Origin of the sequence: Brucella pseudintermedia (assembly GCF_008932435.1) — a bacterium.
GTDB lineage: Bacteria > Pseudomonadota > Alphaproteobacteria > Rhizobiales > Rhizobiaceae > Brucella > Brucella pseudintermedia.
Map to the genome: position 1 here is coordinate 1 of NZ_WBWE01000007.1, position 112486 is coordinate 112486.

Here is a 112486-nt window from a genome sequence, read left to right on the forward strand (position 1 = left end):
GATCGAGCGCCGGGCGGCCGTTGTCGGCGCAGTAAAGTCCGGCAACGCGGTCGTGGATGAAGGAGAAGTCGATCACAGCATCGATCTTGCGAAGCAGGTGATCCTTCGGAACCAGACTGTCGAGCGTTACCATCTCGAGAGCTGTCTGCGACGGAGCGGGTTTCTTCAGCATGACCCAATGAATCACAAACCCCTGAACAAGGCCAGGGGTTTGTCAGCAGTCTGAGGCCGGTTGAACCGGCCTTTTGTTCGAATGATCCTGTTTCTCAGCCGCCGGCTTTGGAAACCATGAGCGGAATGGTCCGCTCGGAACGGGCTGGTTGCTGCGAAACAGTGGGTTTGGCGTAAGGGATGCCGAGGGCGTTCCACACTTCCAGCAAGGCATCCTTGAGCCCGTCAATCAAGGCATCGTCATGCAGAGGCGACGGCGTGATGCGCAGCCTTTCGGTGCCCCGCGGGACGGTCGGATAGTTGATCGGCTGGATATAGATGCCGTGCACTTCAAGCAGACGGTCGCTCGCCTTTTTGCAAAGCTCGGGATCGCCGACCAGAATGGGCACGATATGGGTTTCCGATGGCATGACGGGCAGCCCGGCTGCGGAAAGCACATCCTTGGCGCGCTGGGCCTGACGCTGCTGACCGTCACGCTCCGCCTGCGAAGTTTTCAGATGCTGGATCGCAGCCGTTGCAGCAGCAGCGACTGCCGGAGGCAGAGAGGTGGTGAAGATGAAACCCGGTGCATAGGAACGCACCGCATCGACTATTGCACGCGAGCCGGTAATATAACCGCCGAGAGCGCCAAAGGCCTTTGCAAGCGTGCCTTCGATAATATCGATCCGATGTGCAAGACCGTCACGCTCGGTAATGCCTCCGCCGCGCGCGCCATACATGCCGACCGCATGAACTTCATCGATATAGGTCATGGCATTATATTTATCGGCCAGATCGGCAATCTTCTCTATCGGCGCGATATCGCCGTCCATCGAATAGACGGATTCGAACACGATCAGCTTCGCGCGTGCAGGATCGGCAGCCTTCAAAAGCTGTTCCAGATGCTCGACGTCGTTGTGACGGAAAATCTTCTTTTCCGCTCCCGAACGACGCACGCCTTCGATCATCGAAGCATGGTTCAACTCGTCGGAAAGAAGAAGACAGTTCGGCAGCAGTCGGGCAATCGTCGAAATCGAAGCTTCATTGGAAACAAAGCCCGATGTGAAGACGAGACCAGCTTCCTTGCCGTGCAAATCGGCCAGTTCGTTTTCAAGCTCCACCAGCGGATGGTTGTTGCCGGAAATATTGCGCGTACCGCCGGAACCCGAGCCCGCATTGCCGGCTGTGTCGCACATAGCCTTGATGACATCGGCATGGTGTCCCATGCCAAGATAGTCATTGGAACACCACACGGTGATCTCACGGGCAGTGCCATTGTTGCGCCAGATAGCTCGGGGGAAACGTCCGACAATACGTTCAAGATCTGCAAAAACGCGGTAACGCTTCTCGGCGTGCAACTGGTCGATCGCTTCTTCGAAAAAACGGCGATAGTCCATAATGCGCTCCTTAGTCTGTGCCCTAACTAGCGCTTTTGGCACTTGCAGTCCATGGCGCATCGGAGGGCAATTTGCCACGTTTTCGTGAAGCAGCATTGATTAAAATCAAGAAAATAGGCTCGCTACTGGCAATAACGACAACCAATTTTCATCACGGATCATATCGGGATATCGCGTAGAGTGATCGGCTTCGACATAGAGTTGCCTGAATAAGCGGCCAAAGATCGCCCGCTGTTTCCGGCATTCAACACAAACGCGGCATCTGCATGAATTCAATGCGCTCGACGATGAACTATCCAGCCTTAAGTACCGGCGATTGGAACTCGTATTGGGGCGCTTCACCAATGCGACATTTGCGATTGCGATGGCGTCATGTGCAGCTTTCGGTTCCAAATCGAAAAAACAGGGCAAATCTGATCGCCACAGCTGGAAGCTTTCAGGCTTTGCAAGCCGATGATCTTCCGCTCGTGTGCGTGGTGCGTAATGCAGTACCCTTCATCAAATCCTTTTTGCGTTATTATCGCGAGATTGGCGTCACGCGGTTCATTGTCGTGGACGACCGGTCAGACGATGGTACGACCGAAATATTGTCCGGCGCGCCCGATGTGGATTTGTTTACGTCCAATGTACGCTATGCACAAGCCGACCGCGGACGTGCCTGGCGGGATGCCCTGTTTAACCTTTATGGGCGCGGCCGTTGGTACCTGTCTGTCGATGCGGACGAGTTCTTGGTCTTTCCGAGAATGGAGCAGCGGAATATCCGCTCGTTTATCGAGGAACTGGAGCAGAATGGAATTCGCCGATGTCTGGCGCCGATGATTGATATGTATCCCGGCGGTTTGCTGCGGGACGGGGTGTTTGTCGATGACGGAACCAAATATCCGTTCGAGGTGTCATCCTATTTCGATGGTGACGGCTATACGGCGACACCGGAAAAATTCGGGGTAGCTGTGCGCGGCGGACCGCGCTTGCGCCTGTTCGGGCGCAGCATGCGGCTTTCAAAGTTCCCGCTGATTTGGGTCGACAAGAAGACAGATTATCGCCGAGGCAGCATTCATGGACCGGGACCGTGTTTCCGGAATTTTCTTCCGGCGACCGGCGCTCTTCTCCATTATCGCTTTTCGTCGCTTTCAGTTGGCGAGTTCAAGCGAATTGCATCGGAAAAGAGCCATGCGGGCGGGGCAGAACATTACAGAGCGATTGTTGAAAACGAGCGTTTTTCGGATGACCTGTCACTGGTTTATGAAGGCTCGTTGCAATATACAGGCCCAGCCAGTCTCGTCGAACGCGGCTTCATGGCCGATTTGCGAGACATAAGGCCAGGGGCGGGGCCGAAATGCCAAGTTAGCGCGTAAAGGTCTTCCGCAGGAACTGCAGCAATATATCGTTGCGCCGGATCGTAAGGCGCGGAATGCCAAACGGATCGTCCGTTGGTCTCGCGCGACGTTTTTCGGTGGTCGTTGCGTTTTTATAGCCTGCCGCTTCGACGATCTTGCGTATTGCTGCGTTTTCTCCACCGTAGGGATAGGCGAAAGATGTGACTTCGCTGCCGAGCAGGTCTTCGATCTTTGTTCGCGATTGCTGAATCTGCGCAATGGCATCCTTTTCGCTCGCATCTGGCAGGAAGATATGATCGAGCGTATGCGAGCCAACTTCATGCCCAAGCTGTGCCCATTCGCGCATTTCGGCGACGCTCATGCAGTTGGCGGGCTTAACACCAATTTTCTGGTCCCAGAGATTGAAGCCGCCGATCTGATTGGCGACGAAATAGTTCGTTGCCGTAAAGCCAAAATCCTGCAGAACAGGCAGAGCATTGCGAAAAACATTCTCGAAACCATCGTCAAAAGTGATGACGGCGACTTTCCCCTGTTTTCCGCCGTAGAGGTAAGGGATTGCATCACGTACTGACAGGCCACGATAGCCCAGTCTTTTCAGCCAGGCCATTTGCTGGCGAAAACGATCTGGATGAACGGTCATGCTGCGATAGGGCGCGCGATGTTTCGGCGGGACGTCAATCTGATGATAAAGAAGGATCGGAACAGGCACGGAATCCTCAAACAGCTGCACGCGAGCGCGATTTTATCTTCCAGCGATAAAGCGGACGCAAGATTTCACGCTTCAGCTTATCTGGCAGGGAACGCGATTTCTGGATCGTGCTGCCACCCAGACGCACCGAAATTTCTTTTACGCCCCCCGGGAGGACAGACAGCGGTTTCAGCCCGGTGATCCAGTTCATTTGCGCAGTGGTGTCGACGGGGCGGTCGAAAATTTCGGTTGCTGACAGCAATCGTTGCGCGGCTTCTCGCCCGACAAGCTGGGCCACCATGCCAAGGCCGACCGGCACGGGCTCAATCACACGAACGCCCTCTGTGGTTAACACCACCCGACCGCTTTCTCGCTCGCGAAAGGGAAAACGGATAAAACTGTCAGCTTTTAGAATCTGGCAGGCAGCGGAATAGGCTGCGGCAAAATCCGGCGTCAGTTCCACATCATCTTCCAGCACCAGGCCTGCGTCCAACCGCTGATCGATGATTTCCTGCCAGGCTTTCCGGTGCGAAAGAAAGCAGGCAATCTCGTTGGTAGAAAGTTGAAATGGATAGCGCGGTCTATGCACCGATCTTCGATAAACGCGGCTGATTGTTTGGTTGTCGAGCGTGCGCCCATCGACGGCGTTTACCACTTCCGTCTCGACAGGCAGCTTTCGCACCAGCTCTTCGACTTGCGGCTGCCGGTCGGTGGCTCGCTCCAGATGGATGATGAAAGCTTTGACGGCCCTTTGTGGGCCGTCACTCGCGGTAATGTCAGGACGCGTTTCGGTCATGGTCCCTATCTACCTTGGAACGCATGGAAAAGCTCCAGATATTTTGCCGATCAGACAGGCTTCCAGCCCGGCTGGACGCGATCGGCTTCCGCCCGCCACAAATCGGCGTAGTCGACATTCTGCCAGTCCTTGAACCACGGCCCGCCGCGCGTGTAATGCACGACTTTCGGCAGTCCGGTTTCCGGCTTCTCGTTCCAGCCTTCAAGCCAGTTATAATCCGTCGGCAACGCACCGATTTCGTCATCGGCAGCCCACTGCATACGATGCAGATACGCCCCGCTTTCGCGATTGACCAATTCGGGCGTCAGCTTGCGCGTCGAAGGGTGCTCGCAGTTGAACAGCATGCAGGAAGACCAGTTCTTGCGCGGATAGCTGGTCTGCACCTTGCCGTCCATCTTCACACTGTCTTTGGGCTGATAATCGTGCTGAACGCAATAAACGGCCTTTGAGGGATCGTTATAAGATTGAAGGCCAGCAATATCACCCAGAAAAAGGAAGTCGCAATCGCAGAAAAGTGCCCAGCCCTTGTAGCCCGCAAGCCATGGCGTAAAAAACCGCGAATAGGTAAACTCCGTCGACGCCAGCGGGTCGACTTCTCGCGTATAGGCTCCTTGTTCCACAAGATCCTGCAGCTTGATCGGCACGATTTCCAACGGAATAGAAGAATGTTTCAACGCCGATGCTCTGGCGACGTCGTAGGCGATGGGCTCGCGAGAATCCCACCCGATGAAAATGCGTAACGGTTCACTCATTCACATGCTCCTTTAAGCGATTGCCTTGTGATCGTTCCCACGCCTTCTGCCGAAAATTATAGAATGTGCAGGGTCACTGAATAAGGCTGATACGCCCGGACTTGACCTTCTGTTCAACCCAACTGCGCTCATCTCCCCAGGCGTGGCGTTTCCATCCTTCCCAGGTGAAGCCGCAGATTTTCACGTCCCAGCTTTCCTGTGGACACTTTTCGAGCATGTACCAGATGCCAAAAAAACCAGTACTTGGAAAGACTTTGCGTATGTTCTCTTCGGTTACACCCAGCTCTTTGCAACCGGCCAGATAGAATTGGGGCGGCATGATCCGGATTTCCTTGCCGGCTGAACCGACAACCTCGATGGTTTGCAGGGTCCAGTCGCCGCGCCGTCCCTTGAGGCGGGAAAGGAAATTCGGTCGAGGGTGATATTTGCGGATGATGCTTGGATGATATGCGAGCATCACTTCCTTGGCCGCCTTGAAAGTCGGTGTCTGTACGAACCCCGGATCGCGCAGTCGCCGCTGCATGGGCTTGCTTGAGGTTGCCAGCATCAGAAGATCGGTCCGGGTACCACTCATGCCGATGGATTGTTTGGGTTCATTGAAACGGACGACAAAATCCGCTGAATCCACTTCCGCAGAAAGATCGCGCGGCAAAGGCGCGTTGCCGACGATGATCAAGGTCTTTTTCATGCACTCCAACTTGAACTAGAATGAACCGCTGCCTTTTGTGAAATAGCGGGCATATGTAAACCAGAATTGCATAATGAATACGATATTTGGAGCCGATTTAAGAGGGAAATTGAAATCCGGTAAAAATGCTCGAATTTCGCTGCGATCACGGCAGCCATGCAGGAAATGCACTTCTCAAACGGCACGGGAAGGCGGAAGCTCACAAACGGGAGGAAGATAACAAAAAGGGGATACCTCAATGAATCTTCGTACCCACCTCCATCGCTGGATGCAATATCGCGAAAATGTCCGGGAACTTAGCGGCTGCACCGATCGCGAGCTTTCCGACCTGGGTCTTTCCCGCGCGGATATTCATCGCGTCGCTCGCGAAGCCGCTTTTGCGTGAATCCTGTCAGGGCCGTTGTCCCATCGGAACGCGGCCCTGAGCGATCCGCAGAAAATTCCCAAAACCTACACGTCGCCGGGCTTCTTGAAACGGATGTGAATGTTGTCGCTCGCGAGATCGAAACCTGCGTAGTTGCGCTGGAAAGCGATGAGCGCGTCGTTGACGCCTTTTGAATAATCATCTTCCTGCACGTCGATATGGTGCCGGTAGAGAATCCTGTCGTCCTTGTAGAATATAACCTGTCCTTCCATCATAGCCTCCTTGTGATGAAGCGCAGAGCAGAAATCCGTCAGCGGTTTCAATGTTCTCAATATGGGCCTGTGGCTGAAGCAGCGCCAAAAGACGCTTATCAGTCGGGTTATCTGCTTGAAATAGGCGATGGGGCGCGGGTTTCAAGACGATGCGGTGCTGGTTCCGGCCTTGCTCAGCTCAAGCCATGCGCGCGCGGCGTGAGACAGGAATGCGCCTTTCCGCCAGATCAGTGCCAGATGCCAGCTCACATCGGCCCCCTTGATCTTGTGAATGCGTACGCCGGGATGTTGACGCTGCTCGGCGATCATTTTTGGCAAAAAGCCGATGCCCATGCCTGCCGCAACAAGCTCCACGATGAAATCAATCTGACTGGAGCGGACCGCCACGTTGGGAGAGAACCCATGGGAACGACAAGCATCGAGGATGATATGGTTGAGGGCAAAACCGCTTTCAAAAAGAATGAACGGCAAGCCGGCAATATCTTGCAGGGAAACACCATCGCCCTGCGCCACCGCGTGGCTGGCCGGGAGCAGCGCAACAACCGGTTCGCATCGCACATCCTGCCATTCGAAACTGTCTGCGACCGGCAGCAGCGAAGCTGCCAGTTCCACATCGCCCGCAAGCAGCAATTCCTCCAGCCTCTTGCTGCCGTGCTCGACCAGCTGAATGTCGATCTGCGGATAAAGCTTGGTATAGGCTGCAAAAACGGGGGCGAAAAGCACGCTGGACCCGATTGGCGGCAGACCGAGTTTCAGGAGGCCGCGCTTGAAGCCGCGCAGCTCATCCAGCTCGGCCAACATGTCGTCCTTTTCCGCCAGCATGGCAAGTGCGCGACGGAAGACGATCTCGCCCGCCGCGGTAAGCCGGGAAGGCGAAATTTCACGATCCAGCAGGGTCAGGCCCAATTCATCTTCAAGCTGCCTGACCGCCTTGCTGACTGTCGATTGAGTCGCGTTGATGGTTTTGGCAGCGGCGGAAAAGCCGCCTTGCCGCACCACTTCGACAAAAGCCTGAAAGCTGCGCAAATTCATGAGCCATTCCATTAAGGAATAGCTGCAATGAAATCAATTCATTTCTAGAATATCGGCAGAGCGCCTATATTCATTGACGAAAATGCCTCGGTTCCTATTGGAAAGCACATGAAAGCCCACAGCCTCCTGATCCGGTTTCGTTACGCACTGCATCACAGCCGTATGATGCAAATTGCGACGCTGGTTGGTTTCTGGCTGGCAGGCGAGTTCTTCGTTCGTATAATCGGCCTGCCGCTTCCGGGCGGCATTGTGGGTATGGCGCTGGTGTTGGCGCTGCTTTTGAGCGGACGCGTCAGCCTGTTCAGCATGAAGCGCGGAGCAGAATGGTTTCTGGCGGAAATGCTGCTCTTCTTTGTTCCCGCAGTGCTCGCAGTTCTTGAGCATCAGGAGTTGCTCGGTCTGCTCGGTCTCAAGATCATGGCCGTAATATTGCTAGGCACGTTGACAGTCATGAGTGTCACCGCATTGACGGTCGATCTCTGCTACCGCTGGAGCCTGCGTTATGTCGCTAAGTAACCCGCTTGTCGCGACACTTTTCTGGTCTGCCGCAACGATCCTGCTTTATCTTGCCGCCAAGCGTGTCTATCGCCGCTTTCCCCTGTGGTGGTTGACGCCGCTCGCTGTCACGCCCCTGTTGCTGATGGCGCTTGTCATCGGTCTTAATCAAAATTACCGCGGCTATTTCAGCGCGACCCATTGGCTGGTCGCGCTTCTTGGGCCTGCTACCGTTGCCTTTGCAATCCCGATCTATCAACAGCGTGCCACGATCCGCCGCTATTGGCCGGTTCTTCTGGCAGGCGTGGTCGTCGGAAGTTCCTCTGCCATGGCATCGGCCTGGGGGCTGGCGCATCTGCTGGGACTTAATGAGGCAATCAGCCTGAGCCTTATGCCTCGCTCGATGAGCACGCCCTTTGCGATGACTGTCTCCGGCGACATTGGCGGCACACCGGACCTGACAGCAATCTTCGTAGTGCTGACTGGCGTATTCGGTGCAGCCCTTGGCGAAGTCATGCTCAACTGGCTGCCGATCCGCTCCGCGCTGGCTCGCGGCGCTCTCTTCGGCATGGGCGCCCATGGTGCTGGAGTCGCCAAGGCTCACCAGATCGGCAGGGAGGAGGGGTCGATTGCCGGGCTGGTCATGGTGCTCGTTGGATTGGTGAATGTGCTGGCCGCTCCTCTGATTGCTCACCTTCTGTAAGAACCTGATCCCGCAGAAAAATTCCTAAACGCCCGGAAACCGGGCTTTTTTGTTGGCGCTGAATCTGCCTTTTTCTTGAGCGCCCGCGTCTTTGCATAACTGATATGCATTAATGGTCGTTGCCGCGGGGAGAGGGGCCGGGTAAATATCTCTTCATCGAGTTCACTCCTCCTCCCAGAACTCGATAAGGAATACGGCACTCCTCCTCCCAAGCCGTATTCAAGATCAGGCCGCGCATCCTCCTCCCGCGCGGCCTTTTTCTTTTTAATCTCCACATTTGTTTGATTTGCGTCCGATGCGTTGACACTGCGTAGCCGCGCAAGCCCATAGGCAAGTCTCCGCATCTACTCTATTTCTGGCTTGAATTCTGAAATCGGGGAGAAGCGCCCATGACAAGCGGCATCCACCACGTCACCCTCATCACCAGAAAAGTGCAGGCGAATGTCGATTTCTACGTTGGCTTTCTGGGCCTGCGCATCGTCAAGCGGACCGGTGGATTCGAGGATGCCGAGCAACTCCACCTGTTCTACGGAGATCGCACTGGCACACCCGGATCGCTTCTCACTTTTCTGGTGTGGGAGGACGGCTCCAAGGGGCGCGTCGGCCATGGGCAGGTCAGCGAAATCGCGCTGGCCATCGATCGTGCCGCTATTGGTTTCTGGCTCGAGCGTGCCTTGCGCTATCATGTGCCGTCCGAAGGGCCGGTGCAGGAATTCGGTGAACCTGTCCTGCGCCTGCGCGACCCCGACGGCGTAATCGTCAAGCTGGTCGGCTGCGATCTCGCCGCCAACGATGCGTGGGAAAGCGAAGGCATTCCAGCAGCTTTCGCGGTCAGGCGTCTGCGTGCTGCGACTGTTCTGTCCGAAACACCGGAACAGACCGTGGGCTTTATCGAACGCTATTTCGGTTTCAGATCTTCGGCGAAAGAAGGCACGATAGAGCGTCTTCTCTCCGGTTCCGGCGATGCCATCGACGTGCGCGATGCAGGCGGCTTCTGGCCGGGCATTCCGGGTACCGGCATTGCCGACCATGTTGCGTTCCGGGCGGCTGATACGGGTGACGTGGAACGGGCGGAGAAAGAGCTTTCAAAGCTCAACTCCAGCGCCGTCAATGTGCACGACCGCAAATATTTCACATCGCTCTATGTACGTGAGCCGGCCGGAACATTGTTTGAGTTCGCAACCGATGCGCCGGGCTTCACAATAGATGAGCCGATTGAAAAGCTGGGCCAGTTGCTGTTCGTGCCGCCGGGCAATGAGGAAAAGGCTGATGCTGTCCGGGCGCGAATGCCGCAATTCGCTCTGCCGGGCGAAGAGCGCGTCATCTATCGCGACCTGCCTTTCATTCACCGGATCCACCAGCCCGAAAATCCAGACGGCAGTACGCTGGTGCTGCTGCACGGCACTGGCGGAAACGAGAACGACCTGATGCCTTTTGCCCGCAAGGCCGCGCCGAGAGCGACCCTTCTGGGCGTGCGTGGACGCAGCACGGAAGAGGGTATCCAGCGCTGGTTCCGCCGCTTCGACCTGAAACGGTTCGATCAGGCCGATATCCGGTTCGAAGCCGAGGCATTCAAGGCTTTCGTGGAAGGTGCCGTAGCTGCCTATGGCATCGACCTGAACCGGACGGCCTTCATCGGGAATTCCAATGGCGCCAATCTGCTGGCGGCCTTCATGCGCCTCCACCCGCATGTGGTTCGCACGGCCATCCTTCTGCGCGGGCAGGAGGTTCTCGAAGAGCAGCCCGAAGGAGCGGATTTGTCGGACGCTTCGGTGCTTCTGATGAATGGCGCTTCCGATCCCTTTGGGGATGGGAGCGGAACGCTGGAAAAAGTTCTGCGAGACGACGGAGCGGCGCTCACGGTAAGCACGGTTGAAGCCGGCCATGCTCTCGTAGATGACGACATTCGCATCGCAGGCGACTGGCTTCGGGACAGGATATAAACAACAAGGGCTGCGGAAAAATCCGCAGCCCTTTTACTCCATCAATCAAGCGGTTTCAGATTTCGCTCGATGGCTTCGCGTTTTCCTTCAAGGAAAGGCGGAAGCGACAGGCTTTCGCCGAGACTTTCGAGCGGTTCGTCAACCGCGAAGCCGGGACCGTCGGTCGCGATCTCGAACAGGATGCCATTCGGCTCACGGAAATAGAGCGAGCGGAAATAGTAGCGTTCGACTTCGCCGCTTGATGGCATGCGCACGGACCGCAGACGATCCACCCATTCCTGCATGCTTTCCTGATCGGGTGTGCGGAATGCGACGTGGTGAACCGCACCTGCACCCTGCCATGCGGTTGGCAGGTTCGGCTGCACCGCGACATGCAGTTCGGCTGCGGCACCGCCCGGACCCATGGAGAAGACATGGACATGTCCTTCACCATCGGGTGAAACATAGTCGCTGGTCTGGCGCATGTTCATGACCTTTTCCAGAACAATCTTGGTCGGGGCCAGTTCGGGGACGCTGAGCGTGATCGGTCCGAGCCCGCGGATCTGTCGTTCTGCGGGAACAGGGCTCCTGTCCCAGCTATGTGCTTCGCCTGCGCCGCCATCATCGGTCAGACGCAGGCGCTGGCCTTCCGGGTCCTCGAAGTCTAAAACGGCCCGTCCCGCAACTTCGAAAATATCGCCTGCCTGGATTCCTTTATCGTTCAGGTGCTTGCTCCACCATTCCAGACTCTCGACGCCGTTGACGCGCAGGCCCGTCCGGGCGACGCTGTTCGTGCCACGCTGTTCACGCTGCACCGGCCAGTCGAAAAACGTTATGTCGGTGCCGGGCGAGGCCAGCCCATCCGCATAAAAGAGGTGATACGCGCTCGTATCGTCCTGATTGACGGTCTTTTTGACCAGCCTCAGCCCAAGCGTGTCGGTATAGAAGCGCCGGTTGCCGGGCGCGTCGGCGGTAATGGCTGTCAGATGGTGCAGCCCTGTCAGTTCCAATGCCATAATGTGCCTCCTTTGGAAGCGGAGTTGCTGTTGGCGGATATATCGGACTGTGCTGACCAAGAGGAAAGTATCACGTGTTGAACAGTGTGTAACCCATAAGCCGCAATCGCCCCGCGTTCCGACAATGGTGGATAATTGGGGGCTTGGCAGAAAGTTTCACGTAAAGAATATATTAACCTTCAAGATTCCGGTGTAAGAGGCCTGCTGGCGTAGCGTTGAGGGAGTTTGGTTTTGCGGCGCATTGTTTCTCGGACTGCCCCTGCGTTGCTTGTTCTGATATCTCTGCTCGCCGGTTGTGCCAGTCGGCCTGAAGGTGTGCTGGTCCCTATTGGCGATGTCGCTTCTCCCGGTACAACCAAGGTCAACCTTGTCGTTGCCACCACACGTCGCCCGTCCGATAATCCGGGCATACTTTTCTCCGGCGAGCGCGACAAGCTTGTGTCGCTGAACGAGATCGTCGTGTCGATTCCGCCGGAAAAGAACCGCAAGGCGGGTGAAGTGCAGTGGCCGAAAAAGCTGCCGCCCAATCCGCAGACAGATTTCACCACCGTCAGCGTGACACCGCTCAAGACCGATGTGGAAATGGCGGGCTGGGTTCGTCCTCATCTGACCAAGAGCCGCCGCGTGATGGTTTTCGTGCACGGCTTCAACAATACGTTTGAGGATTCCGTCTATCGCTTTGCCCAGATCGTGCATGATTCCGGTGCCGATGTCGCACCGGTGATCTTCACCTGGCCGTCGCGCGCCAGCGTGTTCGACTATAATTACGACAAGGAAAGCACAAATTATTCCCGCGATGCGCTGGAGCAGATTCTGCGCGCCATTGCGCGTGAGCCCGAGGTCAAGGATATCACCGTCATGGCCCACTCGATGGGGAGCTGGCTGACGGTGGAAGCTCTGCGGCAGATGGCGATCCGCGATGGCCGCGTGAATGCGAAGGTAACGGACGTCATTCTGGCATCGCCTGACCTCGACGTCGATGTGTTTTCGAAGCAGTTTCTTGCCATGGGCAAGGAGCATCCGCGCTTTACATTGTTCACCTCTCGCGATGACAAGGCGCTGGCATTGTCACGGCGTATTTCCGGCAATATTGACCGTCTCGGCCAGATCGACCCGTCGGTTGAGCCGTACCGTTCCGAGCTGGAAAAAGCAGGCATTACCGTTATCGACCTGACGCAGCTGAAGGCGGGAGATCGTCTCAACCATGGCAAGTTTGCCGCAAGCCCGGAAGTCGTGCAACTGATCGGCAAACGCCTTGTTGCAGGCCAGACCATCACGGATTCGCAGGTCGGCCTCGGTGACCGTCTGGGTGCGGTGGCAATCGGTACGGCACAGGGTGTCGGCACGGCAGCCTCGCTGGTCGTTACGGCGCCGATCGCCGTATTCGATCCGAACACACGCAAGACCTACGACGAACAGATTGATCGTTTCGGTCGTGCTGTCGGCAACACCGTTGGTGCCGTGACGATCCCGACGCAGTAAGCGACCGGAAGGCGTTTGCCTTGACGGTTGTCATATTTCAGCTGACGCTGTAGGACTCGCGGCCAGAAAATTCGGGCCGCGAGGAGGACCTCATGCAGATCATCCGCACCATTGAGGAATTGCGTCAGGCTTTGACGCCCGCAAGAAGGGCCGGAAAACGCATCGCCTTCGTGCCGACCATGGGCTATCTCCATAAAGGCCATCTGGAACTGGTTCATCGGTCGCGTGCCGACAATGACGTGACGGTCGTGTCGATCTTCGTTAATCCGCTGCAATTCGGCGCGAATGAAGACCTCGACAAATATCCGCGCGATCTGGAGCGCGATGCGGCTCTGCTGCGCGGCGCAGAGGTCGATTACCTGTTCGCGCCAGCGGTCAGCGACATGTATCCGCGCCCGATGCAAACGGTGGTGGATGTGCCCGCGCTTGGCAACCAGATGGAAGGCGAGGCGCGTCCCGGCCATTTTGCCGGTGTTGCGACCGTAGTGAGCAAGCTCTTCAATATCGTTGGCCCCGATGCCGCCTATTTCGGCGAAAAGGATTTTCAGCAACTCGTTATCATCCGCCGCATGGTGGACGATATGGCCATTCCGGTGCGCATCGTTGGGGTCGAAACGGTGCGCGAGGATGACGGCCTCGCCTGTTCGTCGCGCAATGTCTATCTGACGCCGGAACAGCGCGCCGCTGCCATCATCGTTCCGAAGGCGCTGGATGAGGCTGAGCGGCTTTATCGCTCCGGTGTGGACGATCCCGATGCGCTGGAAGCGGCAATTCGTGCATTTATCGCCACTGAACCGCTGGCAACGCCGGAAGTGGTGGCGCTGCGCGATCCCGAAACGCTGGAACGCCTGACGGCGGTGCAGGGGCGTCCGGTGCTGCTTGCGCTGTTCGTGCGGTTCGGCACCACGCGGCTTCTCGACAATCGTGTCATTGCACATGTCGCACAGGAACGGGCGGCGTGAGATGAGCGCACCGGTCAAACAGAAGCGGCTGACGCCAAAGGCCATTTCAGCCCTCAAGGGCGAACGCCCCATTGTCAGTCTCACCGCCTATACGACGCCGATTGCGCGGCTGCTCGATCCGCATTGCGACCTGCTGCTGGTGGGAGACTCGCTCGGCATGGTGCTCTACGGCATGGATTCCACACTTGCCGTGACGCTCGATATGATGATCGCCCATGGGCAGGCGGTGATGCGCGGCGTCGAGAACGCCTGCGTTATCGTCGATATGCCGTTCGGTTCCTATCAGGAATCGAAGGAACAGGCGTTCCGCAATGCCGCTCGTGTGATGCAAGATACCGGCTGTGACGGCGTCAAACTTGAGGGCGGCGAGGAAATGGCCGAAACGGTCGCATTCCTCGCAAAGCGCGGCATACCCGTGTTCGGTCATGTCGGGCTCATGCCGCAACAGGTCAATACGGTTGGCGGTTTTCGCTCGCTTGGGCGTGGCGATGAAGAGGCTGAGCGCATTCGCCGCGATGCGCAGGCCATTGCCGATGCCGGTGCCTTTGCGCTGGTGATCGAAGGCACGGTGGAACCGCTGGCGCGTGAGATCACTGCATCGCTTGCCATCCCGACAGTCGGGATCGGGGCGTCTGCTGCCTGCGACGGGCAGATACTGGTCTCCGACGACATGCTGGGGCTGTTTCAGGATTTCACGCCGCGCTTCGTGAAACGTTTTGCGCATTTGGCACCGCAGGTGTCCGATGCGGCGAAAGCCTATGCTGAAGAGGTGCGGGCGCGCACATTTCCGGGGCCGGAGCATGTTTTTGGCGCGAAACCAAAAGTGTGACCTCTCTTTGCTTTTCGCATTATCCTACGCAAAACCGCTTCGCACTTTTGCTGGAAATGCTTAAAACCTGTGCCGTATGGCGGTAGCGCCTTGTAATTATTCGTCAATCGCGTTCAATGTCGGGAATGTTTTCCGGAGTTGCCGTGACTGACGATATTGCCCATACCGAATTGATAGCTGTGCTGGCAGCCGTTACCGGCGAACAGCCGCGCGTCATGACCGTGCGGGGAGGGCAGGCTTTGCCATCCGGCCCGTTCGAAAGCGAGCATCGTTCGCTGCAATCGGGCCTGCGCGCCTGGGTGCAGTCGGAAACCGCCCATCCGGTCGGCTATCTGGAGCAGCTCTACACCTTTGCCGACCGTGACCGCCATGCGCAGGGCGAGCGCATTATCTCGATCAGCTATCTGGGTCTGGTACGCGAAAGCGATGCGGCTGCGGGGCAAGCGGGATGGCGCGGCTGGTATGATTATCTGCCGTGGGAGGATCACCGACAGGGCGAACCGCCCATCATGGAGCACCTCAATAACGCCCTGCTCGTTTGGGCCTACCGCGCCGACACGCCGGAACTGACGGCGCAGCGCATGCGGCGGATCGCCTTCACCTTCGGCTTTGAGAGCGGAGATTGGAGCGGGCGCTGGAATGAAGACCTTGTGCTTCAGCGTTACGAGCTTCTTTACGAGGCGGGCCTGGTTGCAGAAGCTGGCATGCAGGAAGACGAGAACGGTCGTTCCATGTTCGCCGATCATCGTCGCATCCTTGCCACGGCGATTGCGCGGCTGCGCGCCAAGATCAAATACCGCCCGGTAGTGTTTGAGCTGATGCCGGAGAGTTTCACCCTCCTGCAATTGCAGCGCACGGTCGAAGCGCTGGCGGGTCTGCGCCTGCACAAGCAGAATTTCCGCCGCCTGATCGAACAGCAGGATCTGGTCGAAGAGACCGGCGAAAGCCACAGCGAAACCGGCGGTCGCCCGGCGAAATTATTCCGTTTCCGCTACTCGATTGTCGAGGAACGCGCCCTTTCCGAGCGCCATCTGGCCGGAGCCAAGCTGCCAATTTCCCGCGATTGACAATATACTCGAATCGAGTATAAGTTCGCGTACATGAAATACTCATAGTGAGTATATGTGGCTGCGCTCGGGAGGCCCAACCCCATGAATGTTCATGTGCATGATCATGTTTCCGTCTCGCAACTTTATGACCGCGTGGCCAAGGTGCTGCCAAAGGCGGAGTGGCTGGGCTTCGAGGAAGACGTGGCGGCTATCCTTGAACTGAAGAAAAAGCGCAACGCGGTCATCCTTGCGCATAATTACCAGACGCCGGAAATCTTCCATTGCGTGGCCGATATTGTCGGCGACAGCCTCGCGCTGGCGCGAAAGGCAGCGGAGGTCGATGCCGATGTGATCGTGCTCGCAGGCGTGCATTTCATGGCCGAGACAGCCAAGCTGCTCAATCCCGGCAAGACGGTGCTGATCCCCGATATGGCTGCGGGCTGTTCACTGGCCGACAGCATCACGCCGGAAGATGTGGCGCTTTTGCGCGAGGCGCATCCCGGCGTGCCGATCATCACCTATGTCAACACGTCCGCTGCGGTAAAGGCGGCATCAGATATCTGCTGCACCTCCGGCAATGCCAAAAGGATAGTGGAGTCGCTGGGCGTGCCGCGTGTGCTGATGATCCCTGATGAATTTCTGGCGCAGAACGTTGCGCGTGAAACCAACGTCGAAATTCTCGCCTGGCATGGCCATTGCGAGGTGCATGAGCGTTTTACACCTGACGATATCCGCGAATTGCGTGAAAGCCATCCGGGCGTCATGGTTCTGGCGCATCCGGAATGCCCGCCGGAAGTGGTGGAAGCAGCCGATTTCGCCGGTTCCACGGCGGTCATGTCCAACTATGTTGGCGAGAAAAAGCCACAGCGCGTCGTGCTGTTGACCGAATGCTCGATGAGCGACAATGTCGCCGTCGATCACCCCGACGTCGAGTTCATCCGCCCGTGCAATCTATGTCCGCATATGAAGCGGATCACGCTCCCCAATATCCGCGATGCGCTGGAAAACAATCGTCATGAAGTGTTGGTCGACGTCGCGCTGATGGAACCGGCCCGGCGCGCCGTCGAGCGGATGCTGGCGATATGAACACGGCTCAAGCCCCGGTTCTCATCATTGGCAGCGGCCTTGCCGGTCTGATGACGGCGCTGGCGCTGCCTCCGCAGCCAGTCCTGCTGGTGACGGCGGGAAGTCTTGGTCTGTCCGGTTCAAGTGCGCTGGCGCAAGGCGGCATTGCTGCAAGCATCGGCGCGGATGACAGCGCGGCGCAGCATCTGGCAGATACGATTGCGGCAGGCGATGGCCTGTGCGATGCGGCGGTGGCTACCGAAATCGTCGCGGCGGGCGCCGAAGTGATCGCGGCGCTGGAAGCTTATGGCGTGCGTTTCGACCGCAAGGCCGATGGATCGTTTTCGCTCGGTCTGGAGGCCGCGCACAGCCGCCATCGCATTGCGCATGTTGATGGCGATGCGACGGGTGCGAGCGTCATGCGTGCACTGGCTGCGAAGGTTGTGGCAACGTCTTCGATCACCGTCATGGAAAACACCCGCGCGCTGCGGCTCATCAAACAGGATGGCCGTGTCGTCGGTGCCTGCCTCGAAAATGTCGGCCCGGTTGCCGCGCGCGCCGTGGTTCTGGCGACCGGCGGGATCGGCGGGCTTTATAGCGCAACAACCACGCCGCTTGGCAATCTGGGACAGGGTGCTGCATTGGCAAGCCGCGCCGGCGCTGTGCTCGCCGATATGGAGTTCGTGCAATTTCATCCCACGGCCCTTGCGGTCTCGGCACCGCGTTTGCCGCTGATCAGCGAAGCAGTGCGCGGCGAGGGCGCTACGCTTGTCAATGATCGCGGCGAGCGGTTCATGGCCGACATTCCGGGTAGCGAATTGGCCCCTCGCGATGTGGTTGCCCGCGCCATCGGCAGTGAGATCGCGCAAGGGCGCAAGGTTTTTCTGGATGCGCGCGCGGCTCTGGGCACGCGTTTTGCAATCAGTTTTCCGGGTATCGACGCGCTTTGCAAGCAGCATGACCTCGATCCCTCCAGGGATTTGATCCCGGTCAGACCAGCCACCCATTATCACATGGGCGGCATCAAGACCGACGCGGATGGGCGCAGCAGCTTGCCGGGTCTCTGGGCCGTGGGCGAAGCGGCCTGCACCGGCCTGCATGGAGCGAACCGGCTTGCCAGCAATTCGCTGCTCGAAGCTGCCGTCATGGGACTGCGCGCCGCTCGCGCGCTTGGTGATGAAGATGCGGTTGCTGTGCGGCATCCCGTGCCGGTGAGCCTCGCACAAAGTTCCGATCCTCAATGGGTGCGGGGCGTTGTTTCCCGTCATTTCGGCCTGCTGCGTGATGAAGAAGGTTTGCGCTCTGCAATCACAACCCTTCTCCCCTTCGCGGAGACCGATGATGCCGCAGCCGTGGCGCTTGTCGCTGCGGTTGCGGCATATGAACGGCGCGAGTCACGCGGCAGCCATGCCCGTGACGATTATCCCGGCAAAAGCGCGGCCCCAGCCCGCAGCTTTTTCACCTTTTCGGCAGCTTTCGCTCTGGCTCGCGAAATCGCTGCACCTCACCCCGTCACAAGGACTGCATGATGAACCTGCCGCGCCTGTCTCCGCTTGTCGTCGAACCGCTGGTGCGCGCCGCACTTCTGGAAGATCTGGGGCTTGCTGGCGATATTACCAGCAATGCGGTAGTGCCAGAGGATCACTGCTCCGCCATGCTGTTCAACCTGCGCCAGCCCGGTGTCATCGCCGGACTCGACGTGGCCGAAATGGCGTTTCGTCTGGTCGATCCGGATGTCAGCTTCGAACGTCTGGCGCGGGACGGTCAGTCCCTTGAAAGAGGGGCCGATGTCGCCCGTGTTTCCGGTTGGTCCCGCTCTATTCTGGCGGGGGAGCGGACCGCGCTCAATTTCCTCGGCCACCTATCGGGGATTGCTACTGCGACGGCCAATCTGGTGAAGGCAGTTGAGGGCACGAAGGCCGCTATCGTCTGCACGCGCAAGACGACGCCGGGGCTGCGTGCCTTGCAGAAATATGCTGTCAGGGCAGGCGGCGGCATGAACCACCGTTTCGCGCTCTATGATGCGGTGCTCATCAAGGACAACCACATCGCGGTTGCTGGCGGTGTGCGCGAGGCTATTGAGCGCGCCAAGGCCGGCGCCGGTCACATGGTCAAGATCGAGGTCGAAGTCGATACGCTGCAACAGCTTGACGAGGTCATGGCTGTCGGCGTTGATGCGGTACTGCTCGACAATATGTCGCCGGATCAATTGCGCGAGGCTGTATCGATCATGGATGGTCGCGCGATTTCCGAAGCTTCAGGCGGCATCACACCGGAAACGGTGGCGGCTGTGGCGGCAAGCGGGGTTGACCTGATTTCGATCGGCTGGACGACGCATAGCGCGCCAAACCTCGATATAGGGCTTGATTTTGAGCTGACCGGGGTAGGGATCGCCCACAATCCATCCTGAATTTCCAGATTTTTGCAGCAACACCCAATCTATCGCATGAGGTTGGGCTGCGGCGAAATCTGGCGTCTACCTCTTCCAAATTCCCGCAACACATCCTCCGTTAAAATATGATTGAGTTATTCATGTTTTCGTGCCACAAATCGACTGACTGATAGTCAGTCATGAGTCGTGCGACGGTTCGGACACCTGCTTGTGTGCGTGCCGGTTGCCGGATCGTCGTCACGGCTCAAAGCGGCATTTGTTGCTGAGTTTCATGAATATCGAGCAGGAGGGGAGCGTTATGCTTCACCATACGGAAAACTGGCCTTACATGATCACCTTGTCGAAGGGCGCATCAACCATGGCGGAGACGCGTGAATTCTTTGATGTCTGGAGCCGCTGGCTTGATGAAGAAAAGCCCTTTATCACGATCCGCCGTTTTTTGGATGAGGATGCCCTTGTGCATCCCGAAGGTTCGGCGCGTGACGTCAAGCAATGGTTCCAGCACAATGCGCAGCGCATTCGCGAACAGGTGCTGGGGATGGTGAACATCGTGCCGGAATCTGTTTATGAACAGGCAAACCGCATGGACGCCGAAAAGCTGTTCCGTGTTCCGGCGGGCACATTCTCCAACGTCGATGCAGCGCTGCACTGGCTGGAGGATCGCGTCGTTCGACCGAACAGTCTTGCTTTTGACAGGGCGGCAATCCGGGGTAAATTGGCAGCATTCTGAAGTTCCGGAGACTGATTTGCCGCCGACTGCCATCAAGCCCAAGCCCCGCACCAAGCCGGCCGAAATACGTCGCGACGAACTGATGGCTGCAGCCGAAGCCCTCTTCCTCGAAAAGGGTTTCGCAGCGACAAGCGTGGATGAAATCGTGCGTCTGGCAGATGTTGCCAAAGGTACGTTCTATCTGCACTTCCGCAGCAAGGACGACATGCTGGTCGCTTTACGGGAGCGATTTATCGATGGTTTCTGTGAGGGGCTGGAGCGTCAGCTCGACCAATATCCGGCCGATGACTGGCTCGGAAAGCTGGTAGCGTGGGCCGAGACGGGCATTGCCGGCTATCTGGACAATTACAAACTCCACGACATGGTGTTTCATGATTTTCATCCGCCCATGCGGCGCATGAAGCAGGAAAATCCGGCAATCGTCCGGCTCGATGCATTGTTGAGCGAGGGAAACGCCGCAGGTGCATGGAACATCGCCAATCCGCGCTTGACGGCTGTACTTCTTTTCAATGCGCTGCACGGTGCGGTCGATGAAATCATCTCCAATCCCGAGATGATGGATCGCACCGAAATGATCGCGGGTGTAAAGGCATTTTTCCTGCAGGCAGTGACATCTCGATAATACAGCCAAAGAAAAAGGGAGGCTGATGCCCCCCTTCGTTCATTGCCGAGCTCGGTTCGGCGGACTTATTTCTCCACGAAAGCCTTTTCGATGACGTAATGTCCGGCTTCGCTCTGGCTGCCTTCCTTGAAACCGCGCTCTTCAAGTATCTGCCTCGTTTCGGCCAGCATTTCCGGGCTGCCGCAGAGCATCATGCGGTCGTCCTCATGATTGAATTCGGGCAGGCCGACATCGGTGAAAAGCTGGCCCGAACGAATAAGGTCGGTCAGGCGGCCACGATTCTTGTAGGGCTCACGCGTGACCGTCGGATAGTAGATGAGCTGCTTCGTGACCATTTCTCCGAGGAACTCGTCTTGCGGCAGTTCGTTGGAAATGAAATCCGTATAGGCGAGTTCCGCCACCTGACGCACGCCATGAACGAGAATGATCTTCTCGAAGCGTTCATAGGCTTCCAGATCGCGAATGATCGACAGGAACGGCGCGAGGCCGGTGCCGGTCGAGAGCAGCCAGAGATTTTTACCGGGCTTCAGATTGTCATAGAGCAGCGTGCCGACCGGCTTCTTGGAAAGAATGATCTGGTCGCCAACCTTCAGATGCTGGAGCTTGGAGGTCAATGGACCGTTCGGCACCTTGATCGAGAAGAATTCCAGGCCGTCTTCATAAAGGCTCGAGGCGATGGAATAGGCGCGGGTGAGCGGCTTGCCGTTCACTTCCAGGCCCATCATGATGAACTGGCCGCTCTGGAAGCGAAAACCGGGGTCACGCGTCGTGCGGAAGGAAAACAGCGTGTCGGTCCAGTGATGGATGTCGGTGACGGTTTCCTGATTGAAGTTGCTGCTCATTTTCGGAACTGTCTCTGTCTTGCTCCTGCACCGCTTGGGAGGACGGCGCCTACGGATGGTCGGTTGTTTGTCATTGCTGCATTTTGCCCGCAGTCATGCAGCTCCGTGGAGTCTGCATTTCCCGCAGGCAAAACGCTTTGATCGCAATCAATATCAGCGCGTCATGCTGCCTTCAGGGTGGCTTCCGCGAATTCGTAATTGGCCAGCTTGTCGAGGAAATTCGTTACATAGTCAGGCCGACGATTACGGAAATCGAGATAATAGCTATGCTCCCAGACATCAAGTCCTAATAGCGCCTTGCCTTCGCCGGTTGCCAGCGGATTGGAGCCGTTCGGCGTCTTGGTGACCTTGAGCTTGCCATCATCGGCCAGAACCAGCCATGCCCAACCCGAACCGAACTGGCCGACAGCCGCCGCCTTGAAAGCTTCCTTGAACTGGTCGACGCCGCCGAAATCCTCAACGATCTTCTTTTCCAGCGCGCCCGGAAGACGGCCGCCCGTCGCTGAAAGGTTCTGCCAGAAAAGATTGTGGTTCCAGTGCTGGCCGGCATTGTTGAACACAGGCGCAAGATCGGCCTTATCCTTGGCGAGGAGAACGATTTCTTCAAGCGACTTGCCCTTGAGCGCGTCGTTCTTTTCAACAAATCCGTTGAGCGCGGTAACATAGGCTTGATGATGCTTGCCATGGTGCAGTTCAAGCGTTTCGGTGCCCATGCCGACGCCTTCGAGAGCGTGGGTCGCATAGGGGAGCGGAGGCAGGGTGAAGCTCATTTTGGACTCCTTGGTATAGAACTATCTTGATAATACCGGGCGTTTCGCTTAATTTAGCAAGATAATGCTTCTTTAAATCGAAAACAGGCAATATGTCAAGGAATGACTTTCTAAATACAGACGCTTCGGGAGCACGTTCGCCCGCTGAACGTATAATGCTTGCGCTGAAGATGCGCGGCGCACAGACGGCGGCTGCAATCGGCGAGCAGCTCGGAACCACCGGTGAAGCGGTTCGTCAGCAATTGGTGCGCTTGGCGGAAGAAGGTCTGGTCGCCGCGCACTCTGTGTCGCAAGGCGTTGGGCGCCCGTCGCAATTCTGGGACCTGACCGAGGTCGGCAATAAGCGCTTCCCCGATACGCATGCCGATTTGACGGTGCAGCTTCTCCATTCCGTTCGCGCCATTTTGGGTGAGGATGCGCTGGATACGCTGATTGCGCATCGGGAGACGGAGACCCGTCGTCAGTATCAGGCGCGCCTGAAAGATCTGTCGCTGGGCGAGCGGGTGGAACAGCTGGCCGCAATCCGCTCGGCGGAAGGTTATATGGCCGATGCGGAGCGGCAAGAGGATGGTTCCTGGCTCTTTATCGAAAACCACTGTCCCATCTGTGCTGCCGCCGACACGTGTCAGGGCTTTTGCCGGGCGGAGCTGCAAGTGTTCAGGGCCGTGCTGGGCCCTGATGTTTCGGTAAACCGCACCGAGCATATTCTGGCGGGCGCGCGGCGCTGCGCCTACGTTATTTCGGCCGCCTGATAATTCTCAGCATCGTGCCGTTTGCGGCTGTCTTGCACTGCGAATGAGAGCGAGTGCCGACACGAATGCAAGGGCTGACAGAACAGCAAAACCGGAGAAAAGCCAGAGTGCGGCATGGGCGGTGCCAGCAAACCCGCCGGGATTGGTAAGCCCCGCCATATTGGCGACCATTCCGGCAAGCGCGGCGCCAAGCGCGGTCGTGAAAAGCTGCACCATGGTCACGGAGGCGGAAGCCAGATTCTGATCCTCCGCGTCGGCACGCTTGAAAATGCGGGTCAGCAAATGCGGCCATGTCAGGCCAACGCCAAAACCGATGACAGCCAGCGCAATACAGATCGGAAGCAGATCGTACCAATGGCCCGCGCTGCCGGCCGGAATGAGGACTGCCAGCGTTACCATGCCAGCCACCCCCATGACCGGGGCGGCGAGGATAACGCGGTCGGTTCGTCCGGCGGCGATCCCAGACGACCCGATAGAGCCGAGTGTCCAGCTGCCGCCCATGATGGCTGCCAGATAGCCCGCGACAAGCGGCGACTGGTTATGCAGCACCTGAAAGAACAGCGGCACGAAGACTTCGGAACTGGTGACTGACGCGCTGAGGAAGGAAAGCGTCAGATAAAGGGCGCCGAGTTTCCGGATGCTGAACGAGCCTTGCGGAAGGATACGTCGGCTGGCTTTCTTTTCCACGGCAGCGAGGAGAAGCAGCAGGACGATGGCAAGCGCAACGCCGCCGGCATTCAATGCCAGTTCCGATGAAATGCTTCCGGCAGAAACGGCAAGGACGGCAGAAGTCAAAAGGACGAGCTGCGGCCATGCCAGCCGGTCATTGCTGGCGGCGGAGCCGGATTCGCGCGGCAGCACCGTCATGGCCATGATGGTGAACGCGGCGATCACAGGCGCCAGCGACCAGAAGGCGGCGCGCCACATGCCAAGTTCGGCAAATACGCCGCCGATGGCTGGGCCGACGAGTGTGGCCACACCCCACATGCCGGAAACGAGACCAATGGCGCGCGGCCACAGCGCTTCATCGAAAACGATGCGGATCATGGAATAGGAGAGCGCCAGCATCATGCCGCCGCCAAGGCCTTGTATGGCGCGCCCTGCCAGCATGACGGGCATGGATGGAGCAAGGCCGCAAGTCAGGGTTCCCGCGGCGAAGATAACCGCTGCGATCAGATAGGCGCTACGCGGGCCCGCTTGCGACAGCAGCCGCGGCACGAGGGCTGAACCAAGGATCGATGCAGTCACGAACAGCGCCGTGTTCCACGCATAATAATCCATGCCGCCAATGTCGGCGACGACCGTTGGCAGAATGGTGGTGGCGATGAACACGTTGATGGCATGAAGCGCCACGCCGCCAACCAGCGTCAGCGATACGATGGCGTTTCTGCCTGCGAACAGGTCTCCCCAACCGGCGGTCGGCTTGTGATCCTGCATTTTATTTTCCTTTGACTGTCAATGTGCGGGCGGGGTCCCAAAGAGCTCGCCCCGAGCATGGAAATGATGGCTACGCCCGAGTCAATAATTTGTCAAGCAAATGCTTGGTTAATTAAATTGATGATGCTCCGAAAACGGTAGCAAGCTGTCTTGTCGTCGGGAAGCCCTGTGTCCGGGCAAAGACTTTCAATGAAACCGACAGGCAAGCAGGAGCGCGAGCGAAGGGGTTCAATTCCACCCAAAAAGCTCTATATGAAGCTCATCCGCTGAAGGCGGGGCAGTAATCCGCGATAGCTTGCGGGAAATTTTTTCCCGATAAGGCTGTGGCGGATTTGTGTTTCTGTCACAAGCTTCCTATAAGCCTTCGAATAATTCGGGAAACTACTTGTGTTTTCCTCAACTCGGCACACCAGCTCTGCTGGTCAGGCCAGATTTCCCCATCGGACGACCCGGAACTGCCATGATCCAGACGCCTTATTACCTGATCGACAAGACCAAGCTGAAGCGCAACATGGAAAAGGTTGCCTATGTGCGCGAGAAATCCGGCGCCAAGGCGCTGTTGGCGCTAAAATGCTTCGCCACCTGGTCCGTATTCGATCTGATGAGCGAATATATGGACGGCACGACATCGTCCTCGCTCAACGAAGTGCGTCTTGGTCATGAAAGATTCGGCGGGGAAACCCATGCCTATAGCGTGGCCTATGCCGATAACGAAATTGATGAAGTGATCAGCCATGCCGACAAGATCATCTTCAATTCAATAGGTCAGCTTGAGCGCTTTGCCGACAAGGCAGCGCATATCAAGCGCGGTCTGCGCCTCAATCCGGGCGTGTCGTCATCAAGCTTCGATCTTGCCGATCCGGCCCGTCCGTTCAGCCGCCTTGGCGAATGGGATGTGTCGAAGGTCGAAAAGGTCATGGACCGCGTGACCGGCTTCATGATTCATAACAATTGCGAAAATTCCGATTTCGGTCTTTTTGACAGGATGCTGACCGATATCGAGGCAAAGTTTGGCTCGCTGCTTCATCGCGTCGAATGGGTCAGCCTTGGCGGCGGCATTCACTTCACCGGCGATGATTATCCGGTCGATGAGTTTTGCGCGCGCCTCAAGGCATTCTCGGAAAAATTCGGCGTACAGGTCTATCTGGAGCCGGGCGAAGCCTCCATCACCAAGACCACCACGCTGGAAGTGACCGTGCTCGATACGCTGTTCAATGGCAAGAATCTTGCCATCGTCGACAGCTCGATCGAGGCCCATATGCTTGATCTGCTGATCTATCGCGAAAAGGCGAAGATGGCGCCGAACAATGGCGAGCACAGCTATATGGTTTGCGGCAAGTCCTGTCTTGCCGGTGATATTTTCGGCGAGTTCACTTTCGACAAGCCGCTCTCCATCGGCGACCGTCTCTCATTTGAGGATGCGGCCGGTTATACCATGGTCAAGAAGAACTGGTTCAATGGCGTGAAAATGCCAGCCATTGCCGTGCGTGAGCTCGACGGTACGGTCAAAATTGTCCGCGAATTCGATTATGCGGATTTTGAAGGGTCGCTTTCTTAAAGATCCTGTTGCGGTATCAGGCCGCAACGAACCCACGTGTTCCGAGTGAGAAGGCAATCGGGACGTTTAACAGATGGCGGGTAACCGCTGGAAGAGGAAGCATCGACAGAAAATGAAGAAGAACGTTCTCATTATCGGCGCCGGGGGCGTGGCACAGGTTGTTGCACATAAATGTGCGCAAAACTCTGACATATTGGGCGATATCCATATTGCGTCCCGCACGGTTGAGAAATGCCGCAAGATTATCGATAGCGTGCATGAAAAGAAGAGCCTCAAGACCGAGGTGAAGCTGGAAGCGCATGCGCTGGACGCAATGGATATTGAGGCCACCAAGGCTCTGATCCGCAAGACGGGCGTTCAGATCGTCATCAATGTCGGCTCGGCCTTCCTCAATATGTCGGTTCTTCGCGCCTGTATCGATACGGGCGTGGCCTATATGGACACCGCGATCCATGAAGACCCGAAGAAGATCTGCGAGACCCCGCCATGGTATGGCAATTACGAATGGAAGCACCTGAAGGAATGTGAAGAGAAGGGCATCACCGCCATTCTCGGCATCGGCTTCGATCCCGGTGTGGTCAATGCCTATGCCCGCCTTGCTGCCGACGATTATCTGGATGAAGTCAAATCCATCGACATCGTCGACATCAATGCCGGTTCGCATGGCCGCTGGTTCTCGACCAATTTCGACCCGGAAATCAATTTCCGTGAATTCACGGGCACGGTTTATTCCTGGCAGAACGGTGCTTGGCAGTCGAACAAGATGTTTGAAGTCGGCAAGACCTTCGACCTGCCGGTGGTTGGCCCCAGCAAGGCCTACATGACCGGCCATGACGAAGTGCACTCACTCTCCAAGAACTATCCGAACGCGGATGTCCGCTTCTGGATGGGCTTTGGCGATCACTATATCAATGTCTTCACGGTGCTGAAGAATCTCGGCCTTCTGTCCGAACAGCCAGTCAAGACCGCGGAAGGGCTGGAAGTCGTGCCGCTCAAGGTGGTCAAGGCTGTTCTGCCCGATCCGGCATCGCTTGCGCCCGACTATACGGGCAAGACCTGCATTGGCGATTTCGTCAAGGGCACCAAGGACGGCAAGGAGAAGGAAGTCTTCATCTACAACGTTGCCGACCACAAGGACGCTTACAACGAAGTGGGTTCGCAGGGCATTTCCTACACCGCTGGCGTTCCGCCGGTTGCGGCTGCGATCCTCATCGCCTCGGGTGAGTGGGACGTGGAGAAGATGGTCAATGTGGAAGAGCTGAATCCGAAGCCTTTCCTCCACATCCTCAACCAGATCGGCCTGCCATCCCGCATCAAGGATGAGAACGGCGACCGCGCACTGGACTTTGCGTAAACGCCTTTTGAATGATTAAAGAAAACCCTGCTTCGGCGGGGTTTTTTATTGCGCATTGCTTTGGCTGTACTCCGCCGCCTCCGCACCTCAGGGTGAGGGGTGTGGCGCTCGATAAAGAGGTCAGAAGAGCGGCGGCAAGAAGGTGCGCAGGGTGATTGAGATTCTGGTGATGACGAGTCGAAAATGGTGTTTTTCGAGAACCGGAGCGGAATGCACTTTGGGTACATGAGCACCGGAAGCGAAGAGAAGCGCCATTTGCAGGCCGTGAGCGCCTGAATATCAATTGCCCCGGGGCCAGGTGTCCGACAGTCGATAACCTCCCGGAAACGGGTCGCTCGGATCGAGCATAAGCTGCGACGTGCCGGTCACCCATGCGCGGCCGGAAATGATCGGGCTGATGGCAGGCTTGCCGCCGACTTCGATCACCTTGTCGAGCTTGCAGTGGAATTCGGTGCCAAGCACGGATTTGCCGATATAGCGTTCGCCCGCCTTCATCTGGCCCTTGGCGTGCAGCACGGCCATGCGCGCTGAGCAGCCGGTGCCCGTTGGCGAACGGTCCAGCTTGGCCGGGCGAATGGCAACGGTGTTCACGCCCGTCAGCACATCGCCTTCACGCGTCACCGGTTCGGTGATCTGACAAAAGGAAATGTGGTTCCAGTCTTTTTCAGGATGACGGAAGCCCACTTGTTCGTTGGCGGCCTTGGTGATCTTCACGCCGATTTCGGCAAGCTCCCGCGCCTGATCCGGCTCGATCTTCATGCCGATGGTCGCTGCATCCACAATGACGAAACTATCGCCGCCATAGGCCGTATCGACCGTGATCGTGCCGATCCCTTCGACTTCCAGCGCCGCATCCAGCCGGTCGGCGAAGGAGGGAACATTCCGCACGCTGATGCGCTCCGCCTTGCCGTTGCGGCATTCGGCTTCCACTTCGATGACGCCGCCCGGCGCTTCCAGCACCATATGGGTTACCGGTTCCTGCATCGGGATGATGCCGCTATCCAGAAGCACGGTCGAAACGCAGATCGAGTTCGAACCGGACATCGGTGGCGTATCCGCAGGTTCCATGATGATGAAGCCCATCTGCGCGCGCGGATCTTTCGGTGGCACCAGCAGGTTGACGTGGCGGAACACGCCGCCGCGCGGCTCATTCAGCACGAAATTGCGCAAGGTTTCGTCGCTCGCGATGAAGCGCGACTGCTCCCATATCGTTGCGCCGGGAGGCGGGGCGACCCCACCAACGATGACGTCGCCGACTTCCCCCTCCGCATGACAGCCGACGATATGGATGACCTTGGTGCTGCGCATGATGCCTCCTGCAATTCACGTAAATATTCCTATCGGCCAGGGCGCAGGCGTCAATCAGTTATCGGACGGAAAGTTGCGCTTTCACGCCATGATGAGAAATTCGTTTCTCATCCGACGGGGACGTGAAAAATCCGTTTCGGGACGTGTTGCTTCTTTGAACGAGTCTGCTATCCATGTTGCTCTAATTTTGTGCAAATCGATGCGCAGCCCGCTTGGCTCCGGATCAGTTTCTGGAACATACACAACGTTCCCAATAGAAATTGAGCAACCCGAAAAGTTGGGGCGAAGTCGCTCTTGCAGCGACAAACGCCCTTAGCCGGCATGGGACGGTCGATGATCGTATTTCCGCGCCTCTTCTCAGATTGACATGGTCTCTGATGTTCCGGGGCGTGGCCTCAATCAAATTGGAACATCCGGCGGATTGACGGCCCCGGATGCTTCGGGGAGCGGACTATGGACAGGACAAACAATGCGGGCTTTGAGCAGCCCCATGAAACCGGCATGCAACGCTGGGGCAGGGAGATGGCTGCGGCGCTGACGCTTGGCTGGCCGCTGATCTTCACCAATCTTTCGCAGGCAGCACTAACGGCAACCGATGTCATCTTCATCGGCCGTCTCGGAGCGGACACGCTCGCCTCGGCTTTGCTCGCGACGAGCTTTTATCACACACTGATGATCTTCTCGATGGGGCTGGTCTCGGCGGTGATGCCGATGATCGCCATCGCGCTTGGAAAGAACCGCCATTCTGTGCGCGATGTGCGCCGCACTGTTCGTCAGGGTTTCTGGACCGCGATCATGATCGCAATTCCTGTCTGGGTCGTGCTCTGGCACTGCGAGGAGATTTTCCTTTTCCTGGGCCAGCGGCCTGATATTGCCGCCCGCTCGACCGATTTCATGCACACGCTGCAATGGGCGCTGTTGCCTTATCTGGGTTATATCGTCCTGCGATCCTTCTTCGCAGCGATGGAAAAGCCCATGTGGACCCTGCTGGTGGCCGCGCTTGCCATCGGTTTCAACGCGCTTGCCGGATGGACGCTCATTTTCGGCCATTTCGGCTTTCCGAGCATGGAACTGCACGGCGCCGGTATCGCCACTACCCTGTCGAGCACAATGATGTTCCTCGGTCTCGCGGTGATTACGCTGTGGCATCGCCGTTTTCGCCGCTATCACCTGTTCGGGCGATTTTGGCGTCCGGACTGGCCGCGCTTGCTTGAACTGTGGCGGATCGGCATTCCAATGGCGCTGACTTTCGTGTTTGAAACCTCCATCTTTTATGCCGCCGTGGTCATGATGGGCCGCATCGGACCGACGGCAATGGCGGCTCACGCCGTGGCGATCCAAATAGCATCGCTCAGTTTCATGGTCCCGCTTGGTTTCGGACAGGTTGCAACAGTGCGCGTGGGCCGTGCTTATGGTGCTGGCCAGCCCAGAGCCATTGCCTATGCGGGGTGGAGCGCCTACGCACTCGGCGTTGGCTTCATGGCGGTGATGGGGCTCTTGATGGTCCTTATTCCGCGCTTGTTCATCGGCGTGTTCCTGGATCTGCACGATCCGCAGAATCTGCCGGTGATGGAACTGGCGGTCAGCTTCCTTGCTCTGGCGGCATTGTTCCAGACGGTTGACGGTGCTCAGGCTGTCGCGGCGGGCATGTTGCGTGGTCTGCGCGACACGCGCATACCGATGTATCTTGCCCTGCTCGGCTACTGGGGCGTCGGCCTGCCGCTGGGGGCCTTGCTTGCGTTTAAATTCGACATGGGCGGACAGGGTATCTGGCTGGGCCTCGCGGCGGGACTGGGTATCGTCGCGGTGCTGATGACGCTGCGCTGGCGCAGGCATCTGGCGCATATTTCGGCCCTGCATTCGGCCTGAATAAGAAAGCCATGCGATTTTGTGATCGCATGGCTTTCAGTGTCTGCATCAAAAGCTGCCGCCCCGTGCTGCAAGGCAATCACCGCAACACGGCGCGGAATCCGATACTGATTACTTTGTCAGTGCAGTGATGCGGTCGAGAGCGGCGCCAAAACCCTTCAGCGAAACCTTGAAGGCGACTGCCTGGCTCGGGCTCAATGCCGTCGTAGTGATGTTGATATTGGTTCCGGCCTTGAGGGCCGCGACCTGCTTTGCGTCAAACGCGACCGGCGCCAGGCAGCCTTGCGGCAGGCAGGTGGAGAATGTGAGATTGGGTCCGGCAGCCTCATCGATCTTGAGCGAAGCGCCCTTGGCGAGATCGAGGCCAAACGGCATCAACAATACGCCTTCCACCCTTCCTTCCACATTGCGAAGCTCTGCTGTCAGCACACGCTGGCCGGTCTGGGAACTGCTCTGTTCCTGCCGGATCGCGCAGATGGCGGTATCCTTCTGCGACTGGCACGAAACGGTCCAGTCCTGATAGGTTTCCTGCAACGTGCTCGCTCCTCCCGGAAGGGGTGCCGCGAGCGCCGTTACGCTGGAAATGGCGGCAAAGGTAAATGCGAGGCCGATTGCATGACAGGTTTTCATAAATAAGATCTCTCTAAATTCGCAATATTCATTCTGAATGTTCTACACCTTCTTAGGTAAAAGCATCTTTGAAATCAATGCAATTATTTTATCGGTTTTATTGAGAATATCCGGTAAGTATAATTTAATACATTAGCTCTCCGATCAAAGCAGTGCTCGCCTGTCGGTCTTGTTCATCCGGTTCCGATATGCGCGCGCCTCCCGAAAACGGGAGCCGCTTTCGGGAGGCGCGCATCAAACATCATCACAGCGCCGACCTCATTCAATAAGATCGAAAATGCCCTAACCGGGCCACCGCGCGTTCCATGGTGTTTTGCTTCGGCCAGTTCGCGTGCTAGGGCTTCAATACGACGTTGCTCTTGCCTTTCTTGACCTGATCGATAACGAGCAGTTTTACAGGATCAGAGCCGATATTGGTGCCTTTGTGCCATTGATTGATGGATTCGACGGCGAAGTCTCCGGGTTTGAGTGTAACGGTTTTCCCCGTCACTTCATTGAAAACGCTAAGCGTGCCGGAAAACACATAGGCATATCTGGGATAGATGTGCTTGTGGAGCGGTAGGCTTGCTCCGGGCGCGATTTCGTATTGTGAAACCACGACTTCCACATTGCCTTGCGGAAGGGAAATCTTGCCGCCGCTGAGAGTTTTGTCGGATTTGAAAACAGGGGTCACTGTTGCGGCTTTACCGGAAAGGGGTTCTTTTGCCTGCAGTGGGAAAGAGAGAAGTGTCATTGCCGATGCCGCGCAAACAATCTTGGTAAAACTATTTATCGAGAAAGTCCGGATTGTGGAATTATAACGAGCCATTCTTAAATGTCCTCTGAATTATGAATATAAATAGCGAACCGGAAGCTCACTAATAATTAAGTATATGGAATCTTACAGTGTGAATACTCCCAACTATTCGGGTCTGGAATTGTATTATACATAGCTGATTCTTCTGCCCGAAAACCGTTTCGCACTTGTGGGCATGCGCGTTAAAGTTACCGGCAAAGTTAGAGGCTGGAGGTTGGGACTTGACGCTACGCTATCAGATCGTCGCACTGGCAATTGTGCCGCTTATCGTGGCCATCCTGACGGTCACAGCTTTCATTACCTGGCAGTCGGCCAATCTCGTGCAGAGCAGCATCGCCACCTTTGAGAAGAACATGCTCAAGGCGAAGGAAACGGAGTTGCTGAATCTGACAAATCTCGCTCTCTCCTCCATCCAGAAAATCTACGAGGAGGCCGCGCCTGACGACACGGCCGCTATGGAACGGGTGCGGGCGATCCTGACTTCGCTCGACTACGGCCGTGACGGCTATTTTTTTGTCTATGATTATGATGGCAACAATGTCGTCCATCCGCGACAGACCTTTCGGCCCGGTCGCAACTGGCTCGATCTGGTCGATCCCGATGGGGACCGCGTTATCGCCAACCTGATAGACAAGGCCAAGGAAGGCGGAGGGCTGCACCAGTATAAATGGGAGAAACCGTCAAGCGGCGAGATGGCCGACAAGCTGTCCTTCGCGGTCGGCCTCGATAAATGGAAATGGATGCTCGGTACGGGCGTCTATCTTGACGATGTCTACGCGCAGACTGCGGCCGCAAATGCCGATTTCCGCGCGAACATTCGCACGACCTTCCTTATTGTCAGCCTTATCGCCGTGCCGGCTGTGATGCTCGTCTTCGCGACCTGTATGCTGCTCAACCTGCGTGAGCGACGCATGGCCGATAACAAGCTGAAGGAACTGGCGCAGCGCATCATCGATACGCAGGAAGAAGAACGGGCGCGACTGGCGCGGGAGCTTCATGACGGCATTTCCCAAAATCTCGTCGGCGTCCGCTATGCCATCGACCTTGCGAGCCGTCAGGTGAGGATGGGCAGCGGCGGCGCGCCGCTTGCAATCGAGAAAGCATCGGACGCGCTCAATGGCGCAATCAAGGAAGTGCGGCGGCTTTCGCATGATCTGCGTCCGCGCATTCTCGACGATCTTGGCCTGACGGTCGCACTCAAGGCCCTGTGTGAGCATTTTTCGGAGCGGACCGGCATTGAGACGCGGCTGGAAGCAAGCGGGCTGAGCGAGACGTTGAAGCCGGAGGCAAGCACGGCGCTTTATCGGGTCGTGCAGGAAGCGCTCACCAATGTCGAGCGTCATTCCGGGGCGAGCCGCGTCAACATCCGTCTCTGGGAAGCGGGCGGCAAGGTCACGATGACGGTCGCCGACGATGGCAACGGTTTCACCGCTCGTGATTTGAAGGATCCGCTATCTGGCCTGGGGCTAAGAAATATGCAGGAACGGATGGCACATTTCGGCGGGGTGCTCTTGGTTGAAACCAGCACAGATGGTACGCAACTCACCGCGCGCCTGCCGAAATCGGCAACAGAAAAAACGCGGGAACCGGAAGTCGCATGACGAATGAATGCAAGATTCGCGTATTGCTCGTGGACAATCATCCGCTGGTGCTGGATGGTTTGCGGGCTGTGCTCGAAACCTATGACGATATTGACGTTGCAGGCGCCGCTTCCAATGCGCGGGTCGCCCTTGAACTGGCGCTCACCGTCAATCCCGATGTGGTCCTGATGGATATCAATATGCCGCTCCTCAACGGCATTGATGCCATCGAACTGTTCAAGAAGCAGTTTCCGGGCATCCGTATCCTCATGCTGTCCATGCATGACAGCCGCGAATATATCTCGACCTCGATCATGCGCGGCGCTTCCGGATATGTCTTGAAAGACGTGTCCACGGCAGAAATCGTGGCCGCAATTCATGCGGTCGCGTCGGGCGGGACATATTTCTCTTCCGGTGTTTCGGAAGCACTGCTCGACAGCGGCGAGAGAAAGCCGGAAGGTTTGTCTGTTCGCGAAAACGACGTTTTGGTGCTGGTGGCCGAGGGCGGCAGCAATCGGGAGATTGCAACCAGGCTCGGAATTTCCGAAGCAACCGTCGAAACCCACCGCAAGAACATCAAGAAGAAGCTTGGAATCGCGAGCACAGCCGGGCTTACCCGTTACGCCATCGAAAACCGGTTGCGCCTGTCTTCGCTTTAACCGGCATCGGCCGCGGTTCCTGATTTTGCCTTACCCACTAATGGGTAGTCCTTTGTTTCTTAGAACTTTCGTCCGCTTGCGAGGCGGATTCGCCGGTCTTATCATTCGCTCCAAAACCGCTTGAGGAGGCGGAACAGAAGGGGAGGAGCGATGTCAGTCTTGCTGGCGTTGTCGCGTGCTATCGACGCGGCCAATAATTTCATCGGAAAATCCGTATCGTGGCTGATACTGGTGGCCGTGCTCATCAGCGCCATCAACGCAGTCTCGCGCAAGCTGTTCAACGTCAGTTCAAATGCGTGGCTGGAAGCGCAATGGTATCTGTTCTCGGCGGTCTTCCTGATCGCAGCCGGATATACGCTGCTGCACAGCGAGCATGTGAAGGTCGATCTTCTCTACAGCCGCTATTCACGGCGGACACAGCTTCTGGTCGAAATATTCGGCACCATCTTCTTTCTCCTGCCTTTCTGCCTCATTACGATCTATCTCTCCTGGCCTATCGTGGAAGCCAAGATCGCCAGCGGTGAAAGCTCCAACAATACCGGGGGGCTGGTTCTCTGGCCGGTTTGGGTGCTGATACCGATCGGTTTCGGTCTGCTCACCTTGCAGGGAGTTTCCGAACTCATCAAGCGCATCGCCATTCTTCAAGGCCGCATACCGGACACGGTCGCTCTTGAAGATGCGGAAGCCAAGGCGCTCTGAGGGGGACGGATATGGTTGCTTTTATTGCGGAAAATCTCGCGCCGCTGATGTTCCTGTCGCTCGTGGTCGTGCTGCTGCTCGGTTATCCGGTGGCGTTCGCCCTGGCTTTCGTTGGCTTTGCCTTCGGCTTCGTCGGCATCGAAATGGGACTTCTTCCCGTCAACCTGTTCGGCGCAATACCGGACCGCATCTTCGGGCAGATGTCGAACGAGACATTGCTCGCCATTCCCTTCTTCACCTTCATGGGATTGATATTGGAGCGAAGCGGCATGGCGGAAGAACTGCTCGATACGATCGGGCAGCTTTTCGGTCCTGTGCGCGGTGGCCTCGCCTTTGCAGTTATCGTTGTTGGCGCGCTTCTTGCCGCCACGACAGGCGTGGTCGCTGCGTCGGTCATTTCGATGGGGCTGATTTCGCTCCCGATCATGCTGCGCTATGGCTATGACCGGAAGATTGCGAGCGGCACGATTGCTGCCTCCGGCACGCTGGCGCAGATCATTCCGCCGAGCCTCGTCCTGATCGTGCTCGCCGACCAGTTGGGCCGTTCAGTCGGCGATATGTACAAGGGGGCGCTGGTCCCCGGACTGCTGCTCGTCGGCTTCTACTGCGCCTTCATCATCGGCATGGCGATCCTGCGGCCCGACTCTGTCCCCGCCTTGCCGCCGCAGGCACGCACGCTGAAAGGCTGGAAGCTGCTGCAGCGCGTGGTGATCTCGCTCGTGCCGCCGCTAGTCCTGATCTTCCTCGTGCTGGGAACGATTTTCATCGGCGTCGCGACGCCGACGGAAGGCGGCGCCATGGGCGCGGTCGGCGCCCTGCTGCTTGCCATCATCAACCGCCGCCTCAACATGCCGATGCTGACTTCGGCGCTTTACGCCACGGCGAAGCTGTCCTCCTTCGTCATCTTCATTCTGCTTGGCGCTCGCGTGTTTTCGCTCACCTTTTATGGCGTCAACGGTCACGTCTGGGTCGAGCACCTGATGACATCGATCCCCGGCGGTGAAGTCGGCTTCCTGATCGTCGCCAATATTCTGGTGTTCTTCCTGGCCTTCTTCCTCGATTATTTCGAGCTGGCTTTCATCATCATCCCGCTGCTGGCACCGGTGGCCGATAGTCTCGGCATCGATCTGGTCTGGTTCGGCGTCATGCTGGCGGTCAATATGCAGACATCGTTCATGCATCCGCCATTCGGCTTCTCGCTTTTCTATCTGCGTTCGGTCGCGCCATCCCGGCCTTACAAGGACAAGGTGACCGGTGCCACTATCCAGCCGGTGACGTCCGGGCAGATCTACATGGGGTCGATCCCGTTCCTGATAATCCAGCTGGTCATGGTCGGCATCATCATCACATTCCCGGGCATTGTGACCCATTACAAGAGCGGCCATCCGCAGGCCGATCCGGCTTCCATCCAGATCAATGTGCCAATGCCGGAATTGGGGCCGAATGCTGGCGGCGGCAACCCATTCGGCGCGGCTCCGGCACCTTTTGGAGCGCCAGCGCCATCCAACGAGCCTTTGCCGGCACCGTCGTTCGGCTCGCCGCAGCCGAGCTTCGGGCAGGATAAGGATCAACAGCAAAAACCTGCGCAATGAGGGGAAAACGAGCATTACGCAGGCCGTAATAAAACCGAAACAATCTCAGGAGGAGAGACATGAAACAGGATTTGAACCGCCGCACATTTCTGACAAAAGGTGCCGCAATCGGCGCCGCTGCCGCGACAAGCGGAGCAGCGCTTGCAACCCCTGCAATTGCGCAGGAATTGCCGACACTGCGCTGGCGCCTGACTTCGGGCTTCCCGAACAATCTGGATACCATCTATGGCGGCGCGGTCTTCATGGCCAACGCCGTATCGAAGATGACCGAGGGCAAGTTCCAGATTCAGGTCTTTCAGGCGGGCGAAATCGTGCCGGGCCCGCAGGCCATCGACGCGGTTCAGGCCAATACGGTGGAAATGGCGCACACATGCGGCTATTATTTCACCGGCAAGAACCCGACCTTCGCCATCGGCACAGCGATTCCTTTCGGCATGAATACGCGCCTGCAGAATGCGTGGCTTTATCATGGCGGCGGCAACGAGCTCTATAACCAGTTCCTATCAGATTACGGCATCGTCGGCATTGTCGGCGGCAACACCGCTGCACAGATGGGCGGCTGGTATCGCAAGGAAATCAAGAGCCTCGCGGACCTCAAGGGCTTGAAGATGCGTATTGCGGGTGTGGCTGGCGAGGTCATGTCGCGTCTTGGGGTCGTCCCGCAGCAGCTTCCGGGCGGCGACATCTATCCATCGCTGGAGCGTGGCACGATCGATGCGGCTGAGTGGGTCGGTCCTTACGACGATGAAAAACTCGGCTTCTATCAGATCGCACCGTATTACTATTATCCGGCCTTCTGGGAAGGCGGCGCTTCGGTGCATTTCTTCATCAACAAGCAACAGTATGAAAGCCTGCCAGAAGCCTATAAGGTGGCGCTGAACACGGCAGCTGAAGCCGCTACCCAGAATATGATCGCGCTTTATGATGTGAAGAACACAGCCGCAATCCGTTCGCTGGTGTCGAAGGGCGTGAAGCTCCAGCCGCTGCCGCGCGACGTGCTTGACGCCGCCTATAAGGTCGCTTTCGAACTTTACGCGGAGTACAACGAGAAAAATCCGGCCTGGGCAAAAATCTATCCGTCCTGGAAAAAATTCCGCGACGAGGGCTTCGAATGGTTCCGCGTCGCTGAATATACCTATGACAGCTATGTCTACGCCCAACAGGCGGCAGGCAAGTAGTCACCGGCGAGCGCCGATCTGGTCCAGCCGGATCGAAAACGCGCTCAAGATGCGAAACGCTTGCTGACGGGGCCTTCGGGCCCCGTTTTGTTTCTGATAAGTGCCATAGAGCATTTTCCAAGCCAAAAATGTGAAACGCATGCGCGGGGACATCAGTTCACTGGACTGATTTCCCCGCCCGCTTCGATGCGTTCAGAAAATGCGGAAAAGTTGTTATCACTAAAATACTAATAAGTTTAATTGAGATATAACTTATGTATAGTTTATTGTTACTAAGTAAAGATGTTTATAATTAGTGCTATAATTGACACATATGCTTTCATTGTAGGTATTCTTTTGAAATTGGAATTGATTTGTTTTATTGATTCATTCAATCAGGTCTCGTCTGAATATTTCTGGAGGCAATGAAAAATGAAGATCAAGAGCGTATTGTTCGGCTCGGTCGCAGCGCTGGCTGCAACCACCGGGGCATATGCTGCGGATGCTGTTGTAGCGCCCGAGCCTGAGTCCGTTGAATATGTTCGCGTTTGCGACGCCTATGGTGCGGGATATTTCTACATTCCGGGCACCGAGACCTGCATGCGCATTTCCGGCTATGTTCGTTACGACCTGAAGGGCGGGAACGATGTATACGGTCGCGGCTTTGTTGATGGTAACGGAAAGGTCGATACCCGCCGTGATACCTGGGATAACAAGGCTCGCTTCACGCTGGACCTGTCGACCGCTTCGGAAACCGAACTGGGCACCTTGAAGACCTTTGCCGAAACCCGTTACGAATGGGGTAATGGCGTGGAGGGTTCATCCGGTTCGCTGCGCTATGCTTATATCCAACTGGGTGGCTTGCGTGTCGGTCTCGATGAATCGGCCTTCGTGACCTTTCCGGGCTATCTCGGCAATGTCCTCAACGATGACGTGATCCTTGCTGGCGGCTATCGCACGGGCCTCATCAGCTATACGTTCACGGCTGGCAACGGCTTCTCTGCCATCCTGTCGCTCGAACAGGGCAACAATGAGGATACGGACAGCAAATACGGTTATGATGGCGTCATCAAGGACTATGCGCCTCATGTTGTCGGCGGGCTGAAGTATGAAGGCGGCTGGGGCAAGATCGCTGGCGTCGCCGCCTATGATGCACGCAACGAAAAGTGGGCTGGCAAGGTTCGCGCCGACGTGAACATTACGGACCGTTTCTCGGTCTGGGCGATGGGCGGCTACAAGTCCAACAAGGATGAATACATCACGCAGACCGATAGCAATGGCAATGTGATTGGTTCCGTTCGTGCGATCAGCAGCTTCTACGGCACCTGGGGCGGCGATTGGGCGGTCTGGGGCGGCGCGGCATTCAAGGCAACCGACAAGGCGACCTTCAATGCACAGGCAGCTTATGATGGCAGCAAGACTTTCGCAGCTACTGCCAACGTAGCTTATGAAATGGTCCCGGGATTCACGGTTACGCCTGAAGTTTCCTATACCAAGTGGCAGGATGACAGGTCCTACCTCAAGGGTACGGACGCGTGGCAAGGCATGGTTCGCTTCCAGCGTACGTTCTAGAGCATTGCCAGCAAAAGTGTGAAACGGTTTTGCGTTGGAAAATGCGAACAAAGCAAAAATAGAGCATTTCCCGCAAAGTGCGAAGGGAGACCGGTTTACGGCCTCTCCTTCCACCTAAGAGGAAATTGATCCATTGACAGTGTGACGGATGTAATTGGTCAACGTATTATTGGTTCAATATTCTGAAAAATTAAACGAATATTGTTTGGGCGTCGTGCGTATATGAGTGATCGATGCATTGATGTAAAAAAATTGTAATTTGAATTTTTGTATTCTGGGCCTATGTTTAAAAAACCATTCGACAACGTAGAAGGACTGCGTTGTTCTCAAATCTGATCTCCAGTCGGAAGAATGGTACGGCGAGCTTCGGCTCGCCGTTTTTGTTCCCGGCGCATTGTCGCGCGAGAAATGGAAAAGGCCGGACTGTTCCGGCCTTGGTTTGCGTCCGGAAATGCGGAAAAACAAATAGTTAGAGCGGTTCCGAGGATTCCGCTAAAACAGGAACCGCTCTATCGTGAGAGCGTCATGTGCCGGTTGACGTCCTTGTAAAGCAGGTAGCGGAACTTGCCCGGACCGCCCGCGTAACAGGCCTGCGGGCAGAAAGCGCGCAGCCACATGAAGTCGCCGGCTTCCACTTCCACCCAGTCCTGATTGAGCCGATAGACCGCCTTGCCTTCCAGCACGTAAAGCCCGTGCTCCATGACATGGGTTTCGGCAAAAGGAATGACGCCGCCCGGCTCGAATGTGACGATGGTTACATGCATGTCGTGGCGCAGATCGTTGGGGTCGACAAAGCGCGTCGTCGCCCATGCGCCATTGGTATCCGGCATGGGGTTAGGCGCGATATCCTTTTCGTTGAGGAAGAGCGGTTCCGGAACGTCGAGACCGTCGACATATTCATAAGCCTTGCGCACCCAATGGAAACGGGCCGTCGCCGCGCCGTTGTTGCGCAAGGTCCAGCCGCTCTTCGGCGGCAGATAGGCGTAGCCGCCTTCGGTCAGCGTGTGGGTCTTGCCGGCAACCGTTACCGAAACCTCGCCTTCCACCACGAACAGAACGCCTTCCGCACCCTGATCCAGTTCGGCGCGGTCGCTGCCGCCGCCCGGCTGCACTTCCATGATGTATTGCGAGAAGGTCTCGGCAAAGCCGGAAAGGGGCCGCGCGATTACCCAGAGCCGCGTCTTGTCCCAGAAGGGCAGGAAACTGGTCACAATATCGCTGAATGTGCCCTTGGGAATGATCGCATAGGCTTCGGTGAACATGGCACGATCGGTGAGGAGCTGGGTTTGCGGCGGCAGCCCGCCCGTCGGCGCGTAATAGCTGCGGTTGTTCTTGTCGTTGCCCATGTGGGGAATTCCTTGTGTGAGATGCTGGATTCGCGGTGCGTCAAAGACCAGCCATGAAATCGTAGAATGAAACGCCCGGAAACGAGCCTTCCGGGCGGATGGGATCAGTAGAGCGCTTCCGGCAGAATATCCTTGAGGCGCAGCAGGGCGATGCGCTCCACCTGGGCGCAGGCCGTTTCAAATTCCGTGTCTCGGTCATTGGAAACGCGGCGCTGGAAAGTATCGAGGATTTCCTTCTTGTTGCGTCCCCTTACAGCGATAATGAAGGGAAAGCCGAATTTCGCGGTATAGGCATCGTTCAGTTCGGTGAAGGCCTGCTTTTCCGCATCGGTCAGCGCGTCGAGACCGGCTCCGGCCTGCTCGGCGGTGGATTCCGCGGTCAGGCGTTTAGCCTGCGCCAGCTTGCCCGCAAGGTCGGGATGCGCTTTCAGCACGGCCAGCCGTTCCTCCGGCGTAGCGGCGCGGAACACCTTGGTCATGGCCGCGGCGAGACCCGAGGCGGTATCTTCCTCACGGGTAAAGCCCGCATCGTAGGCACGTTCCGCTATCCAGGGCGAATGCTCGAAAATGCTTCCATAACGCGCGACGAATTCGTCTTTGCCAGCCTTCGACGGCACGACACCGGCAGTGACCGGCTTATAGTTTTCATGCCAGTGACGGGCGATGTCGACGCGCCTTGCGACCCATACCTTGTCGTGGCTCTGCACGTAATCGAGGAAGCGTTCCAGCGCAGCTGCACGGCCTGGACGTCCGACAAGGCGGCAATGCAGGCCGATGGACATCATCTTCGGCGCGCCTTCCGCGCCTTCGCGGTAAAGCACGTCGAACGTGTCTTTCAGATAGGTGAAGAACTGGTCGCCGGAGTTGAAGCCCTGCGGCGTTGCAAAACGCATGTCATTGGCGTCCAGCGTATAGGGCACGATCAGATGCGGGCCTTTCGGCCCCTGAACCCAGTAAGGCAGTTCGTCGGCATAGGAATCGGCGGAATAGAGGAAACCGCCTTCTTCCATAACGAGCTTCAGCGTGTTGTCGGAAGGCTTGCCCTGATAGATGCCGAGCGGACGCGAGCCGGTGAGTTCGGTGTGAAGGCGAACGGCTTCGCGGATATGTTCGCGCTCGATCTCTTCGGGAACGTCCTTATATTCCCACCAGCGCAAGCCGTGGCTGGCGATTTCCCAGTCGGCTTCCTTCATGGCTGTGACGGCTTCCGGATTGCGCGCCATGGCAAGCGTTACGCCATAGACGGTAACGGGCATGTTGCGGCGCGTAAAGGCGCGCCACAGGCGCCAGAAGCCGGAGCGTGCGCCATATTCATAGATGGATTCCATATTGAGGTTGCGCTGGCCCTGCCAGGCCTGAGCCCCGACAATCTCCGAAAGCAGGCATTCGGACGCCGGATCGCCGTCAAGGACGCAGCATTCGCCGCCTTCCTCGTAATTGAGGACGAACTGCACTGCGATGTTCGCCCCTCCCGGCCAGCGCGGATCTGGCGTGTTGCGTCCATAGCCGACGAGATTGCGCGGATATTTCATTGCGGGTCTTCCCTCGTATTCGTTCATTTTATCCATGATAATAAAGATTTATCGCTATTATTCCCCTCCAAAAATTTGAAAGACATCCAACGATAACCATCTTTCGCAATGCGCAGGATCGCGAAATACTGAATGCTGGGAACATGGTGTGGTTGCGGCCCCACAGCAGGTAGCAATGTCGGGCCCGAAATAACCACCGGAAATCAAAAGCTTGTAGGGACTCCAGTCCGGGTGACTGGGAGAGTCGAAGAGCTGCAGGAGTGCAAATGGGTCAGGAAAAGAGCGGTAATGGCCGGTTGACGACGCATGTCCTCGATACGGTAAGCGGCAAGCCGGCAGCAAATCTGCGCATCGAATTGCGCCGCATCCAGAATCAGCAGGCCGAGCCGATCCGGGAAATTCGCACCAATGACGATGGCCGCTGCAATGAGCCGCTGCTGTCAGGCGAGAACCTGCGGACGGGTACTTACGAACTTCTGTTTCACGTCGGCGAATATTTCGGCAAGCCCGAAGAGGCCGTGCCATTCCTCGATGTCGTGCCTTTGCGCTTTGGCATTTCCGATGAAAAGGCGCATTATCATGTACCGCTTCTGGTTTCGCCCTTTTCCTATTCCACCTATCGCGGGAGTTAAGCGCCATGAATCAGTCTGTGCATCAGTCTGTGCGACACACCATCCGCTTTCTTCTGAACGATGAAAAGATCGAACTCGACCGTGTTTCCCCGACCGAAACGCTGCTGGATTATCTGCGCCTGTCCGCCAAGCTGCGCGGCACCAAGGAAGGCTGCGGCGAAGGCGACTGCGGCGCTTGCACGGTGCTGGTCGGCAAGATTTCCGGCGGCAAGCTCGTTTATGAAAGCGTCAATGCCTGCATTCGCTTCATGGGCTCGCTCGATGGCTGCCATGTCGTGACCATCGAGCATCTGCGCGGCAGCGACGGCGGCCTGCATCCGGTGCAAAAGGCCATGATCGAGTTCCATGGCTCGCAATGCGGCTTCTGCACGCCGGGCTTCGTCATGTCGCTTTATGCTTTGTGGATGCGCGAACCGAAGCCTGCCAACGCGCAGATTGAAAAGGCATTGCAAGGCAATCTGTGCCGCTGCACCGGCTATGAGGCGATCATGCGCGCCGCCCGCGCCATTTCCGACTATGGCACGACCATGGAAGACCCGCTCGCAGTGGAGCGCGCCCATGTTCTTGAACAATTGACGGCGATGCGCGACGGCGTGCGGGTGGAAGTGGGTGAAGGCAAGGATCGCCTGATCGTGCCCGCCGATCTCGACGATTTCGCGACCGTTCTGGCGGCCGAACCAAAGGCGACCATCGTTGCAGGTTCGACCGATGTGGGTCTGTGGGTCACCAAGATGATGCGCGACATTTCCCCGGTCGTCTTCATCGGCCATCTGGAGGAATTGCGTTCCATCCGCGAGGAGAACGGCGTTGTTTCCATCGGCGCAGGCGTGACCTACACGGAAGCGTTCGGCTTTCTTGCAAAGCGCATCCCCCAGCTTGGGAGCCTCATCAATCGCATCGGCGGCGAGCAGGTGCGCAATATGGGCACCATCGGCGGCAATATCGCCAATGGTTCGCCAATCGGCGACACACCGCCGCCCCTGATCGCGCTCAATGCTACGCTCACCCTGCGCAAAGGGGCTGAGCGCCGCACTATACCGCTGGAAGAGTTCTTCATTGCCTATGGCAAGCAAGACCGCCAGCCGGGCGAATTTGTCGAGGCCGTGCACGTGCCAGTTCCTGCCGTAGGCAGCCATTTTGCCATTTACAAGGTGTCGAAGCGCTTCGAGGAAGACATTACGGCGACGCTGGGTAGCTTCCATCTGACGCTCGACGCGGCGGGAAATGTGGCGTCCATTCGCATCGCCTATGGCGGCATGGCGGCAACGCCGAAGCGGGCAAACGCGGTGGAAGCAGCACTGATGGGCAAGCCCTGGACCGAAGCCACGGTAGAAGCGGCGCTGGAAGCCTATGCGCAAGATTATACGCCCTTGAGCGATATGCGTGCGACAGCGGATTACCGGCTGCTCGCGGCACGCAATCTGTTGCGGCGTTTCTTCGCCGAAACGGAAGGCAGTTACACGCCGCTGCGCGCGGCTGAAATCGCCGCGGCGTGAGGAGGCAATCATGAACAAGCATCCTGCAAGCGAACTGAAAGCCGCCCGTATTGTCGGCGGTGTCGCCACCGATCAGAAGCACGATTCCGCGCACAAGCATGTGACGGGAACAGCTGTCTATATTGACGATATTCCGGAACCGGAAGGCACGCTGCATATCGGTCTCGGATTTTCTTCCGTTGCGCATGGTTCCTTCAAGTCGATTGATCTGTCGGCAGTCCGCGCCGCGCCCGGCGTGGTTGACGTGCTGACCTACAAGGATGTGCCCGGAGAGAACGACGTTTCGCCCTCGGGCATGCATGACGATCCGATCTTTGCCGTCGACAGGGTAGAGTTTCACGGTCAGCCCATCTTTGCGGTGATCGCCAAAACCCGCGATCAGGCACGCCGCGCCGCGCGTCTGGCGAAGATCGAATATGAGGAAACGCCGGGCATCTATTCCATCGATGCGCTGGACGGCCTGAAGGACAGGCTCGTCACCACGCCGCTGACGCTGAAGCGCGGCGACGCACGTGCGGCGATCGATGCGGCGCCGCATCGCATCAAGAACCGCATGTATCTCGGCGGGCAGGATCACTTCTATCTGGAGGGCCAGGTTTCGCTGGCCGTTCCCGGCGAGGACGAGGACGTCACCGTCTATTGTTCCACGCAGGGACCGACCGAGACCCAGCATCTGGTAGCGCACGCGCTTGGCGTTCCGAGCCATTCCGTGACGGTGGAAGTGCGCCGCATGGGCGGCGGCTTCGGCGGCAAGGAAACGCAGGCCAACCAGTGGGCGGCGATTGCGGCGATTGCTGCCAAGAAGCACAAGCGCGCCATGAAGATCAGGCTCGACCGCGATGAGGACATGACCTCGACCGGCAAACGCCACGGCTTCGTGATCGACTATGAAGTCGGCTTCGACGATGAAGGCAATATTCTGGGCGTCGATTATCTGTTTGCCCTGAATGCCGGTTTTTCCGCCGATCTGTCGGGACCGGTCGGCGACCGCGCCTTGTTCCACTGCGACAATGCCTATTTCTTCCCGGCGGTTCATGCGCAGTCGGCGCCGCTTTATACCAATACCGTGTCGAACACGGCGTTTCGCGGCTTCGGCGGCCCGCAGGGCATGGTCGGCGCGGAACGCGTGATTGATGAAGTGGCGTTCGCTGTGGGCAAGGACCCGCTCGAAATCCGCAAGCGCAATTTCTACGACGAGATGGGGAAGGATGGCACGCGCAACGTCACGCCCTATCACCAGAAGGTCGAGGATTGCATCATCCAGCGCATCGTTGCGGAACTGGAGGAAAGCGCGGATTACGCAATGCGCCGCGAGGCGATCCGCGAATTCAACGAGAAAAGCCGCTATGTGAAACGCGGCATCGCACTGACCCCGGTGAAATTCGGCATTTCCTTCACCAAGACGGAATCCAATCAGGCCGGCGCTCTTGTGCATGTCTATAATGACGGCTCGGTGCATATGAACCATGGCGGCACGGAAATGGGGCAGGGGCTCCATATGAAGGTGGCGCAGGTCGTGGCCGAGGAATTCCAGATCGACATCGACCGGGTGAAGATCACCGCGACCACCACTGCCAAGGTACCCAACACGGCGCCGACGGCGGCTTCTTCCGGTGCCGATTTGAACGGCATGGCGGCGCAGGACGCCGCCCGCCAGATCAAGAAGCGCCTCATCCATTGTGCGGCCCAGCAATATCAGGTGCCGGAAGACCAGATCGTCTTTCTTCCGAACCGCGTTCGTGTCGGCAATCAGGAAATCAGCTTCAACGACCTTGTGAAGCAGGCCTTTATCGGCCGCGTGCAGCTTTCGGCGGCAGGCCACTACAAGACGCCGAAAATCCATTGGGACCGGGCCAAAGGCCGGGGCCACGCCTTCTATTACTATGCTTACGGGGCGGCCTGTTCCGAAGTTTCCGTAGACACTCTGACTGGCGAATATATGGTGGAGCGCACCGATATTCTGCATGATACCGGGCGTTCCCTGAACCGCGCCATCGATATCGGTCAGGTTGAAGGCGGCTTCGTGCAGGGCATGGGCTGGCTGACGACTGAGGAACTTGTGTGGGACGACAAGGGGCGGCTTCGCACCCATGCGCCTTCCACCTACAAGATCCCGCTGGCTTCCGACCGGCCCAAGATCTTCAATGTCGCGCTGACCGACTGGTCGGAAGCCTATGAGCCGACGATTCATCGCTCCAAGGCCGTCGGCGAGCCGCCGCTGCCGCTGGGCCTGTCGGTGCTGCATGCTCTGGCCGATGCGGTCGCCAGCGTTGCCGATCACAAGGTCTGCCCGCGTCTTGATGCGCCTGCGACGCCGGAACGCGTGCTGATGGCCATCGAACGGCTCCGCAAGCAAAAGGGCTAGGGAAATGCCGGGCGCACGTGACGATATCCGGGCTTTTCTCAACCGGCGTCCTGCCCAGAATTCTCAGGACTGCGTGCTGGTGGAAGTCACCGACGTCAAAGGCTCCGCGCCCCGCAATGCGGGGGCGTGGATGCTGGTGGCCCGCGACAGGATCTTCCGGACCATCGGCGGCGGTCAGCTTGAATATATGGCGATCGATCATGCCCGAAAAATTCTGGCAGGCGGCAAGGACACGCCCATGGACGTACCACTTGGCCCGGAAATCGGCCAGTGCTGCGGCGGAAGGGTGGGTCTGAGCTTCAAACGGGTCAATCGCGGGCTCACCGACGAGCTTGTCGGCAAGGTGGATGCCGAAATAGCAACGCGTCCGCATGTGTATATCTTCGGTGCGGGCCATGTCGGCAATGCGCTGGCCCATGCGCTTTCGCTCACCCCCGTTCGGGTCGTTCTGGTGGATACGCGGGAGGCGGAACTGATGGCCTGCGATGTGCCGGGGGTCGAAACCTGTCTTTCGGCCATGCCCGAGCAGGTGGTGCGTTCCGCGCCGCCGGGCAGCGCTTTTATCATCCTCACCCATGACCATGCGCTGGATTTCCTGATCGCCGCCGAAGCATTGCAGCGGCGCGATGCGGTCTATGTCGGCATGATCGGCTCGAAGACCAAGAAGGCCACTTTCAAAAATTGGTTGAAACGCGAGGTCGCAGACGAAGATTTATTTGAAAATCTTGTCTGTCCGGTCGGCGGAGCCGTCGTGAAGGATAAAAGACCGGAAGTGATCGCGGCGCTGGCCGCAGCCGAAGTCCTGACGGCGGTTCTGGCATCTGCCCGCGTATCGCAGCCCGCCTGATCCGGCAGGCTTTCTTATGGCGTTCCCGTCACGGCAAAGAAGTATAGAGCGGTTTGAGCCGCCCTATGCCAAAGCCTCGCGGATCAGCCGCTGGCACCGTTCCGTCATGAAATCGATGATCAGGCGCACCTTGGGGTCCTGAAAGCGCTTGTGCGGATAGATCGCAGCAAGCTGGATCGGCGCCGGTGGCGTGCTTTCGAGGATGGGAACCAGCCGCCCGTCGCGGATATATTCCTTCACTTCAAACAGCGGCTTGTTGATGATGCCGCGCCCGCCGAGCGCCCATTGCGTTAGCACATCGCCATCGTCCGAGTCGTAAGGCCCGGTAACTTCAAACTTGCGCAACCCTTCCGCGGTTTGCAGCGACCAATAATATTCCTTCGAGCCCGGAAAACGCAGCAGAAGACAATCATGCTTGTCGCCAAGCAGTTCGTCCGGTGACTGCGGAACCCCGTGTTTCTCAAGATATGCGGGTGCGGCGCAGATCACGCGCTCGCAATTCATGATGCCGCGCATGCGCAGGTTGGAATTTTCAAGAACACCGAGCTTGAATGCGACGTCCACCCCTTCGCTCATGATGTCGACTTCATGATCGGACAGGCGAAGCCGAACTTCGATATCCGGATATTTGTCGTGAAACTCCGGAATGCCGGATGCAATCAGCCGTCTGCCGAAACCGAGCGGGGCGGTAATGCGAATCGATCCTTTCGGATTTTTCGCCAGTTCCGCCACGGCCGCTTCCGCTTCATCCACAGCTTCGAGGATTTTCAACGCCCCGTCATAGAATACGCGGCCATGTTCGGTCGGCGTGAGCTTGCGCGTCGTCCGGTTGAAGAGCCTCACTCCCAGATGCTTCTCCAACTCCTTGATTCGATTGCTTGCAACTGCGGGCGATGCGCGCTGGTCGCGCCCCGCCGCGGATAGATTTCCCAATTCGACAACGCGCACAAAAACGCGCAGATTATCAAGATATGACATACGTCCCCTCCACGATTGTCTAGATTTTTTTGAAAGTGCTGGTCGTGATGTGACGTTCCCTGAACCTGATTCCTTTGGCACATAATGCAACAACGAACAATGGGCTAAGAATTGGCCCACGAAATGGGCTAAGAAATGGGAGTCCCTGATGTATGATTTCGCCGTAGCCTGGGACTGGCTGGGCTTCGCAGCGCGGTGGCTGCACGTGATTACCGCGATTGCGTGGATCGGCTCGTCCTTTTACTTCATTGCGCTCGATCTGGGCTTGCGCCAGCGTCCCGGCTTGCCGGAAGGTGCGCATGGTGAGGAATGGCAGGTCCATGGCGGTGGTTTCTACCACATCCAGAAATATCTGGTCGCACCCGCGCAAATGCCGGAACACCTGACCTGGTTCAAATGGGAATCCTATGCCACATGGCTGTCGGGTTTCACCCTGCTCTGCATCGTCTACTATGCCGGCGCTGATCTTTACCTGATCGATCCGAATGTCCTCGATGTTTCGCGCCCTGTCGCCATCGGCATTTCGATCGCCTCGCTGGCCTTTGGCTGGATCGCCTACAACACGATCTGCAAGCTCATGCTCGGCAAGAGCGACACGCTTTTGATGGTGCTTCTCTATGTCATCCTCGTGCTGGTGGCGTGGGGTTATACGCACCTGTTCACCGGACGCGCAGCCTTCCTGCATCTGGGTGCCTTCACCGCGACGATCATGTCCGCCAACGTGTTCATGATCATCATTCCGAACCAGAAGATCGTGGTGGCCGATCTGATCGCTGGCCGCAAGCCGGACCCTAAATACGGCAAGATCGCCAAGCAGCGTTCCACGCATAACAACTATCTGACGCTGCCGGTTCTGTTCCTGATGCTGTCGAACCACTATCCGCTGGCATTCGGGACCGAGTTCAACTGGATTATTGCCTCGCTCGTGTTCCTGATGGGCGTCACGATCCGCCACTGGTTCAACACGCAGCACGCCCGCAAGGGCAGCCCGACCTGGACCTGGCTCGTCACGGTCATCCTGTTCATCGTCATCATCTGGCTCTCGACGGTGCCGAAGGTTCTGACCGGAGAACCGGAAGAACAGAAGGTCTCGGCCTTGCAGCAGTCTTTCATCTCGGACCCGCACTTTGGAAAAGTGCGGGATACCGTTCTGGGGCGCTGCGCCATGTGCCACGCCAAGGAGCCGGGTTGGGAAGGCATTACTGCGCCGCCGAAGGGCGTCGTACTGGAAACCGACCGGGACATTGCCGCACATGCGCGTGAAATCTATTTGCAGGCAGGCCGCTCTCATGCCATGCCGCCCGCCAATGTGACCGGCGTGAGCGCTGAAGAGCGCCAGCTTCTTGCCTCCTGGTATCAGTCCGCCACGCAAGGCCAGAAATAAGGACCAATTTGATGACCAAGCTTCTGATCCGCGGCCGCGTGCTGACCTTTCGTGACGAGCCGCAAAGCCTCGATGACAACGCCGCATACCGCTATATCGAAGACGGCGCCGTTCTGATTCAAGATGGCCGCATCCTGCGTCTTGGAGATTATGCTGAAGTAAGTAGCGAGGCAGGCAGCGACGTAAAAGTCGCCGACCATCGCCCGCACCTGATTCTCCCCGGCTTCATCGATACGCATATCCATTATCCGCAGACACAGGTCGTCGCTTCCTATGCAGCCAATCTGCTGGAATGGCTCAACACCTATACGTTCGTGGCCGAGCAGAAATTTGCCGACGAGCAGCATGCCGAATTTATCGCGGAGCGCTTTCTTGACGAGCTGATCCGCCACGGCACCACCACGGCGGTTGCCTATTGCTCGGTGCATCCGCAGAGCGTCGATGCTTATTTCCGCGCCTCGCAGCATCGCAATATGCGCATGCTGGGCGGCAAGGTCATGATGGACCGCAACGCGCCGCCCGCACTTTGCGATACGGCACAGTCCGGCTATGACGATACGAAGGCGCTGATCGCGCGCTGGCAGGGCAAGGGCCGCCTCGATTATGTAATTACGCCGCGTTTTGCGATCACTTCCACGCCGGAACAGCTTGAGGCAAGCCAGGCACTCGCCCGTGAACACCCCGATCTCTTCATCCAGACGCATTTGTCGGAAAACCACGACGAGATCACCTTCACCAAGTCGCTCTACCCGGATGCGCCGGATTACCTCGGCATTTACGAGCATTACGGCCTTCTGGGAAACAAGACCCTGCTTGGCCATTCCATCCATCTGGAAGAACGCGAAGTGCGCGTCATGGCGGAAACCGGTTCGATTGCCGTCTTCTGCCCGACATCAAACCTGTTCCTTGGCTCTGGTCTTTTCGACCGTGATCGCTTGAAAGCATCGGGCGTGCGTATGTCGGTGGCGACCGATGTCGGCGGCGGTACGAGTTTCTCCATGCTGCGCACCATGGATGAGGGCTACAAGGTCCTGCAATTGCGCGAACAGCGCCTGAACCCGTTCCAGTCCTTCTACATGATGACGCTCGGCAATGCCCGTGCGCTCTCCATGGACGACCGGATCGGTACGCTCGACGAGGGAACGGAAGCCGATATCGTCGTGCTGGATTCATCCGCCACATCACCGATGCGGCTGCGCATGGCCGCGGGCGCGACGCTAGAACAGGAACTCTTCCTGTTGCAGACGCTGGGCGATGACCGCGCTGTCGTTGAAACCTATGTGGCCGGGAAGCCGCTCAAGGCTGAGCTCGCCTGATAATCAATCCTTGGAGGAGGATAACCCGTGGCGGAGCGATCCGCTGCGGGTTTTTTGTTAAAACTCTTCCGGACGTTTGCCGCCCATGGCGCGGGTCAGCTCATCGGCGGTGGAGCGGATCAGCGGCCCGAATTCCTCCAGCTTCTTTTTCGGTAGGCGCACGGCAGGGCCGGAAACGGAAATGCCGGCAATCGCCTCGCCATATTCATTGAAAATGGGGGCAGCGATGCAGCACATGCCGAGCGTATGCTCTTCATCGTCGATTGACCAGCCGCGCGTCCGGGTGGCCTGAATGTCTTTCAACAGTGCAGGCAGGCTGTCGAGCGTGCGCTGCGTGAAATGTTCCAGCGTGCGCCCTGAAAGCGCGTGCGCGATTTCCTTGTCCGACCAGGTGGACAATATGGCCTTGCCGATGCCGGATGCGTGGATCGGTCCGCGCCGTCCGGGCCGGAAAAAGGCGCGCATCGGCGCATGGCTTTCGATCTGCGAGATAAACACCACATCGCCGCCATCCTCGACGCCGATATTGGCGGTCTCGCCGCTTGTTTCCATCAAGGTCTTGAGATAGGGCCGGGCCAGAATGCCGAGCTTGCGGAACCGGCGAAAGGCATTGCCGATTTCAAAAGCCTTGACGCCGATGGTCCAGTCGCCGCTTTCCAGATCGTGGGAGACCATTCCATGATTTGCCAGCGACGACAGAAGCCGGTGCACCGTGGAAGGGGCCATGCCGCTTTCCTCGGCGAGATCGGTCAATGTCGAGCCGTCATTTTCGGCAATCAGTGCCAAAAGCTTGAGGCTTCGGTCCAGAACCTGCACGGACGAAGGCGCGGCGTTTTCCGCCGCCTTGCGGCCTCGCTTTACCTTTGCCTGTTCCATCGATTGTCTCCGAATCCCGCCTGAACCCACGCATTACCACTATCGCATCCGTCGCGGATCGAAAAGATACGGGCGGATTATCTCCTTTCCGTTGAAAATCTTTATTTCCATATAATGATATGCATTTCCATTTTTTGATAATAGCATTGGTAAATGGATTAGAGTTCCATAGGAGGGAGCCGTCATGGCCAGAATGCGTGCAGTCGATGCAGCCGTGCTTGTGCTGGAAAGAGAAGGGATCAATTGTGCCTTCGGTGTACCGGGCGCAGCGATCAATCCGTTTTATTCGGCGATGAAGGCGCGCGGCTCGATCCGCCACATACTGGCGCGTCATGTCGAAGGCGCTTCGCACATGGCCGAAGGCTACACCCGCGCCAAGCATGGCAATATTGGCTTGTGCATCGGCACCTCCGGCCCCGCCGGAACGGATATGATTACGGGTCTTTATTCGGCTTCCGCCGACTCGATCCCGATCCTCTGCATCACCGGGCAGGCCCCGCGCGCGCGTCTCGACAAGGAAGACTTTCAGGCGGTCGATATCGCCAAGATCGCGGCCCCGGTCACCAAGTGGGCGGTCACGGTCATGGAACCGGCATTGGTGCCTTATGTTTTCCAGAAGGCGTTCCACATCATGAAGTCGGGCCGTCCCGGTCCGGTCCTGATCGACCTGCCGATTGATGTGCAGCTTGCCGAAATCGAATTCGACATCGACACCTATCAGCCGATGGAAGCCTACAAGCCTGCTGCCACGCGGGCGCAGGCTGAAAAGGCGCTCGCCATGCTGAACGAGGCGGAGCGTCCGCTGATCGTCGCGGGCGGCGGCATCATCAATGCCGATGCATCCGATCTTCTGGTCGAATTCGCTGAGATCACCGGCATTCCGGTCATCCCGACCCTGATGGGCTGGGGCGTCATCCCTGACGATCACCGCCTGATGGCTGGCATGTGCGGCCTCCAGACCTCGCACCGCTATGGCAATGCCAATCTGCTGGCCTCCGATGTCGTGATCGGCATCGGCAACCGTTGGGCGAACCGTCATACGGGCAATGTCGACACCTACCGGAAGGACCGCAAGTTCATCCATATCGACATCGAGCCGACGCAGATCGGCCGTGTCTTCGCGCCGGATTTCGGCATCGTCTCGGATGCGGGCAAGGCGCTGAAGCTGCTGCTCGATGTTGCCACCGAATGGAAGTCGGCAGGCAAGCTGCGCGACTGGTCGGGCTGGGCGAAGGAATGCCAGGAGCGCAAGCGCACCATGCTGCGCAAGACACATTTCGACCAGACGCCGCTGAAGCCGCAGCGTGTCTATGAAGAGATGAACAAGGCGTTCGGCCGCGATACCTGCTATGTGACGACCATCGGCCTCAGCCAGATTGCGGGCGCGCAGTTCCTGCATGTCTATCGTCCGCGCAACTGGATCAATTGCGGTCAGGCCGGTCCGCTTGGCTGGACGCTGCCTGCGGCGCTCGGTGTGCGTGCCGCCGATCCTGATCGCCCGATCGTGGCGCTTTCCGGCGACTATGATTTCCAGTTCCTGATCGAGGAACTGGCGGTCGGCGCACAGCACAAGCTGCCCTACATCCATGTGGTCGTGAACAATTCCTATCTCGGTCTCATCCGGCAGGCGCAGCGCGGCTTCAACATGGATTTCGAAGTGAGTCTCGCCTTCGACAACATCAATGCCGATGGCGATGCCGAAAAGGGTTACGGCGTCGATCATGTGGCGGTCGCGGAAGGTCTCGGCTGCAAGGCGATTCGGGTCCGCAGCCCCAACCAGTTCGCCGAAAGTTTTGAACAGGCAAAAGCGCTGATGGCGGAGTATCAGGTGCCGGTTGTTCTGGAATTCATCCTCGAACGCGTTACCAATATTTCCATGGGTGTCGACATCGATCAGGTTGTCGAATTCGAGGAACTGGCCGAACGCGGCGAAGATGCGCCGACTGCGATTGCGGCATTGTTGGACTAACGTGAAGCCGATCTACTCCTTCGTTTCTCCCTCATCCTGAGGTGCGGAGCGTAGCGAAGCCTCGAAGGACGAGGGCAGGCGCGGTGCATTTTCCCTCGCCCTTCGAGACGCCTCCCCCTCGACAAGCTCGGGAGGCTCCTCAGGATGAGGGAAAAGAACAACGTTGAAGGCGATTCTAGGAAAACTGCGAAACGACTTTTTCCAGAATTGCGCAAATAGAGAATTACAAGGAGGCGGAAATGCCGAGATTTGCAGCCAATCTCACCATGCTTTTCAACGAAGTGCCTTTCATGGACCGCTTCGCATTGGCAGCGAAGGCCGGGTTCACCGGGGTGGAATATCTCTTCCCCTATGAGTTCAACCGGCACGAGTTGAAAGCAGCACTTGCAAAACACAACCTGGCGCAGGTCCTGCACAATCTGCCCGCAGGCAATTGGGCGGGCGGCGAGCGCGGCATTGCGGTTCTGCCGGATCGTGTCGATGATTTCCGGCGCGGCGTGGCCGATGCCATCGATTACGCTACGACGCTCAACTGTTCGCAGGTCAACTGCCTTTCCGGCATTGCCCCGCAGGGCGTGGACCCGGATGTGCTGCGCGCCACTTTCGTCAGCAACCTGCGTCTGGCCGCAAAGGAGCTGGGGAAGCATGGCATTCGCCTGCTGATCGAGCCGATCAACCACTACGACATTCCGGGCTTCTATCTCAACACGGTGGAGCAGGCGGTTTCGATCATCGATGAAGTGGGCAGCAACAACCTGTTCATCCAGTATGACCTTTACCACCAGCAGCGCACACGCGGCGAGCTTGTCGCCACTTACGAACGCTACAAGCCGTTGATCGCCCATATCCAGCTTGCCGACAATCCGGGCCGCAACGAGCCGGGTACCGGCGAGATCAATTATCCGAACGTGTTCGAAGCGCTGAAAAACGCCGGATACAAGGGCTGGATCGGCTGCGAATACAAGCCAAAGACCACCACCGAGGAAGGTCTCAGCTGGTTCAAACACCATGAAGCCGAACGGCTGACTGCATAATTTTGATTAGGGAGTAAACGACATGGCCAAGATAGGCTTCATCGGACTGGGGATCATGGGCACGCCGATGGCGCGCCATTTGCAGGATGCCGGACATCAGATCTTCACTTCGCGGTTCAATCCTCCGCCGCGTCAGGAACTGATCGATAACGGTCTGCAAATTGTGGAGACGCCGAAGGCCGTTGCCGAGGAATGCGACACGGTTATTCTCATGCTTCCCGATACGCCGCAGGTGGCCGAAGTCATCTTCGGTGAGGGCGGCGCCATTGGCGGTCTTGGCCAGGGCAAGCTGCTCATCGACATGAGCTCGATTTCGCCCATCGAAACGAAGGAATTTGCAAAAAAAGTCCGCGCCACCGGTGCGGAATATATCGATGCGCCGGTTTCGGGCGGTGAGGTCGGCGCGAAGAACGCAAGCCTCTCCATCATGGCGGGCGGTTCGCAGGAATCCTTCGACCGTGCGCTACCGCTCCTGAAGCTCATGGGCAAAAACATCACCCTCGTCGGCGATTGCGGCGACGGCCAGACCACCAAGGTTGCAAACCAGATCATCGTCGCACTCAATATTGAGGCGGTTGCCGAAGCGCTGGTTTTTGCTTCCAAGGCCGGTGCCGACCCGGCAAAGGTGCGCGAAGCGCTGATGGGCGGCTTTGCATCGTCCCGCATTCTGGAAGTCCATGGCGAACGCATGATCAAGCGTACTTTCGATCCGGGCTTCCGCATTTCGCTGCACCAGAAGGACTTGAACCTCGCGCTGCAAGGCGCAAAGGCGCTCGGCGTTTCGCTGCCGAACACGGCCACGGCACAGGAACTGTTCAATTCCTGCGCGGCGCATGGCGATGACGGTCTCGACCATTCGGGTCTGGTGCGTGCGCTGGAGAGGATGGCGAACCACGACGTAGCCTGACGTCCCAGGCGAACTCTCTGGAGGGAGAGGGCGGAGCTGGCTGCTTGGAGGAGGTGGCCGGCTCCATTGATTTTAGATCTCGGGCGGGGAATAGTGCCGCCGTTAACACGCCAGCATCGGGAAACTCATGTCTGCCATCACCGATCCCAAGAAGTTTCTGACCAGCCTGTTCGATGCTGCGGTTGCGGCTGCCGATCCTGAACTGGTGATCCGCGCCAATCTTCCGGCCAAGCCGAAAGGGCGCACGATCGTCATCGGCGCGGGCAAGGGATCGGCGCAGATGGCGGCCGCTTTCGAGCGGGCGTGGGCCGAAAAATATGACGCTCCATTGGAGGGCGTGGTGGTGACACGTTATGGCTATGGCGCGCCCTGCGAACGCATCGAGATCATCGAGGCGGCGCATCCGGTTCCCGATGAGGCGGGGCTTCAGGCCACGAAGCGGCTGTTCGACGCCGTGTCGAATCTGACCGAAGATGACCTCGTGGTGGCGCTCATCTCCGGTGGCGGGTCCGCCCTTTTGCCGTCGCCCCCTGACGGGCTGACGCTGGACGACGAAATCACCGTCAACAAGGCATTGCTTGCCTCCGGCGCGCCGATTTCGGCAATGAATGCTGTTCGCAAGCACCTGTCCACCATCAAGGGCGGCAGGCTCGCCGCCGCCGCGCATCCGGCAACGGTGTTCTCGCTCGTTGTCTCGGATATTCCGGGCGACAATCCCGCCTTCGTGGCTTCCGGCCCCACCGTTCCGGACTCCACCAGCCGCGACGAGGCTTTGAAAATCATCGAACGCTACCGGCTCGAATTGCCAGAGGCAGCACTTGCCCATATCAGGAGCGAAGCCGCCCACGCGCCGAAGCCGGATGACAAGGTTTTCGCCCGAAACGAGGTACGCGTGATTGCATCCGCCGCCGTTTCGCTGGAAGCGGCGGTGAAGGAAGCTGCGCGTCACGGCGTCGAAGCGGTGATCCTGTCCGATGCGATGGAAGGTGAGGCGCGGGAAGTGGCGCATGTTCATGCGGCGATTGCCCGCGAAGTGGCTGACCGTGACCGCCCGTTCAAGAAACCCGTGGTCATTCTGTCGGGCGGCGAAACCACCGTCACCATTCGTGGGAAAGGTGGCAAGGGCGGACGCAACAGCGAGTTCCTGCTGTCCTTCGCCCTCGATATCGATGGCTATGACAATATCCACGCGCTTGCCGCCGACACGGATGGCATTGACGGCTCGGAAGACAATGCCGGAGCCTTTGCCGATGGTTCCACGGTTTCGCGCCTGCAAAAAGCGGGCGAGGACGGCGCGGCGCGTCTTGCCAAAAACGATGCATGGACGGCATTCGACGCCATCGGCGATCTGTTCGTGCCGGGGCCAACCGGCACGAATGTCAATGATTTGCGCGCTATTTTGATAACGGACTAGTTTCGTCGTCGAGCAGGATGCGGTTTGCCGCGCCGTCGAGATCCTCATACTGGCCGTTTTTCAACGACCAGAGAAAGGCGACAAGACCGAGCAGGCCCAGAAACAGCGCAATGGGAATGAGAAAGATAAGTCCGCTCATTTGTGCGCTTCCTTGATGGCGGCAACAGGCGCGATGGCTTTCTGCGTCTGTTGCTTTTGTTTTCCGGCCCGCAACCGCAATGCGTTGCTGACGACCACGATGGACGACAGCGACATGGAAAGCGCTGCCACCAGCGGGGTGACATAGCCGAAAATCGCAATCGGCACGGCGATGATATTATAGCCGATGGAAAGCGCAAAATTCTGGCTGATGAGCTTGCCCGCTTCCTTCGATACGGCAAAGGCGAGCGGCACTGCCGACAGGCTTTCGCGCAGGAAGACGAAATCGGCTGCATTGCGGCCAATGTCGGCTGCGGTTGCAGGGGCCATGGAAACATGGGCCGCGACGAGCGCGGGCGCATCGTTGAGGCCGTCGCCGACCATCAGCACCTTGCTTCCTTCCGCCGACAGTTTCTGCACCAGTTCCGACTTGTCGGCGGGCAGCACTTCGGCCTTGAAATTGTCGACGCCGAGATAACCTGCAAGCCTCTCGACGGCAGGCCGCTTGTCACCGGAAATGATGCGAAGCTTCAGCCCGCTGCGCTTGAGTGTGGCAATGGCTCCGGCAGCGTCTTCGCGCGGCTGATCCTCAAAGCGGAAGGTCTGGACCAGCTTGCCATCAATGGAAAGACAGGTCTCGGGGCCGTCGGCATGGGGCAGGGCGGCGCTGTTATCTGCCCAGTCACGCTTGCCCAGCCGATAGACGGCACCGTTCAGCTCGGCTTCGATACCGGCGCCCGGCACTTCCTCGATACGGGTGAAGGCGGTCATCGGCTTTGCGCCGGAGAACAGCGCCAGCGCTCGCGATAGGGGATGGCGCGAATAAAGCGACAGTTCGGCGGCGATTTCCAGAGTGTGGGGATTGATGGCATCGGCATCGATCAGCCGCGGCTGACCGAGCGTCAACGTGCCGGTCTTGTCGAAAATGGCGGTGTCGACTTCGGCCATCCGCTCCATGGCGGAGCCGTCCTTGATCATGATGCCGTTTTCAAACAGGCGGCGCGCCGCAACCACCTGAACGATCGGCACTGCAAGGGCAAGCGCACAGGGACAGGTGATGATGAGGGTGCAGATCGCGATATAGATTGAGCGATACCAGTCGCCGCCGGTGTAGAACATCCAGCCGACAAAGGCCGCGAAAGCGATGGTATGGACCATCGGCACATAGAGTTCGGAAGCGCGGTCGGCAAGGCGACGGTAGTAGGCGCGCCCGCCTTCCGCCACATCCATCAGCCGCACCATTTCAGCGAGGAAGGAATCCTTTGCTTCCGCCGTCGCGCGAATGACGAGCGGCGTGGAAAGGTTGAGTGTACCGGCGCGAATATCCGAGCCGGGGCCGACCGGAACCGCATCGCTTTCACCCGATGCAATGGCGCAATCGAGTTCCGAACGGCCTTCTTCCACCTTGGCATCGACCGGAACCCGCTCGCCAGCCGCAAGGATGATGCGCATTCCGGGCCGGATTTCGTTGACCGGCAGGTAATTGCGTTCGTCATTTTCGCCGATCACCACCGCGCCGCGCGAGCCCAGTTGCGCCAGACTGCGCACGGCGGAACGGGCGCGGGCGCGCATCATGTAGTCGAGCGTGCGGCCGATCAGCAGGAAGAACAGCAACGTCACCGATGCATCGAAGTAGGCGTGCTGGCCGTGATGCAGGGTTTCATAAACGCTCATGCCGAAGGCAAGCGTGATGGCGAGCGCAATCGGCACATCCATGTTGACGCGCCGCGTGCGCAGCGCATTCCACGCGGAAACATAGAAGATGCGGCCCGAATAGATCAGTGTCGGCAGGGCGATAAGGCCGGAAATCCAGTGGAACATGTCGCGGGTCGCGGCATCCGCGCCCGACCAGACCGCAACGGACAAGAGCATCACATTGCTGGAAGCGAAGGCCGCGACGCCAAGCGCGATCAGAAGCCGCGTGAAGGTCGGGTCTTTCTCCTGCGCCATGTCGAAGATATGCGCTTCGTAACCCAGCCTGCGCAACGGATCGACCACATCGGGCGGCGTTTCGCCATCCTTCCAGCGCACGGTAACGCGGCGCGCCGTCAGGTTGACGCGGACATAGGCAACGCCCGAAATCTTGCCGAGCGTCTCCTCGATATTCTTGATGCACAACCCGCAGTGAACGCCGGGAACCGACAGGTCGAGCTGGCGCAGACCATCGCCGAGCGCACGGCTTGCGACCTGCATTTCATCTGTCGAAACGGCCTGAATGACGGTCGCAGCTCGCGCATTCTCGACGCAGCAGCTCATAGTATCCTCCCATCCTTCACCAGAACGCGGATGATATGGCGATAAGGGTCTTCAAGACCGGCATCGGCATTCACTTCCATGATCCACGCGCCTTCGCCAAGTTCCAGCGGCGCGGTCAGCACGCCGGGCTCGCGAACGCTGAGCGCGGCCTTGGTATCGTGCTCATCACCGACCGGGCGTTTGAATTCCACGGTGCCGCCGGTCATGGCGACCGCCTTTCCTTCATGGTCCGCAAGCCGCCAGGTAAAGACGCCGTTTTCATAAGAAGGCTTCGATTGCCAGTTGAGCGCGGCCTGTTCCTTGCCGGTTTCAGCCTTCTCATTGAATTCCTGGCTGGCGACATAGGTGTTCTGCACGACCAGCCCGCTCCAGCTACGGATGGCATTGTAGGCCATGGTCAGGTTGACGGCGATGATGACACCGAAGAAGGCAACCATGATGCCCAGCATGTGCCAGCCGGTAAACGTGCCTGCGGTTTTCGACTTGATCGACATTATCTGCCCTCCGGCGCTATGAAAGTTGCCTTGTAGCGTGCATGTTCCGCGCCGCCCGCGTCCCGCACTTCGATTTCATAGTCGTGGCGATGTTCGGTAATCGCATCATGCGGCATGGTGACGAACACGCGCAATGTCTTCAGACGGTCCGGCTCCACCGGCACGTTGTAATTGCCGTCAGCATCCGCCGTTTCATCCTGAACGGTCAGCGTTGCCCCCGGCAGTCCTTCGATGGAAAGACGGAAGGTGCGCGGCGTCGGGATCATGTTGAGCAGCTTGACCGTATAGCCGTTGCGGATCGATCCGTCCGACAGAAGCACATATTGCGGATTGCGGTCATGCAGCACGTTGATGCCGATACGCTGGCGCGTCGACAGCGAGATGACGAGCGTCAGGCCGATCAGCGCCCATATGGCGAAGTAGAACATGCTGCGCGGGCGCAGCACCTTCCTCCACGACAGGTTCTGCACCTTGTCCGAAAAGCTGTTCGGCGCCTTGTAGACCCGGGCGGGATCAATGGGCGCCGTGCCGTTATTGGTCGCCAGCGCCATGTTTGCATTGTAATCGGCAAGCGTTGCATAGGAGATGAGGCCGCGCGGCTTGTCGATCTTGTCCATCACCGTATTGCAGGCGTCGATGCACAGCGCGCAGGTGATGCATTCAAGCTGCTGGCCGTCGCGAATGTCGATACCCATCGGGCAGGCGGCGACACAGGCATTGCAATCCACGCAATCGCCGACGGTTTCGCCAGCGGCAATCGCCTTCTTAGAATGGCGCGAGCGCGGCTCGCCGCGCCAGTCATTATAGGTGACGGTCAGCGAATTTTCATCCAGCATCGCGGCCTGAATGCGCGGCCACGGGCACATATAGGTGCAGACCTGCTCGCGCATCAGCCCGCCGAAAACATAGGTGGTGGCGGTGAGGATGGCGACAGTGAAATAGGCGACGGGCGCTGCCTGCCCGGTCACGAAATCCATGAGCAGTTGCGGGGCGTCGGCGAAATAGAAAATCCATGCGCCGCCTGTCAGCACGCCGATCAGCAACCAGATGAAGTGTTTCGTCACGCGCTTCCAGAGCTTGTCGAAGGACCATGGCGCCTTGTCGAGCTTCATGCGCGCATTGCGGTCACCTTCGATGGCGCGCTCGACGACGAGATAAAGATCGACCCAGACGGTTTGCGGGCAGGTATAGCCGCACCAGGCGCGGCCCGCGACGGAGGTTATGAGAAACAGGCCAAGGCCCGCCATGATGAGCAGGCCGGCGACGTAGTAGAATTCCTGCGGCCAGATTTCGATGAAGAAGAAATAGAAGCGGCGATTGGCAAGATCGATCAGCACCGCCTGATCCGGCGCATAGGGGCCGCGATCCCAGGGCAGCCATGGCGTCAGATAGTAGATGCCGAGCGTAATGAGCATGACAATCCACTTGAAGCGCCGGAACTCGCCCTGAACGCGCTTCGGAAACACTTTCACCCGCGCAGCGTAGAGCGACTGCCGGGTCTTGGGGGAATTGACTGCCTGAACGTCAATGCGTTCGACATCGTCTGACATTTTTCGCTCCTTTGGAGCAGGGCAGTAAGGCAATAGGGCAGTATGTGATGGCCGCGATCAATACAGTCCCAAATTCCTTATTTTCCCTACTGCCTTACTGCCCTATTGCCTTACTGCCCTGTAGTCAGGCTTCGCAGCCTGACTACTCGCCACCGCCCAACGAATGGACGAAGATGGCAAGCTGCTTGACGGTCGCTTCGCCAAGGCGCGTTTCCCATGCGGGCATGACGCCATGCTTGGGATGCGAGACCTGACGCACGATGGCGTCCTCGCCGGAGCCGTAGAACCAGATGGCATCCGTCAGGTTCGGTGCGCCGAACTCGCGCAGGCCCTTGGCGTCCGCGCCGTGGCAGACAGAGCAGTTCTCTGCGAAAACTTTCTGTCCTTCCGGCACCATGTCGGGATTGTGCGGCGTGCCCGACAGGCTCACCACATAGGCGGCGACATCGCGGATCTGCTGCGGTTCCAGCATATCGGCAAAGACCGGCATTTCGGAAATTCGGGTGTCTGCATCGTCCGTCGAGCGCACGCCGTGACGGATCGTCGTCAGGATGTCGTCGATGGAACCGCCCCACAGCCAGTCATCGTCGTTGAGGTTCGGATATCCGGGCGCACCTTGCGCGCCGGAGCCGTGGCATTGCACGCAATTGACGCGGAAGGCAGCAGCGCCACCGGCAATCGCATATTGGCGCAGGTTTTCATCCGCCAGAATCTCGTGCACGTCCTTGGCCTTGATCTGGTCGATGATGCCCTGCCGCTCGCTGTCGATCCGCGCGGTTTCCTCCCAGAAAGCGCCGCGGCTGGACCAGCCGAGCATTCCGCCGGTGGAACTGGAAATCAGCGGCCAGGCCGGATAGGCGATCACATAGGCAAGCGCCCAGAAGATGGTCGCGTAGAATGTCCACAGCCACCAGCGGGGCATCGGATTGTCGAGTTCCTTGATGCCGTCCCATTCGTGGCCGGTGGTCGCGACGCCGGTTACTTCGTCGATTTGCTTGTCAGTCATTTGCGTCATCCTTGAAAGGAATGTCCTTCGCGTGGTCGGCTAGCTGCTTGCTGCCCGGCCGGAAGGCGTAGAGAACGACGAAGAGAAAAAAGAGCGCCATGCCGAGCAGACCCCAGCTATCGGCGAAAGTGCGCATGGTATTGTAATCCATCGCTAAATCTCCGCTTTATCTCGCTTTGGGGGACTGGTCGTAGGTCGAGAAATCGACCAGCGTGCCGAGCATCTGGAGATAGGCGATGAGTGCGTCCATCTCCGAGATCATCTGCGGGTTGCCATCGAAATCACCGACCCTGGCCTTGGGATAGCGTGCCTCGACGCCGGACGTGTCAGCATCCGGCGTGGCCTGTGCCTTCAGATCGTCAAGCGCGTTGTCGATCATTTCCTGGCTGTAGGGCACGCCAACCGCCACATTGGCCTTCAGATTGGCCGCAATGTTGGAAGCCTCCAGCGGACGGTCCTTCAGGAAGGCATAGCTTGGCATGACCGATTCCGGCACCACGTCGCGCGGACGGACGAGATGCTGCACGTGCCACTCGTTCGAATAGCGGCCGCCGACGCGCGCGAGGTCGGGCCCCGTGCGCTTGGAGCCCCACTGGAAGGAATGATCGTACATGGATTCCGCCGCGAGGCTGTAATGGCCGTAGCGCTCCACCTCGTCACGGAAAGGACGGATCATCTGGCTGTGGCAGAGATAGCAGCCTTCACGCACGTAGACGTCGCGGCCCGCCAGTTCCAGCGGTGAATAGGGGCGCATGCCCTCCACCTTCTCGATGGTGTTTTCGAGATAGAAGAGCGGTGCGATTTCCACGATGCCGCCAACCGTAACCACGGCGAGCGATGCGATCAGCAGCAGCGTTGCGTTCTTCTCCAGCTTGGAGTGGTTCTTTAGTATCGACATAAATCACACGCTCCTTATTCGGCAGGCTGCATGGCTGCACCGGCTACAGTCCGGGTGCCGCCCATCGGGGCTTCGTTGCGCAGATTGCCGCGAATGGTCTGATAGACGTTCCAGGCCATCACGAAGCCGCCGGCGAGGTAGAGCACGCCGCCAAGCGTACGGATGACGTAGTATGGGAACATGGCGAGCACGGTTTCCGCGAAGGAATAGACGAGGAAGCCCTGATCGTCGTATTCGCGCCACATCAGGCCCTGCTGGATACCGGCGACCCACATAGCAGCCGCATAGAGAACGATGCCGAGCGTCGCCAGCCAGAAGTGCCAGTTGACCATGCGGATCGAATAGAGCCGCTGGCGGTTCCACAGCTTCGGCGCCAGATAGTAGACGGCGGCAAACGAGATCATGCCGTTCCAGCCAAGCGCCCCCGCATGAACGTGACCGATGGTCCAGTCCGTATAGTGCGAGAGCGAGTTGACGGCCTTGATCGACAGCATCGGGCCTTCAAATGTCGCCATGCCGTAGAAGGCGATGGCGGCAACCATCAGGCGGATGATCGGATCGGTGCGAACCTTGTCCCAAGCGCCCGAAAGCGTCATCAGGCCGTTGATCATGCCGCCCCACGACGGCATCCACAGCATGATGGAGAAGACCATGCCGAGCGTCTGCGCCCAGTCGGGAACGGCGGTGTAATGCAGATGGTGCGGACCGGCCCAGATATAGAGGAAGATGATCGACCAGAAGTGCACGATCGACAGGCGGTAGGAATAGATCGGGCGCTCTGCCTGCTTCGGCACGAAATAGTACATCATGGCCAGGAACGGCACGGTCAGGAAGAAGGCGACGGCGTTGTGGCCATACCACCACTGCGTCACCGCATCCTGCACGCCCGCGAAGGCTGAATAGCTCTTCACGCCGAGGAACGAGACCGGGATCGCCAGGTTGTTGACGATGTGCAGCATGGCAATGGTGATGATGAAGGACAGGTAGAACCAGTTCGCCACATAGATATGCGGCTCCTTGCGCTTCAGGATCGTGCCGAGGAAGACGACCAGATAGGCGACCCAGACAATGGTGAGCCAGATGTCGACATACCATTCCGGTTCTGCATATTCGCGGCTCTGCGTGATGCCGAGCAGGTAGCCGGTCGCGGCCATGACGATGAAGAGCTGGTAGCCCCAGAACACGAACCATGCGAGGTCGCCGCCGATGAGCCGGGCGCGGCAGGTGCGCTGCACGACATAGAAGGACGAGCAGATCAGCGCATTGCCGCCGAATGCGAAGATCACCGCAGAAGTGTGCAGCGGACGCAGGCGGCCGAAGTTCAGATAGGGTTCCAGATTGAGATCGGGAAAGGCGAGTTGCGCGGCGATGACCACACCGACCAGAAAGCCGACGACGCCCCAGAAAACCGTTGCGATCACGCCGTAGCGAATGGGCCCGTCCATATAGGTGGACGTATCGACCTTTTTCGGCGTCAGGCCGTAATCGGCATTCCGCATCAGAAGAATGGTGAAGATGGCCAGTGTAGCGAACAGAATCCACATGTGGGTTCTGAACAGCTCATCATGGGAAAATCCGGCCAGAAGCACGGCAAAAAGTGCTCCCAGACCGGACAGGACTGTTCCAGCGGCGTAGTTCATGAAATCCCCTCGCAGCGCATGACAAGAGCCGTCTCGGATGAGACAGCAATAGCGATAGGTTCGCTATCTGCGCTCGGGGTGCGCGTGTCATTGATCTAAATCAAAGAGCGGCGGAAAGAGCTGTGGCATGGCAAGGGCCGTCAGGTCTGCGCCTTCCGGCTGTCAGCCGACGGGGGTGCCGGGAATGACGAATTCCGCCCGAAGGCCGCCCTCGGGGCGGTTGTTCAGCCGCAATTCGCCACCCATCCGCTCCACCGCCATTTTCACGATGGGCAGTCCAAGGCCGCTGCCGGTCTCGTTGCGGTGCGTGCCGCGGAAGAAGCGTTCAGTCACATGCGGCATTTCGCCCTCGGGAATGCCGGGGCCGCCATCCTCCACGACAAGCCGCACCTTGCCGTTTTCCGTTTCGATGCGGCAATGCACGGTTTCGCCCATCGGCGAGTGATTGACGGCATTTTCAATCAGGTTGCGGGCAGCAAGCGTGAAGAAATGCGGGGAAGGCAGTTGCACCAGCGGCATGGTTTTCGGCAGTTCGATGGAAACGCCGCGCTGCGCCGCGAGCATTCGCATGTCTGTGGAAACCGCGACCAGAAGCTGGCACGCCGGTTCATATGCGGATGTTTCCATTTCTTCGCCGGTTTCGAGTGCTGCCAGATCAAGCAACTGGTTGACAAGGCGGCTGGTGCGGTCGACGCCCGCCGCGATCTGGCGCACCGCATTGGCGCGTATCGTTTCATCCTTTGCGCCCGCGGCAATCTGCGCCTGCGTCTTTAGCCCGGCAAGCGGCGTCTTCAATTCATGCGCCGCGAAGATCGCAAAGTTGCGCTCGCGCTCGCGCGCCTCCTCAACGCGATGGAAAAGCCCGTTCAGCGCGGTGACCGCAGGCGCAATTTCGCTCGGCAAATTCTGTTCGGGAAGCGGATGCAGGTCTTCTGCCCGCCGTTTGGAAAGCACCGACGCAAGGCGGCTCAGCGGATCGAGGCCCCGCCGCACGCACAGCCAGATCATGATCGCCAGAACGGGCAGCATCAACAAGGCTGGCAGCACGAGACCCGTCACGACATTCTGGACCAGCCTTTCGCGTACGCTGAGGCTATCGCCGACCATGACGCGCAGGCCGAGCTGGGTATTTTCCACCGCGAAAACACGCCAGCGGTCGCCCGCCACTTCTGTATCGGAAAAGCCGTTCGCGATATTGGTGAGCCGCACGCCCGGCGCGCTTTCGGAGCGTCCCACAAGCCTGCCGTCGAGCGCCCATATCTGGCAGAAAAGCTGCCGGTCGTAGATCGGAAAATCGGGGAGCGGTTTCAGCGAAAGCTGTCCGCCGTCGCCGTCCGGCCCCACCTCCACCCGATGCTCGCTCAGAAGCGAATTGACCATGCGCGCGGCTTCCATCAGGCGCGCATCAAGCACTTTTTCAAGTTGCGACTGGGTGCTGTTGTGTATCCATATCACGGCGAACAGCCAGACAAGGCACGTAACGCCGATGAGGATGCCGGTCAGGCGGCTGCGAATGGAATTCATGCCTTTGCTCCCGCCAGCCGGTAGCCGACCCCGCGCACGGTTTCGATATAGTCCGAACCGAGCTTCGCCCGCAGATGGTGGATATGCACTTCCACTGCATTGCTCTCCACTTCCTCCTGCCAGCCGTAAAGCGCCTCTTCCAGCGAGGATTTGGACAAGGTGGCGGCGGGCCGCTCCATCAGGGCGCGCAGGATGGAAAATTCGCGCCGGGTCAGCCGCACGGGTTCCCCATGGAAACGCACCGACATCTCCGCCGGGTCGAGCTCGACGCCGCGCCACTCCATGAGGGCACTGGCGCGTCCAGCACCCCGGCGCGCAACTGCGCGCACGCGGGCCGCAAGCTCGTGCAGATCGAAGGGCTTGCCGACATAATCGTCCGCACCGGCGTCAAGGCCCGCGATACGCTCGGGCACCTGATCGCGCGCGGTCAGCAGCAGAACCGGCGTCTCGTCGCGGCCGCGCCGCATGGATTTCAGAATATCGAGGCCCGATCCATCGGGCAGCATCAGGTCGAGCACCACGGCATTGTAATTCTGCGCGGCAAGGGCTGCCTCGGCATCGCCGCAACTGGAAACGGCATCCACGGTGAAACCGGCAAGCCCAAGCCCTACGGTCAGTCCGTCGAGAAGGATCGTGTCATCTTCCACCACGAGTATGCGCATGAATTCCTGTTTCTGCCTTTATTGGTGTTTAACCCCGCGTGGACTTTTCCCCGCGCCAGCTTAAGGCTGCCTTAAGGTGGCGGGCACATTCGCTTTTTGCAACATGATCCAATTTATCCGAATCGAATTATGCGGAAAACCGTGACACGTCTTTTTGCGAGCCTTGCAAGCATCACCCTCGCCCTGTTTCTGGCGACCGGTTCGGCTGTCGGCTCCAGCCCGCTGCCGGCCGATCAGGCTTTTCGCCTGAGCGTAACGAAGGATACGGATGGCCGTCTTGTGCTCAACTGGCAGATTGCTGGCGGTTACTATCTTTATCGCGACCACATCGAGGCGAAGGACGGGCAGGGAAACGCGCTTGCGGTCGACACGCAGCCCGGCCAGCCAAAGGACGATCCGAATTTCGGGCGGCTTGAGGTCTATTACACCCACGCCACGGCAAGCGTGAAAGCGGACGCACAGCCGCTGGAACTGACCTATCAGGGCTGCCAGGAAGACGGCATCTGCTACCGTCCGGAAACGAGGACCATCGATCCCGTCACGCTCGCAATATCGAGCGAGAAAGGCCAGAAAGCCAAGCTGCTGACGCAGGCATCGGCATTCGCGCCCGCTTCTGCATCAGCCGCTCCGCAAGGTGCGGCATTTGCCCTCGCGCCTGAAAAAGGCATGGTCGAGGGGCTGCTTGACCGGGGCGGCACCGGGCTGGTGATCGCCGCATTTCTGGCTTTCGGCGTGCTGCTTGCCTTCACGCCGTGCGTTTTTCCGATCTATCCCATTCTTGCCGGAACGCTGGCGCGGGAAGGGGAGAAGCTGACGGCAAAGCGCGGCTTCGTGCTTTCCGCCGTCTATGTCGTCAGCCTGGCGCTGGGCTTCGCCGTGGTTGGTGCAATCGCAGGCTGGTCGGGGCAGAACCTGCAAATGGTGCTGCAATCCAGATGGACAGCACTGGTGCTGGCAGGAATCTTCACGCTTCTGGCGCTCTCCATGTTCGGCCTGTTCCAGATCCAGCTTCCCAATTCATGGGTCAGCGCGATTTCCTCGGCTACAGGCCCCAATGGCCAGCAGCGGACAGGTTCCAAGCGGTCGGCGGCGATACTCGGCTTCTCGTCCGTGCTGATTGTCGGCCCGTGCGTTACGGCGCCGCTCGCGGGCGCGCTCCTTTATATCGCGCAGACCGCCAATGTCGCGCTCGGTGCTACCGCCCTCTTTGCGCTCGGCATCGGCAAGGGATTGCCGCTCATTGCCTTCGCTACGCTCGGCGCGGGCACGCTTCCGCGCGCAGGCGCATGGATGGAAACGGTGAAGCAGGTTTTCGGCTTCGGTTTTCTCGCCACCGCAATCTTCATGGCCGCGCCGCTGTTGCCGCCGGGCGTGGACATGGTGCTGTGGGCGCTTCTGCTTTTCGGGGCTGCAAGTTTCGCATTCCTCAAAATTCCGGGGCGCAGCGTTGTCGCCCGCACCATCGGCACGGCAGCCTTCGTTTACGGCGTCATTTTGATGCTTGGCGTGGCTTCGGGCGGAAAAGACCCATTGCAACCGCTGGCCGCATTCGGTAACCGTGGCGGCAATCAGAATCTGGCCGCGCTGCAATTTGCGCCGGTCGAGACTGTTTCTTCCCTTCAGGAGAAACTTGGCAAAGCGCGCGGCGATAGGCCGACGCTTGTCTATTTCACGGCGGATTGGTGCGTAAGCTGTTCCGCCGTGGAGCGCCGGGTTTTGCCTGATGCTGGCGTGAAGAAGGCATTGGAAGGCTATCAGCTTGTCAAGGCGGATATTTCCGAGCTGACAGCAGGCAATGCCGATCTGATGGCAAAGCTGGGTGTAGCCGGTCCGCCGACGATGATCTTCTTCGATCGCATCAGCAAGGAACCGGAGGGAACCAGATTGGTGGGCGACGTCACAGCCGCCTCTATCGAACGCTCGGTCGGCCTTTTGAGCGCGGACCGGAAACAATGATGAAATGTATTGAAATTGGCCCGGGGGCAAGGAAATTGACTATACTGAATGAGAAGCCGGACGCACGAAAATCACTGTTCCGGGTGGCTGTCATTGCCTGTCTGCCTTTTGTTGCCGCAGCCTGCACGACTGCGTCCGCGGATCGGCCGATTGCTGTCACCATGCCGCAGCCGGCGGCTTTCACGCCTCAGCCCGTTGCGGCGGAGCCCGTTGCAGCGGAACCAGTGAGCCAGCCTGCGCCGGAAGTGCAGACGGCCAGAAGCGAATATGAGACCATCTATGGCGCGGTGAACGATCGCGGCAATCTCATCCCGGCGCTCGATGTCAGCAAGATCGCCGAGCGCAATCTGCGCCGCGAAGTCGATTATGCCACGAACGAGCCGGTCGGAACCATCGTGGTCGATCCCTATGCGCGCTATCTCTACCTTGTGCAGCCGGGCGGCAAGGCGATCCGTTATTCGGTGGGCGTTGGCCGCGCGGGTCTGACTTTCTCCGGCGATGCGAAGGTCGCCTACAAGGCGCAGTGGCCGCGCTGGACGCCGACCGCCAACATGATCAAGCGCAATCCGGAGCATTACGCAAAATACGCGAAGGGCCTTGAGGGCGGCATCCGCAATCCGCTCGGCGCCCGCGCGCTCTATCTCTATCGTGATGGCAAGGACACGCTTTACCGCATCCACGGCACCAATGAGCCTTGGTCCGTCGGCAAGGCCGCATCGTCCGGCTGCATCCGCCTCTATAATCAGGACATCCTCGATCTCTACAAACGCGCCAATTCCGGTGCGCGTGTCGTCGTGTTGGATAAATCCCAATCAGGCAAAGGAGCAAGCTCGTGATGAACCGCCGTCAGATACTGGCCGCAACGGCGGCGGGTGCCGCAACGATTGCGATTTCAGGCGGCGAAAGCCTTGCGCAGCGCGTGCCGACGGTTGCGGAAGTACTCTACGACAAGGAAATCCCGGTTCTGGGCAACCCGAACGGCAATGTGACCATCGTGGAATATTTCGACTACCAATGCCCCTACTGCAAGAAGGGGCATGGCGAGCTGATGCGCGTGGTCAAGGATGACGGCAATGTCCGTCTCGTCATGAAGGACTGGATCATCTTCGGCGATACATCGGCCTATGCCGCGCGTCTTGTGCTCGCGGCGGAAAAGTCCGGGAATTATGTAAAGGCGATGGAAGCGCTGATGGCGACGCCCGGTCGCCTCACGCCGGAACAGGTGGATGCGGCGCTGAAGAAGGGTGGGCTTGATCCGGCAAAGCTGAATGCGGCCTATAAGGCCGATTCCAAGCGCATCAATGCCATTCTTGAGCGCAATATGGATCAGGGCGAAGCCTTCAATTTCGGCGGCACGCCTTCCTTCGTCATCGGCACCAAGCTTTATGGCGGTGTCATGAAGGAGCCGGAACTGATCGAGGCGATCAAGGAAGCGCGAAAGTCCTGAACTGATGCGGTGATGAAAGGGCGGAGTTAAAAAGCTCCGCCCTTCTTGATTCAGAATGGATAATGCTGCGGGCCTTCGATGGTGATCCAGCGCAGGTCGGTAAATTCGTTGATGACCGCCTTTCCACCGAAACGGCCATAGCCGGAAGACTTCACGCCGCCGAAAGGCATTTGCGCTTCGTCGGCGACCGTCGGGCCGTTGATGTGGCAGATGCCGGTTTCAAGCTTTTTGGAAAGCGCCAGCGCCCGTTTCACATCCTGACTGAAGATGGCCGATGAAAGGCCATATTCGGTGTCGTTGGCGACACGGATCGCCTCGTCGGCATTCTTGACGCGGATGATGGGCTTCACCGGCCCGAAGGATTCCTGCGCATAAATGTTCATATCCGGTGTCACGTGATCGATGATCGTCGCCTCGACGATGGAACCCTCGCGCTTGCCCCCTGCCAGAAGCTTGCCGCCTTTCGCTACCGCATCTTGGACGAGGGCGTCCATGCGTTCGGCGGATTTGAGGTCGACCAGCGACCCCAGGACGACATTGCCGCGCGGGTCTCCGGCGGGAAGGGATTTCGCCTTGGCAGCAAGCTTCTCCGCAAACGCATCCGCCACTTTCTCATGCACGATGAAGCGCTCCGTCGACATGCAGATCTGGCCCTGATTCATGAACGCGCCAAAGGCAGCAGCGTCGACCGCCTGATCGAGATCGGCATCTTCCAGCACGATGAAGGGTGCCTTGCCGCCCAGTTCCAGCAGCACGGGCTTCAGATGTTCTGCGGCCTGTTTGGCGATGATCTTGCCGACATGGGTGGAGCCGGTGAAATTGATGCGGCGGACCGAAGGATGGGCGACAAGGGCCGCGACGATTTCCGGCGCATCCTCTGGTGCGTTGGAAATGACATTGACCACGCCCGCCGGAAAACCCGCATCGTTGAGCGTTTTGACGATCAGGTGATGAACGCCGGGGCAGGATTCCGACGACCGCAGGATAACCGTGTTGCCGCAGGCAAGGGCGGCTGCAATAGCCCGCACGCCCAGAATGATCGGCGCATTCCATGGCGCCATGCCAAGCACCACGCCGACTGGCTGGCGCACGGCCATGGAAACGATGCCGGGCTTGTCGGAAGGGATGATTTCGCCGGTGATCTGGGTGGTGAGCGCCGCGGCTTCGCGCAGCACACCGGCTCCAAGATGGACATTGAAGCCCGACCACGGGGCGGTGGCGCCGGTTTCCTCCAGCATGAGGCGGATGAATTCATCGGCACGGCTCTCCATGAGGTCCGCCGCCTTGTTCAACAGTGCGCGACGCTCGCTCGGCCCGGTTTCCGACCAGCTTCCAAAGGCTTTCGCGGCGGATTTCGCAACTGCATCGACATCGGCAAGGCTGGCCGCAGGCGCTGTGGTGGCCACTTTTCCGGTGACCGGGTCTTTTCGATCAAATGTCTTACCCGATGCGGATGCCGTTTCCTTGCCATCGATGATGAAGCCGATTGTCGTCATGGTCTTCTCCCTTTTTGCCTGTCGCATCATGGTATAAAAGCTGGAAGCTTGCATGTTCCTTATTTGTAAACAGACTGTGCAACGGTGCTGTCTCGAATTTGAAAGCAAGCAGCGGAGTGTCGCTTCGACGCGATGGCATTAGCCTTCCTTCATGCTCATATTGAAGGAATACGGACATGAACCTTATGACCATGAAGACCCACGACCCCGATGAAAATCGCTGGCAGAAGGTGCTCGACCGCGACAAGGCATCGGACGGGGCATTTGTTTATGCGGTGCGCACCACCGGCGTCTATTGCCGCCCGTCATGCCCGTCGCGGCGTGGAAAGCGCGAAAACGTGCAGTTTTTCGACCATGGCGAGGATGCGGAACGCGCCGGCTTCCGGCCATGCATGCGCTGCAAGCCGCATCTTTCCGAAACGCTGGCGACGCAGAACAGCACCCGCTACGCCGATATGGTCGCTTCTGCCTGCCGCTTCATCGAGACGGCGGAAGAAGTGCCTTCCCTCGAAGAAATCGCGGCTTCCGTGAAAGCGAGCCCCGCCCATTTTCACCGCATTTTCAAGGCGTTCACGGGGCTGACCCCGAAAGCCTACGCCGATGCGCATCGCGCCAAAAAAATGCGGGCAGCACTTGATGCGCCGGAAATCCGCGTAACCGACGCAATCTATGATGCCGGTTATAATTCCAGCAGCCGCTTCTATGAGGCTTCGGACGGAATTTTGGGAATGACTCCAAAGGCTTACAAGCAGGGTGGCAAGAATGCGGATATCCGTTTCGCCATCGGCCAGTCGACGCTTGGCGCGGTACTCGTGGCTGCGAGCGACAGGGGTGTCTGCGCGATTTTGATGGGCGACGACCCGGAAGAGCTGATCCGCGATCTGGAAAGGCGCTTTCCGCAGGCAAATCTCATCGGCGCGGACCGCGATTTCGAGGACATGGTGGCCAAAGTGGTGGGCTTCGTCGAAGCGCCACGCATCGGTCTCGACCTGCCGCTAGACCTACAGGGAACCGCATTCCAGCAGCGGGTCTGGCAAGCCTTGCGAGAAATTCCTGTCGGTAACACAGTGAGTTACACCGAAATTGCCGAACGCATCGGCGCTCCGAAATCGGTGCGGGCTGTGGCGCAGGCCTGCGCCGCCAACAAGATCGCGGTCGCGATCCCATGCCACCGTGTGGTGCGCAATGATGGCGGTCTGTCCGGCTATCGCTGGGGCATTGAACGCAAGCGCGATCTTCTCAAGCGGGAGGGTCTGGCGTGAGTGATATCCCTGTCTATGACTGGCAAAAAATCGGTGCCGAACTGGACGAATTCGGTGCCTCAATCCTCGAAAACATAATTTCGCCACAGGATTGCCGCGAAATAGCCGCCGGTTACTACAATTTCGCCGCATTTCGAACCGTTATTTCGATGCGAAAACACGGTTTTGGGCGCGGAGAATACAAATATTACGCAAATCCCATTCCTGCCTTAATTTTGAATCTGCGCCAGAAGCTCTATCCGCAGCTTGCCCCCATCGCCAATCGGTGGAGCGAAAGGCTGGGATCGGATGTCCGGTTTCCGCCGACCCATGACGCGTTTCTGGAACGCTGCCATGCGGCGGGACAGACCCGGCCGACACCGCTCATCCTGCAATATGTCGAGGGCGACTATAATTGCCTGCATCAGGATATTTACGGCGATATCGCTTTTCCGTTGCAGGTGGCGATTTTGCTGTCCGAGCCGGAGAAGGATTTCACGGGCGGGGAATTCGTCCTGACCGAACAGCGTCCCCGGATGCAGAGCCGGGCGGAGGTCGTGCCGCTCCGGCAGGGGGACGGCGTGGTCTTCGCGGTCAATGACCGCCCGATGCAGGGAACGCGCGGCGATTACCGGGTCAAGATGCGGCACGGCGTCAGCCGCATCCGTTCCGGCAAGCGGCATACGCTGGGCATAATCTTTCACGATTCCAGATAGAGGTTGAAACCGGGGTTTCGATGGCCTTTGATCGCAACAAAATGATCGAAGGAGTCGGATATGAGCGTGACCATCTACGGTATCAAGAACTGCGACACCATGAAGAAGGCGCGCACCTGGCTTGAAGACCACGGCATCGACTACGCGTTTCACGATTACAAGAAGGAAGGGCTTGATGGCGAAACGCTCGACCGCTTCCTGAAGGATATTCCGTGGGAGCAATTGCTCAACCGGGCCGGGACGACATTTCGCAAACTGCCCGAGGAAGAACGCCAGAACGTCGATGCCGCCAAAGCGCGGGCTCTGATGCTGGCGCAGCCGTCCATGGTCAAGCGCCCGGTGCTCGATCACGACGGAAAGCTGACGGTCGGCTTCAAGCCGGACCAGTATGAAAACTTCTTCAAGTCTTGAGGCGGGAAAACGCTGCCATAGATAGCTGCCGGTAACAAGGGCGCGTTTCGATCTGATTGAATCGGATCGGCGCTCTATTTATTTGTTTTTAGGCACATCTTGTCCGGAAACCGCTTCACACTTTTCGGGACGTGCTGGATGGAGAAACCGATGCGGCAGCGCGCGAAGAAGGTCGTTCAGCAATGGTCCGCGAGCTGGCGCGATTCCCTGATCGCTTCCTTCGCGGGCGGGGTCGCCTGGCTGATCTGCCAGTTGCTTCTGAACCAGCCGAAACCCGTCTTTGCCATGGTCACGGCTGTGATCTGTCTGGCGCCGAACCTGCCCAACCATGGCAAGCAGGCGATTGGCGTGATCGTCGGGGTCACGACCGGCGTGCTGGTGGGCGAGCTTTCGCTGCTCTTGCCGGAAACGGTTCCGGTCTTCCACACAAGCATCGTGACTTTCGTTGCCATGGTGCTGGCAACCTCTTTCGGCATGGCGCCTGCAATTGCCATCCAGTCGGGCGTTTCGGCGATCCTGGTTCTCGCCATGGGGCCGCAGGTCGCGGGCGTGACGCGGCTGGTGGATGTTCTGGTCGGCGCGGGCGTGGGTTTGCTGTTCAGCCAGATTTTGATGACGCCGAGCCCGCTGCTTCTGATCGACAAGGCGGCTCGCGCCCTGATCGACCGTCTTGCAAACGGGCTCAAGCAGTCGGCTATCGCGCTCGAAAAACAGGACCCGGTGCGGGCGCAAAGCGCGATCAACCAGTTTGCATCGGCGCACCGGGCGGTAATCGCACTCGGCGACGGCATTGCGCTGGCGCGCAGCAATGCGCGCTGGTCGCTGCGCGGGCGGCTGGTGGCGCGCGAGGTTACCGAAATGGCAGGCCGCTACGACCGCCGCGGCATCCGCCTCTACGCATCGGCGCTGCTGTTCGGCGAAGCGCTGGGCAATGCGCTGCGCAAAAAGGAAGCGCCGCCCCCGCCATGGCTGGCGGAAGCCTTGCAGGTGGTCATCGCCAATTGCGAGCTGGAAGAGGGGCAGGCGCCGCGCCGGATACCGCCCATGCCCAAGGACATTCCGTTCGGCTGGCGCGATTGCGTGCACCGGCTGTCATCAGTTCAGGATACGCTTCTGCACTTCCTGCATTCCGATATTCCCGACAGCCTTCCCGTACCCGAACGGCGGCAAAAGCAGGATGAAGCCGCGGCCTGACGGTTTTCAGACCAGCGACCGCACATGCTGCACAAGCTCCTCCGCTGCCTGTCGTGCGAGCAGGGGGCGGCTCTGCCAGTCGTCCGAAGCAGCGCCGCGATAGGCAGCCTGCGCGAGCGCAAGGACCGAGGCGGTTTCGGGCGAAACACGCGCCAGCGCCCACTCGGCAGCGGCATCTTTCGGCGCGAATTTTCCGGTTTCGAGCGTGTACCACATGCGGGCAAGCGTCAGCAGGACATTGCGCTCGTCGCCCGAAAGATTGCCGGTGAGGGCGGGCAGGGCATCGGTGATCGCCCGCCGCACATCTCCATGCGGCACGCTCGGCAGAAGATGTTCGCGCGTGGGACCAACGAGGCTTATGGCTTCCTGGGCGGCTTGCGCCAGCACCAGCGTATATTCGGGATCGGTGTGCGGCTGCGGCACGGTTCCCGCCTCGAATTCGTCGCGCAGCCATTCTCCATAAATGAAGGCGCAACGTGCGGGATAGGTGAGGGCGGCGAGGTCCTGCTGCAAGAAGATCATCACTTCCAGGCAGCGGGCTGTGCCGGGTCTGGCCGGGTGCCGGCCAGAAATCTGCATCAGACGGTCAACGAGAAGCGCGCCGGTTTCAGGCGCCAGTGGCTGGTCGCTGACCGCCAGAAGATCCACATCGCTGTTGGGTCGAAGGCCGCCATTCACGGCGGAGCCATGCAGATAAACGGCTTGCAAGGACTGTCCCAGACATTCTTGCAGAACGATCAGGGCCTTTGCCGCTTCTTCGGGGATTGCCAGATTCCAGCTATTCACCATGGATTTGATATACAGCTGACGCCTGAACATACTCAACTATAGGAAGACTTCTTTTCAGACGTTTCCCTCTTTCTTGAGCACTTCGGCTGCATCCCAAGCGCCTTTGGCCCCTGCATCGCCTTTCCGAAACATAATTACGGTTACGCCGACATTTGCGGTAGGTGCATATACCGGCATTGCTGAACCAGAACTACTGTATCTTCCGTACGTGGAATTTCCATATGTATTTGCGGAAAATGTACCGTTGTTCCAGCTATTAACGCCAACTAATTGTCTGCCTTGCGAGGTACTGGCTTGCTCAAGACGGAAGTGGGTGTAACCTCTATTTAGCGTTGCTTGTGCCGCACGTTTCATTGTGATCCGTCCCGCTGAACCAGCAAACAGTGCACCAGATGCTTGTGTATCAAGACGCACCATGTTAGGCGCTAACGGCATTTCGTTAGTAGTTGCGCATGCTGAAAGTGCCACAGCGACGGTGGCAAAAAGAATCAGCTTTTTCATGTAAGCCCCCCTAAAAAACTAACTAGGAAGTAACAGCAGCGTTGCTGCTTTTCAATTACTTTAGGAGGGCTGATATCTCCGCGACATTGAGAGGTTGATTGCTATATCGGCCGCATGTGTTCGCGAGTCAGGCTGCAGCATTTTCTCGCCGCTCAAGAATGCGGTCGATCAAGCCCCATTCGAGCCCCTGCTCGGCGGTCATGAAATTATCGCGGTCAAGCGCGCGTTCCGCCTCTTCATAGGTGCGCCCGCAATGTTCTGCATAAAGCCGTGTCATCAGCCGCTTGGTTCGCTGCGCTTCCTCGGCATGGATGAAAATGTCCGATGCCTTTCCCTGAAACCCGCCGGAGGGCTGGTGAACCAGCAGGTTGGCATTGGGAAGGGCGGCGCGATGGCCGGGCTCTCCCGCCATCAGCAGGAAGGAACCCATGGAACGGGCGGTCCCCATGCAGAGCGTATGCACCGGCGCGCGGACATAGCGCATCGTGTCATAGATGGCGAGGCCGCTGGTCACGACGCCGCCCGGCGAATTGATATAGAGATTGATCGGCTGTTTGGAATTTTCCGCTTCCAGAAACAGCAATTGCGCGCAGATCAGTGCGGATACGGTGTCGTTTACCTCGCCGTTGAGAAAGATGATCCGCTCGCGCAGCAGGCGCGAATAGATATCGAACGATCTTTCGCCGCGGCTCGACTGTTCAACGACCATAGGGACGAGTTGCATCGTTTCGCGCATCGGCGAATTCCTCTCTTCCAAAAATCAGGATGTAGGTGTTTCAGGCGGCGTGCATGAGCGGCACCCGGTTGCTGTTGGCGGCAGCCGGTGCGGTACGTTTCGTCCGCGTGTCGTTCAATTCGTGGATGACGCGCAGGCAGGTGCCCCCGGCAATGCCCGGCGCGATGCGGAAAGTGACCATGCTTTCCAGAAAGGGCGGCTGGCTTTCCCGCATCCGGTAGCTGATCTCCACGCCGGGCTTGCAGGAAGCAGGCTCCGGATCGGCCAAAGCCCCGGATGGAAGCCAGTTTTCGCGAAACTCCGCAATGCTGATCGCGCGCCAGACTTTCTGCGGCGCGGCATCCAGCTCATATTCCAGCTCTATTGCTTCTTCGCTGCGTTCTTCCTGCCGGTCGGTCATTGGTCCATATCCTTCAGCAAGGTTTTGAGAGCGTCGATACGTTCCGGCCAGTAGGCGCGGTATTTGGCAAGCCAGTTGGCGATGAGGGTGAGCCCGTTCGGATCGACTTCATAGTTGACGAAGCGCCCCTCGCGTTCCTCACGCACCAGCCCCGCGCCGCGCAACACCGCCAGATGCTGCGACATGGCGGGCTGGCTGATCTCCATCCCCTCCCGCAACGCGCTGGCATTCCTGCTGCCCCCTGCCAGCTTCTCGAAGATCATCCGGCGGGTCGGGTCGGCAAGCGCCCGGAATATATCATTGAATATATCGTTCTCATTCATACGAACACATAAGCGTAGACTTATGTGATTCGCAAGGCCCTAGTTGAAAAAACGGACGTTTTGATCAATCCGCCGAACGAAACTGCATGGTGAAGACTGTTCCCCCGATGCCTTGCGCGAGTAATGGCGCAAATTTCAGCGGCGTGCATTTTTGAACGGCCTCGATTGCAGCATTCACGAATGCCTTCCTGGCCTTGTCGTCTCCCTGGACATTGATCGCGGTGGCGCGGGGCGGCCCAATCAGGCTTCCGTCACGCTTGAAGCTGAAGCTGAGGGTGACGGCTGAGTTCTTGCTGCCCGCAGGCGCGGTCCAGCAGACGTTCAGCGCGTCGCCGACTTCGTTCATCGTCTTCAGATCCTGCGCCTGAACTGTCCCCGTGGCGGCGATCGCAACGGCGGTCAACAGGCAGGCGGATAGTCCCCTTCCATTCATCCTGGTCCTCCATCAAGAAAGTGTAGCAAGTCTATTGTAGGCCTGCTCCGGCGGAGTTCAAACCCAACTCTGTCGTTAGTGTTAATGCGCAAGGCAACAGTTTCAGCCTCGATCTGCGTGATCGGTCCGATCAGAAAAATTCATTTGTCGCCGGGTGATTGAGGTTTATTTTCCCGCCAATGACCGAGTCTTCGCTGAACATGACCAAGCCTGCATCTTCACGCCATCACACCGCCGTTCGTTATGCTGTCGGCGGTTTTCTGGCCATGGCCGCCGCCATGGGGATCGGACGTTTCATCTATACGCCGATCCTGCCCGGAATGATGGCCGATATCGGCTTCACCGCCGCCGATGCGGGTTTCATCGCATCGGCAAATTATATCGGTTATCTGCTGGGGGCGGTCGTTGCCGGTTACGGCTGGTCTGCGGGCATCGAACGGGCAAGCGTGATCGCGGGCCTGATCATCAGCGGCTTGCTGTGTGCGGCCATGGCGCTTTTTGACGGCGTGTGGCTGTTTTCCATCATCCGCTTTGCGGCGGGTTTCATAAGCGCGGTGACGATGATCCTGTGCACGGCAATTGTGCTGAGCCATGTCACGGCGGCGGAAAAGGCGGGTCTTGGAGCCTTGCATTTCGGCGGCGTCGGCAGCGGTATTGCGCTTTCCGCTGTTCTGGTGGCGCTGATCCGCTTTGCCGGGCTCGACTGGCGGGCCGACTGGATCGGCGCTGCCGTCCTGACCGTCATCATGGCGGTTCTCGTTGCTGCTTTCGTCAGGGAGGGGCCGGTGGGCGGAAACAGCGGCACGCGCGAGCCGCCGCTCCCCAAAAGCCTCGCCTTCAACGCGCTGGCGCTGGCCTATGGCATTTTCGGCTTCGGCTATGTGATCACGGCGACCTTCCTCATTGCAATCGTGCGGGCGACCGATGGCGGCCCGCTGATGGAAGCCGCCGTCTGGGTGGTGACCGGTCTGGCGGCGGCACCCTCCATCTGGCTGTGGGCGCCGGCTGCCCGTAAGTTCGGTCTCTTCAATACATTTGCCCTGACGGCCATTCTGGAAGCAATCGGCGTTGCCGCAAGCGTGGTTCTGGCGCCGCCGCTTGGCCCTCTGGTGGGCGGCGCGCTTCTGGGTATCACTTTCATGGCATTGACGGCGTTCGGTTTGCAGATTGCCCGTATGCTCGCACCGGCGTCGCCGAAACGCGCTCTGGCGCGGATGACGGTCTGCTTCAGCATCGGCCAGATCGTCGGCCCGCTGGTCGCAGGCTTCATGGCGCAGCGCTCCGGCTCGTTCACTTCCGCAAGCCTGGCCGCAGCGCTCTCGCTGGTGGTCGTCGCGGCGCTGGGCACGGTGGCGGGACGCGCTGCCCGAACAACCGGCTGAAAACCTTACAGGAATTTAACTGGTAAAGGCGTGAAGACCGGCTTCTTATGAGGACAGTTCCTCATGAGTTGGATGTAACCCGGTGTTTGTGTCGTTCTTTCCTCGCCCCAAATTGTTCTTCTGGTCCGCTCTGGGCTGGTGCCTGCTGGCGGTAATCGGCTGGTATGAGGGAGGGGAAAGGCTGGGCGCAACATTCGGCCTGCCGCCGCTGGCGCCTGACGCCGCGCCGATTATCGGCGCAAGCATCTTCTGGTCGGCACCGTTTCTCTGGTTCTATATCTATTTCGCGGTGGCGGTGTTCGCGTTCTATCTGTTCTGGGCGTGGTTCTCCCCGCACCCGTGGCAGCGATGGTCGATACTCGGATCGGCGCTGATCCTGTTCACCACCTATTTCGGCGTACAGGTGAGCGTGGCGGTCAATGCATGGTATGGGCCGTTCTACGACATGATACAGAAGGCGCTCTCAACGCCCGGCGCCGTCAGCGCCTCCTACTTCTACTGGGGTTTGGTCACTTTTGCACAGATTGCCTTTATCGGCGTCACGGTCGGCGTTCTGAGCCTGTTCTTCGTCAGCCATTATATCTTCCGCTGGCGCACCGCGATGAATGACTATTATGTCCACCATTGGCCGAAACTGCGTTCCATCGAGGGTGCCGCCCAGCGCGTGCAGGAAGATACGATGCGCTTTTCCACGACGCTCGAACAATTGGGTGTCGATCTGGTAAAGGCTGTTCTGACGCTGATCGCCTTTCTGCCGGTCCTGTTCAGCTTTTCCGAGAAAATCAATGAATTGCCGGTTCTCGGCGCAATACCGCATGCGCTTGTATGGGCGGCTGTTTTCTGGGCTGCCTTCGGCACCGGATTTCTGGCGCTGGTTGGCATCAAGTTGCCGGGACTGGAGTTCAACAATCAGCGTGTGGAAGCGGCCTACCGCAAGGAGCTGGTCTATGGCGAGGACCATGACGATCGCGCCGGGCCAGTCACAATGGCTGAATTGTTCCGCAACGTCCGGCACAATTATTTCCGGCTCTATTTCCACTATGTCTATTTCAACGTCGCCCGAATTATATACCTGCAGGCCGACAATATCTTTCCAACCCTGATCCTTATCCCGTCCATCGTGGCGGGAAAGCTGACGCTTGGCCTGATGAACCAGATTACCAATGTCTTTTCGCAGGTGCAGAGCTCGTTTCAGTATCTCGTCAATTCATGGACGACGATCATCGAACTGCTGTCGATCTACAAGCGCCTGAGGGCTTTCGAGGCGACTATCCGCGATGAGCCGCTGCCTTTGCTGGATCGCCAAAATCTGGAAACAGCGCCGTCGGCATAGAGGAAGTCAGGACCTGTTCTGGCCTGCGTGGATGGCGTCCTTGTCGAGACTGTCCAGATAATCGCCATAGGTGGTGCACTTGACATCAGGCTTGGTGCAGACTTCCGTCACCAGCCTTTCCATGGCGCGCCAGTAGGCCCCGTCATTCATCAGCACGAAATGAAAGCCAAGCTGAAGCGGAATGCGCTCGCCCGCATATTGCCTGTCGAACGCCGCCCGGAAAGCCTTGTAGGCCCGTTCCTCAAAAGCCGCCGATTGCCCGGGCGCTTCCTTGCCCTTGGAGTGGCGGACATAGAGATTATAGTCCATCGCCACGATGGGGCGTTGCGACGGGCCTTCCGGGATAAGCGGCAATCCAAAGGAGGCGAACCGGCCGGCAAGGATCGGTTCTTCCGGACCGCGGGTGACGGACGACGCCTGATAGCGAAAGCCGTTCGCCTTCAGCGCGTCCTGCACCGGCTTCGATGCGGCGAGATAAGGCGCGCGGAAGCCGCTTATGCCGTTCAGCGCCAGATCGCGCCAGCCTTCCGGCTCGCCTTCGATGCCGTTATTCCTGTAGGCGTCGGCGGTGATGCGGCGAAATTCCTTGATCTCCTTGTCCCAGTCGGCGGACGACCAGTCGGTGCCGTCGAAATGCCCGCAGCCATGGCTGGCAATCTCGTTCCCTTCCAGATGCGCCTGCCAGATATTGCCGAGGCGCGCGACGACTTCATCGCGGCTGAGCGCAAAGCCGACATTGGACGATCCCGCCCGCTTGCGGGGCGGCTGGTAATCGCGCCGGTCCTGTTTGGTCATCAGGAAGACACAGGAAAGAAAATAGGTGAAATGGGCGTTGTTTTTCTTCGCCAGTTCGCGCGAGCGGGTCCACAGCGCATTGTCATGCGCGCCATCGAAGGAGATCAGCACATATTGCGGCCTTGGGGACACCGGTTCCGCTTGCGCGGCGCAGGTGGAAAGAGCCAGGGCTGAAAGAAGAACAGGACGGGGAGACAGAAAGCGCATGGACCACTGAACGAGCGGGAGGAGGAAGGGTTCCGAAGAATTGTCGCTAGTTCTTGAATAAGGCTATTGTCGGACCGAAATGCACTTTGTGACACGTGTTTCGGCTTATTTCGCAGACGGGTCTTACATATGGCGCGAAATCCGACTAAAAGCGCCAGAACAACAAATGCGAACATCAATTTGGCTTTAGCGGCAGGTCCATGGCAGACGACAGTTTCATTCGCGAGGTAAACGAGGAAATCCGTTCGGAACGGGCAAAGCAGGTCTGGCGGAACTTCGGTCCGCTGGTGATCGGCGCCGCTGTGGCCATCGTTCTGGGAACGGCTGGCTGGGTCGGCTATCAACACTGGACCGACAGCAAGGCTTCCGCTTCCGGCGACAAGTTCCTTGCCGCACTGGACCTCGCCTCGGAAGGCAAGAACGATGAGGCGCTGGCTGCGCTCGACGATCTGGAAAAGACCGGCTACGGCTCCTATCCGGTGCTGGCGCGTCTGCGCGCCGCATCGGTGATCGCCGACAAGGGCGATGCCGCCGGTGCCGTGAAGGCCTTCGATGACGTTGCCGCCGACAATGCCGTGCCCGCGCCGCTGCGCGATGTGGCGCGCCTGCGGGCAGGCTATCTGCTGGTCGACAGCGGTTCTTATGACGATGTGGCCAAGCGGGTGGAAACGCTTTCCGCTGACGGCAACCCGATGCGCTCCAGCGCGCGGGAAGCCCTGGGCCTGGCTGCATGGAAGGCCGGGCGTTTCGATGACGCGGTCAAGCTGTTCCAGCAGATTGCCAATGACAGTCTGGCCCCGGCCAATATTCGCCAGCGTTCCAACACGATGCTCGATCTGATGCGCAGCGCAGGCGTCAAGGTGCCTGACGCGCAAAGCACTTAAAATTTGTAAGTTTTGGAGTCATCTTCTCCCATGGGTTTCACAGTCGCCATCGTCGGGCGTCCCAATGTCGGCAAGTCCACGCTGTTCAATCGCCTCGTCGGCCGCAAGCTGGCGCTGGTCGATGACCTGCCGGGCGTCACGCGCGACCGGCGCATCCACGATGCCAAACTCTACGATCTGAAGTTTCAGGTCATTGATACGGCCGGTCTTGAAGAAGCTGCCAATGACAGCCTGGAAGCGCGGATGCGCGCCCAGACCGAGGCTGCCATTCAGGAAGCGGACGTTATCCTGTTCGTCATCGACGCCAAGGCTGGCATTACGCCGACCGACAGCACCTTCGCCGAAGTGGTGCGCCGTTCCGGCAAGCCGGTCGTGCTGGTTGCCAACAAGGCGGAAGCGCGCGGCGCGCAATCCGGCATGTACGACGCTTTCCAGCTCGGCCTTGGCGAACCCTGCCCGATTTCTGCCGAGCACGGTCAGGGGATGCCTGATCTGCGCGACGCGATTGTCGAGCTTTTGGGCGAAGAGCGTGTCTTTGCCGACGAGAAGGAAGAGGAAGCCGCCGACGAGGTTTTCACGCCGAAGGCTGTCGGCGAATTGATCGGCGATGACATCGAGGACCCGGATGAGGAAGAAATCCCGGCCTATGATGCCACCAAGCCGATGCGCATCGCCATCGTCGGGCGTCCGAATGCCGGCAAGTCCACGCTCATCAACACGATGCTCGGCGAAGACCGCCTGCTGACCGGACCGGAAGCAGGCATTACGCGTGACTCGATCTCGGTGGATTGGGAATGGCGTGGCCGCAAGATCAAGCTGTTCGATACGGCTGGCCTTCGCCGCAAGTCGCGCGTGCAGGAAAAGCTCGAAAAGCTGTCGGTTGCCGACGGTCTGCGCGCGATCCGTTTCGCGGAAGTCGTGATCATCGTGCTCGACGCGACGATCCCGTTCGAAAAGCAGGATTTGCAGATTGCCGATCTCATCATCCGCGAGGGCCGGGCGCCGATCATCGCATTCAACAAATGGGATCTGATCGAGGACCGCCAGATGGTTCTTGCCGATCTTTACGAAAAGACGGCCCGCCTGCTGCCGCAGGTGCGCGGGATTCGCGCCGTGCCGATTTCCGGCGAGCGCGGGCAGGGCATCGACAAGCTCATGGAGAATGTCGTCAAGACCCACGAAATCTGGAACCGTCGTATTTCGACCGGGCGCCTCAACCGCTGGCTGACGGGTGTCATCGCGCACCAGCCGCCACCGGCAGTCTCGGGCCGCCGCCTGAAGGTGAAATATATGACGCAGGTAAAGACGCGCCCGCCGGGCTTCGTGGTCTCCTGCTCGCGCCCCGATGCGATGCCGCAATCCTATGTGCGCTATCTCATCAACGGCCTGCGCGAAACTTTCGATATGCCGGGTGTGCCGATCCGGCTTTCATTGCGCACCTCGGATAATCCGTTCGCAGGCCGCGCCAAAAAGAAGAAGTGACAAAAAGCCCGGAGCGATCCGGGCTTTTTGTTGTCTCTGCAGTTCAGTCCAGCCTGCCGTTATTTCGATAGCCACGGATTATTGGACCTATCGTAGATATAGGTTCTTTTCGGTCTTGGGGAGTAGAGAAGATAAGGGACCCAAACAATCGCTGGCAACCATGACATAAGCAATACGAAGCCATTCGCGTCAGAATCCGCTGCGGTTGCAGGTGTTGCAAAAAGAACAGGGAGCATATTCAATATGCCGGATGCAAGCAGAAATATTACCATGAATGTCCTAAAGGTCTTCAAATAGTAATAGTTTGCGTACAAAGCGTATAATGATCCGAGAACGAATGTTATGTTTATAACTCCATGATATAAGAATATCATAGTTTGAAAACTTGAATCGATATTTGCAAAATAAAATATTCGTATATAAATATAAATCATATAAGAGCTAACTAATATATTAACGACAATTCCCAATAGCAAGAGAAGGAGTCCGCCGCCGATTGGGAGATGTTCTTTCATTTCATCAGACATTTAATCATTTCCCGTATTATTCGAAATAATTGATGCTAACGCTCCAATCAAAATTGGCTGAATAAGTCCAGCGCCGCGATCTAATAATTTAGTTGAAATGACGCGGGCGCGCTTCTTCTCTAAAGGGAAGGGTCTTCTATTTGATGGGATTTTCCATTTTCCCGGTATGCTCCAAATTCGCATTTTCGAGTTGAGCTTGGCTTCTACGGCTGCTAATCCGCCCGCTTTCCGCTTTCCTCCAAAAAGGTGCAGTAATGACGAAGGCTGACCAGAGCCGTTTCGACGGCGTGACATTGGGCATCGATTTCGGCACGACCAACACGGTTCTTTCCGTTGCAGCGCCGGATGGCACGACGGCGGTTCTCAGTGTTCCGAAGGATGGGGTTGATATTACCGGCTACCGTTCGGTTCTCTGCTTCTGGCAGGATCGCGAAACCGGCGAGCGCACCGTCGAAAGCGGGCCGTGGGCGATGGACGTATTCGTCAATGCGCCGCACTCCACGCGCATGCTGCAATCGTTCAAGACATTCGCGGCCTCGAAATCCTTCACCGACACGCCGGTTTTCGGCAAGCGGTTCAAGTTCGAGGATATCCTGACCACTTTCCTCAACACGGTTGCCGCGCGGCTGGGTGACCGTCTGCCGCCAAAGGGCAATCGCGTGGTTATTGGCAGGCCCGTGATCTTTGCGGGCGCATCGCCCGATGAAGCGCTGGCCATGCAGCGCTATGAAAAGGCGTTCCGGGCGTTCGGCTTCACCGACATTCATTATGTCTATGAGCCTGTGGCGGCTGCCTATTTTTATGCGCAGGAACTGACAGCCGCGTCCACCGTTCTGGTGGCCGATTTCGGCGGCGGTACGAGCGACTTTTCCATCGTGCGGTTTGACGTGGGCAAGCAGGGCCTGAGCTTCACGCCGCTCAGCCAGACGGGTGTCGGCATCGCAGGCGACACATTCGATTACCGCATCATCGACAACGCCGTGTCGCCGCTGCTTGGAAAGGGGACTGAATATCAGTCCTTCGGCAAAAGGCTGACCGTGCCGAACCATTATTATGCGAACTTTGCGCGCTGGAACACGCTGTTCCTGATGAACTCTCCGGCCACCATCCGCGATCTGGACGAACTGGCCCGGCAAGCGGTTGACCCGAAGCCGCTCGAACATTTCATTAACCTGATCGAGAACGATTACGGCTACGAGATTTATCGCGCCGTGTCGGACCTCAAGGTGCGCCTTTCATCGCAGCGCATGTCGGAACTGCACTTCAAGGCCGACGATTTTGAAATCCGTACCGACATTACGCGCAATGATTTCGAAAACTGGATCGCGGACGATGTGCGCCAGATCGAGCAGTCGGTGCAGCAGGCGGTCGACAAGGCGGAACTGGAAACGTCATCTATCGACCGGGTTTTCCTCACCGGCGGCACGTCTTTCGTGCCGGTCATCCGCACCGTGTTTGAAAGCCGCTTTCCCGATGCCGCGGTGACAAGCTCGAACCAGTTCGACTCCATCGCCAACGGCCTCGCCTTGATCGGGCAGAGCGCGGATATCGAACGCTGGTCTGTGAAGAGTTAGAGCGGTTTCAACGATCCCGTTAAAAGCAGGAGCCGCTCGAAAGGCATCTGGAAGGTCAGGGCAGAATTTCTATCGGCGTTCCGGTCGGAACCCTGGCCCATATGTCACGCATTTCCGCATCGGTGACGGCAATGCAGCCATCGGTCCAGTCCCAGAGCCGGTGTGCGGATGCCAGCCAGCCCCAGCCGTTCGGCAGGCCGTGGATCATGATATTGCCGCCCGGTGCGTGACCGGCTGCCGCGGCGGCCTGCTTGTCGTTTTCGTTCGGATAGGAAATATGCAGGCTCAGATGCGCCATCGAACGCGGGTTGCGCCAGTCGATGACATAACGTCCTTCCGGTGTTTTTTCATCGCCTTCGCGCTGCTTGTGCCCGCCATCGCCGTTGCTGCCGAGCGATATGCGATAGGTGCCGATTGTCCTGCCGTCGCGAAGCAGGAACATCTGGCGACTGGCTTTTTCCACACGGATCGCATCGGCCTGCTGGTCGGAGGGGGCGGCGAGGGGAGGCTCGGCGAGGCTGATCCGGGCCATGACCTTGGTATAGCCGAACAGGACGATAGCGGCGAGCACTATGGCGAAAAGGAACTTCTTGAACATGGTGCTCGCTTCGAACAAATCGGTATCGGCCCGCTTTTCACGGGTGATTGGGGCTTTCACAAGTCGAACATGGCCTGTGAAGTCATTACCACGACTTAGGAAGCGGTTGCCCTATCCGCAAAACAGGCGGCGATTTCCTTGTTGGCGCCGAGCTTTTCGGCCCATTTGACCAGATCGGGCATCTCGCTTCGTTCAGCCATCCCGCCCCAGACGTCCTTCAGTTCGGGTGACTTGCCGGACAGGTCGAAAAAGAAGTAGCCGGGATCGGCCACCGGAACATCCGCATAGACGACAGACCAGTTGCCATATTGCATGAAGCTCTCAATGTTGACGGAAGCCGGTTTGACTTTCTTGCCGAGGCTGCGCGCGATGAGAGACCTGTAGTCCGATTTCACCTGCCGGGTGAGCGTCGTCGTTACGCCGTCGCAGGCAGATTTGGCGAAGGCGCTCCCTGCCGGAAGAGCCATCGCAACGGCAAGCAGAAGTGTCGCTCCGGCAGGCGAAACGCGGGGGTACATCATTTTCCTTAGAAAAAAGCCACCGCGATAATTCCGATTTCCAGGCCGCTCCATCAATTTCCCACTCCAAAACTTGACGATACTGTTTTCATCGCAAATAGAACGGCGGTTATCAAACAAAAGATGGCTTCTAATTCTCAAAGCGGCTTGACCCTTCACGGTCGCGCTCATAGCCGTGCATGTCCGGGAAAGGCGGCAGCCAGCTTTCGCGACGGATGGTCCAGAGTTCATAGGTCGGCCTGAACTGATCCGGCGCATCGAGCGAACCGAGATTGACTTCGATCTCGTCGCCGCTGTGGCCGAAAACGGACGACCCGCAGCGCGGGCAAAAATGACGTCCCGCGTAGTCCCGGGTTTCTCCCTCGACCGTAACCGCAGTCTCGGGGAATATCGCAGAAGCGTGAAACAGCGCGCCGTGATGCTTGCGGCAGTCGAGGCAATGGCAGATGCCGACCCGGTAGGGCTGTCCCGCCGCTTCGAAGCGAACATTGCCGCACAGGCATCCGCCCATGACCTTATCCATGGTGCACCTCCTCGCCGCAGCTTTTCCGGCATGTGTAAAGCAGGATTCGCTTAAACCCCGCATTAACCATATTCGTTCATGGTTAACGCGCTGCTGATAATGACTGTATTCGCCAGAGCTGCAAGCGCGTCCTCACCCGTCGGACAAGGTTAATACTCCGTTATCGCCGCGTCGGTTTAGTCAGTGTGAGTGGAGTGTGCGGTGCGCCTTGTATCTATAAGAGCGCTGTTTGGTCGAAGGAAGGCCGTTGCCGAGCCGGTGTGGCATTACCCTGTCACGGGCTATTGCCCGGAGGAGGGGCGCTATTACGCCGTCCGTGCGAAGCCGCGCCAGACAGTCCAAAAGCCGCACCGCATGGTGCCGCTGGTTCTCGCAGCCGTCACATATCTCTTCAATTCCAATGCGATTGCCTTTCAGGACATGGCGAGCCTGGTGCCGTCGGCCGACATGGGAACGCATCGGTGGACTGCCTTTGTCGCCAAGGCGCCGGTCGGCTCCGTCCATCAGGCCGAAATGCCGTTCGTCGATGCAACGACGGTAACGGGCAGCATCGCCACCAACGGCATCGAAGTGCCCGGCATAGGCCGGGTCGCGCTGTCGGGCGGACGCAAGACGGCAAAGCTTGGCCCGGACGATCCGAACCCGGACGAAAACCGCATCAATCGTTCCGACAAGACGGGCCGTCTCGTTTCGGTGAAGCCGAAGGCCCCCGCGAAGGCCTTCACTGCCGGCAGCATGTTCGACAAGATCAGCATGATCACGCGTCCGCCGGAAAAGACGGACGCGAAAATGGCCTTTTCCAGCAAGCTGGAGGGCAAGGAAATCGCCATCACCATGGCGTTCCACGCGGTCAAGCCGCCGAAGCCGCGTTCTGAGATGCCGACCCAGCTTGCCAAGCTCATTACCAACGACCAGCCGGATGTGCTGGCCCTTGGTTATGCGCCTGCGACGCCGGATTACGGCAAGACATCGCCTTTCGAAAGCATTCTGAAGCCGCAGCCGGACGAAGGGCGCTTCGTGCCGCCGATCGGTGAGCAGGATCACGAGTGGGCGGCAACGCCGCTGCCGCCTTCCGCTTTCAGCAAGAGCGAACAGAAATGCCTCGCCGAAGCCGTTTATTTCGAAGCGCGCGGCGAAACGGTGAAGGGACAGGTTGCGGTCGCCCAGGTCGTTCTCAACCGTGTGCGCAACCCCGCCTATCCGGGAACGATCTGCGGCGTGGTCTACCAGAACCGCGACTGGCTCAACGCCTGCCAGTTTTCCTTTGCCTGCGACGGCCAGAAGCACCGCGTAACCGAAATGCCGCAATGGCGCATGGCGCAGCAGGTGGCAAAGACGGTCTCCGCCGGCCAGATATGGCTGCCGGAAGTCGGTTCCGCCACGCATTACCACGCGACCTATGTTCGCCCCTTCTGGGCCCCCACCATGAAGAAGGTCACCAAGATTGGTCTCCATGTCTTCTATAGGACCTATGGCGGCGGGTGGAGCTGAGCCTCATCGCCGCATTGGCGGGTTTCAACTCACGTTTTTGTTAGCGGACTAAACGCTCTGACAGGCGCATAAGGGCGACCTCCCTCCTGCCCCGAACAGCATGTGATGGTCTAAAATCGATTCCGTTTTATTAGCCAATAATGTGGCCAATCTGGTTCTTTGGTCGGAAAATGAGTCGCACCAATATCTAAGTAATTGAGATCGCTTGATAAAAAACCTTCTGGACCAATGCCCGCACCGCCTTGACTAGCGGACGGCGTGTCAATATGTTGCGCGCAACTTGGAAATGGGATCGTAATCCTCTTATTTCTTGAAAAAGGAGTTGCCAATGGCGCGCGGGACTGAACCCGGAAAGCCATCCGGTGCGATCAAGAATACGAGGAATGAACCCGGTTCCGGGGAGCTGGATCAGCGTTTGAACCGTCTGGAGGCCGAACTGGCCAAAAAGGGTGTGCTCAAGCAGCCGGCTTCCGAGGAGGAGCGATCGGCGACGGCAAGTTCGGTCGCGCAGGCCATGAAGATTTCCAGCGAGTTCATCGCAGGGGTTCTGGTCGGTGCGCTGATAGGCTGGTTCATTGATCGTGTCGCCGGTACGTCGCCCTGGGGATTGATCGTATTTCTCCTTTTGGGCTTCGGCGCGGGCGTCCTCAACGTGCTTCGTTCCGCCGGATATGTTGCCGAACAGGGCAGCATCAAGTCTAGCGCGGAACAGGACGACAAGAAATAGGGCTTGACGGGCTTCACGGTAAAGTTCGTTCAAGTGTAAGTGAACAAGCGGGCCTTGCGCCCGAGACTGAAACGCCTTCGGGCAGGCCAAATTGCCTTCGGGCAGGGAAGACAGACGAGGTTAAGGTGGCGAACGATCCGATCCATCAGTTCCAGGTTTCCCGGTGGATTCCCATCGATGTAGGCGGTGTGGACCTTTCCTTCACGAATGTTTCGGCCTTCATGGTCGCAACCGTCGTGGTCGCTTCGGGTTTCCTCTACCTGACGTCTTCGGGTCGCGGCCTGATCCCGACCCGTCTTCAGTCGGTGTCGGAAATGGCTTACGAATTCGTGGCCACCAGCCTGCGGGATTCCGCGGGGTCGAAGGGCATGAAGTTCTTCCCCTTCGTCTTCTCGCTCTTCATGTTCGTCCTGGTCGCGAACTTCCTCGGGCTTTTCCCGTATTTCTATACGGTTACCAGCCAGATCATCGTGACCTTCGCGCTTGCCGTTCTCGTTATCGGCACGGTCATCGTCTACGGTTTCTTCAAGCATGGTCTCGGCTTCCTCAAGCTGTTCGTGCCGAGCGGCGTTCCCGGCATCATCGTGCCGCTGGTCGTCGCCATTGAAATCATTTCGTTCCTGTCGCGCCCGATCAGCCTCTCGGTTCGTCTCTTCGCGAACATGCTGGCCGGTCACATCACGCTCAAGGTTTTTGCGGGCTTCGTCGTCTCGCTGGCAGCCCTCGGCCCCATTGGCATCGGCGGCGCTGTCCTGCCGCTCATCATGACGGTTGCGATCACCGCACTCGAATTCCTCGTAGCCTTCCTGCAAGCCTACGTGTTTACCGTTCTCACCTGCATGTACATCAACGACGCTGTACATCCGGGACACTGAGTTCAAACCGGCGGGCGACCGCCAGAACTGAAATCCGCGCTTATTTCAATCCAGAAGGAGCTTAACATGGAAGCGGAAGCAGCAAAGTACATCGGCGCCGGTCTCGCCTGTTTCGGTATGGCCGGTACGGCTCTCGGCCTCGGCAACATCTTCGGCAACTACCTCTCCGGCGCTCTGCGCAACCCGTCCGCTGCTGACAGCCAGTTCGGCCGTCTGGTGTTCGGTTTCGCCGTTACGGAAGCTCTGGGCATCTTCTCGCTGCTCATCGCGCTTCTGCTCCTCTTCGCCGTCTAATCAACGGTCGCAAGAAACGGGCTGGCCGCGAAGCACTTTTGGAACTTGCTCCTTAAGAGCCTGTTCCGTCGGAAGATGCAGGCGCGGCTGGCCTTTGCATATGTCGTCTGAGTAAGGCATGGTCTTTCTCCATCGGGATTGGATCGTGCTGGATTAAAGGGGAAATCTGGATGTTCGTGTCCACGGCGTTTGCCCAAACCGCCACCGAATCGCAACCGGCACCAGCTGCTGGCGAGCACGGCGCAGCCGATGCTGTGCACACCGAAACCGGGGTCGCTCACGATGCCGGACACGGCAGCGGCGTATTCCCGCCGTTTGATTCCACCCATTACGCTTCGCAGCTCCTGTGGCTGGCGATCACCTTCGGGCTTTTCTATCTGTTCATGTCGCGCGTGGTTCTGCCGCGCATCGGCGGCGTGATCGAAACCCGTCGCGACCGCATCGCTCAGGATCTCGAGCAGGCAGCCCGCCTCAAGCAGGATGCCGACAACGCTATCGCTGCCTATGAGCAGGAACTGGCCCAGGCCCGCACCAAGGCTGCTTCGATTGCAGAAGCCGCGCGCGAAAAGGGCAAGGGCGAAGCCGACGCAGAACGCGCTTCCGCTGAAGCAGCGCTTGAAGGCAAGCTCAAGGAAGCCGAAGAACGCATCGCCGCGATCAAGGCCAAGGCCATGAACGACGTCGGCAGCATTGCCGAGGAAACCACGGCGCAGATCGTCGAGCAGCTTCTGGGCACCAAGGCCGACAAGGCATCGGTAACAGCAGCCGTCAAGGCCGCCAACGCCTGAGGAGAGGACAATGGACGCTACATTCTGGGCACTGATTGGCCTCATCATCTTTCTGGCGATTCTCGCCTATCTGAAGGTTCCGGGCATGATCGGCCGGTCGCTCGACGAGCGCGCTGACCGTATCAAGAACGAGCTGGAAGAAGCCCGCACGCTTCGCGAGGAAGCCCAGCAGCTGCTGGCCGAATATCATCGCAAGCGCAAGGAAGCCGAAAAGGAAGCAAGCGACATCGTTGCTTCCGCCGAGCGCGAAGCAAAGGCGCTTCTCGAGGACGCCAAGCGCGCGACGGAAGAATATGTTGCACGTCGCAACAAGCTTGCCGAGCAGAAGATCGCAACGGCTGAAGTCGACGCCATCAATGCGGTTCGCGCTTCGGCAGTCGACCTCGCAGTCGCCGCCGCCGGCAAGATCGTTGCCGAAAAGGTCGATGCGAAGGTTGCAGGCAACCTGTTCAAGGATGCTCTGGCACAGGTCAAGACGAACCTGAACTGATCACGGTTCGCATAATTTCAGAAAAACGCCGCCTCGCAAGGGCGGCGTTTTTGTTTTAGGTCGGGAAAGTTTAAAATCGGTCGGATCCAGGGCGGATTTCCGTTCCAACCAATCTGCGGAACAGCGGGCGGTACTCTTCGAGCGCAAGGTCATCCAATGCTTCCGCTTCTTGTGGCGTAAACCATCGCAGCTCGGTGTGTTCGCGGTCGCGAATGGCAGGCTGACCGTCCCATGCGGTGACCGTATAGAGATGGAATGACGCTCTCGGATTTACGACCTCTATAGTCGTCTGCCCGATGAGAACCGCAATGACGATGTCTGGCATTGATAGTCTCCGATGGTCCGAAATTGAAATCAGTGTTCGTTATCGGTCAGATGCGCAAGCGGCAGCTCTCCCTGTGACTTGACCGTCTGGATAGCAAAATTGCTTCGAATGTCGATCACGCCGGGAAGGCGCAGCAGCGTGCCGGATAGAAACCGTTCATAGGCGGCGAGATCGGCCACCACGACCTGCAACAGAAAATCGGATTCCCCGGATACGAGGTGACAGGAAAACACTTCCGGCAGGTTCTGCACGGAAGTGCGGAATGCTGTTGCTGTTTCCTCGTGATGACGCTCCACCCGGATGCCGACGAAGACCGTCAGCCCCAGCGCAACAGCATTGCGATCAAGCGCTGCATGATAGCCTTGAATGACGCCTGCCTTCTCGAGCATCTTGACACGGCGCAGGCAGGGGGAGGGTGAAAGGCCCACTTTCTCCGCGAGTTGGACATTGGATAGCCGGGCATCTTCCTGAAGGGCAGTCAGTATTTTGCGGTCGATGGCGTCGAGTTTGATTTTTGGCATGATCCGGCAACCTCAATTGTTTGATTGGCGGATTATACCAAAACTGGAAAAGTTTGCGCCACAAATCGCAAGGACATGCGCTTCCGTTCGCGGATATTCTCGAACGTGCAACTGTTTCGCAGTCGGTTAGGGACTTTCGCGCCGCGGTTAGCTTGGCCTGATTTCTACAGGCGATAGCAATGAGCGAGATGTGGTTATACGCGGGCGCACTGGCTGCTGCATTTCTTATTCCGGGGCCTGATATGCTCCTGCTGCTCCAGACCGGCGCGGCGCAGGGCAGGGTCCATGCGCTGGCGGCTGCGGCTGGCCTTGCAATCGCCCGCGCGTGCCATGTGGCTCTTGCCGCGCTCGGTCTGGCAGCGCTTCTGCATGCCTTTCCGGTCGCGTTCCAGTGCGTGCGCATCGTAAGCGCCTGTTATCTGGTCTGGATTGCTATCGGGATTCTGCGCCATCCCTTGCCGACTGTGGATGCGGCTGGTGGCCCGTGCGAACGGCGGTCCTATCTGGCTTCGGCCCGCAAGGGCCTCCTTACCAATCTGCTCAATCCCAAGGCGCTGCTGTTCTGTTCCGTCCTGCTGCCGCAATTCGTTCATCCCGCAAATGGCAGCATCGCGCTGCAATTTGCTGTTCTGGGCGGCATCTTGACGACAGTCGGTCTGTTGTTCGACACGCTCTATGCCTTCACAGGCTCATCGCTCGGAACTCTGTTGAAGCGTTACCCCGCCATACAATCGGTCCAGCGCTGGGGCTTTGCGGCGCTGCTGTTCGGCTTTGCTGCCAAGCTGGCGACGGTTTAAACCCCGAAGCGATCCTTGATGGGAGCGAAAGTGTAACGGTGAATGCCGGGCACGGGGCCAGCCGTTTCAATGGCAGCGCGGTGCTTTTCAGTGGCATAGCCCGCATGAATTTCCAACCCGTAGGGTGGATGCGCCGCTCCCGCCCGGATCATCATGCGGTCCCGCGTGACCTTGGCGACGATGGAAGCCGCCGCGATGGAAATGGAGCGCTGATCCCCTTTGATGAGAGCGGAGCCCGGGCAAAGAAGCCCCGGCGGAACATCGCGGCCATCGATCAGCGCGTGGCAGGGCCGCAGCGTCAGCCCGATGGATGCACGCCGCATGGCTTCGAGCGCCGCCTTTCGGATATCGCTTCCGTCGATGCTGCGTGCGCTGAGGCTTGCAACCGAAACGGTGACGGCCTTCGCCAGAATGATTTCGTAGAGCGCCTCGCGCTTTGCAGCCGTAAGCCGCTTGGAATCGTCCAGCCCGTCGGGGAGATTGTCGATATCGAGCACCACGGCAGCGGAAACCACCGGCCCGGCCAGGGGGCCGCGTCCGGCCTCGTCTATGCCGACGATATGTTTCAATCCACGCGAAAGCAGCCTTTTCTCTTCGGAGAAGTCAGGCACGATCGGGATATCAAAGTGGAGCGGAGAATCAGAAGCCGAGCGTTTCATTTGGCGGCAATGCTCGCATTGCTTCCGATTCTCCGCAAGGGCCCTGCTTGAGGATGGTGGCAGGAAAGCAGGCAGCCCCTCCGTCTGAAGGACAACCAGACGGAAATTCAACAGGCAACTGGCAGGTTATGCAGTTTTGAAAAGCAGTGCGGGCCAAAGGCAAGTTTCACCTTGGTCCTCGCGCTAGAACAGCGAAAGCTGCTTGCCTCCCTTTTCGACCGGCTCGAACAGATCGGTACGCAATTGAAGGCGGCGCGCATTGAAGCCGAGCTTGCGTGCGGTGATTTCGAAACGGCGACCGATCTGCCATGCATAGGGGCCTGTGCCGCGCATGCGCTTGCCCCACTCGGCATCGTAATCCTTGCCGTCGCGCATGGAACGCACCAGCGACATGACGTGCCGGTAGCGATCCGGATAATTGCGCAGCAGCCAGTCCTTGAACAAGGGTGCGACTTCCAGCGGCAGGCGCAGCAGGACATAGCCTGCCTCGCGCGCGCCTTGCGCATAGGCGGCATCCAGAATGCGCTCGATCTCGTGATCATTGATGCCGGGAATAACCGGCCCCATCATCACGGAGGCTGGAATGCCCGCCTCGGCCAGTTTGCGGATGGCCTGAAGCCGCAGCGTCGGCGTCGAGGCGCGCGGTTCCATCGTGCGTGACAGATGGGCGTCGAGCGTCGTGACCGACAAGGCGACCTTGGCCAGACCCTTTTCCGCCATGCGGCTCAAAATATCGATGTCGCGCACGACCAGAGCCGATTTCGTCACGATGCCGACCGGATGATTGGCGGCCTCCAGCACTTCCAGAATTTCGCGCATGATGCGCCATTTTTTCTCGACCGGCTGATAAGGATCGGTATTGGTGCCGATGGCGATGGTCTTCGGCTGGTAGCCTGGCTTGGCCAGCTCGCGCTCAAGAAGGCGAGGGGCGTCCGGCTTCGCAAACAGGCGCGATTCGAAATCGAGACCGGCAGAAAGCCCCATGTAGCTATGCGTCGGTCGTGCAAAGCAATAGATGCAGCCATGCTCGCAGCCGCGATAGGGATTGATCGAGCGGTCAAAACTGATGTCAGGTGAATCGTTGCGGGTGATGATCGTCCGCGGCTTTTCGATCTGCACATCGGTCTTGAATGGCGGCAATTCCTCAAGCGTGGTCCAGCCATCGTCGAAGTCGTGGCGTGTGGTCGGCTCGAAACGCCCGGTCGGATTGATGCCCGCGCCGCGTCCCCGCCGCCGGGCATGATCGATGCGCAAGCCGGCCTCGCCGATTACCGCATTGGCGTGATCCGCGCGCCCGCTGCCGAAGGCAGCCCTGTCGGCCTGCTTGATGATATCTGCCTGGTGGATCACTTCCATCTTCGTCTCCCTGCATGGAAACATCTGGCCTTGCACAGTCACGGCGACAGCGACCCTGTCAGGTCCGGCAACGCTTCCGTTGCACGGTGCCGTGCCGCCATGCGACTCTGTTCTGATGAATCTATTCCTATAACAAGAATTGGAACAAATCAAGAACATAAAAGTGTCAGCTTTTCGCTCACGCGTTCTTGATATATGAAGCGCGCATGTTGTCCGTCGTGATCGAAACCCTGAATTCGGAGAAAGCGCTGGCCCACACGCTTTCGGCTTTGGTGCCGGCGGTGGTGGAGGGATTGCTGCGGCGCGTGTCGGTCATCGACAGGGGCTCGTCGGATGAGACCGCTCTGGTCGCACTGGGGGCGGGCTGTGCGTTCCATGCCGAAATGGATATCGAGGCGGCGCTCGATGAGATCCACACGCCATGGGTGCTGCTGCTGACGCCCGGTTCCATTCCGCAGGAGGGGTGGGAGGAAGTTTTGCGCCGGCACATGGAACATGCCGCCGCCGCCGCACGCTTTTCATTGCCGGAAGACAGCGGGTTCGGCACGGTTCGCAAAATCTTCGGCCGCAAGGCGACGCTCGATGCCGGGCTTCTGGTTCGCCTGGATGCGGTAAAGCCGCTGCTGCTCGACGGCGTGTCGTTCGACCAGCTTCCGCAGCGTTTGAAGCCCATCCGGCTCAAGCATTCCATCCTACCGCCCGACGAAGACTGAACAAACAAAAAGGCGAAGCCCGAAGCTCCGCCTTTTTTCAACAGACATGCTGTCTGGATTAGTTTTCGTAAGAGGACGGCGAAGCGTCACCGAAGCGATGAGCCGAGCCATTCTGATAGACCGGAGCCTTCTCAATCGAGGCAGGAGCCGTGTAGTCGACCTTCTGGCTCTGCGTGGCAACCGGCGTACGGTCATTTGCATAAAGATCGGCAGGTTCGCCGACATGCGGGTTTTCAGCAAAAGCAGCACCGGCGCTAAGGGCAACGGCAACGGCAGCAAGAGCAAACTTCTTCATTTTCATAATCCTTCTTGAGCATTTTGCGGTCAAATGGACATATTCGGCTGCGCAAATGCGGTGAATTAAGCCGCCCTTCGGATGGCATGGAAACCTTTCCGGGGCTCCCGGGTGGCAACCATGCCATCCATCGGGGAGATAACTGGGTGAAGCTGGACGACTGGGAGGAATATCCAGCTCCGGAATTTAGCGGGCGTCATCGGCTGGGAGGCCACTGGCGACGCCCCCGCGTCAAGTCTTCAAAAAAGACTTAGTTCTGGTAGCTCGAAGGCGATGCGTCACCGAAGCGATGAGCCGAGCCGTTCTGATAGACCGGAGCCTTCTCAATCGATGCGGGAGCCGTGTAGTCGACCTTCTGGGAAGCAACCGGGGTGCGGTCGTTTGCATAAAGATCGGCAGGTTCGCCAACGCGCGGGTTTTCAGCAAAGGCGGCACCGGCGCTAAGAGCGAGGGCAGCGGCAGCAAGAACAATCTTTTTCATTTTCCTATCTCCTTGGAAAGTGGAGCGGCGTTTTGTTCGTCGTTCCGATGCAGTTGAAATGGGTGACAATGAGCAAAAGTTCCAGTCACGAAAATGTTTTCTTGATCACACCTTTGTGCAGCCAATTTTATGGGCCATAAATGCAGAATTTAAAATAAACGAAAAAAACCAACGCATTATAATAAGCGCAGGTCTTCACAAAACCGTTGTGAAAGAGTTTTTGTTCAAAAACCGCGAACAGTCTGTCCGAATATATTGTCCAATCAGAGTGAACAATCGAGCCGTTTTGTGGAGTTTCGGACAGGAAGCCGTTCAGAAATTATTTTCAGGAAGGAACGCTTTGCGTCGCGGTTACGAACCAGTCAGGTCTTTCGGCTGAGAGGCGTTCAGCTACCCGTTCGGCGGCAGCAATGTTGTCGTAGATCGCGTAGCATGTCGCGCCGGAACCGGACATCTGCGCGTGAAGCGATCCGCTCTCGCGAAGCAGGTTGAGCTTGGCGCCGATTGGGGGTGCGAGTTTCAATGCCGGGGACAGGAGATCATTGCGGGTTGTTCGCAGATAAGCGCAAAGAGAGCCGATATCCGGGTGCGCGGCAAGTGCGAGCGCCGGATGGTCGCGTTTTTCAAGGGCGCGAAAAACATCCGGCGTTGCAACGGCGGTTCCGTCGTTGACGAGCAGCATGGGCAAGGCGGGGAAACCGGCAACCGGGGCCAGCTCTTCACCGATGCCGCGTGCGGCAAGCGGCGTCCCCTTCGATGCACCATGCAGGCACATCGGCAGGTCCGCGCCAAGGCCGAGGCCGATAGAGGCAAGCCGCTCGAAACCGAGATCAAGGCTCCACAACTCGTCAAGCGCGAGCAGGGTTGCGGCTGCGTCGCTCGATCCGCCGCCGATGCCCGAAGCTATCGGAAGATTTTTTTCCAGATGGATCGCGACGGGCGGCAGAACCTGCCGCGTCTCACCGCGCAGCGCCTCGCGGGCCCTGAGAACCAGATTGCCGCCGTCGAGCGGCACGCCAGATGCGAAAGGACCGCTGACGGTAAAGCTGTCCTCTTGCGCAAGTTCGATGCGTATGACGTCGCCATGGCGGGCGAAGACCACCAGCATGTCGAGCAGATGATAGCCATCGTCACGACGTCCCGTCACATGCAGCGCGAGATTGATCTTGGCGGGAGCCAGACGCGTCACCGCACGCGTAGCCCCGGCATTCGCGGGCGTTTTGGCTTTCAAGGAAACAGTCATTTCTGATTACGGGCCGGAGCACAGGAAAACATGGCGATCATGCCGCTTCATCGGCGATTCCTCGTGAAGGCAGGTCAGTCCTTCTTGACGTAATATTCGCCGGTTTTAGGGTCCTGCACCAATGTGCCGTGAGCCCTGTTTTGCGCTTCCTTTTCCGCCTGACGCACACGCTGCGAGACGCGCGAGGCTTCGCGCTTGAATGAGCGGTAGCCGTACCAGGCGGCGGCAATGATCAGCAGCAGAAAAATGAGCTGGGGCATGGCCTCAAGTCCTTAAGGTTGCGCATCGGATTGCCGGATCGCGAAGGCCGAAACGCCGGATGTTCATGGAGGGGCGGGAAGCGGCCCGCCCCGCTTTCTGACACCATATCATGGTGAAACGAAGGAATTCAAAGCATTGGTTGGAAAATCGGCGGTGTTTTTCGCCACCACGTTGTTTTCAAAGGCCGTAACGTGCCCAAAGCGCTTTTTCCTCTGCAACCGAAAGCAGGCCGTCGCCGAGATGCGCGGCAATGGAAGCCGGTTCAAGATTCCCCAACGCCCCATTCACGGCCATGTCGACGCCGGGGACCTTGCGTCCCAGAAGGCCGCGCTTCTGTTCGACCAGCTTCAGCTTCACCTTGTCGCCATAGGTCTTGCGCAGGAAGCTGCGCATGTCGCCAAGCCCGTCGATCAGGCCAAGTTGGTGCGCCCTGATGCCTGTCCAGAACAGCCCGGTAAACAGGTCGTCGTCGTCCGCGAGCTTGGCTCCGCGGCGCTCTTTCACCATGTCGATGAAGGTTTCGTGGATTTCGAGCTGCAAGGATTTGAGCCGCTCGATATCGGCTTTCTTTTCCGGCTGGAAGGGATCGAGTGTCACCTTGTTGGAGCCTGCCGTATAGACGCGGCGCTCCACGCCGATCTTCTTCAGAAGTTCAGGGAAACCGAACGAGGCCGACACCACGCCGATAGAGCCGACGATGGACGATGGATCGGCGATGATCTCATCCCCCGCCAGTGCAATCATGTAGCCGCCCGAGGCGGCGACATCCTCGACGAAGATGAAAACCTTCTTCTGATGTTCTGCGGCAAGATCGCGGATGCGCCGGTAGATCAGCCGGGATTGTACCGGCGAACCGCCGGGGGAATTGAGCGAAATGGCGACGGCGGGCGCTTCCTTGTCGGTGAATGCCTTTTCAAGGACCGTCGCCGCCGACGCCAGTGAGAGCATCGGTCGGAAGGCAGAGCCACCAGACATGATGGCGCCATGCAGTCGCACGACTGGTATTTCGATGGAAACCGGGCGGAAGCGGCGCGGTAAAAGGCGCGTCAATAAACCGGGCAAGGTGAACTCCTGGCGACTAAAAAAACATTCAGCGGGAAATGTAGGAACAAATATTGCAAACACAAAGAAAACCGCCCGGAAATTCGTGTCCGGGCGGCATTCGTTTCGTCAGGCGTTTTTCGGCTTGGCGACCAGCCGCAGCAGAATATAGCCGCAGATCGCCGACAGGCCGGAACCGGCAAGCACGCCGATCTTGGTTTCCGCCTGCATGAGGTCGGAGGGGAACGAGAGAAGCCCGATAAAGATGCTCATCGTGAAGCCGATGCCGCACAGGATCGCCACGCCGTAAAGCTGCGTCCATGTGGCGCCAAGCGGTTTTTGTGCAAGACCGGTCTTGATCGCGAGCCAGGCTGCCCCGAATACGCCAAGCTGCTTGCCGATGAACAGGCCAAGCATGATGCCAAGCGTGAGCGTGTCCCACATGACCGAAGCGTCGAGGCCGGCAAACGATATGCCCGCATTGGCGAAGCCGAAAATCGGCACGATGATGAAGGCGACGGGCTTGGCCAGCGCATGTTCCAGCACATGCAGCGGCGAAGACATGTCGTCAGGCTTTCCGGGCGCGGGCTTGAGCGGGATCATCAGCGCGGTCACCACACCGGCAACCGTTGCATGAACGCCGGAATTCAGCACGAAGAACCACAGAACGGCGCCGCCGATCAGGTAGGGCAGAAGCTTCATCACGCCCATGCGGTTCATGATGAGCAGAACGACGGCGGCAGCAAAAGCGCCGCCGAGATAGGTCATGGAGATTTCGGCCGTGTAGAAAATGGCGATGATGACGACAGCCGCCAGATCGTCCAGAATTGCGAGTGTCGCCAGAAACACCTTGAGGCTCGAGGGAACTCGCGATCCCAGAAGCGACAGAACGCCGAGCGCAAAGGCGATATCCGTTGCGGAGGGCACCGCCCAGCCGCGCAGCTTGGCGGGATCGTGCCAGTTGAGCGCGGCGAAGATGATGGCTGGCAGGATGACGCCGCCAGCGGCGGCAATGCCGGGCAACATGCGGTTTGGCCAGCTTGCCAGCTGTCCGTCGAGAAATTCACGTTTGATTTCCAGCCCCACGAGAAGGAAAAACACCGCCATCAGGGCATCGTTGATCCAGTGAGAAAGGCTGAGCGGTCCGATATAAAGGTGCAACGCTTCGAAATAGGCGTGCGAGAATGGAGAGTTCGCCACGATGAGCGCGAGCGCTGCCGCCGCCATCAGGCTGATGCCGCCCGCGGATTCGCTGTCCAGGAAGCGCCGCATGATTGATACGGGGCGGCTGTGGTTCGAGCTATGATTCATTGGTTCCCGTTGCCTGCTCTGTTGTTTGTTGTCGCTTTTTCGGAAAAGGGCGGCTGGGAGCCGCAGAACGAAAATTGCGGTTTAGAGATATTGGCTGGAATCCACGGTTTCAATCAAAATCGCCCGTTTTCGTCCGAAATCGTCGGGTCTGGCCGCCGGAACTTATGGAATGCTGCCGTGTTATCCGATCCGGGAGGAGACCACGATGGTGCTCACAACGATTGTCGCCCAATTAAGTTGTTCCGAACTCGACCGTAGTACCGAATGGTTTGCCGCGATCTTCGACCGCAACCCGGACGCGCGGCCCATGCAGGGGCTGGCGGAATGGCATCACGGACCCTGCGCGGGCTTTCAGCTTTACCAGAACCCGGCCGATGCGGGGCACGGTACGCTGACGCTGATCGTCGGCGATGTGCGCGCCGAACATGCCCGGCTTTCATTCGACGGGATTCGCCCAGGAAGCATCGAAGACGCCGACTATATGACGATTCTGAAATTGCGCGACCCGGACCGCAATCTGGTCGTGCTGGCCCAGCCAAGACGTTAGAGCGCATCCCGAAAAGTATGAAACGCTTACTCTAAATGAGGGCATCAAGCCCGTTATTGATGCCATCGGCGCGCGGCGTGAAGCCATGGCCTTCACTGCCGTGGAGGACGAGAGCCGGCATCAGCGAGAGGCCGGCGCGGCTCCCGCGTATGCCTGTCACGACGATGCGGATTGCCGCCACATCGGGACGCGGCTGGACCGGAACGATTCGCAGGCCCCCGAACCGCCCTGACAGTGCGTCGAGAATGGGGGAAATGGAACCGGGGCGGGCGATGATCGCAATGCCGCCGCCCGGTTTGACGATCGCTGCCGCGGTGCGAACCCATTGTTCGAACATGCCTTCGGGCATGACATGCGCTTCCGCTTTCAGGGGATCGGGCGTGCTGCGATCCCGCGCTTCGTTGAAGGGCGGATTCATGATGGCGAAATCGAAGCTGTTGTCGGCAAGTCCGGCGGCGATGCGCGCCTTGCCTTTGAGCGATACGTCGGCTTCGATCACGCCGATGCGGCCCGCCAGACCGGCATTCAGCGGATGGCTGATGCTCTTGCGGGCAAAACCGGCCATGAAAGCCGAACGCTCGACAAGGGTGATACTGGCGCGGGGGCAGCGGGCGGCGACGGCAAGCCCCGCGGCACCGGCACCGCTGCCGAGATCCGCAACTCGCCCGGCAAAGCCGTTTGGTACTGCGCTTGCCAGAATCATCGCATCCACGCCGGAGCGATGGCCTTTCAATGCGGGCTGAACGAGATGAAATGTCCCACGATGGAACACATCGAGGGTTTCTCCAGCCTCATTTTCGGTTTCCGGATTCATCGATCGCGCAGTTCATGTTCAATCTTGGCATCGATCAGGATTTGCCGCGCTTCTTCAAGCTGGTCTTCGCTGACGAGCAGGCGGCGCGGCAATACGCCGAGAGATCCTTCGATGATGCTCATATTCGTGTCGGCAATGAAATAAGCGATCCCGGCCTCTTTCATCAAGGCTTCGGCAAAGGACAGAAGAACGGAATCATTCGTGCGGATAAGTTCGATCATGCGAACACTTTGTAGCGAATGCACCGCATTGACAACAGCTTCCTTCAATGGTGAACAGGCGTCGGAAGTGTAATGCTCAGGAGTGCTTAGACCGTGCTTTGGAGGCAGTTGCGACTTGAGCAATCCGGTCCGTTTCAATAATGTGGCCGGGCAGCTAGGAGAAATGGCATTGGGTGTGGTTCTGAATCTGGACGGTAAAAAGAAACAGGAAGGATCGGTTCAACCGCTTGTCGATCTGACGAAAGCCGATATGGCGCGGGTGAACGAGATGATCCTTTCCCGGGCCGGGTCCGATGTCGAAATGATACCGGAAGTTGCCAATCATCTGATTTCCTCCGGCGGCAAGCGCCTGCGTCCCATGATGACGCTCGCAGCCGCCCGCATGTTCGGCTACGAAGGCGATGGCCATGTGCGCCTCGCGACCGCCGTGGAATTCATGCACACCGCAACGCTTCTGCATGACGATGTGGTCGATGAAAGCGACCTGCGCCGCGGCAAGAGCACGGCGCGCATGATCTGGGGCAATCAGGCGAGCGTTCTCGTCGGCGATTTCCTCCTCGGGCAGGCCTTCAAGATGATGGTCGACGTCGGCTCGCTCGACGCGCTCGACGTTCTGGCGACCTCGGCTTCCGTGATTGCCGAAGGCGAGGTGATGCAGCTTGCCGCCGCCAAGAACATGGAAACCACCGAAGACGAATATCTGGCGGTGATCAAGGCCAAGACCGCTGCGCTGTTCTCGGCTGCCGGCGAAGTTGGCCCGATCATCGCGGGCGCGCGGCCAGCGGATCGCGCAGCCTTGCGCGACTACGGCCTCAATCTCGGCCTTGCCTTCCAGCTTGTCGATGACGCGCTCGATTATGGCGGCTCGGCTGCCGATCTCGGCAAGAACACCGGCGACGATTTCCGCGAAGGCAAGATTACCCTTCCGGTGATTCTGAGCTATCGCCGCGGCACCGACGATGAACGCGCTTTCTGGAAGCACGCGATCGAGGAAGGGGCCAGCGACGACGCCTCGCTTGAAAAAGCCATCGGCCTGATGACGAAGCACGGCGCGCTTTCCGACACGGTGCAGCGCGCGCGCCATTTCGGCGAGATTGCCCGCGACGCTCTGGCGCCTTTGAAGGCGACGCCGCAGAAGGATGCACTCATCGAAGTCATCGATTTCTGCATCAGCCGCGTGAACTGACCGGCCAGCATTCTTGCAGTCCGGCAATATGCAGGAAAAGCACCGCTCACGGATGCTTTTCTTGCCCCGCCATCCCAAAAAGGCCATGCTTGGGGTGCCTTTTCCGGTAAAAGGACGGCGGGCCCGGCACTTCGGAATTCTTGCGGTTTGCTTTCCGGTATCTGTCACAGGGATTTGAAAAGAGGATAGGGCTTTATGCGGCAAGGATCGAAATACCGCCCGCTTTATGGTTTGCTGCTCTCGCTCCTGGCGGGAATTGCAATCCCGGCAAGCGGCGCTTTGGCCAAGGCGACAACCGATCCTGCATCGCCTCCTGTCCGCGCTGGTTCGTTCGCCGGGGCGTATCTTGCCGCGCGCACCGCCGAATCCGACAACAATCTCGCCGCTGCCGTCGATTTTTACCGTCAGGCCATGGCTTTCGACCCGGGCAATGCGCAGATCAAGCAGGACTTGCTGCTGGTTCTGCTCACGGAAGGCCGTTTTAATGACGCGCTGCCTCTGGCGGAAGAACTGAAGGATATCCCGGACATCGAGCGTTTTTCTCGCGTGGCGCTGGCCATCGATGCCATCAACCGCAAGCAATATCGCAAGGTCGGTCCGCTTTTGATGCTCTCGATGCAATCCGATATGGATCGCCTTGCGACAGGTTTCATGAGTGCATGGGTGAAGGTCGGGCAGGGCAACCCCAAACAGGCGCTCGCCGATATCCAGAAGATGCAGGGACCGGAATGGTACGGCTTGTTTCGCACCTATAATTCCGCGCTGATCGCCGATCTTGCCGGCCAGAAGCAGGAAGCGCGCGATTTCTACCAGCAGGCCGTCGATGACCGGCCGGGCGGAAGCGCTGCCCCCGATACGTATGAGCGCATCGTGATGGCTTATGCTTCTTTCAAGCTCCGCCAGGGCGACAAGGCAGGCGCGGTCAAGACGCTGAAAGATGCCGAGGAACTTCTCAACGGCCGCATGACGATCACCGAAATGCGCGAAAAGATCGAGGCAGGCGAAAAATATGGCCGCCTGATCAAGACCGCGCAGGAAGGCACCGCCGAAGCGCTCTATACGCTTGGCACCGCGATCAACCGCAGCGGCGCGGAAGCTTTTGCAAAGCTATATCTGCAAATGTCGCTGCCGCTGCGCCCGGACAATGATGCGACGCTTTATCAGCTGGGCGATATTTCCGCGAAATTGCGTCAGCCGGAAAAGGCCATCGAATATTATGGCCGCGTGCCGGAGAAATCGCCTTACCGCCGCGATGCCGAAATGCAGCGCGCGCTCAATCTGGCCGAAAACAACCAGTCGGCGGAAGCCGTCAAGCAGCTCAAGATTCTTCTCGACCGCGACAAGACGGATATGCGCACCTATCTGGCGCTCGGCGGCGTCTATGCGCAGGACAAGAATTTCGCTGATGCGGCGAAGATTTATGATGCTGCGGTCGAGCAGATAAAGACGCCGGAGCGCAAGGACTGGCCGGTCTTTTATCAGCGCGGCATTGCCTATGAGCGCCTGAAGGAGTGGGACAAGGCGGAGCCCAATTTCCGCAAGGCGCTTGAGCTCTATCCCGACCAGCCGCAGGTGCTGAACTATCTTGGTTATTCCTGGGTCGATCGCGGCGAGAATCTCGATGAAGCGCTGGGCATGATCAAGAAGGCAGTCGAGCTGCGGCCGCAGGACGGCTATATCGTCGACTCGCTCGGCTGGGCCTACTATATGCTCGGACGCTATCCGGAAGCGGTGATCGAGCTGGAAAAGGCGGTCAAGCTTCGTCCGGAAGACCCGACGATCAACGATCATATGGGCGATGCCTATTGGCGTGTCGGGCGCCTTCTGGAAGCGACATTCCAGTGGAACCATGCGATTGCAGGCAAGCCGGAACCGGAAGAACTGACCAAGATCGAGGAAAAGCTGAAGAAGGGCTTGCCCGATGTCGCCGGCCCATCGTCAGCCAAGACGGAAAAACCTGTCGAAGACAAGCCTGCTTCGGATTGAGAGTGACTGCGCCGTCACACAAGCGGCGCAGCACAGCGCCGCTCTGACTGTTCGTTGCGAGCCGCGTTACGACCGGAACTGTTTCCCATTTTTGGGCGCGCTACGAAGCGAAAGCGGAAGACTGAGGTTCGGCTTGCCGCTCACAGCCGGCCGCAGTCTCGCTGCCATGATGTGCTATTGGTTGCCGTCCCTATGCGCAACACAAGCAGCAAGAATGCCAGCTTTAGCGCAGGCGTGAATGAATTTTACTCTTGCGCGCTGCTCGGCTGTGGCGTTGTCCGGCCAGCTCAAAAGACACGATAGCAATACATCTTCCAGATCTGAATCTTCAAATAGTGGCCAATGTTTGAGCATAAACCACTCTGCCCTGTGTGTTGATTCAATTTTATATAGAGAATCATTCGATTTTACTAATACAATCTTGTTCCAAGTCACGTGATAACCTATAAATTATAAAATATAAATGGCACATAACAGATTTTTGCCACGATTTAAATAAAGAATTATTATTCTAATTTTTCTTAGATTTAATTTAAGCTTCGTTTTTAAAGAGCGTTATTATTTTTTGGCAGGGGCTTGTTTTTGGTCTGGCCGGGTGAAGCATTGTTTGGTTGCCTGGCGCTTTCAGCGATCAAATGTCATGCTTGACCCTGCCGTGCTGACAAATTAGACCGGGCCATCATTTCAATTACAAGGCCCGACCCCGTGTCCAGTACGTTGCCAGCACATATGCATCCCACCCGTTCCTTTCAGGGTTTGATCCTGACGCTCCATAATTATTGGGCGGAGCGAGGTTGCGCCATCCTGCAACCCTACGACATGGAAGTTGGCGCGGGTACGCTGCACCCGGCGACGACTTTGCGTGCGCTCGGACCGCGCCCGTGGAACGTGGCCTATGTTCAGCCGTCGCGTCGCCCGAAGGATGGCCGCTATGGTGAAAACCCGAACCGGCTCCAGCACTATTATCAGTATCAGGTTCTTCTGAAACCGAGCCCGCCCAATCTGCAGGAACTCTATCTGGGGTCCCTGAAGGCAATCGGCATCGATATGAACCTGCATGATGTGCGCTTTGTCGAGGACGACTGGGAAAACCCGACCACGGGTTCGTGGGGCCTCGGCTGGGAATGCTGGTGCGACGGCATGGAAGTGTCGCAGTTTACCTATTTCCAGCAGGTCTGCGGCATCGAATGCTCGCCGGTTTCCGGCGAACTGACCTATGGTCTGGAACGCCTCGCCATGTATGTGCAGGGCGTGGACAATGTCTACGATCTCAACTTCAATGGTCTCGAAGGCGACGAGAAGGTCACCTACGGCGACGTGTTCCTGCAGGCCGAGCAGGAATATTCCCGCTACAATTTCGAGATGGCCAATACCGAAATGCTGCATCAGCACTTCATTGACGCCGAGCGCGAATGCGAAGCCGTCCTGAAAGCTGGCAGCACCGGTGAAAATTCTCTCCATAAATGCGTCTTTCCGGCCTACGACCAGTGTATCAAGGCTTCTCACGTATTCAATCTGATGGATGCGCGCGGCGTGATCTCGGTCACCGAGCGCCAGAGCTATATCTTGCGCGTGCGCAATCTTGCGCGTCAGTGCGGCGAGGCCTTCCTTTTGACGGATGCCGGTGGTTTCAATTTCGAGCGTGAGGTGCTGCCGTCCGACCGCAGCGAAGCGAGGACGGACAATGATAAAAATGCGGAAGCCGGAGGCGCACGCTAATGCCTGACCTACTTCTTGAGCTTTTTTCGGAAGAGATTCCCGCCCGCATGCAGCGCAAGGCTGCCGGCGATCTGAAAAAGATGATTACCGATGGTCTGGTCGATGCTGGCCTGACCTATGAGGCTGCAACCGCCTATTGGACGCCGCGCCGTCTGGCGCTCGACATTCGCGGTCTCACCGTGCGTTCCAAGGACGTGCATGAGGATATCAAGGGCCCGTCGGTCACGGCTCCCGAACAGGCTATTCAGGGCTTTCTGCGCAAGGCAGGGCTGACGGATGTCAGTCAGGCGCATGTGCACTCCGATCCGAAGAAGGGTGACTTCTACGTCGCCCATCTGACGAAGCCCGGCCGCGCGGCAGAAGAAATCATCGCCCAACTGGTGCCGCAGACGATCCGCAACTTCCCATGGCCGAAATCCATGCGCTGGGGCGCTGCTTCGGCAAAGCCCGGTTCGCTGCGCTGGGTGCGTCCGCTGCAGTCGATCCTCTGCACCTTCGGCCCTGAAACCGAGGAAACGCAGGTCATCGATTTCGATGTCGACGGCATCAAGTCGGGCAACGTCACCTATGGCCACCGTTTCCTGAGCGACGGTCAGGCGATCAAGGTGCGCCGTTTCGACGATTATGTCGAAAAGCTGGAAAAGGCTTTCGTGGTTCTCGACGCTGAGCGCCGCAAGGAAATCATTTCGCAGGATGCGCATAATCTCGCCTTCGCTTCCGGTCTGGAACTGGTTGAAGACGAGGGACTTCTGGAAGAAGTCTCCGGTCTCGTTGAATGGCCGGTCGTGCTGATGGGCGAGTTCGAGGAAGAATTTCTGGCCATTCCGCCGGAAGTCATCCGCCTCACCATCCGCGCCAATCAGAAGTGTTTTGTCACCCGCAAGCAGGGCGAGGCGGAAGCGCTTTCCAACAAGTTCATTCTTGTGTCGAACGTTGCCGCCCGCGATGGCGGCACGGAAATCGCCTACGGCAACGGCAAGGTGGTGCGCGCGCGTCTCTCCGATGCGCTCTATTTCTGGCACACCGATCAGCATGATCTGCCCGACCTGGACAAGCTCAACGCTTCGGCGGACAAATTCGGTCTCGACCTGAAGAAGCCGCTCGATCAGCGCATGGCACGTCTGGATGCGCTGAATGTGACCTTCCATGCAAAGCTCGGCACGCAAGGGCAGCGGGTCGAGCGCATCGCAAAGCTCGCTGCCGAAATAGCGCCGTTGGTTGGTGCCGATCCGAAGCTTGCCACCCGCGCCGCTGTTCTGGCGAAGGCTGATCTTCAGACCGAAGTTGTGGGCGAGTTCCCGGAACTTCAGGGCGCCATGGGCCGCAAATATGCGTTGCTTCAGGGCGAAGACGAAGCCGTCGCCGCAGCGCTTGAGGAACATTACAAGCCGCAAGGTCCGTCCGATGTGGTGCCGAAGAACCCGGTTTCGGTTGCTGTGGCTCTGGCCGACAAGCTCGACACGCTGGTCGGCTTCTGGGCAATCGATGAAAAGCCCACCGGCTCGAAGGATCCTTACGCGCTGCGTCGTGCGGCTTTGGGCGTGATCCGTCTCCTGCTGTCACAGGAATGGAAGTTCTCGCTGTTGCCGCTCTTCCGTTCGGCCTTTGCCGCGCTGAAAGAAGGTCAGGTCCAGCGCAAGCTGCGCGAGTTTGAAGCCAAGCTTGCAGCGGAAAACTCCGGCGATGTTGACGGCGAGCAGGATATCGACAATGCGCTGCGCAACTATGAGACAGAAGTCCGTGCCGAAGCCGACCGCAGCGCGGAGCTGGTGTTGGCCGATCTCCTCTCCTTCCTTCACGACCGTTTCAAGGTGCATCTGAAGGAAGAGGGCGCACGTTACGACGCCATCGACGCCGTGCTGACGCCGGAAGCCGATAATCTTCTGCTGGTCGCGCGCCGTCTGGAAGCGCTGATCGTCTTCATCAACGAGGAAGACGGCAAGAACCTTCTGGCTGGCACCAAGCGCGCCGCCAATATTCTCGCAGCCGAGGAAAAGAAGGGCACGAAGGTCGCCGATAAGGTCGATGTTTCTCTTCTTCGTGAAGCGGAAGAAAAGGCACTGTTCGAAGCCGTTACTTTGGCGTCAACTGAGGCAGAAGCTGCCATCGCCCGCGAGGATTTCAACGGCGCGATGCTGGCACTCGCAAAGCTACGCGGTCCTGTCGATACGTTCTTTGAAAAGGTGCTGGTCAATGACGAGGACGAGAATGTCCGCGCCAATCGTCTGGCATTGCTCGACCTGATCCGCACGGCAACTGGCAAGGTGGCTGATTTCTCGAAAATCGCTAGCTGATACGCAGCCCAAGCGACACCTTTCCCTCATGCAGAGGAGCCTCCCCGCGCTTGTCGAAGGGAGGCGTCTCGAAGGGCTGAGGGAAAACGCACAACGTCAGTCGTGCCGTTCAACGCCGCCGCCCCAGCATGACAAGCGCGGCGGCGACGTCATTTTCGCTTATTTCAAACCGGGTCTGAGTTCGAGGGAGCCGAGGTCGGCTTCGCCGGATGCCGCCGCCCAGGCATCGCCCACCACCCGCACAGGCTTCGCGGGATCGAAATCCTCCGCTTGCTTGGCGGCGGGCTCGAGCAGATCATCCGGGACAGGCTGGCCTTGCATGCGCGCCATATAGGCGCGGGCGCGCTTGCGGCGGGCTTCGATTGCCTTCTGTGCATCGAGTTCCGCAGCCTTTTTCTCCGCGCAAGGGCCGCAGACCGGCAGGCCGTTGGCGCCGATCCTGTCATAGCCGATATAATCGATGGAACCGATCTGATAGGTTGTTGGCGCGCCTTCACTTCCGTTTGCGGAAGCAATTGCGGGCAGTCCGATGGTCGTCAGCGAAATAGCGATAAATCGCGATAACATTATTCACCTCACGCATGAATAAAATCACCATGCCCGGAAAAACCTAACAAAACGCAATTTTTCATGCGCAATCGTGATCGACTTGCCGCGATTGTGCTCCACAGGAGGCCAAGCTTGCTTGCGCAGGGGCCTGAGCTTGTGTAGGCAGAACGGGCTTAACTTGGGACGCCCGAGAGGCGGAAAACCAGTGTCCGATATAGTCAAATTCGATGATGAGACAGTCCAGCGCGCAGTGGAGGTGCTGCGGCGCGGCGGTCTCGTCGCCATTCCGACCGAAACCGTCTATGGCCTTGCTGCCGACGCTTCAAACGGCGAGGGCGTGGCCGGAATCTTCGCGGCCAAGGGACGCCCGCAGTTCAATCCCCTGATCGCCCATGTAAGCGGCATCGCCATGGCCGAGCGCTATGTCGCGTTCGACGTCCTGTCGCGCAAGCTC

113 protein-coding genes and 2 pseudogenes (1 of these 115 cut by a window edge) are annotated in these 112486 nt (G+C 58.4%); 60 read left to right on the forward strand and 55 right to left on the reverse strand.

Going from position 1 to position 112486, the window contains the following annotated elements; all coding sequences use genetic code 11:
• A pseudogene (locus F9K78_RS10370) lies at nucleotides 1–172 on the reverse strand (IS5/IS1182 family transposase); the annotation flags it as partial.
• A gap of 94 nt (nucleotides 173–266) precedes the next feature.
• Entirely contained in the window at nucleotides 267–1547 is a 1281-nt protein-coding gene (gene hemA, locus F9K78_RS10375) for a 5-aminolevulinate synthase (RefSeq protein ID WP_121985636.1), read from the reverse strand.
• A gap of 443 nt (nucleotides 1548–1990) precedes the next feature.
• Between hemA and F9K78_RS10380 the strand changes: the two genes are divergently transcribed.
• The gene (locus tag F9K78_RS10380) at nucleotides 1991–2902 is read left to right on the forward strand and encodes a glycosyltransferase family 2 protein (RefSeq protein WP_235925408.1); all 912 of its coding nucleotides are present in this window, start codon (nucleotides 1991–1993) and stop codon (nucleotides 2900–2902) included.
• On the opposite strand, the gene F9K78_RS10385 is transcribed toward F9K78_RS10380, so the two are convergent.
• The 4 genes from F9K78_RS10385 to F9K78_RS10400 all read right to left on the reverse strand — a co-directional run bounded on the left by F9K78_RS10385 (nucleotide 2892) and on the right by F9K78_RS10400 (nucleotide 5808).
• The gene (locus F9K78_RS10385; RefSeq protein WP_121985800.1) at nucleotides 2892–3593 is read right to left on the reverse strand and encodes a polysaccharide deacetylase family protein; all 702 of its coding nucleotides are present in this window, start codon (nucleotides 3591–3593) and stop codon (nucleotides 2892–2894) included. The two genes, F9K78_RS10380 and F9K78_RS10385, sit on opposite strands and share 11 nt — an antisense overlap.
• A gap of 7 nt (nucleotides 3594–3600) precedes the next feature.
• Complete coding sequence (locus F9K78_RS10390) at nucleotides 3601–4368, reverse strand: glycosyltransferase family 25 protein (RefSeq protein WP_121985634.1); 768 nt, start codon at nucleotides 4366–4368, stop codon at nucleotides 3601–3603.
• Nucleotides 4369–4418: 50 nt separating this feature from the next.
• Nucleotides 4419–5120 carry a glycosyltransferase gene (locus tag F9K78_RS10395; protein WP_121985633.1) on the reverse strand — a complete coding sequence of 234 codons (702 nt, stop codon included), beginning with the start codon at nucleotides 5118–5120 and terminating at the stop codon, nucleotides 4419–4421.
• A gap of 73 nt (nucleotides 5121–5193) precedes the next feature.
• On the reverse strand, nucleotides 5194–5808 hold the full coding sequence (locus F9K78_RS10400; protein WP_121985632.1) for a glycosyltransferase family 29 protein: 615 nt from the start codon (nucleotides 5806–5808) through the stop codon (nucleotides 5194–5196).
• A 238-nt stretch (nucleotides 5809–6046) separates the two neighbouring features.
• On the opposite strand from F9K78_RS10400, the gene F9K78_RS10405 reads away from it, so the two are divergent.
• Nucleotides 6047–6193, forward strand: a complete 147-nt coding sequence (locus F9K78_RS10405; protein ID WP_121982923.1) for a DUF1127 domain-containing protein — start codon at nucleotides 6047–6049, stop codon at nucleotides 6191–6193.
• Nucleotides 6194–6258: 65 nt separating this feature from the next.
• Here F9K78_RS10405 and F9K78_RS10410 read toward each other — a convergent pair whose 3' ends face one another.
• Both F9K78_RS10410 and F9K78_RS10415 read right to left on the reverse strand, forming a co-directional pair.
• Nucleotides 6259–6444: a hypothetical protein gene (locus F9K78_RS10410; RefSeq protein ID WP_021586234.1), complete on the reverse strand. Its 186-nt coding sequence runs from the start codon at nucleotides 6442–6444 to the stop codon at nucleotides 6259–6261.
• 141 nt (nucleotides 6445–6585) lie between these two features.
• On the reverse strand, nucleotides 6586–7476 hold the full coding sequence (locus F9K78_RS10415; protein WP_121985799.1) for a LysR family transcriptional regulator: 891 nt from the start codon (nucleotides 7474–7476) through the stop codon (nucleotides 6586–6588).
• 108 nt (nucleotides 7477–7584) lie between these two features.
• Here F9K78_RS10415 and F9K78_RS10420 point away from each other — a divergent pair, with 108 nt between their 5' ends.
• The 3 genes from F9K78_RS10420 (at nucleotide 7585) to F9K78_RS10430 (ending at nucleotide 10617) form a co-directional block, all read left to right on the forward strand.
• On the forward strand, nucleotides 7585–7992 hold the full coding sequence (locus F9K78_RS10420; protein ID WP_121982924.1) for a CidA/LrgA family protein: 408 nt from the start codon (nucleotides 7585–7587) through the stop codon (nucleotides 7990–7992).
• A complete protein-coding gene (locus F9K78_RS10425) occupies nucleotides 7979–8674 on the forward strand; it encodes an LrgB family protein (RefSeq protein ID WP_122066574.1) in 696 nt (231 codons plus the stop codon). The genes F9K78_RS10420 and F9K78_RS10425 overlap by 14 nt, the downstream gene beginning before the upstream one ends.
• Before the next feature lie 389 nt (nucleotides 8675–9063).
• Nucleotides 9064–10617, forward strand: a complete 1554-nt coding sequence (locus F9K78_RS10430) for a VOC family protein (protein ID WP_121985630.1) — start codon at nucleotides 9064–9066, stop codon at nucleotides 10615–10617.
• Between the two features lie 41 nt (nucleotides 10618–10658).
• Here F9K78_RS10430 and F9K78_RS10435 read toward each other — a convergent pair whose 3' ends face one another.
• Nucleotides 10659–11612: a ring-cleaving dioxygenase gene (locus tag F9K78_RS10435; protein ID WP_121985629.1), complete on the reverse strand. Its 954-nt coding sequence runs from the start codon at nucleotides 11610–11612 to the stop codon at nucleotides 10659–10661.
• A 225-nt stretch (nucleotides 11613–11837) separates the two neighbouring features.
• On the opposite strand from F9K78_RS10435, the gene F9K78_RS10440 reads away from it, so the two are divergent.
• The 9 genes from F9K78_RS10440 (at nucleotide 11838) to F9K78_RS10480 (ending at nucleotide 20743) form a co-directional block, all read left to right on the forward strand.
• Nucleotides 11838–13094, forward strand: a complete 1257-nt coding sequence (locus F9K78_RS10440; RefSeq protein WP_162929784.1) for an alpha/beta hydrolase — start codon at nucleotides 11838–11840, stop codon at nucleotides 13092–13094.
• Nucleotides 13095–13186: 92 nt separating this feature from the next.
• Nucleotides 13187–14056 (forward strand): pantoate--beta-alanine ligase, encoded by an 870-nt coding sequence (gene panC, locus F9K78_RS10445; protein WP_121985628.1) that lies wholly within the window; start codon nucleotides 13187–13189, stop codon nucleotides 14054–14056.
• Nucleotide 14057: 1 nt separating this feature from the next.
• Nucleotides 14058–14885 carry a 3-methyl-2-oxobutanoate hydroxymethyltransferase gene (gene panB, locus F9K78_RS10450; RefSeq protein WP_121985627.1) on the forward strand — a complete coding sequence of 276 codons (828 nt, stop codon included), beginning with the start codon at nucleotides 14058–14060 and terminating at the stop codon, nucleotides 14883–14885.
• A gap of 116 nt (nucleotides 14886–15001) precedes the next feature.
• Entirely contained in the window at nucleotides 15002–15952 is a 951-nt protein-coding gene (locus F9K78_RS10455) for an NUDIX hydrolase (protein WP_121985626.1), read from the forward strand.
• Between the two features lie 84 nt (nucleotides 15953–16036).
• Nucleotides 16037–17020 (forward strand): quinolinate synthase NadA, encoded by a 984-nt coding sequence (nadA, locus tag F9K78_RS10460; protein ID WP_174813439.1) that lies wholly within the window; start codon nucleotides 16037–16039, stop codon nucleotides 17018–17020.
• On the forward strand, nucleotides 17017–18528 hold the full coding sequence (locus F9K78_RS10465) for an L-aspartate oxidase (protein WP_151682176.1): 1512 nt from the start codon (nucleotides 17017–17019) through the stop codon (nucleotides 18526–18528). The genes nadA and F9K78_RS10465 overlap by 4 nt, the downstream gene beginning before the upstream one ends.
• Nucleotides 18528–19409 (forward strand): carboxylating nicotinate-nucleotide diphosphorylase, encoded by an 882-nt coding sequence (gene nadC, locus F9K78_RS10470; RefSeq protein WP_122066630.1) that lies wholly within the window; start codon nucleotides 18528–18530, stop codon nucleotides 19407–19409. The genes F9K78_RS10465 and nadC overlap by 1 nt, the downstream gene beginning before the upstream one ends.
• Before the next feature lie 280 nt (nucleotides 19410–19689).
• On the forward strand, nucleotides 19690–20121 hold the full coding sequence (locus F9K78_RS10475) for a hypothetical protein (RefSeq protein ID WP_121985624.1): 432 nt from the start codon (nucleotides 19690–19692) through the stop codon (nucleotides 20119–20121).
• 16 nt (nucleotides 20122–20137) lie between these two features.
• Complete coding sequence (locus F9K78_RS10480) at nucleotides 20138–20743, forward strand: TetR/AcrR family transcriptional regulator (protein ID WP_121985623.1); 606 nt, start codon at nucleotides 20138–20140, stop codon at nucleotides 20741–20743.
• Between the two features lie 65 nt (nucleotides 20744–20808).
• Here F9K78_RS10480 and F9K78_RS10485 read toward each other — a convergent pair whose 3' ends face one another.
• Nucleotides 20809–21585 (reverse strand): ferredoxin--NADP reductase, encoded by a 777-nt coding sequence (locus F9K78_RS10485; RefSeq protein WP_121985622.1) that lies wholly within the window; start codon nucleotides 21583–21585, stop codon nucleotides 20809–20811.
• Between the two features lie 161 nt (nucleotides 21586–21746).
• The gene (locus tag F9K78_RS10490) at nucleotides 21747–22355 is read right to left on the reverse strand and encodes a superoxide dismutase (RefSeq protein WP_121982936.1); all 609 of its coding nucleotides are present in this window, start codon (nucleotides 22353–22355) and stop codon (nucleotides 21747–21749) included.
• Nucleotides 22356–22510: 155 nt separating this feature from the next.
• Between F9K78_RS10490 and F9K78_RS10495 the strand changes: the two genes are divergently transcribed.
• Nucleotides 22511–23107, forward strand: coding sequence for a helix-turn-helix transcriptional regulator (locus F9K78_RS10495; protein ID WP_121985621.1), 597 nt, complete (start codon nucleotides 22511–22513; stop codon nucleotides 23105–23107).
• Nucleotides 23108–23113: 6 nt separating this feature from the next.
• On the opposite strand, the gene F9K78_RS10500 is transcribed toward F9K78_RS10495, so the two are convergent.
• A complete protein-coding gene (locus F9K78_RS10500) occupies nucleotides 23114–24544 on the reverse strand; it encodes an MFS transporter (RefSeq protein WP_121985620.1) in 1431 nt (476 codons plus the stop codon).
• A 460-nt stretch (nucleotides 24545–25004) separates the two neighbouring features.
• On the opposite strand from F9K78_RS10500, the gene nspC reads away from it, so the two are divergent.
• Both nspC and F9K78_RS10510 read left to right on the forward strand, forming a co-directional pair.
• A complete protein-coding gene (gene nspC, locus F9K78_RS10505) occupies nucleotides 25005–26102 on the forward strand; it encodes a carboxynorspermidine decarboxylase (protein WP_121985619.1) in 1098 nt (365 codons plus the stop codon).
• A 112-nt stretch (nucleotides 26103–26214) separates the two neighbouring features.
• A complete protein-coding gene (locus tag F9K78_RS10510) occupies nucleotides 26215–27456 on the forward strand; it encodes a saccharopine dehydrogenase family protein (protein ID WP_121985618.1) in 1242 nt (413 codons plus the stop codon).
• A 279-nt stretch (nucleotides 27457–27735) separates the two neighbouring features.
• Here the strand turns inward: F9K78_RS10510 and F9K78_RS10515 are convergent, their stop codons facing one another.
• Nucleotides 27736–28764, reverse strand: coding sequence for a trans-3-hydroxy-L-proline dehydratase (locus tag F9K78_RS10515; RefSeq protein ID WP_121985617.1), 1029 nt, complete (start codon nucleotides 28762–28764; stop codon nucleotides 27736–27738).
• A gap of 453 nt (nucleotides 28765–29217) precedes the next feature.
• Between F9K78_RS10515 and F9K78_RS10525 the strand changes: the two genes are divergently transcribed.
• Nucleotides 29218–30633: an MATE family efflux transporter gene (locus F9K78_RS10525; RefSeq protein ID WP_121985616.1), complete on the forward strand. Its 1416-nt coding sequence runs from the start codon at nucleotides 29218–29220 to the stop codon at nucleotides 30631–30633.
• Between the two features lie 111 nt (nucleotides 30634–30744).
• Here the strand turns inward: F9K78_RS10525 and F9K78_RS10530 are convergent, their stop codons facing one another.
• The gene (locus F9K78_RS10530; protein ID WP_121985615.1) at nucleotides 30745–31263 is read right to left on the reverse strand and encodes an invasion associated locus B family protein; all 519 of its coding nucleotides are present in this window, start codon (nucleotides 31261–31263) and stop codon (nucleotides 30745–30747) included.
• A gap of 334 nt (nucleotides 31264–31597) precedes the next feature.
• Complete coding sequence (locus F9K78_RS10535) at nucleotides 31598–32071, reverse strand: cupin domain-containing protein (RefSeq protein WP_235925409.1); 474 nt, start codon at nucleotides 32069–32071, stop codon at nucleotides 31598–31600.
• 209 nt (nucleotides 32072–32280) lie between these two features.
• Here F9K78_RS10535 and mctS point away from each other — a divergent pair, with 209 nt between their 5' ends.
• From mctS to F9K78_RS10565, 6 genes are all read left to right on the forward strand, one after another.
• Nucleotides 32281–33660 carry a two-component system sensor histidine kinase MctS gene (gene mctS / locus F9K78_RS10540; protein ID WP_121985613.1) on the forward strand — a complete coding sequence of 460 codons (1380 nt, stop codon included), beginning with the start codon at nucleotides 32281–32283 and terminating at the stop codon, nucleotides 33658–33660.
• A complete protein-coding gene (gene mctR / locus F9K78_RS10545; RefSeq protein ID WP_121985612.1) occupies nucleotides 33657–34298 on the forward strand; it encodes a two-component system response regulator MctR in 642 nt (213 codons plus the stop codon). Before mctS ends, mctR begins: the two co-directional genes overlap by 4 nt.
• A gap of 150 nt (nucleotides 34299–34448) precedes the next feature.
• Nucleotides 34449–34997, forward strand: a complete 549-nt coding sequence (locus tag F9K78_RS10550) for a TRAP transporter small permease subunit (protein ID WP_121982948.1) — start codon at nucleotides 34449–34451, stop codon at nucleotides 34995–34997.
• A gap of 11 nt (nucleotides 34998–35008) precedes the next feature.
• Nucleotides 35009–36589, forward strand: coding sequence for a TRAP transporter large permease (locus F9K78_RS10555; protein WP_121982949.1), 1581 nt, complete (start codon nucleotides 35009–35011; stop codon nucleotides 36587–36589).
• A 59-nt stretch (nucleotides 36590–36648) separates the two neighbouring features.
• The gene (locus F9K78_RS10560; protein WP_121985611.1) at nucleotides 36649–37767 is read left to right on the forward strand and encodes a TRAP transporter substrate-binding protein; all 1119 of its coding nucleotides are present in this window, start codon (nucleotides 36649–36651) and stop codon (nucleotides 37765–37767) included.
• A gap of 411 nt (nucleotides 37768–38178) precedes the next feature.
• Nucleotides 38179–39318 carry a porin gene (locus F9K78_RS10565; RefSeq protein ID WP_121985610.1) on the forward strand — a complete coding sequence of 380 codons (1140 nt, stop codon included), beginning with the start codon at nucleotides 38179–38181 and terminating at the stop codon, nucleotides 39316–39318.
• 509 nt (nucleotides 39319–39827) lie between these two features.
• Here F9K78_RS10565 and F9K78_RS10570 read toward each other — a convergent pair.
• Complete coding sequence (locus F9K78_RS10570; protein ID WP_121985609.1) at nucleotides 39828–40664, reverse strand: bifunctional allantoicase/(S)-ureidoglycine aminohydrolase; 837 nt, start codon at nucleotides 40662–40664, stop codon at nucleotides 39828–39830.
• A gap of 104 nt (nucleotides 40665–40768) precedes the next feature.
• Nucleotides 40769–42196 (reverse strand): allantoinase PuuE, encoded by a 1428-nt coding sequence (gene puuE, locus F9K78_RS10575; protein WP_121985608.1) that lies wholly within the window; start codon nucleotides 42194–42196, stop codon nucleotides 40769–40771.
• Nucleotides 42197–42462: 266 nt separating this feature from the next.
• Between puuE and uraH the strand changes: the two genes are divergently transcribed.
• The 4 genes from uraH to xdhC are packed head-to-tail and all read left to right on the forward strand — an operon-like array spanning nucleotide 42463 to nucleotide 47536.
• Entirely contained in the window at nucleotides 42463–42828 is a 366-nt protein-coding gene (gene uraH, locus F9K78_RS10580; protein WP_121980641.1) for a hydroxyisourate hydrolase, read from the forward strand.
• 17 nt (nucleotides 42829–42845) lie between these two features.
• Nucleotides 42846–44324: a xanthine dehydrogenase small subunit gene (xdhA, locus tag F9K78_RS10585; protein WP_186443302.1), complete on the forward strand. Its 1479-nt coding sequence runs from the start codon at nucleotides 42846–42848 to the stop codon at nucleotides 44322–44324.
• Nucleotides 44325–44334: 10 nt separating this feature from the next.
• Nucleotides 44335–46689 carry a xanthine dehydrogenase molybdopterin binding subunit gene (xdhB, locus tag F9K78_RS10590; protein WP_151682177.1) on the forward strand — a complete coding sequence of 785 codons (2355 nt, stop codon included), beginning with the start codon at nucleotides 44335–44337 and terminating at the stop codon, nucleotides 46687–46689.
• A gap of 4 nt (nucleotides 46690–46693) precedes the next feature.
• On the forward strand, nucleotides 46694–47536 hold the full coding sequence (gene xdhC, locus F9K78_RS10595) for a xanthine dehydrogenase accessory protein XdhC (protein ID WP_121985605.1): 843 nt from the start codon (nucleotides 46694–46696) through the stop codon (nucleotides 47534–47536).
• A 63-nt stretch (nucleotides 47537–47599) separates the two neighbouring features.
• Here xdhC and F9K78_RS10600 read toward each other — a convergent pair whose 3' ends face one another.
• Nucleotides 47600–48514, reverse strand: coding sequence for a LysR family transcriptional regulator (locus tag F9K78_RS10600; protein WP_061345042.1), 915 nt, complete (start codon nucleotides 48512–48514; stop codon nucleotides 47600–47602).
• A gap of 148 nt (nucleotides 48515–48662) precedes the next feature.
• Here F9K78_RS10600 and F9K78_RS10605 point away from each other — a divergent pair, with 148 nt between their 5' ends.
• Entirely contained in the window at nucleotides 48663–49898 is a 1236-nt protein-coding gene (locus F9K78_RS10605; RefSeq protein ID WP_121985604.1) for a urate hydroxylase PuuD, read from the forward strand.
• A gap of 11 nt (nucleotides 49899–49909) precedes the next feature.
• On the forward strand, nucleotides 49910–51214 hold the full coding sequence (gene guaD, locus F9K78_RS10610) for a guanine deaminase (protein ID WP_122066572.1): 1305 nt from the start codon (nucleotides 49910–49912) through the stop codon (nucleotides 51212–51214).
• Nucleotides 51215–51271: 57 nt separating this feature from the next.
• Here the strand turns inward: guaD and F9K78_RS10615 are convergent, their stop codons facing one another.
• The gene (locus F9K78_RS10615) at nucleotides 51272–52090 is read right to left on the reverse strand and encodes an IclR family transcriptional regulator (protein WP_121985602.1); all 819 of its coding nucleotides are present in this window, start codon (nucleotides 52088–52090) and stop codon (nucleotides 51272–51274) included.
• Nucleotides 52091–52274: 184 nt separating this feature from the next.
• Here F9K78_RS10615 and gcl point away from each other — a divergent pair, with 184 nt between their 5' ends.
• The 4 genes from gcl (at nucleotide 52275) to F9K78_RS10635 (ending at nucleotide 57414) form a co-directional block, all read left to right on the forward strand.
• On the forward strand, nucleotides 52275–54059 hold the full coding sequence (gene gcl, locus F9K78_RS10620; protein ID WP_121985601.1) for a glyoxylate carboligase: 1785 nt from the start codon (nucleotides 52275–52277) through the stop codon (nucleotides 54057–54059).
• Nucleotides 54060–54298: 239 nt separating this feature from the next.
• Nucleotides 54299–55093 (forward strand): hydroxypyruvate isomerase, encoded by a 795-nt coding sequence (gene hyi, locus F9K78_RS10625; RefSeq protein WP_121980657.1) that lies wholly within the window; start codon nucleotides 54299–54301, stop codon nucleotides 55091–55093.
• 22 nt (nucleotides 55094–55115) lie between these two features.
• Nucleotides 55116–56000 (forward strand): 2-hydroxy-3-oxopropionate reductase, encoded by an 885-nt coding sequence (locus F9K78_RS10630; RefSeq protein ID WP_121985600.1) that lies wholly within the window; start codon nucleotides 55116–55118, stop codon nucleotides 55998–56000.
• A 127-nt stretch (nucleotides 56001–56127) separates the two neighbouring features.
• Entirely contained in the window at nucleotides 56128–57414 is a 1287-nt protein-coding gene (locus tag F9K78_RS10635) for a glycerate kinase type-2 family protein (protein WP_121985599.1), read from the forward strand.
• Here F9K78_RS10635 and ccoS read toward each other — a convergent pair.
• The 10 genes from ccoS to F9K78_RS10685 all read right to left on the reverse strand — a co-directional run bounded on the left by ccoS (nucleotide 57395) and on the right by F9K78_RS10685 (nucleotide 67582).
• Nucleotides 57395–57553, reverse strand: a complete 159-nt coding sequence (gene ccoS, locus F9K78_RS10640; protein ID WP_021586199.1) for a cbb3-type cytochrome oxidase assembly protein CcoS — start codon at nucleotides 57551–57553, stop codon at nucleotides 57395–57397. The genes F9K78_RS10635 and ccoS overlap by 20 nt on opposite strands.
• Nucleotides 57550–59808 carry a cation-translocating P-type ATPase gene (locus F9K78_RS10645; protein WP_121985598.1) on the reverse strand — a complete coding sequence of 753 codons (2259 nt, stop codon included), beginning with the start codon at nucleotides 59806–59808 and terminating at the stop codon, nucleotides 57550–57552. Before F9K78_RS10645 ends, ccoS begins: the two co-directional genes overlap by 4 nt.
• Nucleotides 59805–60302, reverse strand: a complete 498-nt coding sequence (locus F9K78_RS10650) for a FixH family protein (protein ID WP_121985597.1) — start codon at nucleotides 60300–60302, stop codon at nucleotides 59805–59807. The genes F9K78_RS10645 and F9K78_RS10650 overlap by 4 nt, the downstream gene beginning before the upstream one ends.
• Nucleotides 60302–61852: a cytochrome c oxidase accessory protein CcoG gene (ccoG, locus tag F9K78_RS10655; RefSeq protein WP_121985596.1), complete on the reverse strand. Its 1551-nt coding sequence runs from the start codon at nucleotides 61850–61852 to the stop codon at nucleotides 60302–60304. Before ccoG ends, F9K78_RS10650 begins: the two co-directional genes overlap by 1 nt.
• A gap of 142 nt (nucleotides 61853–61994) precedes the next feature.
• The gene (gene ccoP / locus F9K78_RS10660) at nucleotides 61995–62858 is read right to left on the reverse strand and encodes a cytochrome-c oxidase, cbb3-type subunit III (protein ID WP_121985595.1); all 864 of its coding nucleotides are present in this window, start codon (nucleotides 62856–62858) and stop codon (nucleotides 61995–61997) included.
• Complete coding sequence (locus F9K78_RS10665) at nucleotides 62851–63009, reverse strand: cbb3-type cytochrome c oxidase subunit 3 (protein WP_121980627.1); 159 nt, start codon at nucleotides 63007–63009, stop codon at nucleotides 62851–62853. Before F9K78_RS10665 ends, ccoP begins: the two co-directional genes overlap by 8 nt.
• A gap of 15 nt (nucleotides 63010–63024) precedes the next feature.
• Nucleotides 63025–63756, reverse strand: a complete 732-nt coding sequence (ccoO, locus tag F9K78_RS10670) for a cytochrome-c oxidase, cbb3-type subunit II (protein WP_121985594.1) — start codon at nucleotides 63754–63756, stop codon at nucleotides 63025–63027.
• Nucleotides 63757–63770: 14 nt separating this feature from the next.
• Nucleotides 63771–65396, reverse strand: a complete 1626-nt coding sequence (gene ccoN / locus F9K78_RS10675) for a cytochrome-c oxidase, cbb3-type subunit I (RefSeq protein WP_121980625.1) — start codon at nucleotides 65394–65396, stop codon at nucleotides 63771–63773.
• A gap of 162 nt (nucleotides 65397–65558) precedes the next feature.
• Nucleotides 65559–66920: an ATP-binding protein gene (locus F9K78_RS10680; protein ID WP_121985593.1), complete on the reverse strand. Its 1362-nt coding sequence runs from the start codon at nucleotides 66918–66920 to the stop codon at nucleotides 65559–65561.
• Nucleotides 66917–67582: a response regulator gene (locus F9K78_RS10685; RefSeq protein ID WP_121980623.1), complete on the reverse strand. Its 666-nt coding sequence runs from the start codon at nucleotides 67580–67582 to the stop codon at nucleotides 66917–66919. Before F9K78_RS10685 ends, F9K78_RS10680 begins: the two co-directional genes overlap by 4 nt.
• 141 nt (nucleotides 67583–67723) lie before the next feature.
• On the opposite strand from F9K78_RS10685, the gene dsbD reads away from it, so the two are divergent.
• From dsbD to F9K78_RS10700, 3 genes are all read left to right on the forward strand, one after another.
• Nucleotides 67724–69538 carry a protein-disulfide reductase DsbD gene (gene dsbD, locus F9K78_RS10690; RefSeq protein WP_235925410.1) on the forward strand — a complete coding sequence of 605 codons (1815 nt, stop codon included), beginning with the start codon at nucleotides 67724–67726 and terminating at the stop codon, nucleotides 69536–69538.
• Nucleotides 69539–69621: 83 nt separating this feature from the next.
• Entirely contained in the window at nucleotides 69622–70374 is a 753-nt protein-coding gene (locus F9K78_RS10695) for a L,D-transpeptidase (RefSeq protein ID WP_121980656.1), read from the forward strand.
• Nucleotides 70371–70985, forward strand: a complete 615-nt coding sequence (locus tag F9K78_RS10700; RefSeq protein WP_121980621.1) for a DsbA family protein — start codon at nucleotides 70371–70373, stop codon at nucleotides 70983–70985. The genes F9K78_RS10695 and F9K78_RS10700 overlap by 4 nt, the downstream gene beginning before the upstream one ends.
• A gap of 50 nt (nucleotides 70986–71035) precedes the next feature.
• Here the strand turns inward: F9K78_RS10700 and F9K78_RS10705 are convergent, their stop codons facing one another.
• A complete protein-coding gene (locus F9K78_RS10705; protein WP_121980620.1) occupies nucleotides 71036–72481 on the reverse strand; it encodes an aldehyde dehydrogenase in 1446 nt (481 codons plus the stop codon).
• Nucleotides 72482–72657: 176 nt separating this feature from the next.
• Between F9K78_RS10705 and ada the strand changes: the two genes are divergently transcribed.
• From ada to F9K78_RS10725, 4 genes are all read left to right on the forward strand, one after another.
• Nucleotides 72658–73743 (forward strand): bifunctional DNA-binding transcriptional regulator/O6-methylguanine-DNA methyltransferase Ada, encoded by a 1086-nt coding sequence (gene ada / locus F9K78_RS10710; RefSeq protein ID WP_121985592.1) that lies wholly within the window; start codon nucleotides 72658–72660, stop codon nucleotides 73741–73743.
• The gene (locus tag F9K78_RS10715; protein WP_121985591.1) at nucleotides 73740–74438 is read left to right on the forward strand and encodes a 2OG-Fe(II) oxygenase; all 699 of its coding nucleotides are present in this window, start codon (nucleotides 73740–73742) and stop codon (nucleotides 74436–74438) included. The genes ada and F9K78_RS10715 overlap by 4 nt, the downstream gene beginning before the upstream one ends.
• A gap of 60 nt (nucleotides 74439–74498) precedes the next feature.
• On the forward strand, nucleotides 74499–74849 hold the full coding sequence (locus F9K78_RS10720) for an ArsC family reductase (RefSeq protein WP_121985590.1): 351 nt from the start codon (nucleotides 74499–74501) through the stop codon (nucleotides 74847–74849).
• A 150-nt stretch (nucleotides 74850–74999) separates the two neighbouring features.
• Nucleotides 75000–76043, forward strand: coding sequence for an FUSC family protein (locus F9K78_RS10725; RefSeq protein ID WP_121980616.1), 1044 nt, complete (start codon nucleotides 75000–75002; stop codon nucleotides 76041–76043).
• Nucleotides 76044–76049: 6 nt separating this feature from the next.
• On the opposite strand, the gene ant(9)-Ic is transcribed toward F9K78_RS10725, so the two are convergent.
• The 6 genes from ant(9)-Ic to F9K78_RS10755 form a co-directional block, all read right to left on the reverse strand.
• Nucleotides 76050–76832, reverse strand: coding sequence for an aminoglycoside nucleotidyltransferase ANT(9)-Ic (ant(9)-Ic, locus tag F9K78_RS10730; RefSeq protein ID WP_174813437.1), 783 nt, complete (start codon nucleotides 76830–76832; stop codon nucleotides 76050–76052).
• A 54-nt stretch (nucleotides 76833–76886) separates the two neighbouring features.
• On the reverse strand, nucleotides 76887–77333 hold the full coding sequence (locus tag F9K78_RS10735; protein ID WP_121985589.1) for a hypothetical protein: 447 nt from the start codon (nucleotides 77331–77333) through the stop codon (nucleotides 76887–76889).
• Between the two features lie 127 nt (nucleotides 77334–77460).
• A complete protein-coding gene (locus tag F9K78_RS10740) occupies nucleotides 77461–78069 on the reverse strand; it encodes an ATP-dependent Clp protease proteolytic subunit (RefSeq protein WP_121985588.1) in 609 nt (202 codons plus the stop codon).
• Between the two features lie 40 nt (nucleotides 78070–78109).
• Nucleotides 78110–78469: an SRPBCC family protein gene (locus F9K78_RS10745; RefSeq protein ID WP_121985587.1), complete on the reverse strand. Its 360-nt coding sequence runs from the start codon at nucleotides 78467–78469 to the stop codon at nucleotides 78110–78112.
• Complete coding sequence (locus tag F9K78_RS10750; protein ID WP_121985586.1) at nucleotides 78466–78792, reverse strand: ArsR/SmtB family transcription factor; 327 nt, start codon at nucleotides 78790–78792, stop codon at nucleotides 78466–78468. Before F9K78_RS10750 ends, F9K78_RS10745 begins: the two co-directional genes overlap by 4 nt.
• 64 nt (nucleotides 78793–78856) lie before the next feature.
• Nucleotides 78857–79225, reverse strand: coding sequence for a hypothetical protein (locus F9K78_RS10755; protein ID WP_121985585.1), 369 nt, complete (start codon nucleotides 79223–79225; stop codon nucleotides 78857–78859).
• A gap of 200 nt (nucleotides 79226–79425) precedes the next feature.
• On the opposite strand from F9K78_RS10755, the gene F9K78_RS10760 reads away from it, so the two are divergent.
• Entirely contained in the window at nucleotides 79426–80607 is a 1182-nt protein-coding gene (locus F9K78_RS10760; RefSeq protein WP_121985795.1) for a YbfB/YjiJ family MFS transporter, read from the forward strand.
• Nucleotides 80608–80689: 82 nt separating this feature from the next.
• Nucleotides 80690–81940, forward strand: a complete 1251-nt coding sequence (sbmA, locus tag F9K78_RS10765; protein WP_121985584.1) for a peptide antibiotic transporter SbmA — start codon at nucleotides 80690–80692, stop codon at nucleotides 81938–81940.
• A 6-nt stretch (nucleotides 81941–81946) separates the two neighbouring features.
• On the opposite strand, the gene F9K78_RS10770 is transcribed toward sbmA, so the two are convergent.
• The gene (locus F9K78_RS10770) at nucleotides 81947–82942 is read right to left on the reverse strand and encodes a polysaccharide deacetylase family protein (RefSeq protein ID WP_121985583.1); all 996 of its coding nucleotides are present in this window, start codon (nucleotides 82940–82942) and stop codon (nucleotides 81947–81949) included.
• Between the two features lie 200 nt (nucleotides 82943–83142).
• On the opposite strand from F9K78_RS10770, the gene F9K78_RS10775 reads away from it, so the two are divergent.
• Both F9K78_RS10775 and der read left to right on the forward strand, forming a co-directional pair.
• Nucleotides 83143–83826 (forward strand): tetratricopeptide repeat protein, encoded by a 684-nt coding sequence (locus F9K78_RS10775; RefSeq protein ID WP_121980608.1) that lies wholly within the window; start codon nucleotides 83143–83145, stop codon nucleotides 83824–83826.
• Between the two features lie 30 nt (nucleotides 83827–83856).
• Nucleotides 83857–85308: a ribosome biogenesis GTPase Der gene (gene der, locus F9K78_RS10780; RefSeq protein WP_121985582.1), complete on the forward strand. Its 1452-nt coding sequence runs from the start codon at nucleotides 83857–83859 to the stop codon at nucleotides 85306–85308.
• A gap of 59 nt (nucleotides 85309–85367) precedes the next feature.
• Here der and F9K78_RS10785 read toward each other — a convergent pair whose 3' ends face one another.
• Nucleotides 85368–85835, reverse strand: a complete 468-nt coding sequence (locus F9K78_RS10785) for a DUF2569 family protein (protein WP_121985581.1) — start codon at nucleotides 85833–85835, stop codon at nucleotides 85368–85370.
• Between the two features lie 254 nt (nucleotides 85836–86089).
• On the opposite strand from F9K78_RS10785, the gene F9K78_RS10790 reads away from it, so the two are divergent.
• The gene (locus F9K78_RS10790) at nucleotides 86090–87409 is read left to right on the forward strand and encodes an Hsp70 family protein (RefSeq protein WP_121985580.1); all 1320 of its coding nucleotides are present in this window, start codon (nucleotides 86090–86092) and stop codon (nucleotides 87407–87409) included.
• Between the two features lie 55 nt (nucleotides 87410–87464).
• Here F9K78_RS10790 and F9K78_RS10795 read toward each other — a convergent pair whose 3' ends face one another.
• The 3 genes from F9K78_RS10795 to F9K78_RS10805 all read right to left on the reverse strand — a co-directional run bounded on the left by F9K78_RS10795 (nucleotide 87465) and on the right by F9K78_RS10805 (nucleotide 89048).
• A complete protein-coding gene (locus F9K78_RS10795) occupies nucleotides 87465–88007 on the reverse strand; it encodes a L,D-transpeptidase family protein (RefSeq protein ID WP_121980604.1) in 543 nt (180 codons plus the stop codon).
• 95 nt (nucleotides 88008–88102) lie between these two features.
• The gene (locus F9K78_RS10800) at nucleotides 88103–88528 is read right to left on the reverse strand and encodes a hypothetical protein (RefSeq protein WP_235925411.1); all 426 of its coding nucleotides are present in this window, start codon (nucleotides 88526–88528) and stop codon (nucleotides 88103–88105) included.
• Nucleotides 88529–88655: 127 nt separating this feature from the next.
• Complete coding sequence (locus F9K78_RS10805) at nucleotides 88656–89048, reverse strand: GFA family protein (protein ID WP_121985578.1); 393 nt, start codon at nucleotides 89046–89048, stop codon at nucleotides 88656–88658.
• A gap of 201 nt (nucleotides 89049–89249) precedes the next feature.
• Here F9K78_RS10805 and F9K78_RS10810 point away from each other — a divergent pair, with 201 nt between their 5' ends.
• The 6 genes from F9K78_RS10810 (at nucleotide 89250) to F9K78_RS10835 (ending at nucleotide 93713) form a co-directional block, all read left to right on the forward strand.
• The gene (locus F9K78_RS10810) at nucleotides 89250–90539 is read left to right on the forward strand and encodes a cell wall hydrolase (protein ID WP_121980601.1); all 1290 of its coding nucleotides are present in this window, start codon (nucleotides 89250–89252) and stop codon (nucleotides 90537–90539) included.
• Nucleotides 90540–90867: 328 nt separating this feature from the next.
• Nucleotides 90868–91266 carry an AtpZ/AtpI family protein gene (locus F9K78_RS10815; protein ID WP_121985577.1) on the forward strand — a complete coding sequence of 133 codons (399 nt, stop codon included), beginning with the start codon at nucleotides 90868–90870 and terminating at the stop codon, nucleotides 91264–91266.
• A gap of 125 nt (nucleotides 91267–91391) precedes the next feature.
• Nucleotides 91392–92141: a F0F1 ATP synthase subunit A gene (locus tag F9K78_RS10820; protein ID WP_010658321.1), complete on the forward strand. Its 750-nt coding sequence runs from the start codon at nucleotides 91392–91394 to the stop codon at nucleotides 92139–92141.
• A 66-nt stretch (nucleotides 92142–92207) separates the two neighbouring features.
• Complete coding sequence (locus F9K78_RS10825) at nucleotides 92208–92435, forward strand: F0F1 ATP synthase subunit C (protein WP_006466154.1); 228 nt, start codon at nucleotides 92208–92210, stop codon at nucleotides 92433–92435.
• A gap of 170 nt (nucleotides 92436–92605) precedes the next feature.
• A complete protein-coding gene (locus F9K78_RS10830; protein ID WP_121980599.1) occupies nucleotides 92606–93223 on the forward strand; it encodes a F0F1 ATP synthase subunit B in 618 nt (205 codons plus the stop codon).
• A 10-nt stretch (nucleotides 93224–93233) separates the two neighbouring features.
• The gene (locus F9K78_RS10835) at nucleotides 93234–93713 is read left to right on the forward strand and encodes a F0F1 ATP synthase subunit B (protein ID WP_121985576.1); all 480 of its coding nucleotides are present in this window, start codon (nucleotides 93234–93236) and stop codon (nucleotides 93711–93713) included.
• Between the two features lie 70 nt (nucleotides 93714–93783).
• Here the strand turns inward: F9K78_RS10835 and F9K78_RS10840 are convergent, their stop codons facing one another.
• Nucleotides 93784–94038 (reverse strand): NUDIX hydrolase, encoded by a 255-nt coding sequence (locus F9K78_RS10840; RefSeq protein WP_151682178.1) that lies wholly within the window; start codon nucleotides 94036–94038, stop codon nucleotides 93784–93786.
• A gap of 29 nt (nucleotides 94039–94067) precedes the next feature.
• Entirely contained in the window at nucleotides 94068–94559 is a 492-nt protein-coding gene (locus F9K78_RS10845; protein WP_122066570.1) for an Lrp/AsnC family transcriptional regulator, read from the reverse strand.
• 179 nt (nucleotides 94560–94738) lie between these two features.
• On the opposite strand from F9K78_RS10845, the gene F9K78_RS10850 reads away from it, so the two are divergent.
• The gene (locus F9K78_RS10850; protein ID WP_122066569.1) at nucleotides 94739–95356 is read left to right on the forward strand and encodes a LysE family translocator; all 618 of its coding nucleotides are present in this window, start codon (nucleotides 94739–94741) and stop codon (nucleotides 95354–95356) included.
• Here F9K78_RS10850 and F9K78_RS10855 read toward each other — a convergent pair.
• Nucleotides 95353–96015 (reverse strand): ribonuclease HII, encoded by a 663-nt coding sequence (locus F9K78_RS10855; protein WP_122066568.1) that lies wholly within the window; start codon nucleotides 96013–96015, stop codon nucleotides 95353–95355. The genes F9K78_RS10850 and F9K78_RS10855 overlap by 4 nt on opposite strands.
• A gap of 183 nt (nucleotides 96016–96198) precedes the next feature.
• Nucleotides 96199–97371: a PA0069 family radical SAM protein gene (locus F9K78_RS10860; RefSeq protein ID WP_121985572.1), complete on the reverse strand. Its 1173-nt coding sequence runs from the start codon at nucleotides 97369–97371 to the stop codon at nucleotides 96199–96201.
• A 206-nt stretch (nucleotides 97372–97577) separates the two neighbouring features.
• Here F9K78_RS10860 and F9K78_RS10865 point away from each other — a divergent pair, with 206 nt between their 5' ends.
• On the forward strand, nucleotides 97578–98084 hold the full coding sequence (locus F9K78_RS10865; protein ID WP_121980592.1) for a glycosyl transferase: 507 nt from the start codon (nucleotides 97578–97580) through the stop codon (nucleotides 98082–98084).
• 58 nt (nucleotides 98085–98142) lie between these two features.
• On the opposite strand, the gene F9K78_RS10870 is transcribed toward F9K78_RS10865, so the two are convergent.
• The 6 genes from F9K78_RS10870 to nhaA form a co-directional block, all read right to left on the reverse strand.
• Complete coding sequence (locus F9K78_RS10870) at nucleotides 98143–98379, reverse strand: hypothetical protein (protein WP_121980654.1); 237 nt, start codon at nucleotides 98377–98379, stop codon at nucleotides 98143–98145.
• Nucleotides 98380–98629: 250 nt separating this feature from the next.
• Complete coding sequence (locus tag F9K78_RS10875; RefSeq protein ID WP_121985571.1) at nucleotides 98630–98860, reverse strand: hypothetical protein; 231 nt, start codon at nucleotides 98858–98860, stop codon at nucleotides 98630–98632.
• 325 nt (nucleotides 98861–99185) lie between these two features.
• Nucleotides 99186–100091: a 4-(cytidine 5'-diphospho)-2-C-methyl-D-erythritol kinase gene (locus F9K78_RS10880; RefSeq protein WP_376903030.1), complete on the reverse strand. Its 906-nt coding sequence runs from the start codon at nucleotides 100089–100091 to the stop codon at nucleotides 99186–99188.
• Between the two features lie 86 nt (nucleotides 100092–100177).
• Complete coding sequence (locus F9K78_RS10885; RefSeq protein ID WP_006466164.1) at nucleotides 100178–100363, reverse strand: membrane protein; 186 nt, start codon at nucleotides 100361–100363, stop codon at nucleotides 100178–100180.
• A gap of 178 nt (nucleotides 100364–100541) precedes the next feature.
• Nucleotides 100542–101426: a S49 family peptidase gene (locus F9K78_RS22075; RefSeq protein WP_121980589.1), complete on the reverse strand. Its 885-nt coding sequence runs from the start codon at nucleotides 101424–101426 to the stop codon at nucleotides 100542–100544.
• A gap of 108 nt (nucleotides 101427–101534) precedes the next feature.
• Complete coding sequence (gene nhaA, locus F9K78_RS22080; RefSeq protein WP_121980588.1) at nucleotides 101535–102716, reverse strand: Na+/H+ antiporter NhaA; 1182 nt, start codon at nucleotides 102714–102716, stop codon at nucleotides 101535–101537.
• Between the two features lie 205 nt (nucleotides 102717–102921).
• Between nhaA and F9K78_RS10895 the strand changes: the two genes are divergently transcribed.
• Complete coding sequence (locus F9K78_RS10895; protein ID WP_121980587.1) at nucleotides 102922–103263, forward strand: VOC family protein; 342 nt, start codon at nucleotides 102922–102924, stop codon at nucleotides 103261–103263.
• A gap of 31 nt (nucleotides 103264–103294) precedes the next feature.
• Here the strand turns inward: F9K78_RS10895 and F9K78_RS10900 are convergent, their stop codons facing one another.
• The gene (locus F9K78_RS10900; protein ID WP_121980586.1) at nucleotides 103295–104077 is read right to left on the reverse strand and encodes a tRNA1(Val) (adenine(37)-N6)-methyltransferase; all 783 of its coding nucleotides are present in this window, start codon (nucleotides 104075–104077) and stop codon (nucleotides 103295–103297) included.
• Nucleotides 104074–104298 (reverse strand): putative signal transducing protein, encoded by a 225-nt coding sequence (locus F9K78_RS10905; protein WP_121980653.1) that lies wholly within the window; start codon nucleotides 104296–104298, stop codon nucleotides 104074–104076. Before F9K78_RS10905 ends, F9K78_RS10900 begins: the two co-directional genes overlap by 4 nt.
• Nucleotides 104299–104467: 169 nt before the next feature.
• Between F9K78_RS10905 and F9K78_RS10910 the strand changes: the two genes are divergently transcribed.
• Complete coding sequence (locus tag F9K78_RS10910) at nucleotides 104468–105484, forward strand: polyprenyl synthetase family protein (RefSeq protein WP_121980652.1); 1017 nt, start codon at nucleotides 104468–104470, stop codon at nucleotides 105482–105484.
• A 195-nt stretch (nucleotides 105485–105679) separates the two neighbouring features.
• On the forward strand, nucleotides 105680–107470 hold the full coding sequence (locus F9K78_RS10915; RefSeq protein ID WP_121985566.1) for a tetratricopeptide repeat protein: 1791 nt from the start codon (nucleotides 105680–105682) through the stop codon (nucleotides 107468–107470).
• A gap of 174 nt (nucleotides 107471–107644) precedes the next feature.
• Here the strand turns inward: F9K78_RS10915 and F9K78_RS22350 are convergent, their stop codons facing one another.
• The gene (locus F9K78_RS22350; RefSeq protein ID WP_162929781.1) at nucleotides 107645–107905 is read right to left on the reverse strand and encodes a DUF982 domain-containing protein; all 261 of its coding nucleotides are present in this window, start codon (nucleotides 107903–107905) and stop codon (nucleotides 107645–107647) included.
• Nucleotides 107906–108199: 294 nt separating this feature from the next.
• Here F9K78_RS22350 and F9K78_RS10925 point away from each other — a divergent pair.
• Nucleotides 108200–109117, forward strand: a pseudogene (locus tag F9K78_RS10925) (glycine--tRNA ligase subunit alpha); the annotation flags it as partial.
• A gap of 71 nt (nucleotides 109118–109188) precedes the next feature.
• Nucleotides 109189–111483 carry a glycine--tRNA ligase subunit beta gene (gene glyS, locus F9K78_RS10930; protein ID WP_151682179.1) on the forward strand — a complete coding sequence of 765 codons (2295 nt, stop codon included), beginning with the start codon at nucleotides 109189–109191 and terminating at the stop codon, nucleotides 111481–111483.
• Between the two features lie 159 nt (nucleotides 111484–111642).
• Here the strand turns inward: glyS and F9K78_RS10935 are convergent, their stop codons facing one another.
• Nucleotides 111643–112050: a hypothetical protein gene (locus tag F9K78_RS10935; RefSeq protein WP_121985563.1), complete on the reverse strand. Its 408-nt coding sequence runs from the start codon at nucleotides 112048–112050 to the stop codon at nucleotides 111643–111645.
• A 187-nt stretch (nucleotides 112051–112237) separates the two neighbouring features.
• Here F9K78_RS10935 and F9K78_RS10940 point away from each other — a divergent pair, with 187 nt between their 5' ends.
• Nucleotides 112238–112486, forward strand: the beginning of a protein-coding gene (locus tag F9K78_RS10940) for an L-threonylcarbamoyladenylate synthase (protein WP_121985562.1). 735 nt of this gene lie beyond the right edge of the window; the window shows 249 of its 984 coding nt (coding positions 1–249); the start codon lies at nucleotides 112238–112240; its stop codon lies off the right edge, out of view.

Excerpts from the sequence above, each read along its gene's own strand:
- hemA (WP_121985636.1), bottom strand. The coding sequence starts at position 1,547 with ATGGACTATCGCCGTTTTTTCGAAGAAGCGATCGACCAGTTGCACGCC.
- F9K78_RS10390 (WP_121985634.1), bottom strand. The coding sequence starts at position 4,368 with ATGACCGAAACGCGTCCTGACATTACCGCGAGTGACGGCCCACAAAGG.
- F9K78_RS10395 (WP_121985633.1), bottom strand. The coding sequence starts at position 5,120 with ATGAGTGAACCGTTACGCATTTTCATCGGGTGGGATTCTCGCGAGCCC.
- F9K78_RS10400 (WP_121985632.1), bottom strand. The coding sequence starts at position 5,808 with ATGAAAAAGACCTTGATCATCGTCGGCAACGCGCCTTTGCCGCGCGAT.
- F9K78_RS10405 (WP_121982923.1), top strand. The coding sequence starts at position 6,047 with ATGAATCTTCGTACCCACCTCCATCGCTGGATGCAATATCGCGAAAAT.
- F9K78_RS10410 (WP_021586234.1), bottom strand. The coding sequence starts at position 6,444 with ATGGAAGGACAGGTTATATTCTACAAGGACGACAGGATTCTCTACCGG.
- F9K78_RS10415 (WP_121985799.1), bottom strand. The coding sequence starts at position 7,476 with ATGAATTTGCGCAGCTTTCAGGCTTTTGTCGAAGTGGTGCGGCAAGGC.
- F9K78_RS10420 (WP_121982924.1), top strand. The coding sequence starts at position 7,585 with ATGAAAGCCCACAGCCTCCTGATCCGGTTTCGTTACGCACTGCATCAC.
- F9K78_RS10425 (WP_122066574.1), top strand. The coding sequence starts at position 7,979 with ATGTCGCTAAGTAACCCGCTTGTCGCGACACTTTTCTGGTCTGCCGCA.
- F9K78_RS10430 (WP_121985630.1), top strand. The coding sequence starts at position 9,064 with ATGACAAGCGGCATCCACCACGTCACCCTCATCACCAGAAAAGTGCAG.
- F9K78_RS10435 (WP_121985629.1), bottom strand. The coding sequence starts at position 11,612 with ATGGCATTGGAACTGACAGGGCTGCACCATCTGACAGCCATTACCGCC.
- panC (WP_121985628.1), top strand. The coding sequence starts at position 13,187 with ATGCAGATCATCCGCACCATTGAGGAATTGCGTCAGGCTTTGACGCCC.
- panB (WP_121985627.1), top strand. The coding sequence starts at position 14,058 with ATGAGCGCACCGGTCAAACAGAAGCGGCTGACGCCAAAGGCCATTTCA.
- F9K78_RS10455 (WP_121985626.1), top strand. The coding sequence starts at position 15,002 with ATGTCGGGAATGTTTTCCGGAGTTGCCGTGACTGACGATATTGCCCAT.
- nadA (WP_174813439.1), top strand. The coding sequence starts at position 16,037 with ATGAATGTTCATGTGCATGATCATGTTTCCGTCTCGCAACTTTATGAC.
- F9K78_RS10465 (WP_151682176.1), top strand. The coding sequence starts at position 17,017 with ATGAACACGGCTCAAGCCCCGGTTCTCATCATTGGCAGCGGCCTTGCC.
- nadC (WP_122066630.1), top strand. The coding sequence starts at position 18,528 with ATGAACCTGCCGCGCCTGTCTCCGCTTGTCGTCGAACCGCTGGTGCGC.
- F9K78_RS10475 (WP_121985624.1), top strand. The coding sequence starts at position 19,690 with ATGCTTCACCATACGGAAAACTGGCCTTACATGATCACCTTGTCGAAG.
- F9K78_RS10485 (WP_121985622.1), bottom strand. The coding sequence starts at position 21,585 with ATGAGCAGCAACTTCAATCAGGAAACCGTCACCGACATCCATCACTGG.
- F9K78_RS10490 (WP_121982936.1), bottom strand. The coding sequence starts at position 22,355 with ATGAGCTTCACCCTGCCTCCGCTCCCCTATGCGACCCACGCTCTCGAA.
- F9K78_RS10495 (WP_121985621.1), top strand. The coding sequence starts at position 22,511 with ATGCTTGCGCTGAAGATGCGCGGCGCACAGACGGCGGCTGCAATCGGC.
- F9K78_RS10500 (WP_121985620.1), bottom strand. The coding sequence starts at position 24,544 with ATGCAGGATCACAAGCCGACCGCCGGTTGGGGAGACCTGTTCGCAGGC.
- nspC (WP_121985619.1), top strand. The coding sequence starts at position 25,005 with ATGATCCAGACGCCTTATTACCTGATCGACAAGACCAAGCTGAAGCGC.
- F9K78_RS10510 (WP_121985618.1), top strand. The coding sequence starts at position 26,215 with ATGAAGAAGAACGTTCTCATTATCGGCGCCGGGGGCGTGGCACAGGTT.
- F9K78_RS10515 (WP_121985617.1), bottom strand. The coding sequence starts at position 28,764 with ATGCGCAGCACCAAGGTCATCCATATCGTCGGCTGTCATGCGGAGGGG.
- F9K78_RS10525 (WP_121985616.1), top strand. The coding sequence starts at position 29,218 with ATGGACAGGACAAACAATGCGGGCTTTGAGCAGCCCCATGAAACCGGC.
- F9K78_RS10530 (WP_121985615.1), bottom strand. The coding sequence starts at position 31,263 with ATGAAAACCTGTCATGCAATCGGCCTCGCATTTACCTTTGCCGCCATT.
- F9K78_RS10535 (WP_235925409.1), bottom strand. The coding sequence starts at position 32,071 with ATGGCTCGTTATAATTCCACAATCCGGACTTTCTCGATAAATAGTTTT.
- mctR (WP_121985612.1), top strand. The coding sequence starts at position 33,657 with ATGACGAATGAATGCAAGATTCGCGTATTGCTCGTGGACAATCATCCG.
- F9K78_RS10550 (WP_121982948.1), top strand. The coding sequence starts at position 34,449 with ATGTCAGTCTTGCTGGCGTTGTCGCGTGCTATCGACGCGGCCAATAAT.
- F9K78_RS10555 (WP_121982949.1), top strand. The coding sequence starts at position 35,009 with ATGGTTGCTTTTATTGCGGAAAATCTCGCGCCGCTGATGTTCCTGTCG.
- F9K78_RS10560 (WP_121985611.1), top strand. The coding sequence starts at position 36,649 with ATGAAACAGGATTTGAACCGCCGCACATTTCTGACAAAAGGTGCCGCA.
- F9K78_RS10565 (WP_121985610.1), top strand. The coding sequence starts at position 38,179 with ATGAAGATCAAGAGCGTATTGTTCGGCTCGGTCGCAGCGCTGGCTGCA.
- F9K78_RS10570 (WP_121985609.1), bottom strand. The coding sequence starts at position 40,664 with ATGGGCAACGACAAGAACAACCGCAGCTATTACGCGCCGACGGGCGGG.
- puuE (WP_121985608.1), bottom strand. The coding sequence starts at position 42,196 with ATGAAATATCCGCGCAATCTCGTCGGCTATGGACGCAACACGCCAGAT.
- uraH (WP_121980641.1), top strand. The coding sequence starts at position 42,463 with ATGGGTCAGGAAAAGAGCGGTAATGGCCGGTTGACGACGCATGTCCTC.
- xdhB (WP_151682177.1), top strand. The coding sequence starts at position 44,335 with ATGAACAAGCATCCTGCAAGCGAACTGAAAGCCGCCCGTATTGTCGGC.
- xdhC (WP_121985605.1), top strand. The coding sequence starts at position 46,694 with ATGCCGGGCGCACGTGACGATATCCGGGCTTTTCTCAACCGGCGTCCT.
- F9K78_RS10600 (WP_061345042.1), bottom strand. The coding sequence starts at position 48,514 with ATGTCATATCTTGATAATCTGCGCGTTTTTGTGCGCGTTGTCGAATTG.
- F9K78_RS10605 (WP_121985604.1), top strand. The coding sequence starts at position 48,663 with ATGTATGATTTCGCCGTAGCCTGGGACTGGCTGGGCTTCGCAGCGCGG.
- guaD (WP_122066572.1), top strand. The coding sequence starts at position 49,910 with ATGACCAAGCTTCTGATCCGCGGCCGCGTGCTGACCTTTCGTGACGAG.
- F9K78_RS10615 (WP_121985602.1), bottom strand. The coding sequence starts at position 52,090 with ATGGAACAGGCAAAGGTAAAGCGAGGCCGCAAGGCGGCGGAAAACGCC.
- gcl (WP_121985601.1), top strand. The coding sequence starts at position 52,275 with ATGGCCAGAATGCGTGCAGTCGATGCAGCCGTGCTTGTGCTGGAAAGA.
- hyi (WP_121980657.1), top strand. The coding sequence starts at position 54,299 with ATGCCGAGATTTGCAGCCAATCTCACCATGCTTTTCAACGAAGTGCCT.
- F9K78_RS10630 (WP_121985600.1), top strand. The coding sequence starts at position 55,116 with ATGGCCAAGATAGGCTTCATCGGACTGGGGATCATGGGCACGCCGATG.
- F9K78_RS10635 (WP_121985599.1), top strand. The coding sequence starts at position 56,128 with ATGTCTGCCATCACCGATCCCAAGAAGTTTCTGACCAGCCTGTTCGAT.
- ccoS (WP_021586199.1), bottom strand. The coding sequence starts at position 57,553 with ATGAGCGGACTTATCTTTCTCATTCCCATTGCGCTGTTTCTGGGCCTG.
- F9K78_RS10645 (WP_121985598.1), bottom strand. The coding sequence starts at position 59,808 with ATGAGCTGCTGCGTCGAGAATGCGCGAGCTGCGACCGTCATTCAGGCC.
- F9K78_RS10650 (WP_121985597.1), bottom strand. The coding sequence starts at position 60,302 with ATGTCGATCAAGTCGAAAACCGCAGGCACGTTTACCGGCTGGCACATG.
- ccoG (WP_121985596.1), bottom strand. The coding sequence starts at position 61,852 with ATGTCAGACGATGTCGAACGCATTGACGTTCAGGCAGTCAATTCCCCC.
- ccoP (WP_121985595.1), bottom strand. The coding sequence starts at position 62,858 with ATGACTGACAAGCAAATCGACGAAGTAACCGGCGTCGCGACCACCGGC.
- F9K78_RS10665 (WP_121980627.1), bottom strand. The coding sequence starts at position 63,009 with ATGGATTACAATACCATGCGCACTTTCGCCGATAGCTGGGGTCTGCTC.
- ccoO (WP_121985594.1), bottom strand. The coding sequence starts at position 63,756 with ATGTCGATACTAAAGAACCACTCCAAGCTGGAGAAGAACGCAACGCTG.
- ccoN (WP_121980625.1), bottom strand. The coding sequence starts at position 65,396 with ATGAACTACGCCGCTGGAACAGTCCTGTCCGGTCTGGGAGCACTTTTT.
- F9K78_RS10680 (WP_121985593.1), bottom strand. The coding sequence starts at position 66,920 with ATGAATTCCATTCGCAGCCGCCTGACCGGCATCCTCATCGGCGTTACG.
- F9K78_RS10685 (WP_121980623.1), bottom strand. The coding sequence starts at position 67,582 with ATGCGCATACTCGTGGTGGAAGATGACACGATCCTTCTCGACGGACTG.
- F9K78_RS10705 (WP_121980620.1), bottom strand. The coding sequence starts at position 72,481 with ATGACGACAATCGGCTTCATCATCGATGGCAAGGAAACGGCATCCGCA.
- ada (WP_121985592.1), top strand. The coding sequence starts at position 72,658 with ATGAACCTTATGACCATGAAGACCCACGACCCCGATGAAAATCGCTGG.
- F9K78_RS10720 (WP_121985590.1), top strand. The coding sequence starts at position 74,499 with ATGAGCGTGACCATCTACGGTATCAAGAACTGCGACACCATGAAGAAG.
- F9K78_RS10725 (WP_121980616.1), top strand. The coding sequence starts at position 75,000 with ATGCGGCAGCGCGCGAAGAAGGTCGTTCAGCAATGGTCCGCGAGCTGG.
- F9K78_RS10735 (WP_121985589.1), bottom strand. The coding sequence starts at position 77,333 with ATGAAAAAGCTGATTCTTTTTGCCACCGTCGCTGTGGCACTTTCAGCA.
- F9K78_RS10740 (WP_121985588.1), bottom strand. The coding sequence starts at position 78,069 with ATGCGCGAAACGATGCAACTCGTCCCTATGGTCGTTGAACAGTCGAGC.
- F9K78_RS10745 (WP_121985587.1), bottom strand. The coding sequence starts at position 78,469 with ATGACCGACCGGCAGGAAGAACGCAGCGAAGAAGCAATAGAGCTGGAA.
- F9K78_RS10750 (WP_121985586.1), bottom strand. The coding sequence starts at position 78,792 with ATGAATGAGAACGATATATTCAATGATATATTCCGGGCGCTTGCCGAC.
- F9K78_RS10755 (WP_121985585.1), bottom strand. The coding sequence starts at position 79,225 with ATGAATGGAAGGGGACTATCCGCCTGCCTGTTGACCGCCGTTGCGATC.
- F9K78_RS10760 (WP_121985795.1), top strand. The coding sequence starts at position 79,426 with ATGACCAAGCCTGCATCTTCACGCCATCACACCGCCGTTCGTTATGCT.
- F9K78_RS10770 (WP_121985583.1), bottom strand. The coding sequence starts at position 82,942 with ATGCGCTTTCTGTCTCCCCGTCCTGTTCTTCTTTCAGCCCTGGCTCTT.
- F9K78_RS10775 (WP_121980608.1), top strand. The coding sequence starts at position 83,143 with ATGGCAGACGACAGTTTCATTCGCGAGGTAAACGAGGAAATCCGTTCG.
- der (WP_121985582.1), top strand. The coding sequence starts at position 83,857 with ATGGGTTTCACAGTCGCCATCGTCGGGCGTCCCAATGTCGGCAAGTCC.
- F9K78_RS10785 (WP_121985581.1), bottom strand. The coding sequence starts at position 85,835 with ATGTCTGATGAAATGAAAGAACATCTCCCAATCGGCGGCGGACTCCTT.
- F9K78_RS10790 (WP_121985580.1), top strand. The coding sequence starts at position 86,090 with ATGACGAAGGCTGACCAGAGCCGTTTCGACGGCGTGACATTGGGCATC.
- F9K78_RS10795 (WP_121980604.1), bottom strand. The coding sequence starts at position 88,007 with ATGTTCAAGAAGTTCCTTTTCGCCATAGTGCTCGCCGCTATCGTCCTG.
- F9K78_RS10800 (WP_235925411.1), bottom strand. The coding sequence starts at position 88,528 with ATGATGTACCCCCGCGTTTCGCCTGCCGGAGCGACACTTCTGCTTGCC.
- F9K78_RS10805 (WP_121985578.1), bottom strand. The coding sequence starts at position 89,048 with ATGGATAAGGTCATGGGCGGATGCCTGTGCGGCAATGTTCGCTTCGAA.
- F9K78_RS10815 (WP_121985577.1), top strand. The coding sequence starts at position 90,868 with ATGGCGCGCGGGACTGAACCCGGAAAGCCATCCGGTGCGATCAAGAAT.
- F9K78_RS10825 (WP_006466154.1), top strand. The coding sequence starts at position 92,208 with ATGGAAGCGGAAGCAGCAAAGTACATCGGCGCCGGTCTCGCCTGTTTC.
- F9K78_RS10830 (WP_121980599.1), top strand. The coding sequence starts at position 92,606 with ATGTTCGTGTCCACGGCGTTTGCCCAAACCGCCACCGAATCGCAACCG.
- F9K78_RS10835 (WP_121985576.1), top strand. The coding sequence starts at position 93,234 with ATGGACGCTACATTCTGGGCACTGATTGGCCTCATCATCTTTCTGGCG.
- F9K78_RS10840 (WP_151682178.1), bottom strand. The coding sequence starts at position 94,038 with ATGCCAGACATCGTCATTGCGGTTCTCATCGGGCAGACGACTATAGAG.
- F9K78_RS10845 (WP_122066570.1), bottom strand. The coding sequence starts at position 94,559 with ATGCCAAAAATCAAACTCGACGCCATCGACCGCAAAATACTGACTGCC.
- F9K78_RS10850 (WP_122066569.1), top strand. The coding sequence starts at position 94,739 with ATGAGCGAGATGTGGTTATACGCGGGCGCACTGGCTGCTGCATTTCTT.
- F9K78_RS10855 (WP_122066568.1), bottom strand. The coding sequence starts at position 96,015 with ATGAAACGCTCGGCTTCTGATTCTCCGCTCCACTTTGATATCCCGATC.
- F9K78_RS10860 (WP_121985572.1), bottom strand. The coding sequence starts at position 97,371 with ATGGAAGTGATCCACCAGGCAGATATCATCAAGCAGGCCGACAGGGCT.
- F9K78_RS10865 (WP_121980592.1), top strand. The coding sequence starts at position 97,578 with ATGTTGTCCGTCGTGATCGAAACCCTGAATTCGGAGAAAGCGCTGGCC.
- F9K78_RS10870 (WP_121980654.1), bottom strand. The coding sequence starts at position 98,379 with ATGAAGAAGTTTGCTCTTGCTGCCGTTGCCGTTGCCCTTAGCGCCGGT.
- F9K78_RS10875 (WP_121985571.1), bottom strand. The coding sequence starts at position 98,860 with ATGAAAAAGATTGTTCTTGCTGCCGCTGCCCTCGCTCTTAGCGCCGGT.
- F9K78_RS10885 (WP_006466164.1), bottom strand. The coding sequence starts at position 100,363 with ATGCCCCAGCTCATTTTTCTGCTGCTGATCATTGCCGCCGCCTGGTAC.
- nhaA (WP_121980588.1), bottom strand. The coding sequence starts at position 102,716 with ATGAATCATAGCTCGAACCACAGCCGCCCCGTATCAATCATGCGGCGC.
- F9K78_RS10895 (WP_121980587.1), top strand. The coding sequence starts at position 102,922 with ATGGTGCTCACAACGATTGTCGCCCAATTAAGTTGTTCCGAACTCGAC.
- F9K78_RS10900 (WP_121980586.1), bottom strand. The coding sequence starts at position 104,077 with ATGAATCCGGAAACCGAAAATGAGGCTGGAGAAACCCTCGATGTGTTC.
- F9K78_RS10905 (WP_121980653.1), bottom strand. The coding sequence starts at position 104,298 with ATGATCGAACTTATCCGCACGAATGATTCCGTTCTTCTGTCCTTTGCC.
- F9K78_RS10915 (WP_121985566.1), top strand. The coding sequence starts at position 105,680 with ATGCGGCAAGGATCGAAATACCGCCCGCTTTATGGTTTGCTGCTCTCG.
- glyS (WP_151682179.1), top strand. The coding sequence starts at position 109,189 with ATGCCTGACCTACTTCTTGAGCTTTTTTCGGAAGAGATTCCCGCCCGC.
- F9K78_RS10935 (WP_121985563.1), bottom strand. The coding sequence starts at position 112,050 with ATGTTATCGCGATTTATCGCTATTTCGCTGACGACCATCGGACTGCCC.